The organism is Geodermatophilus sabuli (assembly GCF_010686765.1).
GTDB lineage: Bacteria > Actinomycetota > Actinomycetes > Mycobacteriales > Geodermatophilaceae > Geodermatophilus > Geodermatophilus sabuli_A.
Genome location: NZ_JAAGWF010000010.1, coordinates 170,206 through 284,663 on the forward strand (window position 1 = coordinate 170,206; position 114,458 = coordinate 284,663).

At 74.1% G+C, this 114,458-nt stretch carries 106 protein-coding genes, 5 tRNA genes and 1 pseudogene (2 of these 112 only partly in view); 29 read left to right on the plus strand and 83 right to left on the minus strand.

Translation table 11 applies throughout. The features are described 5' to 3' along the window. From GCU56_RS11275 to GCU56_RS11295, 5 genes and pseudogenes are all read right to left on the minus strand, one after another. A pseudogene (locus tag GCU56_RS11275) lies at window positions 1-168 on the minus strand (ABC transporter ATP-binding protein); its annotated part reaches 504 nt to the left of the window's first position; the annotation flags it as partial. A 19-nt stretch (window positions 169-187) separates the two neighbouring features. After that, complete coding sequence (locus GCU56_RS11280) at window positions 188-976, minus strand: ATP-binding cassette domain-containing protein (protein ID WP_163481823.1); 789 nt, start codon at window positions 974-976, stop codon at window positions 188-190. After that, window positions 969-2,039 (minus strand): branched-chain amino acid ABC transporter permease, encoded by a 1,071-nt coding sequence (locus tag GCU56_RS11285; RefSeq protein ID WP_163481824.1) that lies wholly within the window; start codon window positions 2,037-2,039, stop codon window positions 969-971. The genes GCU56_RS11280 and GCU56_RS11285 overlap by 8 nt, the downstream gene beginning before the upstream one ends. Beyond that, window positions 2,032-2,892, minus strand: coding sequence for a branched-chain amino acid ABC transporter permease (locus GCU56_RS11290; RefSeq protein ID WP_163481825.1), 861 nt, complete (start codon window positions 2,890-2,892; stop codon window positions 2,032-2,034). The genes GCU56_RS11285 and GCU56_RS11290 overlap by 8 nt, the downstream gene beginning before the upstream one ends. Before the next feature lie 292 nt (window positions 2,893-3,184). Then, on the minus strand, window positions 3,185-4,402 hold the full coding sequence (locus GCU56_RS11295) for an ABC transporter substrate-binding protein (RefSeq protein WP_163481826.1): 1,218 nt from the start codon (window positions 4,400-4,402) through the stop codon (window positions 3,185-3,187). A gap of 328 nt (window positions 4,403-4,730) precedes the next feature. On the opposite strand from GCU56_RS11295, the gene GCU56_RS11300 reads away from it, so the two are divergent. Beyond that, window positions 4,731-5,987 carry an amidohydrolase family protein gene (locus tag GCU56_RS11300; RefSeq protein ID WP_163481827.1) on the plus strand — a complete coding sequence of 419 codons (1,257 nt, stop codon included), beginning with the start codon at window positions 4,731-4,733 and terminating at the stop codon, window positions 5,985-5,987. A gap of 48 nt (window positions 5,988-6,035) precedes the next feature. Here the strand turns inward: GCU56_RS11300 and GCU56_RS11305 are convergent, their stop codons facing one another. After that, the gene (locus tag GCU56_RS11305) at window positions 6,036-7,220 is read right to left on the minus strand and encodes an alpha-hydroxy-acid oxidizing protein (protein WP_204331885.1); all 1,185 of its coding nucleotides are present in this window, start codon (window positions 7,218-7,220) and stop codon (window positions 6,036-6,038) included. Between the two features lie 35 nt (window positions 7,221-7,255). Beyond that, window positions 7,256-8,011: a class II aldolase/adducin family protein gene (locus tag GCU56_RS11310; RefSeq protein ID WP_163481828.1), complete on the minus strand. Its 756-nt coding sequence runs from the start codon at window positions 8,009-8,011 to the stop codon at window positions 7,256-7,258. 119 nt (window positions 8,012-8,130) lie between these two features. Between GCU56_RS11310 and GCU56_RS11315 the strand changes: the two genes are divergently transcribed. The 3 genes from GCU56_RS11315 to GCU56_RS11325 are packed head-to-tail and all read left to right on the plus strand — an operon-like array spanning window position 8,131 to window position 10,896. Beyond that, window positions 8,131-9,069, plus strand: coding sequence for a 2-dehydropantoate 2-reductase (locus tag GCU56_RS11315; protein WP_163481829.1), 939 nt, complete (start codon window positions 8,131-8,133; stop codon window positions 9,067-9,069). Window positions 9,070-9,092: 23 nt separating this feature from the next. Beyond that, entirely contained in the window at window positions 9,093-9,695 is a 603-nt protein-coding gene (locus GCU56_RS11320) for a carboxymuconolactone decarboxylase family protein (protein ID WP_163481830.1), read from the plus strand. 7 nt (window positions 9,696-9,702) lie between these two features. Then, window positions 9,703-10,896 carry an FAD-dependent oxidoreductase gene (locus GCU56_RS11325; protein ID WP_163481831.1) on the plus strand — a complete coding sequence of 398 codons (1,194 nt, stop codon included), beginning with the start codon at window positions 9,703-9,705 and terminating at the stop codon, window positions 10,894-10,896. 48 nt (window positions 10,897-10,944) lie between these two features. Here the strand turns inward: GCU56_RS11325 and GCU56_RS11330 are convergent, their stop codons facing one another. From GCU56_RS11330 to GCU56_RS11345, 4 genes are all read right to left on the minus strand, one after another. Next, window positions 10,945-11,991 (minus strand): LLM class flavin-dependent oxidoreductase, encoded by a 1,047-nt coding sequence (locus GCU56_RS11330; RefSeq protein ID WP_163481832.1) that lies wholly within the window; start codon window positions 11,989-11,991, stop codon window positions 10,945-10,947. Further along, on the minus strand, window positions 11,988-13,538 hold the full coding sequence (locus tag GCU56_RS11335) for an amino acid permease (protein WP_204331886.1): 1,551 nt from the start codon (window positions 13,536-13,538) through the stop codon (window positions 11,988-11,990). Before GCU56_RS11335 ends, GCU56_RS11330 begins: the two co-directional genes overlap by 4 nt. Window positions 13,539-13,679: 141 nt before the next feature. Next, window positions 13,680-14,387 (minus strand): cache domain-containing protein, encoded by a 708-nt coding sequence (locus GCU56_RS11340; RefSeq protein WP_163481834.1) that lies wholly within the window; start codon window positions 14,385-14,387, stop codon window positions 13,680-13,682. Next, window positions 14,384-15,166 (minus strand): FCD domain-containing protein, encoded by a 783-nt coding sequence (locus tag GCU56_RS11345; protein ID WP_163481835.1) that lies wholly within the window; start codon window positions 15,164-15,166, stop codon window positions 14,384-14,386. The genes GCU56_RS11340 and GCU56_RS11345 overlap by 4 nt, the downstream gene beginning before the upstream one ends. A gap of 129 nt (window positions 15,167-15,295) precedes the next feature. Between GCU56_RS11345 and GCU56_RS11350 the strand changes: the two genes are divergently transcribed. The 4 genes from GCU56_RS11350 to GCU56_RS11365 all read left to right on the plus strand — a co-directional run bounded on the left by GCU56_RS11350 (window position 15,296) and on the right by GCU56_RS11365 (window position 20,210). Beyond that, complete coding sequence (locus tag GCU56_RS11350; protein WP_204331887.1) at window positions 15,296-16,771, plus strand: heterodisulfide reductase-related iron-sulfur binding cluster; 1,476 nt, start codon at window positions 15,296-15,298, stop codon at window positions 16,769-16,771. A 2-nt stretch (window positions 16,772-16,773) separates the two neighbouring features. Continuing rightward, a complete protein-coding gene (locus tag GCU56_RS11355) occupies window positions 16,774-18,327 on the plus strand; it encodes an FAD-binding oxidoreductase (protein ID WP_204331888.1) in 1,554 nt (517 codons plus the stop codon). Further along, complete coding sequence (locus GCU56_RS11360; RefSeq protein ID WP_163481836.1) at window positions 18,314-18,643, plus strand: hypothetical protein; 330 nt, start codon at window positions 18,314-18,316, stop codon at window positions 18,641-18,643. The genes GCU56_RS11355 and GCU56_RS11360 overlap by 14 nt, the downstream gene beginning before the upstream one ends. A gap of 121 nt (window positions 18,644-18,764) precedes the next feature. Next, on the plus strand, window positions 18,765-20,210 hold the full coding sequence (locus GCU56_RS11365; protein WP_163481837.1) for a gamma-aminobutyraldehyde dehydrogenase: 1,446 nt from the start codon (window positions 18,765-18,767) through the stop codon (window positions 20,208-20,210). A gap of 32 nt (window positions 20,211-20,242) precedes the next feature. On the opposite strand, the gene GCU56_RS11370 is transcribed toward GCU56_RS11365, so the two are convergent. Further along, a complete protein-coding gene (locus GCU56_RS11370) occupies window positions 20,243-21,130 on the minus strand; it encodes a hypothetical protein (protein ID WP_163481838.1) in 888 nt (295 codons plus the stop codon). Window positions 21,131-21,140: 10 nt separating this feature from the next. Further along, window positions 21,141-22,232, minus strand: a complete 1,092-nt coding sequence (locus tag GCU56_RS11375) for a pyridoxal-phosphate-dependent aminotransferase family protein (protein ID WP_163481839.1) — start codon at window positions 22,230-22,232, stop codon at window positions 21,141-21,143. A 113-nt stretch (window positions 22,233-22,345) separates the two neighbouring features. On the opposite strand from GCU56_RS11375, the gene GCU56_RS11380 reads away from it, so the two are divergent. Then, window positions 22,346-22,828 carry a hypothetical protein gene (locus tag GCU56_RS11380; RefSeq protein WP_163481840.1) on the plus strand — a complete coding sequence of 161 codons (483 nt, stop codon included), beginning with the start codon at window positions 22,346-22,348 and terminating at the stop codon, window positions 22,826-22,828. Between the two features lie 3 nt (window positions 22,829-22,831). On the opposite strand, the gene aspS is transcribed toward GCU56_RS11380, so the two are convergent. Genes aspS through GCU56_RS11400 form a run of 4 tightly spaced genes read right to left on the minus strand, consistent with a single transcriptional unit; the run spans window position 22,832 to window position 27,608 of the window. Further along, entirely contained in the window at window positions 22,832-24,613 is a 1,782-nt protein-coding gene (aspS, locus tag GCU56_RS11385; RefSeq protein WP_163481841.1) for an aspartate--tRNA ligase, read from the minus strand. Window positions 24,614-24,655: 42 nt separating this feature from the next. Then, the gene (locus GCU56_RS11390; RefSeq protein ID WP_163481842.1) at window positions 24,656-25,657 is read right to left on the minus strand and encodes an aldo/keto reductase; all 1,002 of its coding nucleotides are present in this window, start codon (window positions 25,655-25,657) and stop codon (window positions 24,656-24,658) included. Next, window positions 25,654-26,916 (minus strand): histidine--tRNA ligase, encoded by a 1,263-nt coding sequence (gene hisS / locus GCU56_RS11395; RefSeq protein ID WP_163481843.1) that lies wholly within the window; start codon window positions 26,914-26,916, stop codon window positions 25,654-25,656. The genes GCU56_RS11390 and hisS overlap by 4 nt, the downstream gene beginning before the upstream one ends. Next, on the minus strand, window positions 26,913-27,608 hold the full coding sequence (locus tag GCU56_RS11400) for an MBL fold metallo-hydrolase (protein WP_163481844.1): 696 nt from the start codon (window positions 27,606-27,608) through the stop codon (window positions 26,913-26,915). The genes hisS and GCU56_RS11400 overlap by 4 nt, the downstream gene beginning before the upstream one ends. Before the next feature lie 168 nt (window positions 27,609-27,776). On the opposite strand from GCU56_RS11400, the gene GCU56_RS23450 reads away from it, so the two are divergent. Both GCU56_RS23450 and GCU56_RS11415 read left to right on the plus strand, forming a co-directional pair. Continuing rightward, window positions 27,777-28,610 (plus strand): peptidylprolyl isomerase, encoded by an 834-nt coding sequence (locus tag GCU56_RS23450; protein ID WP_345771782.1) that lies wholly within the window; start codon window positions 27,777-27,779, stop codon window positions 28,608-28,610. After that, window positions 28,607-29,326 (plus strand): peptidylprolyl isomerase, encoded by a 720-nt coding sequence (locus tag GCU56_RS11415; protein WP_163481845.1) that lies wholly within the window; start codon window positions 28,607-28,609, stop codon window positions 29,324-29,326. The genes GCU56_RS23450 and GCU56_RS11415 overlap by 4 nt, the downstream gene beginning before the upstream one ends. Before the next feature lie 96 nt (window positions 29,327-29,422). Here GCU56_RS11415 and GCU56_RS11420 read toward each other — a convergent pair whose 3' ends face one another. From GCU56_RS11420 to GCU56_RS11535, 24 genes are all read right to left on the minus strand, one after another. After that, entirely contained in the window at window positions 29,423-31,879 is a 2,457-nt protein-coding gene (locus GCU56_RS11420; protein ID WP_163481846.1) for a RelA/SpoT family protein, read from the minus strand. 89 nt (window positions 31,880-31,968) lie between these two features. Beyond that, entirely contained in the window at window positions 31,969-32,571 is a 603-nt protein-coding gene (locus tag GCU56_RS11425; RefSeq protein WP_163481847.1) for an adenine phosphoribosyltransferase, read from the minus strand. After that, window positions 32,568-33,986, minus strand: a complete 1,419-nt coding sequence (gene secF, locus GCU56_RS11430; protein ID WP_163481848.1) for a protein translocase subunit SecF — start codon at window positions 33,984-33,986, stop codon at window positions 32,568-32,570. The genes GCU56_RS11425 and secF overlap by 4 nt, the downstream gene beginning before the upstream one ends. After that, complete coding sequence (secD, locus tag GCU56_RS11435; protein WP_163481849.1) at window positions 33,983-35,650, minus strand: protein translocase subunit SecD; 1,668 nt, start codon at window positions 35,648-35,650, stop codon at window positions 33,983-33,985. Before secD ends, secF begins: the two co-directional genes overlap by 4 nt. A 14-nt stretch (window positions 35,651-35,664) precedes the next feature. After that, on the minus strand, window positions 35,665-36,012 hold the full coding sequence (yajC, locus tag GCU56_RS11440) for a preprotein translocase subunit YajC (protein ID WP_163481850.1): 348 nt from the start codon (window positions 36,010-36,012) through the stop codon (window positions 35,665-35,667). 163 nt (window positions 36,013-36,175) lie between these two features. Further along, a complete protein-coding gene (gene ruvB, locus GCU56_RS11445; RefSeq protein ID WP_440588741.1) occupies window positions 36,176-37,303 on the minus strand; it encodes a Holliday junction branch migration DNA helicase RuvB in 1,128 nt (375 codons plus the stop codon). A gap of 10 nt (window positions 37,304-37,313) precedes the next feature. Continuing rightward, window positions 37,314-37,952 carry a Holliday junction branch migration protein RuvA gene (gene ruvA / locus GCU56_RS11450; protein ID WP_163481851.1) on the minus strand — a complete coding sequence of 213 codons (639 nt, stop codon included), beginning with the start codon at window positions 37,950-37,952 and terminating at the stop codon, window positions 37,314-37,316. Then, on the minus strand, window positions 37,949-38,554 hold the full coding sequence (ruvC, locus tag GCU56_RS11455; protein ID WP_345771783.1) for a crossover junction endodeoxyribonuclease RuvC: 606 nt from the start codon (window positions 38,552-38,554) through the stop codon (window positions 37,949-37,951). The genes ruvA and ruvC overlap by 4 nt, the downstream gene beginning before the upstream one ends. A 195-nt stretch (window positions 38,555-38,749) precedes the next feature. Next, complete coding sequence (locus GCU56_RS11460; RefSeq protein WP_163481852.1) at window positions 38,750-39,502, minus strand: YebC/PmpR family DNA-binding transcriptional regulator; 753 nt, start codon at window positions 39,500-39,502, stop codon at window positions 38,750-38,752. After that, window positions 39,499-40,161: a pyridoxal 5'-phosphate synthase glutaminase subunit PdxT gene (gene pdxT / locus GCU56_RS11465; protein WP_163481853.1), complete on the minus strand. Its 663-nt coding sequence runs from the start codon at window positions 40,159-40,161 to the stop codon at window positions 39,499-39,501. The genes GCU56_RS11460 and pdxT overlap by 4 nt, the downstream gene beginning before the upstream one ends. An 11-nt stretch (window positions 40,162-40,172) precedes the next feature. Next, window positions 40,173-41,324, minus strand: coding sequence for a heparan-alpha-glucosaminide N-acetyltransferase domain-containing protein (locus GCU56_RS11470; RefSeq protein ID WP_204331889.1), 1,152 nt, complete (start codon window positions 41,322-41,324; stop codon window positions 40,173-40,175). Further along, complete coding sequence (pdxS, locus tag GCU56_RS11475) at window positions 41,321-42,235, minus strand: pyridoxal 5'-phosphate synthase lyase subunit PdxS (RefSeq protein ID WP_163481854.1); 915 nt, start codon at window positions 42,233-42,235, stop codon at window positions 41,321-41,323. The genes GCU56_RS11470 and pdxS overlap by 4 nt, the downstream gene beginning before the upstream one ends. Before the next feature lie 53 nt (window positions 42,236-42,288). Further along, window positions 42,289-42,837, minus strand: a complete 549-nt coding sequence (locus tag GCU56_RS11480) for a LemA family protein (RefSeq protein WP_163481855.1) — start codon at window positions 42,835-42,837, stop codon at window positions 42,289-42,291. 11 nt (window positions 42,838-42,848) lie between these two features. Continuing rightward, window positions 42,849-44,078, minus strand: coding sequence for a glycosyltransferase family 4 protein (locus tag GCU56_RS11485; protein WP_163481856.1), 1,230 nt, complete (start codon window positions 44,076-44,078; stop codon window positions 42,849-42,851). Continuing rightward, on the minus strand, window positions 44,078-45,097 hold the full coding sequence (locus tag GCU56_RS11490) for a phosphatidylinositol mannoside acyltransferase (protein ID WP_163481857.1): 1,020 nt from the start codon (window positions 45,095-45,097) through the stop codon (window positions 44,078-44,080). Before GCU56_RS11490 ends, GCU56_RS11485 begins: the two co-directional genes overlap by 1 nt. Continuing rightward, complete coding sequence (gene pgsA / locus GCU56_RS11495; RefSeq protein ID WP_163481858.1) at window positions 45,094-45,738, minus strand: phosphatidylinositol phosphate synthase; 645 nt, start codon at window positions 45,736-45,738, stop codon at window positions 45,094-45,096. The genes GCU56_RS11490 and pgsA overlap by 4 nt, the downstream gene beginning before the upstream one ends. Window position 45,739: 1 nt before the next feature. Beyond that, window positions 45,740-46,327 (minus strand): HIT family protein, encoded by a 588-nt coding sequence (locus tag GCU56_RS11500; RefSeq protein ID WP_163481859.1) that lies wholly within the window; start codon window positions 46,325-46,327, stop codon window positions 45,740-45,742. Further along, window positions 46,324-48,351 (minus strand): threonine--tRNA ligase, encoded by a 2,028-nt coding sequence (thrS, locus tag GCU56_RS11505; protein ID WP_163481860.1) that lies wholly within the window; start codon window positions 48,349-48,351, stop codon window positions 46,324-46,326. Before thrS ends, GCU56_RS11500 begins: the two co-directional genes overlap by 4 nt. A 101-nt stretch (window positions 48,352-48,452) precedes the next feature. Then, window positions 48,453-49,010, minus strand: a complete 558-nt coding sequence (locus tag GCU56_RS11510; protein ID WP_345771784.1) for an MOSC N-terminal beta barrel domain-containing protein — start codon at window positions 49,008-49,010, stop codon at window positions 48,453-48,455. Further along, on the minus strand, window positions 49,007-49,456 hold the full coding sequence (locus GCU56_RS11515) for an HNH endonuclease (protein WP_163481861.1): 450 nt from the start codon (window positions 49,454-49,456) through the stop codon (window positions 49,007-49,009). Before GCU56_RS11515 ends, GCU56_RS11510 begins: the two co-directional genes overlap by 4 nt. Before the next feature lie 86 nt (window positions 49,457-49,542). Further along, a tRNA-Val gene (locus tag GCU56_RS11520) sits at window positions 49,543-49,614 on the minus strand. Window positions 49,615-49,640: 26 nt separating this feature from the next. After that, window positions 49,641-50,105, minus strand: coding sequence for a TIGR02611 family protein (locus GCU56_RS11525; RefSeq protein WP_345771785.1), 465 nt, complete (start codon window positions 50,103-50,105; stop codon window positions 49,641-49,643). Window positions 50,106-50,119: 14 nt separating this feature from the next. Beyond that, window positions 50,120-51,001 (minus strand): anti-sigma factor domain-containing protein, encoded by an 882-nt coding sequence (locus GCU56_RS11530; RefSeq protein ID WP_163481862.1) that lies wholly within the window; start codon window positions 50,999-51,001, stop codon window positions 50,120-50,122. After that, the gene (locus tag GCU56_RS11535; RefSeq protein ID WP_163481863.1) at window positions 50,998-51,636 is read right to left on the minus strand and encodes a sigma-70 family RNA polymerase sigma factor; all 639 of its coding nucleotides are present in this window, start codon (window positions 51,634-51,636) and stop codon (window positions 50,998-51,000) included. Before GCU56_RS11535 ends, GCU56_RS11530 begins: the two co-directional genes overlap by 4 nt. A gap of 138 nt (window positions 51,637-51,774) precedes the next feature. Between GCU56_RS11535 and GCU56_RS11540 the strand changes: the two genes are divergently transcribed. The 4 genes from GCU56_RS11540 to GCU56_RS11555 all read left to right on the plus strand — a co-directional run bounded on the left by GCU56_RS11540 (window position 51,775) and on the right by GCU56_RS11555 (window position 52,600). Next, on the plus strand, window positions 51,775-52,224 hold the full coding sequence (locus tag GCU56_RS11540; protein ID WP_163481864.1) for an SsgA family sporulation/cell division regulator: 450 nt from the start codon (window positions 51,775-51,777) through the stop codon (window positions 52,222-52,224). A gap of 68 nt (window positions 52,225-52,292) precedes the next feature. Further along, window positions 52,293-52,365: transfer RNA gene (locus GCU56_RS11545), tRNA-Gly, on the plus strand. Window positions 52,366-52,406: 41 nt separating this feature from the next. Beyond that, window positions 52,407-52,477, plus strand: a tRNA-Cys gene (locus GCU56_RS11550). 48 nt (window positions 52,478-52,525) lie between these two features. Next, window positions 52,526-52,600 (plus strand) — tRNA-Val (locus GCU56_RS11555). 59 nt (window positions 52,601-52,659) lie between these two features. Here GCU56_RS11555 and coaE read toward each other — a convergent pair. After that, window positions 52,660-53,256: a dephospho-CoA kinase gene (gene coaE, locus GCU56_RS11560; protein ID WP_163481865.1), complete on the minus strand. Its 597-nt coding sequence runs from the start codon at window positions 53,254-53,256 to the stop codon at window positions 52,660-52,662. A 258-nt stretch (window positions 53,257-53,514) separates the two neighbouring features. Between coaE and GCU56_RS23940 the strand changes: the two genes are divergently transcribed. Continuing rightward, the gene (locus GCU56_RS23940) at window positions 53,515-53,676 is read left to right on the plus strand and encodes a hypothetical protein (RefSeq protein WP_239522094.1); all 162 of its coding nucleotides are present in this window, start codon (window positions 53,515-53,517) and stop codon (window positions 53,674-53,676) included. A gap of 167 nt (window positions 53,677-53,843) precedes the next feature. On the opposite strand, the gene rpsA is transcribed toward GCU56_RS23940, so the two are convergent. Next, window positions 53,844-55,310 (minus strand): 30S ribosomal protein S1, encoded by a 1,467-nt coding sequence (gene rpsA / locus GCU56_RS11570; RefSeq protein ID WP_163481867.1) that lies wholly within the window; start codon window positions 55,308-55,310, stop codon window positions 53,844-53,846. A 212-nt stretch (window positions 55,311-55,522) separates the two neighbouring features. On the opposite strand from rpsA, the gene GCU56_RS11575 reads away from it, so the two are divergent. Continuing rightward, the gene (locus GCU56_RS11575) at window positions 55,523-56,362 is read left to right on the plus strand and encodes a class I SAM-dependent methyltransferase (protein WP_163481868.1); all 840 of its coding nucleotides are present in this window, start codon (window positions 55,523-55,525) and stop codon (window positions 56,360-56,362) included. A gap of 12 nt (window positions 56,363-56,374) precedes the next feature. Here the strand turns inward: GCU56_RS11575 and GCU56_RS11580 are convergent, their stop codons facing one another. The 3 genes from GCU56_RS11580 to polA all read right to left on the minus strand — a co-directional run bounded on the left by GCU56_RS11580 (window position 56,375) and on the right by polA (window position 61,429). Continuing rightward, window positions 56,375-57,379 carry an alpha/beta fold hydrolase gene (locus GCU56_RS11580; protein ID WP_163481869.1) on the minus strand — a complete coding sequence of 335 codons (1,005 nt, stop codon included), beginning with the start codon at window positions 57,377-57,379 and terminating at the stop codon, window positions 56,375-56,377. Further along, entirely contained in the window at window positions 57,376-58,575 is a 1,200-nt protein-coding gene (locus tag GCU56_RS11585) for an FAD-dependent oxidoreductase (RefSeq protein ID WP_163481870.1), read from the minus strand. Before GCU56_RS11585 ends, GCU56_RS11580 begins: the two co-directional genes overlap by 4 nt. A gap of 115 nt (window positions 58,576-58,690) precedes the next feature. After that, the gene (gene polA / locus GCU56_RS11590) at window positions 58,691-61,429 is read right to left on the minus strand and encodes a DNA polymerase I (RefSeq protein ID WP_163481871.1); all 2,739 of its coding nucleotides are present in this window, start codon (window positions 61,427-61,429) and stop codon (window positions 58,691-58,693) included. Between the two features lie 80 nt (window positions 61,430-61,509). On the opposite strand from polA, the gene GCU56_RS11595 reads away from it, so the two are divergent. From GCU56_RS11595 to GCU56_RS11615, 5 genes are all read left to right on the plus strand, one after another. Then, window positions 61,510-61,914 carry a hotdog fold thioesterase gene (locus GCU56_RS11595; protein ID WP_163481872.1) on the plus strand — a complete coding sequence of 135 codons (405 nt, stop codon included), beginning with the start codon at window positions 61,510-61,512 and terminating at the stop codon, window positions 61,912-61,914. A gap of 258 nt (window positions 61,915-62,172) precedes the next feature. Next, window positions 62,173-63,444, plus strand: a complete 1,272-nt coding sequence (locus tag GCU56_RS11600; RefSeq protein WP_345771786.1) for a branched-chain amino acid ABC transporter permease — start codon at window positions 62,173-62,175, stop codon at window positions 63,442-63,444. A gap of 4 nt (window positions 63,445-63,448) precedes the next feature. Then, window positions 63,449-64,447, plus strand: a complete 999-nt coding sequence (locus tag GCU56_RS11605; protein WP_163481873.1) for a branched-chain amino acid ABC transporter permease — start codon at window positions 63,449-63,451, stop codon at window positions 64,445-64,447. Further along, window positions 64,437-65,483 (plus strand): ABC transporter ATP-binding protein, encoded by a 1,047-nt coding sequence (locus GCU56_RS11610; protein WP_163481874.1) that lies wholly within the window; start codon window positions 64,437-64,439, stop codon window positions 65,481-65,483. Before GCU56_RS11605 ends, GCU56_RS11610 begins: the two co-directional genes overlap by 11 nt. Further along, complete coding sequence (locus tag GCU56_RS11615; protein ID WP_204331891.1) at window positions 65,476-66,327, plus strand: ABC transporter ATP-binding protein; 852 nt, start codon at window positions 65,476-65,478, stop codon at window positions 66,325-66,327. The genes GCU56_RS11610 and GCU56_RS11615 overlap by 8 nt, the downstream gene beginning before the upstream one ends. A gap of 280 nt (window positions 66,328-66,607) precedes the next feature. Here the strand turns inward: GCU56_RS11615 and GCU56_RS11620 are convergent, their stop codons facing one another. Both GCU56_RS11620 and GCU56_RS25175 read right to left on the minus strand, forming a co-directional pair. Next, on the minus strand, window positions 66,608-67,942 hold the full coding sequence (locus GCU56_RS11620) for an ABC transporter substrate-binding protein (protein WP_163481875.1): 1,335 nt from the start codon (window positions 67,940-67,942) through the stop codon (window positions 66,608-66,610). A 186-nt stretch (window positions 67,943-68,128) separates the two neighbouring features. Beyond that, the gene (locus GCU56_RS25175; RefSeq protein ID WP_163481876.1) at window positions 68,129-68,734 is read right to left on the minus strand and encodes a response regulator; all 606 of its coding nucleotides are present in this window, start codon (window positions 68,732-68,734) and stop codon (window positions 68,129-68,131) included. Between the two features lie 60 nt (window positions 68,735-68,794). On the opposite strand from GCU56_RS25175, the gene GCU56_RS11630 reads away from it, so the two are divergent. Continuing rightward, window positions 68,795-68,868 (plus strand) — tRNA-Leu (locus GCU56_RS11630). Window positions 68,869-68,979: 111 nt separating this feature from the next. Beyond that, window positions 68,980-70,641, plus strand: a complete 1,662-nt coding sequence (locus GCU56_RS11635) for a pyridoxal-dependent decarboxylase (RefSeq protein WP_345771787.1) — start codon at window positions 68,980-68,982, stop codon at window positions 70,639-70,641. 46 nt (window positions 70,642-70,687) lie between these two features. Here GCU56_RS11635 and GCU56_RS11640 read toward each other — a convergent pair whose 3' ends face one another. The 17 genes from GCU56_RS11640 to GCU56_RS11720 all read right to left on the minus strand — a co-directional run bounded on the left by GCU56_RS11640 (window position 70,688) and on the right by GCU56_RS11720 (window position 93,353). Then, complete coding sequence (locus GCU56_RS11640) at window positions 70,688-71,599, minus strand: acyl-CoA thioesterase (RefSeq protein ID WP_163481877.1); 912 nt, start codon at window positions 71,597-71,599, stop codon at window positions 70,688-70,690. Continuing rightward, window positions 71,596-73,011, minus strand: coding sequence for a pyruvate kinase (gene pyk / locus GCU56_RS11645; protein ID WP_163481878.1), 1,416 nt, complete (start codon window positions 73,009-73,011; stop codon window positions 71,596-71,598). Before pyk ends, GCU56_RS11640 begins: the two co-directional genes overlap by 4 nt. A gap of 131 nt (window positions 73,012-73,142) precedes the next feature. Continuing rightward, window positions 73,143-74,633: a glutamate synthase small subunit gene (locus tag GCU56_RS11650; RefSeq protein ID WP_163481879.1), complete on the minus strand. Its 1,491-nt coding sequence runs from the start codon at window positions 74,631-74,633 to the stop codon at window positions 73,143-73,145. Further along, complete coding sequence (gene gltB / locus GCU56_RS11655; protein WP_204331892.1) at window positions 74,626-79,317, minus strand: glutamate synthase large subunit; 4,692 nt, start codon at window positions 79,315-79,317, stop codon at window positions 74,626-74,628. The genes GCU56_RS11650 and gltB overlap by 8 nt, the downstream gene beginning before the upstream one ends. Before the next feature lie 319 nt (window positions 79,318-79,636). Further along, window positions 79,637-80,605, minus strand: a complete 969-nt coding sequence (gene lgt / locus GCU56_RS11660) for a prolipoprotein diacylglyceryl transferase (RefSeq protein WP_163481880.1) — start codon at window positions 80,603-80,605, stop codon at window positions 79,637-79,639. After that, window positions 80,602-81,399, minus strand: a complete 798-nt coding sequence (trpA, locus tag GCU56_RS11665) for a tryptophan synthase subunit alpha (protein ID WP_163481881.1) — start codon at window positions 81,397-81,399, stop codon at window positions 80,602-80,604. The genes lgt and trpA overlap by 4 nt, the downstream gene beginning before the upstream one ends. Beyond that, window positions 81,396-82,745, minus strand: coding sequence for a tryptophan synthase subunit beta (trpB, locus tag GCU56_RS11670; RefSeq protein WP_163481882.1), 1,350 nt, complete (start codon window positions 82,743-82,745; stop codon window positions 81,396-81,398). The genes trpA and trpB overlap by 4 nt, the downstream gene beginning before the upstream one ends. 127 nt (window positions 82,746-82,872) lie before the next feature. Next, window positions 82,873-83,682: an indole-3-glycerol phosphate synthase TrpC gene (gene trpC, locus GCU56_RS11675; protein WP_163481883.1), complete on the minus strand. Its 810-nt coding sequence runs from the start codon at window positions 83,680-83,682 to the stop codon at window positions 82,873-82,875. A gap of 145 nt (window positions 83,683-83,827) precedes the next feature. Further along, on the minus strand, window positions 83,828-84,436 hold the full coding sequence (locus GCU56_RS11680) for a Trp biosynthesis-associated membrane protein (RefSeq protein WP_345771788.1): 609 nt from the start codon (window positions 84,434-84,436) through the stop codon (window positions 83,828-83,830). Continuing rightward, on the minus strand, window positions 84,433-85,956 hold the full coding sequence (locus GCU56_RS11685) for an anthranilate synthase component I (protein ID WP_163481884.1): 1,524 nt from the start codon (window positions 85,954-85,956) through the stop codon (window positions 84,433-84,435). Before GCU56_RS11685 ends, GCU56_RS11680 begins: the two co-directional genes overlap by 4 nt. After that, complete coding sequence (gene hisI / locus GCU56_RS11690; RefSeq protein ID WP_163481885.1) at window positions 85,943-86,317, minus strand: phosphoribosyl-AMP cyclohydrolase; 375 nt, start codon at window positions 86,315-86,317, stop codon at window positions 85,943-85,945. Before hisI ends, GCU56_RS11685 begins: the two co-directional genes overlap by 14 nt. Before the next feature lie 44 nt (window positions 86,318-86,361). Then, window positions 86,362-87,018, minus strand: coding sequence for a hypothetical protein (locus GCU56_RS11695; protein ID WP_163481886.1), 657 nt, complete (start codon window positions 87,016-87,018; stop codon window positions 86,362-86,364). Between the two features lie 28 nt (window positions 87,019-87,046). Then, window positions 87,047-88,699 (minus strand): FAD-binding dehydrogenase, encoded by a 1,653-nt coding sequence (locus tag GCU56_RS11700; protein ID WP_163481887.1) that lies wholly within the window; start codon window positions 88,697-88,699, stop codon window positions 87,047-87,049. A 10-nt stretch (window positions 88,700-88,709) separates the two neighbouring features. Further along, window positions 88,710-89,240 (minus strand): hypothetical protein, encoded by a 531-nt coding sequence (locus GCU56_RS23945; protein WP_163481888.1) that lies wholly within the window; start codon window positions 89,238-89,240, stop codon window positions 88,710-88,712. 18 nt (window positions 89,241-89,258) lie between these two features. After that, window positions 89,259-89,717, minus strand: a complete 459-nt coding sequence (locus GCU56_RS11710) for a hypothetical protein (protein ID WP_163481889.1) — start codon at window positions 89,715-89,717, stop codon at window positions 89,259-89,261. Between the two features lie 10 nt (window positions 89,718-89,727). Then, the gene (locus GCU56_RS11715) at window positions 89,728-91,617 is read right to left on the minus strand and encodes an ABC transporter ATP-binding protein (protein WP_345771789.1); all 1,890 of its coding nucleotides are present in this window, start codon (window positions 91,615-91,617) and stop codon (window positions 89,728-89,730) included. Further along, entirely contained in the window at window positions 91,614-93,353 is a 1,740-nt protein-coding gene (locus tag GCU56_RS11720) for an ABC transporter ATP-binding protein (RefSeq protein ID WP_163481890.1), read from the minus strand. Before GCU56_RS11720 ends, GCU56_RS11715 begins: the two co-directional genes overlap by 4 nt. 148 nt (window positions 93,354-93,501) lie before the next feature. Here GCU56_RS11720 and GCU56_RS11725 point away from each other — a divergent pair, with 148 nt between their 5' ends. Continuing rightward, window positions 93,502-94,107, plus strand: a complete 606-nt coding sequence (locus GCU56_RS11725) for a TIGR03085 family metal-binding protein (protein WP_163481891.1) — start codon at window positions 93,502-93,504, stop codon at window positions 94,105-94,107. 9 nt (window positions 94,108-94,116) lie between these two features. On the opposite strand, the gene hisF is transcribed toward GCU56_RS11725, so the two are convergent. From hisF to GCU56_RS11765, 8 genes are all read right to left on the minus strand, one after another. Continuing rightward, window positions 94,117-94,911 (minus strand): imidazole glycerol phosphate synthase subunit HisF, encoded by a 795-nt coding sequence (gene hisF, locus GCU56_RS11730; RefSeq protein WP_163481892.1) that lies wholly within the window; start codon window positions 94,909-94,911, stop codon window positions 94,117-94,119. A 79-nt stretch (window positions 94,912-94,990) separates the two neighbouring features. After that, the gene (locus GCU56_RS11735; RefSeq protein ID WP_163481893.1) at window positions 94,991-95,383 is read right to left on the minus strand and encodes a Rid family hydrolase; all 393 of its coding nucleotides are present in this window, start codon (window positions 95,381-95,383) and stop codon (window positions 94,991-94,993) included. Continuing rightward, window positions 95,380-96,111, minus strand: coding sequence for a bifunctional 1-(5-phosphoribosyl)-5-((5-phosphoribosylamino)methylideneamino)imidazole-4-carboxamide isomerase/phosphoribosylanthranilate isomerase PriA (gene priA / locus GCU56_RS11740; protein ID WP_163481894.1), 732 nt, complete (start codon window positions 96,109-96,111; stop codon window positions 95,380-95,382). Before priA ends, GCU56_RS11735 begins: the two co-directional genes overlap by 4 nt. 20 nt (window positions 96,112-96,131) lie before the next feature. After that, the gene (locus tag GCU56_RS11745; protein ID WP_163481895.1) at window positions 96,132-97,055 is read right to left on the minus strand and encodes an SDR family oxidoreductase; all 924 of its coding nucleotides are present in this window, start codon (window positions 97,053-97,055) and stop codon (window positions 96,132-96,134) included. 60 nt (window positions 97,056-97,115) lie between these two features. Then, window positions 97,116-97,982 carry a glucose 1-dehydrogenase gene (locus GCU56_RS11750; RefSeq protein ID WP_163481896.1) on the minus strand — a complete coding sequence of 289 codons (867 nt, stop codon included), beginning with the start codon at window positions 97,980-97,982 and terminating at the stop codon, window positions 97,116-97,118. Then, entirely contained in the window at window positions 97,979-98,866 is an 888-nt protein-coding gene (locus tag GCU56_RS11755; RefSeq protein ID WP_345771790.1) for an SDR family NAD(P)-dependent oxidoreductase, read from the minus strand. The genes GCU56_RS11750 and GCU56_RS11755 overlap by 4 nt, the downstream gene beginning before the upstream one ends. Next, window positions 98,863-99,960 (minus strand): hypothetical protein, encoded by a 1,098-nt coding sequence (locus GCU56_RS11760; protein ID WP_163481897.1) that lies wholly within the window; start codon window positions 99,958-99,960, stop codon window positions 98,863-98,865. The genes GCU56_RS11755 and GCU56_RS11760 overlap by 4 nt, the downstream gene beginning before the upstream one ends. A 2-nt stretch (window positions 99,961-99,962) precedes the next feature. Continuing rightward, complete coding sequence (locus GCU56_RS11765) at window positions 99,963-100,589, minus strand: UGSC family (seleno)protein (RefSeq protein WP_345771791.1); 627 nt, start codon at window positions 100,587-100,589, stop codon at window positions 99,963-99,965. Window positions 100,590-100,833: 244 nt separating this feature from the next. Here GCU56_RS11765 and GCU56_RS11770 point away from each other — a divergent pair, with 244 nt between their 5' ends. Further along, window positions 100,834-101,688: an IclR family transcriptional regulator gene (locus GCU56_RS11770; RefSeq protein ID WP_163481898.1), complete on the plus strand. Its 855-nt coding sequence runs from the start codon at window positions 100,834-100,836 to the stop codon at window positions 101,686-101,688. Between the two features lie 149 nt (window positions 101,689-101,837). Here the strand turns inward: GCU56_RS11770 and GCU56_RS11775 are convergent, their stop codons facing one another. From GCU56_RS11775 to GCU56_RS11785, 3 genes are read right to left on the minus strand one after another with little or no spacing between them, the layout of a single operon-like run. Beyond that, window positions 101,838-102,956: an NDMA-dependent alcohol dehydrogenase gene (locus GCU56_RS11775; protein WP_163481899.1), complete on the minus strand. Its 1,119-nt coding sequence runs from the start codon at window positions 102,954-102,956 to the stop codon at window positions 101,838-101,840. Between the two features lie 10 nt (window positions 102,957-102,966). After that, window positions 102,967-104,445 (minus strand): aldehyde dehydrogenase family protein, encoded by a 1,479-nt coding sequence (locus tag GCU56_RS11780; RefSeq protein ID WP_163481900.1) that lies wholly within the window; start codon window positions 104,443-104,445, stop codon window positions 102,967-102,969. Window positions 104,446-104,457: 12 nt separating this feature from the next. Further along, on the minus strand, window positions 104,458-105,561 hold the full coding sequence (locus GCU56_RS11785; protein WP_345771792.1) for an NDMA-dependent alcohol dehydrogenase: 1,104 nt from the start codon (window positions 105,559-105,561) through the stop codon (window positions 104,458-104,460). Window positions 105,562-105,970: 409 nt separating this feature from the next. Here GCU56_RS11785 and GCU56_RS25180 point away from each other — a divergent pair, with 409 nt between their 5' ends. The 3 genes from GCU56_RS25180 (at window position 105,971) to GCU56_RS11800 (ending at window position 108,395) form a co-directional block, all read left to right on the plus strand. After that, window positions 105,971-106,732, plus strand: coding sequence for a 3-oxoacid CoA-transferase subunit A (locus tag GCU56_RS25180; RefSeq protein WP_163481902.1), 762 nt, complete (start codon window positions 105,971-105,973; stop codon window positions 106,730-106,732). Further along, window positions 106,732-107,403 carry a 3-oxoacid CoA-transferase subunit B gene (locus GCU56_RS11795; protein ID WP_163481903.1) on the plus strand — a complete coding sequence of 224 codons (672 nt, stop codon included), beginning with the start codon at window positions 106,732-106,734 and terminating at the stop codon, window positions 107,401-107,403. Before GCU56_RS25180 ends, GCU56_RS11795 begins: the two co-directional genes overlap by 1 nt. A gap of 83 nt (window positions 107,404-107,486) precedes the next feature. Then, complete coding sequence (locus tag GCU56_RS11800; protein WP_163481904.1) at window positions 107,487-108,395, plus strand: SDR family NAD(P)-dependent oxidoreductase; 909 nt, start codon at window positions 107,487-107,489, stop codon at window positions 108,393-108,395. Window positions 108,396-108,493: 98 nt separating this feature from the next. On the opposite strand, the gene GCU56_RS11805 is transcribed toward GCU56_RS11800, so the two are convergent. The 7 genes from GCU56_RS11805 to GCU56_RS11835 form a co-directional block, all read right to left on the minus strand. Beyond that, window positions 108,494-109,426: an SDR family oxidoreductase gene (locus tag GCU56_RS11805; protein ID WP_163481905.1), complete on the minus strand. Its 933-nt coding sequence runs from the start codon at window positions 109,424-109,426 to the stop codon at window positions 108,494-108,496. Between the two features lie 155 nt (window positions 109,427-109,581). Then, window positions 109,582-109,812, minus strand: coding sequence for a hypothetical protein (locus GCU56_RS11810; RefSeq protein WP_163481906.1), 231 nt, complete (start codon window positions 109,810-109,812; stop codon window positions 109,582-109,584). Further along, a complete protein-coding gene (locus tag GCU56_RS11815) occupies window positions 109,809-110,894 on the minus strand; it encodes a hypothetical protein (protein WP_204331893.1) in 1,086 nt (361 codons plus the stop codon). Before GCU56_RS11815 ends, GCU56_RS11810 begins: the two co-directional genes overlap by 4 nt. After that, on the minus strand, window positions 110,891-111,448 hold the full coding sequence (locus GCU56_RS11820) for a UGSC family (seleno)protein (protein WP_163481907.1): 558 nt from the start codon (window positions 111,446-111,448) through the stop codon (window positions 110,891-110,893). The genes GCU56_RS11815 and GCU56_RS11820 overlap by 4 nt, the downstream gene beginning before the upstream one ends. A 144-nt stretch (window positions 111,449-111,592) precedes the next feature. Continuing rightward, complete coding sequence (locus GCU56_RS11825) at window positions 111,593-112,690, minus strand: ABC transporter ATP-binding protein (RefSeq protein ID WP_163481908.1); 1,098 nt, start codon at window positions 112,688-112,690, stop codon at window positions 111,593-111,595. Further along, the gene (locus tag GCU56_RS11830) at window positions 112,687-113,901 is read right to left on the minus strand and encodes an ABC transporter ATP-binding protein (RefSeq protein ID WP_204331894.1); all 1,215 of its coding nucleotides are present in this window, start codon (window positions 113,899-113,901) and stop codon (window positions 112,687-112,689) included. The genes GCU56_RS11825 and GCU56_RS11830 overlap by 4 nt, the downstream gene beginning before the upstream one ends. Continuing rightward, on the minus strand, window positions 113,898-114,458 hold the 3' portion of the coding sequence (locus GCU56_RS11835; protein WP_163481909.1) for an ABC transporter permease. The gene runs 336 nt beyond the window's last position; only the last 561 of its 897 coding nucleotides appear in the window; the start codon falls outside the window, past its right edge; the stop codon is at window positions 113,898-113,900. Before GCU56_RS11835 ends, GCU56_RS11830 begins: the two co-directional genes overlap by 4 nt.

The window sequence follows — 114,458 nt, forward strand, 5'->3', positions numbered from 1 at the left end:
GCGGCCCAGGGTCGTGCCGTCGAAGGTCACCGACCCCGACCAGGGGTGCAGCGCCCCGGACAGCAGCCGCAGGAGGGTGGTCTTCCCGGTGCCGTTCGGGCCCAGGACGGTCACGATCTCCCCCTCGGCCACCTGCAGCGAGATGTCGTGCAGGACCTCGAGGCGGCCGTAGCCGGCCGTGACCCCGTCAACCGTCAACAGCAAAGTCCGCTCCCAGGTAGGCCTCGACGACCACGGGGTCGTGCAGGACGTCGTCCGGACGGCCGAACTGGATGATCCGGCCGAAGTGCAGCACGGCCACCTGCGGGCACAGCCGCGAGATCAGCCCCAGGTCGTGCTCGATGATCAGGACGGCGCTGTCGGAGGCCGTCACCCACGCGGTCAGCCCGGCGACCAGGCGCTCGACGTCCTCCGCCCCGAGCCCGGCCGCCGGCTCGTCGAGCAGGGCCACCGCGGGGTCGTTGAGCAGCGCCCGCGCCACCTCGATGATCTTCTGGGTGCCGATCGGGAAGGAGCCGGCGTCCCGCTCGACGACGTCGCCGAGGCCGAAGGTGGTCAGCAGCTCGCGGGCGCGCTCCTCCTGCCGGCGCTCCTCGCGCCGGGCCGAGGGCAGGCCGAACAGCTCGGCGAGGTGGCCGTGGCGGAAGTGCCGGTGCGCCCCGACCATGACGTTCGACAGCGCGGAGAGGTTGGGCACCAGCCGCGGCGACTGGAAGGTGCGGGACACCCCGAGGGCGGCGATCCGGTGCGGCGGCCGCCCGGTGACCTCCTCCCCGGTCACCCGCACCGTGCCACCGTCGGGGCGCAGGTAGCCCGAGATCACGTTGAGACACGTCGTCTTCCCGGCGCCGTTGGGCCCGATCAGCCCGGTGAAGCCCCGCCCGACGGCGAGGTCGACGCCGTCCAGGACGACGTTGCCGCCGAAGGCGACGCGGATGCCGGCCAGGTCGACGGAGGCGACGGCGGGGTCAGGCACGGCGCACCGCTCCCTTCCGGGCGGCCGAGCGGCCGGTGAGTCTGCCCACCAGGCGGGAGTCGCGGACCTCACGGCCCAGCGACACCAGCCCGCCGCGCAGGACGGTGATCGCGAGCATGAGCGCCAGCCCGTAGGCGATCGCCTGGAAGTCGCCGAGGTCCTGGAAGAGCTCGACCAGCACCACCGCGAAGGCGGCACCGACGATCGGCCCGTAGAGGGACCCGGCACCCCCGACGAAGACCATCACGAGGAACGGGACCAGCAGGTTGAAGTCGAACATCGCCGGGAAGATGAACGTCTGCAGCTGGGCGTAGAGGGCGCCGGCCACCGCGGCGATGCCCCCGGAGATGCCGAAGGCCACGAGCCGGTAGCGCAGCGTCGAGACGCCGAGCGAGCCGGTCAGCGAGCCCAGGTGGCGCACCGTCTGCAGCGTCCGGCCGAACCGTCCGTACAGCGCCCGCCGGGCGAGGAGGAACGCGACCAGGGCGATGGTCGCGGTCAGGAAGTACGTCGACGCGCTGCCCGTGATGCCGGGGATCGTCCAGACGTCGACGGCCTTGCCGGCACCGCCGCCGGTGAGGCCGTCGGCGGCGGTGAGCGCCTCGATGATGACGAACCCGAAGGCCAGCGTGGCGATGGCGAGGAAGAAGCCGGTGAGCCGGATGGCCGGGAAGCCGATGACCACGGCCATGAGCGCCGCCAGCACCGCGACCAGCGGCAGGGTGACCAGGAAGGGCATCCCGCGTTCGACCGCGATCGTGCTGCCGAAGGCGCCGACGGCGAACAGCGCGGCGTGCGCCAGCCCGATCTGCCCCGACCAGCCGATGAGGATGTCGAAGCCGAGCGTGGCGATCGCGTAGACCAGCGTCAGGTTGGCCACGAACAGCACGTAGCTGTTGACGACGAACGGCAGCGCGTAGAGCGCGACCACCACGACGGCGAGGACGGCGGGGGTGAGCAGCGGGCGCCGCCGGCGGGGCGCCTCGACGGGGGTGGCGACGGTCGCCTCGATGCCCGCCTCGTCGGCCAGCTCGGCCTCGAGGCGGGTGGACAGCTCAGACATCGCGCAACCTCAATCCCGCGGTGAAACCGGACGGACGGGCCAGCAGCACGAGGACGACGGCCAGCAGGGCGACCGCGAACTCGATGCTGGTCGAGATGTAGAGGCCGGCCAGCGACTGGATGAGGCCCAGGGCGAGTCCGCCGAAGAAGGTCCCGATGAGCGAGACGAAGCCGCCCATCGTGGCGGCCACGAACCCGTACACGATCAGCGAGGACGCCGAGTGCGTGGAGACCAGCGTGGACTGCGCCTGCAGCATCACCGCCAGCGTCGCGATGGCGCCGCCGAGCGCCCAGGCCATGGCCGACACCCGGCCCACCCGGACGCCGATCAGCCGCGCCGTCGCGCGGTTCTCCGCGACCGCCCGCATCTGCGCCCCCAGCGAGGTGCGGAAGAAGGACGTGATCGCGATCGCCCCCGCGGCGCCGAGGACGATCGTCACGATCTGCGCGACGCTCACCTCGACCCCGCCGATGCTCACGAACGACCCCGACCACGGGGCGTCGAAGCGGCGCGCCTCCTGCCCCCAGATCCGGCCGATCAGCGCGTTGAGCGCCAGCGACAGCCCGATGGTCATGAGCAGCAGCGGGAAGTGCCCGTGCCCGGCGAGGCGGCGCATCAGCCCGACGTCGATGAGCACCGCCACCACGACCCCGGCCAGCAGGGTGACGACGACGGCCACCCAGAAGTTCGCGCCGGCCGCCGCGAGCGAGGTCCCGACGTAGGTCGCGACGAGCCCGATCTCGGCCATCGCGAAGTTCGGCACGTCCGCCGCCTTCATGACGACGACGATGGCCAGCCCCAGCAGGCTGAACCAGCTGCCCGCCTCGAGGCCGCTCAGTATCGACTGGAGCATGGGCCCTTCCTGTCTCGGTGTCCGGGCGACCTCGGGGCGCGACCGGCGGGGACGACCCGGCTCCCCGGGAGGACCGGTGCGCCCGGCGGGCGCCGGGTGGGAGGAGGGCGGCGGTACCGGCCGCGAGACGGGCCGGCACCCCGGGTCCTGCGCTCCCCGGCCATGGCGGCCTCCGTGATCCACGTCACGTCTGTCGTCGCATGGTAGGGAGGCGGCGCAGGCGTCGTCAATGAGCTAGCGACGAGCCGGCCGGTGCGTGCGGCGAGGCGGGCACCGGCCGGCTCGTGCGCCGTCACTCGGGGGCCTGGAAGTCCTGCAGCAGCTGCCACGCGCCGTTGGTGTAGACGGCGAGGCCGGCGGACTGGACGCAGGTGTGGCCCTCGGGGAGCGGCCCGCACTCGATGTCGGGCACGGTGCCCAGCACGACCGGGTCGTCGGTGAGCGCCTCGGCCGTGGCGTGGAAGTTCTCGTAGGAGAGGTCGTCGCCCATCCGGTCCACCAGCTCGGCGAACGCGAGCAGGTAGCTGTAGGTCTGCAGCGAGAACCCGCTGGTGCCCTGCTCGCCGTCGTACTGCTCGGCCAGCTCCCGCCACTCGGTGACCTCGGGGGCGTCGGCCGTCGTCAGGTTCACCTGGAGGCCGCCGATGAAGCCCTCGGCCGCCGCACCCGCGGGGCCCACGGCGCTCGGGCCGCCGGTGCCCGCACCGCCCTGGTCGGCGAAGACCGGCACGTTCACGCCGCGGCTGCGCAGCTGCTGGAGGACCAGGGCGACCTGCGTGTTGTCGGTCGCGAGCAGGACGGCGTCCGGGTTGGCCGCGACGACGTTGTTGACCGCCGACGAGACGTCCGTGCCGCCGGTCTGGGTGACCTCCTGCGCGACGAGCTCCATCTCCGGGTGCTTGGGGATCTGCTGTTCCAGCGCCTCCTCGGCCGACAGGCCCAGGTCGTTGTCCTGCTGGATGACCGCCAGCCGGGTCGCCCCCTGCGCGGCGAAGTAGTCGATCGCCACCTGGTCCTGCGTCGTCCGGGTCGGGCCGAGGAGGTAGACCTCCTCCTGCTGCGGGTCCGACGGCGAGACCGGGCCCCACACCGGCGTCCCGTTCTCGGCGATGAACGGCCAGGCGCCGGGCAGGCCCTGCGAGCCGGCCGGCGCGACGAGTGCGTAGACGTTGTCCTGCGAGACGAGGCGGCGGACGTTCGTCACCACCCGGTCGGGGGTGAAGCCGTCGTCGAGCAGGACGAGCTCCACCTGCCGCCCGCCGATGCCGCCGTCGGCGTTGATCTTGTCCGCGGCGATCCGCAGCCCGGCCTCCAGGCCCTGGCCGGCGACCGCCGCCGTCCCCGTCAGGGGCAGGGTCGCGCCGAGGGTGATCGTGTCGTCGCTGATGCCCGGTGGCGTCTCGCCACCGCCGCCGCCGCCTCCCCCGTCGTCGCTGGCGACGTTGCCGCACGCCGTCGCGGTGAGCAGGGCCAGCGCCGCCGCGCTGAGGAGTCGGGTCCGACGGGACATTGCTGGCCTCCAGGGGACTGGTGCGGTGATCGCCGTCACAGCTCGAGGCAGGATAGGAGCGCGCCGATTCCGTGGTCAATGAACTAGCGACGCTTCGGCGGATAACGATCCGGCGTCGGGGCCGCCGGCGTCTCCGGACGGGCGCGCGGGGACCGTTGCGCACGTCAACGGCGCGGTGCGGCGGTCTCCCACGGCCAGTCGATCATCCGTCGTCAGCCCCCTGACGACGGGTGCTTGACCGGGTATCCACCTCCTCCTACGGTCGGGTGACCGGGGTCACACGGTCCCGGCACTCCCATCCCGGTCCGCACTGGAACTCGGAGGAGCCATGACCACACTCGAAGGCCTGTCCATCGGGGCGTCCCGGAGTTCGACGGTCACCTTCCTGCCCGAACCCGACCCCCGGCCCCGCCGCTACACCATCGTCTCGGTCGACGACCACCTCGTGGAACCGCCGGACACCTTCGAGGGGCGGCTGCCGCAGCGCTTCGTCGAGCAGGGCCCGCGGGTCGTCGAGCAGGACGACGGAGGCCAGGTCTGGGTCATGGAGGACCGGGTCATCCCGAACGCCGGCACCAACGCCGTCGCCGGGCGCCCGCCGTCGGAGTACTCGATGGAGCCGACGCGGTTCGAGCACATGCGCCGCGGCTCCTGGGACCCGCACGCGCGGCTGGCCGACATGGACGTCGCCGGGGTGTGGGCCTCGCTGTGCTTCCCCTCGATGGTCGCCGGGTTCGCCGGGGCCCGGTTCGCCGAGACCAAGGACCCCGAGCTCGGGCTGGCCGCGATGCGCGCCTGGAACGACTGGCACCTGGAGTCCTGGTGCGGCGCCGACCCCGAGCGGTTCATCCCCCAGCAGATCACCTGGCTGCGCGATCCCGAGGTCGCCGCTGCGGAGGTCCGCCGCAACGCCGAGCGCGGGTTCCGGTCGCTGTCGTTCCCGGAGATCCCCGAGCGGCTCCGGCTGCCCAGCATCCACACCGGCTACTGGGACCCGGTGCTGCGCGCCTGCGAGGAGACCGACACGACGCTGTCGCTGCACGTGGGTTCCGCGTCCGCGCTGGTCGGCGGTTCCTCGGACGCGCCGCCCGAGGTGACCACGTCCCTGTTCTTCGTCGGCTCGATCATCACGACGGCCGACTGGCTGTTCTCCAAGGCGGCCCTGCGCTTCCCCGGGCTGCGGATCGCCATCTCCGAGGGCGGCATCGGCTGGGTGCCCTCGCTGCTCGACCGGGTGGAGCACTGCTTCCGCTACCGCGACTTCACCGGGGGGTGGACCGACGAGGAGATGCACCCCAACGACGTGCTGCGGCGCAACTTCTGGTTCTGCGCCCTCGACGACGCGGCGGGCTTCGAGATGCTCGAGCGCATCGGTGAGGACCGCGTCACCGTGGAGTGCGACTTCCCGCACGCCGACTCCACCTGGCCCGACACCCAGGAGTACATGCACCGGCAGCTGGGCTTCCTGCCCGAGCCGGTCATCGAGAAGCTCACCTGGCGCAACGCCTGCGAGCTCTACCGGTTCGACCTGGCCGAGCGGGCCGCCTCGCGCGCCTGGCACCGGGAGGTCGCGGCACCGCAGTGAGCCGCCGGTGGGGGCGGGGCGGCGGACCGGCCGCCCCGCCGCCCGCGGCTAACCCGGCTTCCCCGCCGGCACCCAGCCGCGGCCGGGACGGACGCAGACCGCAGACGGGTCGAGGGTGTCCACCCCCGGCCGGCCGATCAGCGCCAGCGTGCGGTCCACCTCGTCGCGCAGCACCTCGAGGAGGCGCTCGACCCCCCGCGGTCCCCCGGCCGCCAGCGCGTAGAGCCACGGCCGCCCGACCAGGCAGGCCCGGGCACCGAGGGCCAGCGCCTTGACCACGTCGGTGCCCCGGCGCACACCCCCGTCGAGGAGGACGTCGACCTGCTCGCCGACCGCTGCCACGACCTCGCCGAGCGCGTCGAGGGCCCCCGGCAGCGAGTCGGCCTGCCGGCCGCCGTGGTTGGACACCGCCACCCCGGCGCAGCCGACGTCGACCGCCCGCCGCGCGTCCTCGGCGGTCATGAGGCCCTTGAGCAGCACCGGCCCGTCCCACTGCGCGACCATCCACGCCAGGTCGTCCCACGTGTGGCCGGGGTTGAGCAGCCCCTGCGTGGCCGCGGCCAGCCCGCTGGTCCCCCGGGCGTCGGGCAGGAGCCCGGCGAAGTTCGCGAAGGTGACCTTGGGCGAGCGCACCAGCCCGGCCAGCCACCGCGGGTGGCTGAGCACGTCCCACGCGGTGCGCGGGTCCACCCGCGGGGGGACGGTGAGCCCGTTCCGCAGGTCCTTCTCGCGGGCGCCCACCACCGGGACGTCGACCGTCACCACCATCGTCCGGTACCGGCAGGCACGGGCACGGTCGATGAGGGCCTCGATCGTGGCCCGGTCGCCCCACGGGTACAGCTGGAACCACTGCGGCACCCGCACGGCGGCGGCGACGTCCTCGAACGACACGCTGGAGCCCGAGCTCACCACCGACACGGTGCCGAACAGCTCGGCGGCGACGGCGGCCGCGGCCTCGCCCGCGGGGTGGACCATGCGGGCCAGCCCGGTGGGCCCGAGGACCACCGGCAGCGCCAGGTCCTGCCCCATCACGCGGACCCCCTGGGGCCGCGCGCTGACGTCGACCAGCACCCGGGGCCGCAGGGCGACGTCGGCGAAGGCCCGACGGTTCTCGCGCACCGTCGCCTCGTCCTCGGCGCCGCCGTCGACGAAGTCGAACACCATCCGTGGCAGCCGCCGTCGCGCCTGCTCGCGGAGGTCGGCGACCGTGACCCCCCTCGTCCTGCCGCGCACGTGCCCGCGTGCCGCCGGGTCCGGGTGGAGCCGGGTCAGTCGCGGGCCAGCGCCGCGAACAGATCAGGGTCGCTGCGCAGCAGTCGCCGGTAGTTGGCCAGCCACATCTGCTCGCGGAAGCCGTACTTCAGGTAGGCGTTGCGGTAGCTGCGCGCGGTGTGGTCGTCCAGGGGCTTGCCGCCGACGGCCATCGCCGCCAGCTGGTAGCCGGCGCACAGTTCCATGAGCAGGGCCTCGATGGTCGTGTGCTCGAGGGTGTCGCCGACGTGCAGGGAACCGTGGTGCCCCATGAGCAGGGCGCGGCGCCCACCGAGGGCGCGCGCCATCATCTCGCCCTCCTCGCTGGGCACGAGGTCGGGGTCGTCCTTCCAGGCCACGACCTCGTCGAGGAACAGCGCCGCGTAGTCGTAGTAGACGCCGAAGGGCACGTCGGTCGTCGACAGCACCGCCATGTTCCTCGCGTGGGTGTGGATCACGCAGTTGACGTCCGGGCGGGCCTGGTAGATCGACGCGTGGAAGGTGATCCCGACCGACGCCGGCAGCGTGCCCGCCTCGCGGACCTGCATGTCGAAGCCGACCTTGCTGACGTGCTCGGGCAGCGTCTCGTCGAAGTACTGGAAGGGCGTCACGAGGAACGCGTCCTCCCCCGGCACCCGCAGGCTCACGTGGCCGCCGACCTGGCTGTCGAGACCCTCGCGGTGCAGGATCCGGCGCGCCGCGGCGATCTGGAAGCGCGGGTCGCTCTCCGAGACCACGCGGCGGGTGGCGGCGACGTCCTCGACCAGGCTCATCAGGGCTCCTCCGCGGCTGCCGATCGGTCGCCGGCACGACCACTGCCCGGAGTGTAGAAGGTCACAGTTTTCGTCGCTAGTGTCTTCACTACGAACGTCCGCGACGGCGGGGAGGCCACGTGGTGGGGCGCATCGCCGTCCTCGGTGCCGGGGGCATGGGGTCGGCCTTCGCGGCCTTCCTCGCGCGGGCCGGTGCCGACGTCGTCCTCGTCGGGCGCGGCGGGGCGCACGTCCGCGCCGTGGCCGAGCGGGGCCTGCTGGTGGCGCCGCCCGGGGAGGACGCCTGGCGGGTCGACGTCCCGGTGGCGGTCACCGCGGCCGACCTGCCGCACGGCTCGGTCGACGTGCTGGTGGTCCTCACCAAGACCTACGATTCCGCCGCGGCCGTCGCCGGCGCCGCGCCCGCGCTGTCCCCTGCGGGCGTGGCGGTGAGCCTGCAGAACGGCCTGGGCAACGACGCCGTGCTCGCCGGTGCGGTGGGCGGCCGCCGCGCGCTCGTCGGCGTCACGACGGTGGGCGCCACCGTGCAGTCCCCCGGCGCGATCAGCATCACCGGGTCGACCGCAGCCCGGCGGTCCCTCACCCACGTCGGCGCCACGGGGCAGGCACGGGCCGAGGACCGGGCTGACGACGTCGTCGCCGCGCTGGAGGCGGCTGGCCTGCCGGCGCTGCACGCGCGCCCGGTCGACGTCGCCGTCTGGGAGAAGCTCGCCCTGGCGGTCATGAGCCCGGTGAGCTCCGTGCTGCGGGCGACGGTGGCGACCGTCTGGCGGCATCCGGAGGGCCGGGCGCTGGTGGAGCGGATGTTCGACGAGGTGGTCGCCGTCGGGCGGGCCCAGGGCGTCGACCTCGACCGCGACGCGGCGTGGGCCCACGCCGCCCGGGTGTTCGACGGCACCGGCGAGCACCACACGTCGATGTGCAGCGACGTCATGGCCGGGCGCCGCACCGAGTTGTCCGCCATGGCCGGCGCCGTGGCCGGGCTCGCGGTCCGCGACGGGGTGCCGGTGCCGGTGCACACCACGGTGCTGGCGATGCTGCACGTCATGGGCGCCTGAACCCACGATCCCGGGAGGTCGGCATGGCACGGTTGCGCGCGGTGGAGCCGCAGGACTTCACCCCCTCGGTACAGGCCGGGCTCGGGCCCGGCGCGCTCGAGGACCCGCAGGGCCTCGGCCTGCTCCGCGTCCTGGCCCAGCGGCCGGACCTCACCACCGCGTTCCTGGCGTTCCGCCGGGAGCTGACCGCGGCGTCGTGCCTGCCGCCCCGCCTCGTCGAGCTGGTCCGGCTGCGGGTGGCCTTCCACAACCAGTGCCGCAGCTGCATGGCGCTGCGGCAGGCCAGCGGCGTGGCCGACGGCGTCACGGAGGCGCTGGTCTGCTCCCTCGAACGTCCCGAGGAGGCATCCGACCTGACCGCGGCGGAGAAGGCCGCGCTGCACTACGCCGACCTGGTCGCCACCGACCACCTCGCGGTGGACGACGCGGAGTTCGACCGGCTGCGAGCACACTTCTCCGAGCCGGAGGTCGTCGAACTCGGCGTGCACCTCGCGGTGTTCGTCGGCTTCGGGCGGCTGTCGGCGACGTGGGACCTCGTCGACGACCTCCCCGAGCGGTACGCCGACCGCGCCGGCCCGGTGACCCCGTGGGGGGCCGCCGACGCCGTCGTCGCGACGGAGCGCTGAGGCCGCGGTGCGGATCGTCGTCGTGGGGGCGTCGCTGGCCGGCGTCCGCACGGTGCAGGGCCTGCGGCGCCGGGGCAGCGACGCCGAGGTGGTCCTCGTCGGGGACGAGCCCGGGACCCGCGACGGCGTGGCCGCCGACCGCCCGCCGCTGTCGAAGGAGGTGCTCGCCGACCCGTCCACGGCGCCCACCCCACTGGCCGGGCCCGGGGCGCTCGCGGACCTGGACGTGCGGCTGGTGACCGCGCGGGCCACCGACCTCGACCTGGGACGCCGGGCCGTGGTGCTGCACGGCGGCGAGGAGCTGCCCTACGACGCGCTGGTCCTCGCCACGGGCTCGGCGCCGCGGGCCCTGCCCGGCCTGGGACCCCGCCCCGGCGTCCACCTGCTCCGGACCGCCGCGGACGCCCTCGCCGTCCGCGCCGCCGCCCTCCCCGGTCGGCGCGTGGTGGTCGTGGGCGGTGGGTTCATCGGCACCGAGGTCGCCTGGACCCTGCACGCCGCCGGCTGCCCGGTCACGCTCGTCGAGCCGCTGCCGGCACTGCTGCTCCGGGGCCTGGGACCCCAGCTGGGTGCCGCCCTGACCCGACGGCACGTCGCCGCCGGGGTCGACGTCCGGCTGGGGGTGTCGGTCGCCTCGGTCGAGGGCGGCGACGACCGCGTCACCGGCGTCACGCTCACCGACGGCTCCCTCCTGCCGGCCGACGTCGTCGTGCTCGGCCTCGGCACCGTGCCGGCGACCGACTGGCTGGCCGGCTCGGGGCTCGACCTGCGCGACGGCGTCGTCTGCGACGAGCGGCTCGCCGCCCGCGGCGCGCGGGACGTCTTCGCCGTGGGCGACCTCGCCCGCTGGCACCACCCGCGCTACGGGGAGGACGTGCGCGTGGAGCACTGGACCAACGCCGTGGAGACCGCCGGCGTGGTGGCGGCCGGCCTGACCGGGACGCCGACCGTGCACGACGCCGTCCCGTACGTGTGGAGCGACCAGCTCGGCACCCGGGTGCAGGTGGTCGGGCGGGTGCGGCCCAGCGACGAGGTCCGGGTCGTGCACGGCGACCTCGCCGGCCCCTTCGTCGCGCTCACCGGCGGGGACGGCCGGCTGTCCGCCGCGGTGGGCGTCGGCGCGGCGCGTGCGCTGCTGCCCTACCGGAAGCTGCTCGCCCGGGGCGCGGCCTGGGACGAGGCGGTCGGCGCCGGCGCCTGACCCCGCGCGCCGCCGCCCGTCCCGCTCCTCCCCCGCCGGCCCGTGCGGTCAGTCGAAGGCGGGCATCACCTCGTCGTGGATGAGCTGCAACTGCTCCTCGACGGTGGCCACGCCGGGCAGCTCCCGGCCGGTGAACGTCTTGACGATCGAGGCGTCGGTGATCGCGGCGATCAGGTGGTTCACGCCGGTCGGCTCGATCTCCTTGATCTTGGCGGTCACCTCCTCCGGCGTCCCGGCGAAGGACAGCTTCTCGGCGATCTCCGGGGTGGTCAGCTCGATGCCCTTGGCGAGGTCCCCACCGCCGATGGCGGCGATGATCGGCGTGAGGCTGTCCGGGTCGACGCCGTTGCGTTCCAGCTGCTCGGCGGGCATGGACGAGGCGTAGATGCCCACCATGCTGCGCGCGGCGTCCTTGGCCGCCGCGGAGTCCCGGCCCACCGCGACGACGACCCAGGCGCCGAAGTCGAGGGTCGTCCAGTCCTTGCCGGCCCGCTCGGCGCCGATCCGCAGGTGCTGGGCGGCGTACTCGTAGGCCTCTCGGCTGTAGCTGAGCGCGTGGTGGCAGCCGTCGGAGTGCTCCGCGGCGGCCTCGAACGACTTCGGCCCGCGCATGGCGCCCATCTTCACCGGGAGCCGCTGCTGCACCGGGCGGGCGAAGGTGAACAACCCGTCGTAGGAGAAGAACTCGCCGTCGTAGGTGATCGCACCGTCGTCGAGGAGGGTGCGGACGACGTGCACGGCCTCGATCACCCGCGACAGCGGCTTGGTCTTCGTCCAGTCCGTCTTGTACTGGGCGAGCAGGCCGAAGTTGCCGCTGGAGAGGACGACCTCCGCGCGGCCCCCGGTCAGCTCGTCGAGGGTGGCGGCCGCCTGGGCGATGAGGGTGGGCTCGCGCAGGGTCACCGGCGAGACGCTCGGGCCCATCCGCACCCGCGAGGTCTGGGCGGCCGCGGCGGCGAACAGCAGCCACAGGTCCTTGTGCCAGGTCTCGTCGGCGGAGTAGACGGCGTGGAAGCCGAGCTCGTCGGCGAGCTTGATCGCCCGCAACGACTCCTCGAGGGAGTAGTCGGGCAGCATCGCGTAGCTGAACTTCATCGGATCTCCTCACTCGGGGCGGTGGACGACGGTGCGCCGACGGCGCCGCGCCGGATCTGCTGCAGGTGGGCCGCCACCTCGATCGCGTCGCCCTCGGGGACGCCGTCGGAGTGCCGGTCGGGCCGGGCGATGGACAGGTAGAGCAGGCCGGACACCGCGACGATGGCCACGCCGATGGCGACGATCCACCGGTCGAGGAAGGCACCGGTGTCCCCGGGCCGGATGAGCAGGTAGATCGCGATCAGGCCGTAGGCCAGCGCCACGACGTTGACCACCAGGCCCCAGCTGCCGAGGTTCCACAGCCCCGCCGGCCGCCAGCCCCGGAGCCGCTGGCGCAGCGCCGCCAGCACCACGGCCTGGAAGGAGATGTAGATGCCGCAGACGGCGAAGGCCGTCACCCGGGCCAGGGTGTCCGGCCGCCAGTAGACGAACAGGCAGATCAGCATGGGCACGACGGTCACGACGACCAGCGCGTTGATCGGGACCGCGTGCCGGGGCGGGAGGTGCGCCAGCCAGCGGCTGCCGGGGAGCATCCGGTCGCGGCCGAAGGAGTAGAGCAGCCGGCTGCCGGCCGCCTGCAGGGACAGGACGCAGGAGACGAACGCCGTGACGGTGATGACGAGGAAGACCTTGGACCCGACCGACCCGAGCGTGCTCTCGAGGATCCCGGGGATCGGGTCGGTGTCCTCCCCGGCGACGATCGCCTCGAGGTCGGGGGCGGCCAGCACGTACCCCGCGTAGGACAGCAGCCCGGAGACGCCGCCGACGAGGATCGTCAGGATCATCGCCCTGGGGATCCGCCGGGTCGGGTCGGCGACCTCCTCCGCGACGTCGCCGCACGCCTCGAACCCGTAGAACAGGAACAGGCCGGAGAGGGCGGCGGCGAGGAACGTCAGGGAGTACGCCTGGTCCCCGCCGGCGCCCATGGTGTCGAAGAAGACCGAGAAGGGCTGCTCCCGCTGGAAGAGCAGCAGGTAGAGGCCGAGGACGATGACGCCGATCAGCTCCGCGGCCAGGCCGATCTTGGCGACGCGGGCGAGCGTCCGGGTGCCGCTGACGTTGGCGACCAGCGCGAGGGCGAGCAGGCCGACGGCCGTGAGCAGGACGACGCCGGGCGTGGCCTCGATCCCAAAGAGGGCCGCCACGAAGCCACCGCCGAACTCCGCGACGGCGGTGATCGTGACGATCACCGCCCAGATGTAGATCCAGGACACCGTCCAGGCGTACCGCCGGTTCCACAGCCGGCGGGTCCACGGGTAGATGCCGCCGGCCAGCGGGTACTGGGAGACGACCTCGCCGAAGACGAGCGCGACCAAGAGCTGGCCGAGGCCCACGATGACGATCCACCAGATGGCCGGCGGTCCGCCGATGGACAGGCTGAACGCGAACAGCGAGTACACGCCCACCAGCGGCGAGAGGTAGGTGAAGCCGAGCGCCATGTTGGACCAGAGGCCCATGCTGCGCTCGAACTCCCCGGTGTAGCCGAGGGCGGCGAGCTGTTCCTCGTCGGCCGACGAGGCCCCGGGATGCTGCGCGGAAGTGGTCACCGACATCTCCTGATCGGCGGGCTCCGGGTCCCCGTCGGGGGCCGGGGCTGTGCTCCAGCTCACATGACGCGGCGAAACCTATAGAGCCATAGGTCTACCGGGCAAGGGGCCACCGAGCGGGTTCTCGCACCGGCCCGGCGGTCAGCCGGGGAGGAGGTCGCCCCCGTCGTCCACGGCGTGCAGCCGCCACGGCACCCCGGCCACCGGCACACCGGGTCCGGGGAGGTCTCCCCCGTGCTGCACGAGGGCGCCGACCAGCCGCACGGGCGACGTGGAGAGCACCACCCGCCCCTCCTCGTCGACGAGCACGAACGGCGGCGCGGTGGGCCCGAGCCGGCGCAGCAGGTGTCCCTCGAACCGGCCGACCGGGACGTCGGCGCCCACGACGCCGAGGAACTGCCCGCCGGCGAGCACGGGCTCGGTGAGCGTGAGCAGGTACCGGCCGGTGCCGTGGACGTCGACGTAGGGGCCCACCACGTGCCGTCGTCCGGTGCGCCGCGGGACGTCGAACCACTCGGTCGACGGGTAGTCGTAGAACCCGAGACTCGAGGGGCGCAGGTCGGGGGCCAGCGCCCCCAGCCGCCCGGTCACCGGGTCCACCTGCCACCACAGCAGCCGCAGCCGGAACCCGTCCTCGGCCCGCGGCGCGACGATCAGGCCGAGGCCGACGGCCAGCTGGCCCGGGCTCAGCAGGGCCTGCGCCGCCTCCTCCAGGCGGGCGGCCGCCGCACCCGAGGGGTCGTGCAGCACCGGCACCGCGGCCGCCTGCAGCCGGTCCACCTCCGCGAACACCGCCTCGACCACCGCGGCGACGTCAGCGGCCAGGGCCGCCGCTGCCGACGCGGTCACCCGGCCGGCTCCCGCGCGCCGGCGTCCGGCCGCGCCCCCCGCAGCCGGCGCAGGTGCAGGGCCACCGACCAGGCGGTGCGGGTGTCGACGTGCCCGGCGGCGAGCTCGCGGGCCCGGACGGCGTCCCGCGCCTCGACGGCGTCGACGACGGCGCGGTGGCTGGCGACCACCACCTCGAGCAGCCGCGGCTCGGCAGCCGGCGGCCAGGGCAGCTGCCCGAGTTCCAGGTGCAGGTCCATCTCCTGCATGGTCAGCCGCACCGACTGGGCACAGGCGGCCAGCTCGACGTAGAAGCGGCCGTCGGCCCGACGCTGCCCGGGAGAGGTCGCCTCCTTGGCCAGCCGGTCGACCACGTCGCGCAGGCGCGCCACCTCGCGGACCGACGCCCGGGAGGCCGCCAGGCCGGCGGCCGCGGCGACGACCGCGCCGTGCACGTCGCCGAGCTCGCGCAGGTCGGCGGTCCCGAGCTCGGCGAGCCGGGCGTCGGCGAGCCCGGCCAGCGCGGCGTCCCGCAGGCGGACGAAGCTCCCGCCACCCCGGCCGCGCCGGGTCTCGACCAGGCCCAGGGCGCGCAGCTCGGCCAGGGCGTCGCGCAGGGTCACCGTCGAGACGTTGAGCATGGTGGCCAGGTCGTTCTCCGACGGCAGCTGCTCGCCGTCGCCGAGCAGGCCCAGGGCGATGGCGCTGCCCACCCGGCGGACGACCGCCTCGCTGCGCAGGGCACCGTCGTGCAGCGGTGCGAACACCGCCCGACGGGCGTCCCCGCTGAGCACCTGCACCCGTTCCGCCTCCCGCGCCGTGGGCCGCCAGTCTGCCCCTCGTACCCCCGGTCCATGACCATTGATCCCATAGGTTTGCGCCGTTAGCGTGGCCGCACCCTGCCTCGAACAGTGACGAGGAGCACATCCGTGACCCAGGTGCAGCCCGACCGGGTGGACGGCACGGACCCGCTGTCGGTCCCGTTCACGCCCGGCGTCCCGTCCAACCCGCCGGAGCTGGCGGACTACCCCGAGACCCTCGCCGGGCCCCTGCCCCCGCCACGCACCGACCCGAAGACCGCCGCGTTCGTCGAGCAGTGGCGCAACGCCTCGTACAACTGCTTCTCCTCGGGCCACAAGTTCTGCCGGGAGGTCTGCCCGGTCACCCAGGTCGAGCGGAACGAGTCGTGGACGCCGACCGCCTTCCACGCCAACGTCGTCGCGATGGAGCGGGGCGAGCTCGACATCGCCGACGTCGCCGCCGACTACGTCAACTGCACCCAGTGCGGTGCCTGCGAGCTCCGCTGCCCCAACACGCTGTTCACCGGCGACTTCTACCGGTTCCGCACCCGGACGGTCGACGTCGTCAAGGCGGTGCGGTCCCTCGCCGTCGAGAGCGGGGTGCACCAGCCGAACTGGCAGATCTGGAACGAGCGCACCGACCTCCACACCCACGAGCCGGTCCGGGGCGACGCGCCGGTCGGCCAGGAGGAGGTGCGGGACTGGGCCCAGGGCCTCGACATCCCGATCGGCGGCGAGACGGTCCTGTTCGTCGACTGCGAGGCGGCGTTCTACCGGACGTCGGTGCCGCGTGCGGTGGCCCAGATGCTGCAGCTGGCCGGCTACGAGTTCGGCCTGATGGGCGAGCAGTGGTGCTGCGGCGGCCCAGCCGCCGAGATGGGCTACGCCGAGCAGGCCCAGCGCTTCGCCCGCCACAACCTGGACGACTGGCGGAAGACCGGCACCAAGCGACTGCTGGTGCTCGACCCGCACGACTACATCAGCTTCACCGAGGACTACCCGAAGTACTTCGGCGAGGAGTTCGACATCGAGGTCGTGCTGGTCATCGAGGTGCTGGCCCAGCTGCTCCGGGAGGGCCGGTTGACCCCGTCGGTGGGAGTGGACCGCGCGATCACCTACCACGACCCGTGCCGGCTGAACAAGCGCAAGGGCATCTGGGCGGAGCCACGCGAGCTGCTCCGGGCCATCCCCGGCCTGCGGTTCGAGGACGTCGACCGGGTCACCCAGTGGTCCTACTGCTCCGGCGGTGGCGGCGGGCTGCCGGTCGAGAAGCCGGAGCTCACCGCCAAGATCAGCGCCCTGCGACTGGAGCGGGCCGCGGAACTCGACGTCGACACGCTGGTCAGCGCCTGCCCGTGGTCGGAGCGCCCGCTGTCGGAGGCCGGCGACGCGGAGGACATCGACGTCGTCGACCTGCACGAACTGTTCGCGCAGTCGCTGGGGATCACCGTGGGCGGGTCCCGCGGCGACGTCGGCGACCGCCGGCTGGCGCAGGAGCGGACCGGCGTCCCCGGCCGCGCCCGGCGGACCCGCGGCGGTGGCGGTGGCTGCGGGGGCGGCGGCTGCGGCAACGGCTCCGGTGGCTGCGGGTGCGGAGGCCACTGACCATGACGATGACCGAACCGGCGCCCTTCACCCGGGAGCCGCTGGACGACGCCGCCCTCACCACGCTGGTGACGGCGCTGCGGCCGGTGCTGGCCGACGACCAGATCCTGCTGGGCAAGGCCGACCGCTACAACCGGGCCCGGGTGCCGGCGCCCTTCCCCGTGCACCGGTGGTCGGAGCGGGTGCCCGACGTGGTGGTCATGCCCACCTCCACCGAGCAGGTGGCCGCGGTCGTGCGGATCGCCAACGACCTGCGGATCCCCGTCGTCCCCCGCGACGGCGGCACCGGGCTCACCGACGGTGCGGTCCCCCACCGCCGCGGCATCGTCGTCGACGTCAAGAAGATGAACCAGGTCCACGAGCTGGACCTGGTCAACCGCACCGTCACGGTCGGCACCGGCATCAACATGCTCAAGCTCAACGAGCGGCTGGCGCAGCACGGGCTGTTCTACCCGGACGACCCGGCGTCCTACCCGTGCTCGCTGGTCGGCGGGCGGATCGGGACCAGCGGCTGGTCCCTCATCGGCTCCCGGTACGGGCACACCCGCGACCTGGTGCTGAGCTTCGACCACGTGCTGCCCACCGGCGACGTCCTGCACGTCGGCGACGGCATCGGCCACAAGATCAGCAAGTCCTCCAGCGGCTACCAGCTCAAGCACCTGTTCATGGGTCACCAGGGCACGCTGGGCATCGCGACCAGGGCGACGCTCAAGCTGTTCCCCAAGCCGGAGGCCGAGCTCTCCCCGTTCTGGGCGTTCGACTCCTACGACGCGGCGCACGCCTGCACCGGCGCGCTGGCGCGGGCGGGGGTGGCCACGTTCGCCGGCGCGGTCCTGTTCGACGAGCACAAGGTCGCCTACCTGCGCCGGGACGACGAGGCCTACATCCCGCAGCCGGCCGACGTCCGCGCGCTGGTCTGCGCGGTCATGTACGGCTACGAGGACGAGGTGCGGGCCGGCGGCAAGCGGCTCTTCCGGATCGCCAAGGAGCACGGCGCCCGCTACCTCGGCGACGAGATCTCCGAGGGCGACTGGGCGGCCCGGCACGACCGGTACGCCACCCCCCTGCACGGGCGCACCAAGGAGGGCCAGGTCATCCCGATGTCCTGGCACTGCGAGGACGCCGCGGTCAACTTCTCCGCCGTCCCCGCCGTCAGCCGGGCCTGGCACGAGATCCTGGCCGACCTCCGCCGCAGGACCGACGTCTTCGACGACTGGGGCATGTTCGCCTACACCTCGGCCGCCACCGGCGTCGACTACCTGACCGAGATCGACGTCGGCATCTGGGAGCAGCGGCTCGACGACGCCGCCTGGGACGCCTGGGTGCAGGCCAAGCGGGACATCGCCGCGGTGGCGCTGGCGCACGGCGGCTCGATGAGCGCCTGCCACGGCTCCTGCCGCGAGGGCGAGGTCGACCTCGTGCCCCAGGAGCTGGGCCGTGGCTTCGACGTGATGCTCGACGTCAAGCGGGCCCTGGACCCGAACAACGTCATGAACCCGGGCAAGTACCTGCTCGACCGCGCCTACGGGAGGGACACGACCGATGAGGGACGTTGACGACGGTCCTGACGGCGACCCGGGGCCGGCCGCGACGGCGCCGTACCGCTTCGCCGAGCAGCACACCCCGCCGCCGGCGGTCCGGGTGAGCGAGGTGGCGCAGACCACCTTCGAGCACGTCTACGAGGTCGACCCGCGGCTCATGGAGGAGCACGTCCTCCAGCAGGTGTTCCCCAACTGGGACACGCTGCGGATCATGCGCAGCCGGCACGACCACCTGTCCTGGATGCACCAGCACTTCGCCGAGAAGGTGGTCACCGGCTCGGAGATCCTGGCCGAGGTGGAGCGGGAGGCCTCGACCCCGCCGCCCCCGTGAGACCGCCCCGCAGGACCGACCGACCGCCCGGCCGGGAGCCGCCTCAGGCGCTCCCGGCCGGGGCACGTCCCCGACCAGACCCCCGTGCGGAGCGCACGGACCCCGGACGAGAGGGATCTCCATGAGCGAGGAGCTCGAGTTGCGCAACGTGGTCGGCGGCGAGCACGTCGACACCGCCGACGGCCACCGCACGGACCTGGTCGACCCCAGCACCGGCGAGGTGTTCGCCTCCGCACCCGTCTCCGGGGCCGAGGACGTCGACCGGGCCTACCGCGCGGCCGCCACCGCGTTCGAGGGCTGGCGGGACACCACGCCGTCCGAGCGGCAGCGGGCGCTGCTGCGGCTGGCCGACCTGGTCGAGGAGCACGCCGAGGAGCTCGTCGCCCTGGAGAGCCGCAACACCGGCAAGCCGATCGGGCTGACCGCCAGCGAGGAGATCCCGCCGATGGTCGACCAGATCCGCTTCTTCGCCGGGGCCGCCCGCACCCTCGAGGGCAAGGCCGCCGCGGAGTACATGGCCGGGCACACCTCGTTCGTCCGGCGGGAGCCGATCGGGGTGGTCGGCCAGGTCACGCCGTGGAACTACCCGATGATGATGGCGGTCTGGAAGATCGCGCCGGCCATCGCGGCGGGCAACACCGTCGTCCTCAAGCCGAGCGACACCACGCCGGTGACCACGCTGCGGCTGGCCGAGCTGGCCGCCGAGGTCATGCCGCCCGGCGTCCTCAACGTCGTCTGCGGCGACCGCGACACCGGCCGGGCCCTGGTGGAGCACCGCACCCCGCAGCTCGTGGCCATCACCGGGTCGGTCCGGGCCGGCATGGAGGTCGCCGGCGCCGCGGCGCGCGACGTCAAGCGGGTGCACCTCGAGCTGGGCGGCAAGGCGCCGGTCGTCGTCTTCGACGACGCCGACCTCGAGGCCGCCGCCGAGGCGATCGCCGTCGCCGGGTACTTCAACGCCGGGCAGGACTGCACCGCCGCCTCCCGCGTACTGGCCGCCCCTGGCATCCACGACGACTTCGTCGCCGCCCTCACCGAGCAGGCCCGCAGCACCGCGACCACCTACGCCAAGGGCGCCGAGGACGAGGACGCCCTGGTGCCGCCGGTGAACAACGCCGACCAGCTGGCCCACGTCACCGGCTTCCTCGACCGCGCCCCCGCGCACGCCGAGGTGACCACGGGTGGCCACCGCCAGGGGGACCGCGGGTTCTTCGTCGAGCCGACCGTCGTGGCCGGCCTCCGGCAGGACGACGAGATGGTGCAGCGGGAGATCTTCGGCCCGGTCATCACCGTGCAGCGGTTCAGCGACGAGGACGAGGCGGTGCGCTGGGCCAACGGCGTCGAGCTGGGCCTGGCCTCCAGCGTCTGGACGAAGGACTTCGGCCGGGCGATGCGGATGAGCAAGCGGCTGGACTTCGGGTGCGTGTGGATCAACACGCACATCCCGCTGGTCGCCGAGATGCCGCACGGGGGCTTCAAGCACTCCGGCTACGGCAAGGACCTCTCCCTCTACGGCCTGGAGGACTACACCCGCATCAAGCACGTGATGGCCAACATCGAGTCCTGAGCCCCCGGTCCGGCTTCGATGGCCGGCCGCTCTCAGCCGGTGGCGTCGGCCGGCTGGGAGCGTCGGCCGGCCAGGAGCACGGACACGAAGGCGGCGACCACCACCGCCGCCACCCACGGCGCCAGGTGCCGGACCAGCGGCGAGGCGGACAGCCAGAGCACCTGCCAGGCGCCGGACAGCGCGTCGCCGAGGCCCCGGGGCAGCCCCGCCCCGGGTCGCAGCGACGGCTCGAGGTAGCCGACCGCCGTCAGCACCGGCCCGACGGACCAGGCGACCAGCACGACCAGCGGCCACCACCCCAGCCGGGCAGCCGGCCGCACGCCGACGGCCACCAGCGCACCGGCCAGCGCGGCCGCCTGCACCCACGCCAGCGCCGTCCCGCCGAACCCCCCGGACAGCAGGGCCGAGGGCAGGAGGGAGGACAGCCAGCCGGGCAGGACGCCGGCGAGCAGGCCGAGCGCGACCCCGGCGCCGGGACGCCCGGCCAGCGCCAGCGAGCCGGCCGCCCAGGCCAGCGCGGTCGTCGCGACGGCCACCGCGCACAACCCGACGAGCACGCGGCTGTCGGCGTCGAACCCCGAGCCGCGGCCCGCCGCCGCCACTGACTGGCCCAGGGTGGCCAGCAGCGCCAGGCCCGTCCCGGCCCCGGTGGCGAGCAGCGCCCGCGCGCGCCGGCCGGACCGGCCGAGCAGTCCCGTCAGCCCGCCGAGGACGCCGCCGACCGCGGCGCCCAGCACCAGCAGGGTCAGGGACCCGGCCCGCAGGGGCAGCGCCAGAGGCGCAGCCCGGCCGGCGCCCTCCAGCAGCCACGGCAGGAAGCCGCACACCCAGAAGACCAGCGCCGAGACCGGCACCAGTGCCCACGACGGCAGCCGGGGAACGGTCCGGGGTGGTGCGGTCGCCGCGGTCGAGTCGAGCACGGCGACAGTCCTACCGCCCCAGCACCTCACGGAGGGCGGCGAGGACCAGCGCCACCGTGTCCGGTCGCGCGTTGTGCCCCATCAGCCCGATCCGCCACACGCTCGCCGCGTAGGACCCGGCGCCCGCCCCGATCTCCAGGTCGTAGCGCTCGAGCAGCTCCTTGCGGACCGCCGCGGAGTCCACGCCGTCGGGCACCCGCACCGTGGTGAGCTCGGGCAGGCGGTGACCCTCCGCGGCGAACAGCTCGAGCCCGAGCTCGGCCAGTCCGGCGTGCAGCAGCCGGCCGGCCTCGGCGTGCCGGGCGTGCACCGCGTCCAGGCCCTCCTCCAGGATCCGGCCGAGCCCCGCGTGCAGGGAGACGACCATCCCGGTCGGCGCGGTGTGGTGGTACGTCCGCCCGCCGGAGCCGGCGGCCTCCCCCGCGTACCCACCGAGCATGCCGAGGTCGAGGTACCAGCTCTGCGGCTTCTCGATCCGCCGCTCCCACGCCCGCTCGTTGATCGTGAAGGGGGCCAGCCCCGGGGCGACCCCGAGGCACTTCTGCGACCCGGAGTAGGCGAGGTCCACGCCCCACTCGTCCAGCCGGACGGGGATGCCGCCCAGCGACGTCACGCAGTCGGCCAGCAGCAGCGCGTCGCCCTTGCCGGCGGCCAGCGGTGCGAGGTCGGAGAGGACCCCGGTCGAGGTCTCGGCGTGCACCGCGGCGATCAGCTTGGGGGCGGGATGCGCGGCCAGCACCCGCTCCGCGTCGACCGGCTGCCCCCACTCGTGCTCGACGGCGACCACCTCGGCGCCGCAGCGGGAGGCGACGTCGACCATGCGCTGCCCGAACAGGCCGTTGACCGCGACGACGACCGCGTCGCCCGGGCCGACGGTGTTGACGAAGGCCGCCTCCATGCCCGCCGAGCCGGTGGCCGACAGCGGCAGGGTGCGCCGGTTCGCCGTCCCGAAGACCTGGCGCAGCCGGTCGGACGTCTCGTCGAGGATGCCCAGGAACACCGGGTCGAGGTGGCCCAGCAGCGGCTGGACGAGGGCGACCGTCGCCTCGGGATAAGGGTTGGAGGGGCCGGGTCCGAGCAGGGTGCGGGCGCGCAGCGGCATGTCCAGCAAACTACCGGCGTGACCCCCGACCAGCCGGGCGACCTCGACCGCGCGGCGACGGAGGCGATGTGCCGGCAGGGTTCTCGTCGGAGGCACCTGCCAGCCTGCGCGGCATGAGGACTCCAGGCGCCGACGGGTTCGACCTCGTCTTCGGCCGGTGGCAGGTGCACGACCGCCAGCTGCGCGACGACACCGACCCCGTCTGCGAGGAGTGGGTCGAGTTCGACGCCACCAGCGAGGCGTTCCCGGTGCTGCACGGCCTGGGCCACGTCGACCGGATCACCGTGCCGGACCCGCCGGAGGGGCCGGCCTTCGAGGGCATGACCCTGCGGCCGTTCGACCCGTCGACCAGCACCTGGAGCATCCACTGGAGTTCCACCCGCACGCCCGGCCGGCTCGACCCACCGGTGGTGGGCCGGTTCACCGACCGGCTCGGCGTCTTCGAGGGCGAGGACGTGCTGGCCGGCCGGCCGGTGCGGCTGCGCTTCGAGTGGCGCGTCGACGCCGACCGGCCCAGCTGGCACCAGTCCTTCTCCTGGGACGGCGGCGGGACCTGGAGGGAGAACTGGACGATGACCCTCAGCCGTGCCGGGTGAGCCTCAGCGCGTCGGGTCGGTCGGCCCCGGGGCGCCGGGCTCCCCGGGCAGGGCCGGCTCCTCGGGCTTCGCGTCGATGCCGGCTTCCTTCCGCTGCGCCTCGGTGATCGGCGTCGGCGCGCCGGTCAGCGGGTCGAACCCGGCGCCGGTCTTGGGGAAGGCGATGACCTCGCGGATGGAGTCGACGCCCGAGAGCAGCGCGGACAGGCGGTCCCAGCCGAGCGCGGCGCCGGCGTGCGGCGGCGGCCCGTAGGCGAAGGCCTCGAGGAAGAAGCCGAACCGCTCGCGGGCCTCCTCACGGGACATCCCGAGGGTCTCGAACACCCGCTCCTGCAGCTCGGCGTCGTGGATGCGCACCGAGCCGCTCATCACCTCGTTGCCGTTGACCACCATGTCGTAGGCGTCCGACAGCGCGGCGCCCTTGTCCTCGGCGAACCGGTCGCGCCACTCCGGGGTGGGCGAGGTGAACGGGTGGTGCATGAAGGTCCAGTCGCCGGTCTCGGTCTCGGTCTCCTCGAACATCGGGAAGTCGACGACGAAGAGGAACGACCAGGAGCCGGGCTCGATCAGCTCCAGCCGCCTGGCGATCTCGTTGCGCGCGGCCCCCAGCAGTTCCTGCGAGGTGCGCCGGGCGCCGGCGGCGAAGAAGACGCAGTCCCCCGGCTGGGCGCCGACGGCAGCCACCAGGCCGGCGCGCTCGGCGTCGGAGATGTTCTTGGCGACCGGCCCACCGAGGGTGCCGTCCTCGGCGATGGTCACGTAGGCCAGCCCGCGGGCGCCCCGCGACTTCGCCCAGTCCTGCCACGCGTCGAACGCCCGCCGCGGCTGGGAGCCGCCGCCGGGCATGACCACGGCGCCGACGTAGGGCGCCTGGAAGACGCGGAACGGCGTGTCCGCGAAGTAGGAGGTGAGCTCGGTCAGCTCGACGCCGAAGCGGAGGTCGGGCTTGTCGGAGCCGAACCGGTCCATCGCCTCCCGGTAGGTCATCCGCGGGATCTCCGGGACGTCGTAGGACGCCAGCTCCCGCCACAGCGCCCGGACGACGTCCTCGGCGATGGCGAGCACGTCGTCCCGGTCGACGAAGCTCATCTCGAAGTCCAGCTGGGTGAACTCCGGCTGCCGGTCGGCGCGGAAGTCCTCGTCCCGGAAGCAGCGGGCGATCTGGTAGTAGCGCTCCAGCCCGCCGATCATGAGCAGCTGCTTGAACAGCTGCGGCGACTGCGGCAGCGCGTACCACCGGCCCGGCTGCAGCCGGACGGGGACGACGAAGTCGCGCGCCCCCTCGGGGGTCGACCGGGTCAGCGACGGGGTCTCGACCTCGACGAAGCCGTGGCCGGCCATGACGCCGCGGGCGATCCGGTTGACCTCCGAGCGCAGCCGGATGGCCCGGGCGGGGCCCTGCCGGCGCAGGTCGAGGTAGCGGAACCGGTAGCGGACGTCGTCCCCGGCAGCGGCGTCGGTCTCGATCGGGAACGGCAGCGGGGCGGCCGAGGAGAGCACCCGCAGCTCGGCGGCGGCCACCTCGACGTCGCCGGTGGGCAGCTCCGGGTTCTCGTTGCCCTCGGGCCGGCGGCGCACCTCGCCGGTCACCAGCACGCAGAACTCGTTGCGGAGGGCGTGCGCCTCCTCCTCGCGGACGACGACCTGGACGTAGCCCGAGGCGTCGCGCAGGTCGACGAAGACGACTCCGCCGTGGTCGCGGCGGCGGGCGACCCAGCCGGCGAGGGTGACCGTGGAGCCGGCGTCCGAGGCGCGCAGCGTCCCGGCGTCGTGGGTGCGGAGCACGTCAGTGCCTTTCGGTGGGGTGGGTGGCGGGCCGGACGACGCTCACCAGCGGTCGTGCACGAAGGCGCGGATGCGCTCGTCGTACAGCCGCTCCAGGTCGGCCAGCTGGGTGTCGGTCAGGGGCGGGAGGGAGGCCGCGGCGACGTTGTCCAGCGCCTGGCGGACGTTGCGGGCGCCCGGGATGACGGCGGTGACGCCGGGCTGGTCGATGACCCAGCGCAGGGCGAACGCGGCGGTGGACACGTCGGGCCCGGCGATCTCGGCCACCTCGCGGGCCGCGGCGACGCCGGCCTCGAACGGCACGCCGGCGAAGGTCTCCCCGACGTCGAAGGCCTCGCCGTTGCGGTTGAACGTCCGGTGGTCGTCCGCGGCGAACGTCGTCGACTCGTCGTACTTCCCGGTGAGCAGGCCGCTGGCCAGCGGCACGCGGGCGAGGATGCCCACGCCGGCCTGCCGGGCGGCGGGCAGCAGCTCCTCGAGCGGCTTGCGCCGGAAGGCGTTGACGATGACCTGGATCGTCGCGACACCGGGGTGCTGCAGCGCCGTCAGCCCCTCGGCGACGGTCTCCACCGAGACGCCGTACGCGGCGATCGCGCCGTCCGCCACGAACGAGTCGAGCGCGTCGTAGACCCGCTGGTCGTCGTAGACCGCCGGCGGCGGGCAGTGCAGCTGCACCAGGTCGAGCGTCTGGACGCCCAGGTTGCGGCGGGACCTGTCGATCCAGGCCCGCAGGTTCTCCGGCGTGTACTGCGCGGCCTCGAACGGATCGGCCCGGCGGCCGGCCTTGGTGGCCACGAAGGGACGCTCGCCGCGGGCGGCCAGCGCGCGGCGGATCCGCTCCTCCGACCGCCCGTCGCCGTAGACGTCGGCGGTGTCGAGCAGCGTGACCCCGGCGTCCAGCGCCGCGTCGAGCACCGAGCCGGCGTCCTCCTCCGACACGTCGCCCCAGTCCCCACCGAGCTGCCACGTGCCCAGGCCGACGACGGAGACGTCGGCGCCGGTGCGGCCCAGGGGCCGGGTCTCGAGCGGGGTCGACGCGGTCATGAGCCCACCGTCGCACGCACGCGGTCGAACAGCTCACCCAGGGGGACGGCGGACTGCTCGCCGGTGCGGAGGTCCTTGAGCTGGCCGACGCCGGCGGCGAGGTCCCGCTCCCCGACCACCACCGCGTGCGAGGCGCCGGACCGGTCGGCGGCCTTCATGGCGCCCTTGAGCCCGCGGTCGCCGTAGACGGTGTCGGCGGCGATCCCGGCCGCCCGCAGCTGCCCCACCAGGCGGACGGCCACCCGCTTCGCCTCGGCGCCGAGGGGGACGACGAACGCCTGCACCCCGGCGCTCGCACCGACGTCCAGCCCCTCCGCCGCGACGGCGAGCAGCGTCCGGTCCACCCCGACGGCGTAGCCGATCCCCGACACGTCCGGGCCGCCCAGGGCAGCCGACAGCCCGTCGTAGCGGCCCCCGCCGCCGATCGCCGACTGCGCACCCAGGCCGCGGTGGACGAACTCGAACGTGGTCTTCGTGTAGTAGTCCAGCCCGCGGACCAGCCGGGGCGCCTCGGTCCAGTGCACCCCGAGGTCGGTCAGGTGCTGGCGGACGGCGTCGTAGTGCGCCCGGGTGGAGTCCGACAGGTGGTCGACCATCAGCGGCGCGTCGTCCAGCTGCGCCTGCACCTCCGGGCGCTTGTCGTCCAGCACCCGCAGCGGGTTGATCTCCGCCCGGCGCCGGGTGTCCTCGTCGAGGTCGAGCTTCTCGAGGAACGCCACCAGCAGCTCGCGGTACTGCGGCCGGCAGGTCGCGTCGCCCAGGGAGGTGAGCAGCAGCTCGAAGTCGGTCAGCCCCAGGTCGCGGAACCCCTGCACGCCCAGCGCGACCACCTCGGCGTCCAGCGCCGGGTCGTCGGCGCCGAGCGCCTCCATGTCGACCTGGGTGAAGTGCCGGTACCGGCCGGCCTGCGGGCGCTCGTACCGGAACGCCGACCCGACCGTCCACAGCTTCACCGGCAGCGCGGCGTCGTAGAGCCGGTGCTCGATGAACGCGCGCATCAGGCCGGCGGTGAGCTCCGGGCGCAGGGTGAGCGACCGGCCGCCGCGATCGTCGAAGGTGTACATCTCCTTGGTGACGACGTCGGTGGACTCCCCCACACCGCGCGAGAAGACGGCGGTCTCCTCGAACACCGGGGTCTCGACGTAGCCGTAGCCCGCCCGCCGCAGCGGCGCGGTCAGGGTGTCCCGGACGGCGAGGAAGCGCGCGGAGTCCGGGGGCAGCGTGTCGAAGGTCCCCTTGGGCGCGGTCAGCCCGCTCACAGCCCGCGGCCTCTCGGAGCCGGACCCGCACCGGCGGCCGCCTCGGCCAGGTAGGGGTTGGTCGCCCGCTCCCGGCCGATCGTCGTCGCCGGGCCGTGGCCGGGCAGCACCACCGTCTCGTCGTCCAGCGGCAGGACGACGTCGCGCAGCGAGGTGAGCATCGCCTCCCAGGACCCGCCGGGCAGGTCGACCCGGCCCACGGAGCCCGCGAACAGCACGTCCCCGGCCAGCAGGCCCGGGGCCTCCCCCAGGTCCACGGAGAACACCACCGAGCCCTGGGTGTGACCGGGCGCGTGCCGGACGGTCAGCTGCACGCCGGCCAGCGACAGCACCGCGCCGTCGTCGAGGGCGCGCACCTCCGACGGGTCGGGCAGCCGGACGCCGGCGATCAACGGGGCCAGCTGCGGACCGTGCCAGCGGGCAGGGTCGGACAGCATGCCCGAGTCGGCCGGGTGCAGGTAGGCGGGGATGTCGTACCCGTCGCAGACCGGCAGCACGGAGAACGTGTGGTCGAGGTGGCCGTGGGTGAGCACGACGGCCACCGGCTTGAGCCCGTCCTCGGCCAGCATCGCGGCCAGCGGCTCGACGGCGTCCATGCCGGGGTCGACCACCACGCACTCCTGGCCCCTCCCGGGGGCCACGGCGTAGCAGTTGGTGCCGAACGCGCCGGCGGGGAACGAGCGGATGAGCACCCGTGCAGGCTACGCGGGGCCTCCCCGGCGCTCCGGGGCTTCCCGTCAACAGGGGACGGCCAGGTTCGCCACCTAGACTCGCGCACCGACCCGCGGTGCGGAGGCGCGGCCGCGGAGCAGTCCGGCCGTGCCCCGCCGCAGCAGCCGTTCCCACGAGGAGTTCCACCCGTGCCGACCAACAAGCAGCGGCGGCAGGCCGCCCAGCGGCGCCTCCAGCGTCAACTCGAGCGACGTGCCGAGCTGAACCGCAGGCGCCGCCGCAACGTGCTGACCGTGGTCACCGCGGTCGCCGTGCTGCTCGTCCTGGGCGCGGTGTGGCTGGTCACCCAGGGCGGGGACGACGACCCCACCGCCGCGGCCGACCCCTCCGCCGCCCCCAGCAGCAGCGCGGCCGCCACGACCAACGCCGACGGCACCGTCACCTGCAGCTACACGCCCGACCCGTCGGGCAACCCGAACCTCGTCGACGCCGGCACCCCGCCCTCCCCCGAGGCGACGCCCACCGAGGGCACGGTCAGCCTGCTGATGAGCACCAGCCAGGGCGACGTCCCGCTCACCCTCGACCGCGCGACCGCCCCGTGCGCCGCGGCCAGCTTCACCTACCTGGCCCAGCAGGCCTTCTTCGACGGCAGCCCCTGCCACCGCATGGTGAACGGCGACGCGTTCGGCGTCCTGCAGTGCGGCGACCCCTCCGGCACCGGGCAGGGCGGGCCCACCTACAAGTTCGCCGAGGAGGTCACCCCGGAGACGACCTACCCGCGCGGCGCCATCGCCATGGCCAACAGCGGCAGCCCCGGGTCGACCGGGAGCCAGTTCTTCCTCGTCTTCACCGACTCGCAGCTCTCGCCGGACTACACCGTCGTCGGCACGGTGGACGAGGCCGGGCTGGCGGTGCTCGACCAGATCGCGGCGGCCGGCAACGACGGCTCGTTCGAGCCCAGCCCCGGCGGCGGCGCACCCAACACCCCGGTCACCATCGAGTCGATGACCGTCGTCTCGTGACCTCGTGGCTCCGGGCCGCCGGGCTGGGCGGGCTCCTGCTCGCGCTGACCGCCTGCGCGGGCGGCGGGGACGACGCCGGCCCGGAGGCGGGCCCGGGCACCGGCTCCGGCGGCGGCGCCGCGGCGGTCTCCGGCACCGGCGCCAGCTGCGAGTGGTCGACCGCGCCGTCGGCCAACCCCTACCTCATCGAGGTGGACCCGCCGGCCGCGGAGGTCCCCGCCGAGGGCACCACGGACCTGCTGATGACGACCAACCTCGGTGACCTGCAGCTCACCGTCGACCACGAGCGCACGCCGTGCGCCGCGGCCAGCCTGGTGCACCTGGCCGAGGTCGGCTTCTTCGACGACTCCCCGTGCCACCGGCAGACCGACAGCGCCGGGCTGCAGGTCCTGCAGTGCGGCGACCCGACCGGCACCGGGGCGGGGGGCCCGACCTACACCTCCCCCACCGAGGTGACCGGCGAGGAGACCTATCCCCGCGGCACCGTCGCCATGGCCAACAGCGGCCAGGGGGTCGACGGCAGCCAGTTCTTCCTCGTGTGGGGCGACAGCCGGCTGCCGCCGGACTACACCGTGGTCGGCACGGTGGACGACGCAGGGCTGGCGGTGCTCGACGCGGTCGCCGCCAACGGCAACGACGGGTCGCTGGACCCCAGCCCGGGCGGCGGCGCCCCGACCGTCCCGGTCACCGTGGAGTCGGTCACCGTCGCCGGCTGAGGCCACGGCGACGGCCGCCACCGACGTCGCCCGAAGGTCGCCCCGTCCCGGGTCCCGCCCTGAGCCTGCGAAGGGTGGGGAGGACGGGGTCCTCTCTCACGCGGTGACGCGCTCCACGTCGAAGACGCCGTCGACGTTGCGGACGGTCTGCAGCACGGCGCCCAGGTGCGCGGGGTCGGCCAGCTCGAAGGTGAACCGGCTGACCGCCACCCGGTCCCGGGTGGTCTGCACCGAGGCCGAGAGGATGTTGACCCGTTCGTCGGCCAGCGCCTTGGTGACGTCGGAGAGCAGCCGGTGCCGGTCCAGCGCCTCCACCTGGATGGCCACGAGGAACACCGAGCCCGGGGCGCTGGCCCACTCGACCTCGACCAGCCGCTCGGGCTTGCGCTCGAGGTCCTCGGCGTTCGTGCAGTCGGTGCGGTGCACGCTGACGCCGCCGCCCCGGGTGACGAAGCCCAGGACGTCGTCGCCGGGCACGGGGGTGCAGCACTTGGCGAGCTTGGCCCAGACGTCGCTCATGCCGTGCACGACGATGCCCGGGTCGCCGCCGGCCGCGCGGCGGTGCACCGGCCGCCGGGTCGGGATGGCCGTCTCGGCGATGTCCTCGGCCGCGCCCTCCGTGCCGCCCAGGGCAGTCATCAGCTTCTCGACGACCGACGCCGCCGAGATCTGGCTCTCCCCCACCGCCGCGAACAGCGCGGTGACGTCGACGTAGCGGAGGTCCTTGGCGAGGGTGGACAGCGCCTCGCCGCCGAGCAGCCGCTGCAGGGGCAGACCCGCCTTGCGCATGGCGCGGGTGATCGCGTCCTTGCCGGCCTCGACCGCGTCCTCGCGGCGCTCCTTGGTGAACCACTGCCGGATCTTGGTGCGCGCCCGCGAGGACCCGACGAAGGACAGCCAGTCCTTGGACGGGGCGGCCGTCGGGGACTTGGACGTGAAGATCTCCACGACGTCGCCGTTGGACAGCTTGCTGTCCAGGGAGACCAGCGTGCCGTTCACCCGGGCGCCGATGCAGCGGTGCCCGACCTCGGTGTGCACCGCGTAGGCGAAGTCGACCGGGGTGGACTCGCCGGGCAGGCTGACCACGTCGCCCTTGGGCGTGAAGACGAAGACCTCCTGCGGACCGAGGTCGTAGCGCAGGGTCTCCAGGAACTCGCCGGGCTCCTGCGCCTCGCGCTGCCAGTCCAGCAGCTGGCGCAGCCAGAGCATGTCGTCGGGCGAGCCCGCCTTGGGCGCACCGCCGAACTCACCCGCCGCGGGCCGGCCGCCGGCCCGCGCCTTCTCCTTGTACTTCCAGTGCGCGGCGATGCCGTACTCGGCGGTCCGGTGCATGTCGTGGGTGCGGATCTGCAGCTCGACCGGCTTGCCCTGCGGGCCGATCACCGTCGTGTGCAGCGACTGGTACATGTTGAACTTCGGCATCGCGACGAAGTCCTTGAACCGCCCCGGTACCGGCTGCCAGTGCGCGTGCATGATGCCCAGCGCGGCGTAGCAGTCGCGGACCGAGTCGACCAGGATCCGGATGCCGACGAGGTCCCAGATGTCGGTGAAGTCGCGGCCGCGGACGATCATCTTCTGGTAGATCGAGTAGTAGTGCTTGGGCCGGCCGGTGACGACCGCCTCGATCTTGGCCGCCTTGAGCTGGTCGGTGACCGCGGTGGTCACCTCGGCGAGGTAGGTGTCCCGCGACGGCGCGCGCTCGGCCACCAGCCGGACGATCTCGTCGTAGCGCTTCGGGTAGAGCGTGGCGAACGCGAGGTCCTCGAGCTCCCACTTGATGGTGTTCATCCCCAGCCGGTGGGCCAGCGGGGCGAGGATCTCCAGCGTCTCGCGCGCCTTCTTCTCCTGCTTCTCCGGCGGGAGGAAGCGCAGCGTGCGCATGTTGTGCAGCCGGTCGGCCAGCTTGATGACCAGCACGCGGGGGTCGCGGGCCATCGCGACGATCATCTTGCGGATGGTCTCGGCCTGGGCGGCGTCCCCCAGCTTGACGCGGTCGATCTTGGTGACGCCGTCCACCAGGTGGGCGACCTCCGGGCCGAACGCCTCGGTGATCGACTCCAGCGTCTGCCCGGTGTCCTCCACGGTGTCGTGCAGGAGGGCCGCGACCAGCGTGGTGGTGTCCATGCCCAGCCCGGCCAGGACCGTGGCGACGGCGAGCGGGTGGGTGATGTAGGGGTCACCGCTCTTGCGCTTCTGGCTGGCGTGCGCGCTCTCGGCGACGTCGTAGGCGCGCTGCAGCAGCACCAGGTCGGCCTTGGGGTGGCTCTGGCGGTGCAGCGCGGCCAGGGGCTCGAGGACCGGGCGGACGACGGGCGTGCGGGGACTGGCGACGATCCGCCGGGCCAGCCGGTCGCGGACCCGCCGCTTGGGCGCGCCGGCCGGGTCGTCCGTGCCCGGCGGCTCGGACCCCACGTCGTCGGGACGGCGGACCGCCGGCCGGCTGGGCAGCGGCGAGCGCTCGATGGACACCGGAGTGGGGGCGGTCCCCCCGGCCGGCAGTGCCGGCGCGTCGGGCCGCGGAGCAGCCACGTTCGTGGCGGCGTCGGGACCCATGGCAACTCCTGCAGGCCGGCGGAGCAGGGACCCTCTCATGTTAGTCGGGCGGGGGTCGCCGCGGCCCGGCCGGGACGGTCATGTCCCTCTCAGGTGCTCCAGAGGGAGTGCACGGTGTGGGGGGCGATCCGCTGCCGTCCGCCCAGGGCGGCGAGCTCGACGACCACCGACACCGCCGTCACGATGCCGCCCAGGCCCTCGACGAGGGTGATCGCGGCGGCCAGCGTGCCGCCGGTGGCGAGCACGTCGTCGACGACCAGGACCCGCTGACCGGGCCTGATCGAGTCGGTGTGCACCTCGAGCGTCGCGGTGCCGTACTCGAGGCTGTAGTCGGCCGAGAGCCGCTCGCGCGGCAGCTTGCCGGCCTTGCGGACCGGCACCACGCCGAGACCGGTGTCCAGCGCCACCGCGGCGGCGAGCAGGAAGCCGCGGGCCTCGACGCCGACGACAAGGTCGTAGCCGGGGCCCGCGCCACCGGCGGCCAGGGCCGCGGCGCGCGGGTCGACCAGCGACGGCGCGGCCAGGCCCTCGACCACCCGGCGGAACGCCGGACCGTCGGCGAACACCGGGGTCAGGTCACGGAAGACCACGCCCGGACTCGGGAAGTCGGGCACGTCGACGGCGAGGTCGGCGATGAGCGCGTCGAGGGACGGGTCACCGGCGCCGGCCGGCACGGCCGCGCCGCCGCTCACCGGCGCTTCGTGCTGCTGGCGCTGCTGCCGCCGGGACGGCGGCCACCGGGTCGCTGCGGACGGGCTCCCGGCCGCGGCGCCGACGTGCCGCCGCGGGGCCGGGCCGGTGCCTCCGCCGTGTCCGGACGCACCGAGTCCGGCGACTCGACCACGACGTCGGCCTGGGCCGGCCCGAGGTCGTCCTCGCGCTCGGCCACGGCCACACCGCCCGTGCGCCGGGCGGTGCCGGCAGCCCGCCGGGCGCTGGCCACCGGCCCCGCCGGACGGGCGCCGCCCTGACGTGCCTGCGACGAACGGCGGGCGAGGACGCGCCTGCGCAGCGCCGCGACCTCCGGCTCGCGCTCCTTGAGGTCGGCCACGATGGGGGTGGCCAGGAAGATCGACGAGTAGGTGCCGGCCGCCAGGCCGACGAACAGCACCAGCGCCAGGTCCTTGAGCGTGCCGACGCCGAGCAGCCCGGCGCCGACGAACAGCAGCCCGGCGACCGGCAGCAGCGCGATCACGGACGTGTTGATCGACCGCATGAGCGTCTGGTTGACGGCCAGGTTGGCCGCCTCGCCCCAGGTCATGCGGGCGCTCTTGTCGATGTCACGGGTGTTCTCGTCGACCTTGTCGAAGACGACGACGGTGTCGTAGAGCGAGAAGCCGAGGATGGTGAGGAAGCCGATGACCGTCGAGGGCGTCACCTCGAAGCCGATGAGCGCGTAGATCCCCGCGGTCAGCACGATGTCGTGCGCCAGGGCGGCCATCGCGCCGACGGCCATCTTCGGTTGGAAGCGGACGGCGAGGAACAGGACCACCGCGACGAGGAAGACGACGAGGGCCACCAGTGCCTGGTCGGTGATGTCCCGGCCCCACTCGGCGCTGACCGACTCGGGGCTCACCTGGCCGGCGTCGATGCCCGCGGCGCCGGCCACCGCCTCGACGACCGCGCGCTCCTGCTCGTTGTCCAGCTGGCCGGTGCGCAGCAGGATCGTGTTGCCGCCGACGATCTGCGCGCTGGCGACCTCGGCTCCGGTGTCCTCGGCCGCCTCCTGCACGGCGGTGAGCTGCTCGCTGGTGCCCGGCATCCGGAAGCTGTTGCCCCCGGCGAAGTCGATGCCGAAGTTGAACCCCCGGAACACCATCGCGGCCAGGCAGAGCAGCACGATGACGGCGGTGACCTTGTAGATCAGCCGGCTGCGGCCGACGACGTCGAGCCCGGCCTCGCCGTTGTAGAGCCGGTGGGCCAGCGAGGCGCGCCGCGCCGGGGTGGGAGCCGCTGCCGCACCGCCCTCCGCCGGGAGCCCGGCGTCGGCGAGCGCCGCGTCGTCCGCGGCCGCGGCGGCGTCGATGGCGGCGTGCCCGGGGCCGCGCGCCTCGTCGGCGTCGGTGCCCAGCGGCAGGTCGTCGTCCCGCGTGTCGCGGCCGGTCATGAGGTGCTCCTGTCCTGGGCGCTGGTCCCGCTGCCGGCGCCGACGAGCTCGCGCTCGCCGGCCGTCCGGCGGGGGCCGGAGGCCGCCCCGGGACGGTCCAGGCTGCGGCCCAGACCGGAGAAGCGGCTGGTGCCGAAGGCCTTGAACCGGGCCAGCACCGCCATGAGCGGGTGGGTGAAGAGGAAGACGACGACCAGGTCGAGGACCGTGGACATGCCCAGCGTGAAGGCGAAGCCCTTCACGTCGCCGATCGCCAGGAAGTACAGGATCGCCGCGGCCAGGAAGCTCACCGCGTCGGCGGAGAGGATCGTCCGCCGCGCGCGGACCCACGCCCGCGGCACCGCCGAGCGCAGGGTCCGGCCCTCGCGGATCTCGTCCTTGAGTCGTTCGAAGTAGACGACGAAGGAGTCCGCGGTGATGCCGATCGACACGATGAACCCGGCGATGCCGGCCAGGCTGAGGGTGAAGCCGATCTGCCGGCCCAGCAGCACCAGGCAGGCGTAGACGACCACCGCGGAGAGGATCAGGCTGGCGATCATCACCAGCCCGAGCAGCCGGTAGTAGAGCAGCGCGTAGACGAAGACCAGCGCGATGCCGATGGCGCCGGCGATCAGCCCGGCTTCGAGCTGCTCGGCACCGAGCTCGGTGGAGATCGACTGCGCGGTGGCCTGGGTGAAGGTCAGCGGCAGCGCGCCGTAGCGGAGCTGGTTGGCCAGCTGCTCGGCGCTCTCCTGGTCGAACTGACCGGTGATGGTGGTCTGGCCGTTGATCGCCCCCTGGATGGTCGGCGCGGAGACGACCTTGCCGTCGAGGGTGAAGGCGACGTTCTTGCCGACGTTGGCCGCGGTGTAGGCGGCCCAGGTGGCCCGGCCCTCGGAGTTGAAGTCGAGCAGCACGACCCACTCACCGGTGGCCTGCTGCGTGCCGGCGCTGGCGTCCACGATGTCGGTGCCCTCGAGGATCGCCGGGCCCAGCACGTACTTGAACTCACCGTCGTCGGAGCAGACGGCGACGTGGTCCTCGGACCGGTCGACCGCGCCCTCGGTGTTCCCGGTGTCACAGGTGAGGGTCAGGAGCGCGGCCTGCGCCTCCTCCAGGGTCACCGGCGGCGCGTCGGGGTCGGGCAGCGAGGGGTCGGGGACGGCGCCGTCCCCCTCGGCCGCGTCCGTCGGGGTGGCGCCGTCGGTCGGGGCGGCGCCCTCGGCCGCTGCCGCCCCGTCGGCCGGGGCCGCCTCGTCGGGGGCGGCGCCGTCGGTGGGAGCGGCCGGGTCCTCCGGGGCGGCGGTGGCCGGCTGGGGACCGGCCAGGACCGGCCGGAAGCGCAGCTGCGCGGTCTGACCCAGCTCGCGGGCCTGCTCGCCGTCGTCGCCGGGGACGGAGATGACGATGTTCGAGTCGCCCTCGGTGACCACCTCGGCCTCGGCGACGCCGAGGCCGTTGACCCGCTGCTCGATGATCTGGCGGGCCAGCTCGAGGTCCTCGGGGTCGGGTGCCTGACCGTCGGGGGTGCGGGCGGCCAGCGTCACCGTCGTCCCGCCGCGCAGGTCCAGACCCAGCTGCGGCGTGCGGGTGTCACCGGTGAGGAAGATCAGGCCGTACAGGAGGGCCATCAGCAGGACGAAGGCGCCGAAGTAGCGACGCGCGGGCAGCTGGCGTTGGGCCACGGGATCGCTCCGGCTCAGAGGGTGCGGTCGGTCGGGCCGCCGTCGGACGGGCCGGTGGCGTCGTCCCCCGGGACGGCGGGGCCGGAGCCCACGGCCGGACCGGCGGGCTTGCGCACCTCGAGGATGGCCTGCCGGGCGAACGTGACCACGACACCGGGGGCGATCTCCAGGTCCACCGTGCCCTCACCCAGGCCGGCGACCGTGCCGTGCAGGCCCGCGGTGGTCATGACCGGCGTGCCCGGGGTCAGCGACTCCTGCATCGCCTGCGCCTGGGCCTGCACCCGCTTGCGCTGCCGGGCCGGCAGCACGATGAGCAGGACGAAGGCCAGGGCCAGGAGGACGAGCGGGAAGTACTGCTCCACGACTGATGAGCCTCTCTACCGCGCGGTCGTGCCGCGGTGGGTGCGGTCCGGGACGGGACCGCTCGGGTACGGCGACTGTGGCACGCGGCGACATCCGGGCAGGACGCCCGGGCGGGACACGCGCGACCGCAGCCGGACGGGTTGCGCGCCAGCGTTTCGCAGTCTAAGCGTCGAACAACGTCTCTGACGACGACCCCGGGGCGGATGGGTCTGCTGTGACCCGCCCGAGAGGAACCCCACCCCGCGGGACCGCCAGTCCCAGGTGCCGCCACGCGGCCTCGGTCGCCACCCGGCCGCGCGGGGTGCGGGCGAGCAGGCCGGCGCGCACCAGGAACGGCTCGCAGACCTCCTCGACGGTGTGCGGCTCCTCCCCCACGGCGACGGCCAGCGTCGCCACCCCGACCGGTCCGCCACCGAAGCGGCTGACCAGCGCGTCGAGCACCGAGCGGTCCAACCGGTCCAGCCCGAGGTCGTCGACGTCGTAGAGCGCCAGCGCGGCGCGGGCGACCTCCAGGGTGACGCGCCCGTCGGCGCGTACCTCGGCGTAGTCGCGGACCCGGCGCAGCAGCCGGTTGGCGATCCGGGGCGTGCCGCGCGACCGGCCGGCGATCTCGGCGGAGCCCTCCGCGGTCAGCTCGACGCCCAGCAGGTCGGCGCTGCGGGCCAGCACCCGCTCCAGGTCGGCGGTCTCGTAGAACTCCATCTGGCCGACGAAGCCGAACCGGTCGCGCAGCGGACCGGTGAGCAGGCCGGCCCGGGTGGTGGCGCCGACCAGGGTGAACGGGTTGATCTCCAGCGGGATGGCGGTGGCCCCGGGGCCCTTGCCGACGACGACGTCGACCCGGAAGTCCTCCATCGCCATGTAGAGCAGTTCCTCGGCGGGGCGGGCGATCCGGTGGATCTCGTCGATGAACAGCACGTCACCGTGTCCGAGGTTGGACAGCATGGCGGCGAGGTCGCCGGAGCGCTCGATCGCCGGGCCACTGGTGATCTTCACCGAGGTGCCCAGCTCGGACCCGATGATCAGCGCCAGGCTGGTCTTCCCGAGCCCGGGCGGGCCGGACAGCAGCACGTGGTCCGGCGGCCGGCCCCGGCGCTTGGCCCCCTCGAGGACGAGGTCCAGCTGGCGGGCGACCTTCGGCTGGCCGATGAAGTCGGCCAGCGAGTGCGGCCGCAGCGCCGACTCGACGACCCGTTCCTCGTCCCCGGCGCGCGGGTCGACGGCGTCGTCGGGCAGCCGCCCGGGCCCGGCGTCGGCGGCCGGCAGCCCGCGGTCGAAGGGCGAGCTCACGGGGCCTCCTTCACGGCCGGCCCAGCAGGCGCAGTGCCTGCCGCAGCAGGACGGCGACCTCGACCGAGCCGGTGGCGACGACCTGCTCGTCGGCGATCGGGGCGAGCTGGGCGACCGCGCTCTCGGCCTCCTTGCCGGTCCAGCCGAGGCTGACCAGCGCGGCGGTCAGCTGGTCGCGCCACGGTGCCACGGGGGTGACCGAGCCCAGACCCGCGGGTGCGGGTCCGTCGAGCGAGGTGTCGGAGGTGGTGCTGCCCAGCCGGTCGCGCAGCTCCAGCACCAGCCGCTCGGCGCCCTTCTTGCCGATCCCCGGCACCTGCATGAGCGCCTTGAGGTCGCCCATGGACACCGCACGGCGCACCTCGCGCGGCGGGTGGATGGCGAGCACCGCCTGCGCCAGCCGCGGCCCCACGCCGTTGGCGGTCTGCAACAGCTCGAACAGCTGCCGCTCGTCGTCGTCGGCGAAGCCGTAGAGGGTGAGGGAGTCCTCGCGGACGACGAGGCTGGTGGCCAGCCGGGCCTGCTCCCCCACCGCGAGCCGGGCGATCGTGCCGGGGGTGCACTGCACCGACAGCCCGATCCCGCCGACCTCCACCACGGCGCCCTCCGGGGACACCGCAGCCACCCGGCCGTCCACGCTGGCGATCACCGGGACACCCCCGTCCAGCGCGGCAGGGTGGTGGACCGGACCGGCGCGCCGATGCCGCCGGCCAGCGCGGCCACCCGCAGCCGCTGCTGGGCCGGACCGCGCCAGACGTGGCAGACGGCGAGCGCCAGCGCGTCGGCGGCATCGGCCGGCTTCGGCGGCGTCGCCAGCCCCAGCACGCGGGTGACCATGAGGGTGACCTGCTCCTTGTCCGCGCGCCCGCTCCCGGAGATGGCGGCCTTGACCTCGCTGGGCGTGTACCAGGCGACCGGCCGGTCGGCCTGGGCCGCGGCCAGCGCGGCGACGCCGGCGGCCTGGGCGGTGCCGGTGGCGGTGCCCTTGTTGTTCTGGGTGAACACCCGCTCGATCGCCACCACGTCGGGACGGTGCTCGCGCAGCAGGGCGGTGACGGACGTGTGCAGCTCCAGCAGCCGCAGCTCCAGGTCGAGCTCGGCCGACGTCCGGACGACGCCGACGCCCACCGCGGCCGGCCGTGCGCCCGGCCGACCGTCGACCACGCCCCATCCGCACCGGGTCAGGCCCGGGTCGATGCCGAGCACCCGCATGAAGAGCCCCTCCGCCAGCCGAACGCTTGTTCGACCCACGCTAACCGGCAGAGCCGACACGATCGCGCCGACACGCCACCAGCGGACCCGGCCCCGTCCCGAGGCCCGCGCCGGGCGTGCGAGGGGTGAGTGAGGACGACGGGGTCCTCTCTCAGCCGACCTCGTCCACGGGTCGGCGTCCGCCACCGGTCCGCTCCTCGCTCGCCGGCGCTCGCTGCGATGCTCCCGGCGGCGTCAGCCGACCTTCTCCAGCACCTCGTCCGACACGTCGTAGTTCGCGTAGACGTTCTGCACGTCGTCGAGGTCCTCGAGCGCGTCGATGAGCCGGAAGACCTTGCCCGCGCCGTCCTCGTCGAGCTCGACGGTCACGCTCGGCACGAAGCCGATGTCGGCCGAGTCGTAGTCGATGCCGGCGTCCTGCAGGGCGGTGCGGACGGCGACGAGGTCGCCGGGCTCGCTGACCACCTCGAAGGTGTCACCGAGGTCGCGGACCTCCTCGGCGCCGGCGTCGAGCACCGCCATGAGGACGGTGTCCTCGTCGGCGGCGTCGGTCCTGGGCACCACGACGACGCCCTTGCGGGAGAACAGGTAGGAGACCGAGCCGGGATCGGCCATCGAGCCGCCGTTGCGGGTCATGGCGGTGCGGACCTCCATGGCCGAGCGGTTCTTGTTGTCGGTCAGGCACTCGACGAGGACGGCGACGCCCCCGGCGGCGTAGCCCTCGTACGTGATGCCCTGGTAGTCGACGCCGCCGGCCTCGGCGCCCGAGCCGCGCTTGACCGCGCGGTCGATGTTGTCGTTGGGCACCGAGCTCTTCTTCGCCTTCTGGACGGCGTCGTAGAGCGTCGGGTTGCCGGAGAGGTCACCGCCGCCGGTTCGGGCGGCCACCTCGATGTTCTTGATCAGCTTGGCGAAGAGCTTGCCGCGCTTGGCGTCGATCCCGGCCTTCTTGTGCTTCGTCGTCGCCCACTTGGAATGGCCACTCACGACTTACCCCTCTCGTTCCCGGCGACTGCGCCGGCCTGCTGGGCCAGGTGCTCGCGGACGATGTCGACGAACAGCGCGTGCACCCGGCGGTCCCCGGTCAGCTCGGGGTGGAAGCTGGTGGCCACCAGGTGCCCCTGGCGGACGGCGACGATCTTACCGTCGGCCGGCCCACCGACGACGCGGCCGAGGACCCGTACCTCGGGGCCGGCCTCCTCGACCCACGGGGCCCGGATGAAGACCGCGTGCAGAGGACCGCCGGCGATCCCGTCCAGGGCCACCTCCGACTCGAAGGAGTCCACCTGCCGGCCGAAGGCGTTGCGCCGCACCGTCACGTCCAGCCCACCGACGGTGACCTGGTCGGCGGGCGCGTCGAGCAGCCGGTCGGCGAGCATGATCATCCCGGCGCAGGAGCCGTACGCGGGCAGTCCGCCGGCGATCGCCGCGCGCAGCGGCTCGAGCAGCTCGAAGCGGGCGGCCAGCTTGGCCATCGTGGTCGACTCCCCGCCGGGCACGACCAGGCCGTCGATCCGGGCGAGCTCCGCGGGCCGCCGCACGGTCACCGCCTCCGCGCCCTGGGCCCGCAGCGCGGCCAGGTGCTCCCGGACGTCGCCCTGCAGGGCCAGCACGCCGATCACGGGGACGGCGGGGTTCTCGCGCACGGCGGACCAGGCTACGGCGCTGACGGCTCCGGCCCGGCGGCCCGGTGGGAGCTCCAGGTCAGCAGCCGCTCCAGGGGTCCGCGGCCCATGCGCAGCCGCCAGGCCGTCGCCACGACGAGGGCGGTGACGGTGAACCGGGCCCAGACGTCCCACCCCGGGGCGAAGGGCAGGTCCAGCAGCCAGATCGCGACGATCTGGGCGGTGTAGACCGACAGCGCCAGCGCGCCCACCGCCGCCACCGGGTAGGTGACCCGCGGCAGCCGGTCGGCCAGGACGAGGCACACGCCGATCACCGCCACGGCGACGCCGCAGGAACCGATCAGCTCGAACGGCGTCCCGCTGTGCGGTTGGGCACCGGCGAACCAGGCGGGGTCCCAGGCGTCCTCCCGGCGGAAACCGATCCGCAGGCCCTCCAGTCGCCGTCCCCGCCCGGCCAGCCCGGCGGTCACCCAGCCACCGAGGTAGCCGAGGACGGCGGCCGCCGTCCCGCCGGCGACCAGAGCCAGCCGCACCCGGGCCGCGCCCAGGTCCAGCCGGCCGACGGCCAGTCCGACGAGGACGAAGGCCCACCAGACCAGCGCCGGGTAGGAGCCGGTGGTGGAGAGCAGGACGAACGGCGAGGACGCCTCGTCCCGCGCGGTCGCGTACTGCCCCACCTCGACGACGGCGAACGGGCCGGCCACGGCGATGCCGGCCGCCAGCAGCAGGAGCCGCCCCGGCGGCCACCGGAGGAAGGGGAGGGCGAGGACGAAGAGCACGGCGTAGACGCCGAGGATGATCGCGACGAACGTGCTGAGCACCTCGAGCACGCCGCCGATCGCGAACACCCAGGCCGCGCGCACCAGGACGCGGGTGCGGGCCCGGCCCAGGGCGGCTCCCTCGACGGGTCGCGCTCCGCCGGACAGGAGCGCGATGGACACCCCGGCGAGGGTGGCGAACAGGATCGACGACCGGCCCTCGACGACCGCGCCCCAGGTCGAGGGATCCCCGCCCAGGTCGGCGGTGGGACCGAGGTGGGCACCGAACATGCCCAGCACGGCGAGCCCGCGCGCGACGTCGAGCCCGGCGATGCGCGGCCTCTCCCCGGCGCGCAGGGTCCCGGCTCCGGCGTCCTCCGCCGGTCGGGCGGTCACCGCCGGGGGGCGGCCGGGCAGCGGGCTCACCAGCCGCGGGTCGCGTACCGCTCGCTGTCGGGCAGCGTGGCCACGTTGATGCCCACCATCGCCTCGCCGAGCCCGCGGGAGACCTTGGCGACCACGTCGGGGTCGTCGTGGAACGTGGTCGCCTGGACGATGGCGGCGGCCCGCTGGGCCGGGTCGCCGGACTTGAAGATCCCGGAGCCGACGAAGACGCCCTGGGCGCCCAGCTGCATCATCATCGCGGCGTCGGCCGGCGTGGCGATGCCACCGGCGGTGAAGAGCACGACCGGCAGCTCGCCCCGCCGCGCCACCTCGACCACGAGGTCGTGGGGGGCGCGCAGCTCCTTCGCGGCGACGAACAGCTCGGTCTCGTCGAGGGTGCCCAGGTGCCGGATGCCGGCCCGGATGGCGCGCATGTGCCGGACCGCCTCGACGACGTTGCCCGTGCCCGCCTCACCCTTGGAGCGGATCATGGCCGCGCCCTCGGAGATCCGGCGGAGTGCCTCACCCAGGTCGGTGGCCCCGCACACGAACGGCACGGTGAACGCGCTCTTGGCGATGTGGTGCGCCTCGTCGGCGGGGGTGAGCACCTCGGACTCGTCGATGTAGTCCACGCCGAGGCTCTGCAGCACCTGCGCCTCGACGAAGTGCCCGATCCGCGCCTTGGCCATGACCGGGATGGAGACCGCGCCGATGATGCCCTCGACCATGTCGGGGTCGCTCATGCGCGCGATCCCGCCCTGGGCGCGGATGTCGGCGGGCACCCGCTCGAGCGCCATGACCGCGACCGCCCCGGCGTCCTCGGCGATCTTCGCCTGTTCCGGGGTGACGACGTCCATGATCACCCCGCCCTTGAGCTGCTCGGCCATGCCGCGCTTGACGCCCTCGGTGCCGGTGGAGACGGGGGTGCTGTGCTGTGCGTCGTGCGCTGCCACGGGAGACTGCCTCGGGATCGACGGGAAGGGCGGGCGGCCCATCCTACGGCCGATCAGGACCGTGGCCGGCCCGCACCGACGCTGCCGGTGAGCTCGTGCAGCCCGTCCTCGATGTCGAAGAACCGGGGCATCGGGTGCGAGGCGTGCAGGCGCAGCAGGCTGGGCAGACGTCGGGTGCGCAGCGCGTGGGTGTCCCGGACGGCGTCGTTGTAGAAGCGCCGGGCCAGCCCGATCCGCGTCCACGTGCCCTCCAGGTCCGCCCGCAGCGCGGCCGGCACCCCGGGCAGCTCGTCGGGCAGCTCGCGCAGCTCGCGGCCCAGCGCGTTCTCGGCCAGCTCCCGGTCGCGGGTCCAGGGGGCGCGGGCCTCCCGGGCCACCGCCGCCAGACGCCGGGCCCGCTCCTCCCCCATGGCGGCGGCGTGGTCGCGGGCGAGCTCGGCGGCCAGCCCGGCCCTGCGCCGCAGCTGGGTCTCCAGCGCCGTCCAGGCCCGGTCGACGCGGGACTCGAGCCGGCCCAGCCGGGTCACCGTCCACAGCGACCACGCGGCCAGGACCAGGGCGACGGCGGCGAGCGCGAGCAGCAGCCAGACGTCGGGGGTCACGGCGGGTCAGGCTAGCGCTGCACCCACCGCCGCAGGGCCGACCGGAGCGGGGCGTCCCCGGTTTCGCCGTCCGGGACCGGGCGCAGCTCGGCCGGCCCGTCGTACTCGGCGGCCGTGACGGCGCCGCTGCCCGGCGGGACGACGGTCTCGTACACGGCGAGGATGCGGCGGGCGATCTGCGACCAGTCGTAGCCGGCGGCCACCTGGGCGCCGCGGGTCGACAGGTGCGCCCGCCGTTCCGGATCGGAAAGCAGGTCGACGAGGGCACGGGCCAGCTCCCGGGGGTCCCCGCGACGGACCAGCACGCCGGCCGCGCCGTCCTCGAGCACCGAGGCGAACGCGTCGAGGTCGCTGGCCACGATCGGGGCGCCGGCCGCCAGGGCCTCGATGAGGATGATCCCGAAGGACTCCCCCAGCAGGTTGGGCGCGCAGTAGACGTCGACCGACCGGAGGAAGGCCGCCTTGTCCTCCTCCGACAGCGTGCCGAGGAGCGTGACGTGCGCCCGCAGGTCGTCGCCGAGCAGCTCGTGCACCGCGTCGGGGTCACCCCGGCCGGCGATGAGCAGCTGCGCGCCCGGATGGTGCCGGACCACGGTCCGCATCGCCTCGAGCAGCACGGGCAGGCCCTTGCGCGGCTCGTCGTAGCGCCCCAGGAAGCCGATCGTCGGGCCGTCGACACCGCGGGCCCGGCCGGGCAGCGCCGGCCCGTGCGCGAAGGCGTCGACGTGCACGCCGTTGGGGATGATCACCGCGTCGCCCCCGAGGTGCTCGACCTGCACCCGCCGGGCGAAGTCGCTGACGGCGATGCGGCCGCTGATCCGCTCCAGCCAGGGGCGGACCACCGGCCCCCAGGCCGCCAGCCACTTGGACCGGATGGTCGCGGCGTGGAACGTGGCGACGATCGGGCCGGTGGCGATCATGCAGACCAGCAGGCCGATCGAGGGCGGCGCCGGGTCGTGCACGTGGACGACGTCGAAGGCGCCCTCGCGCAGCCACCGGCGCACCCGCGCGGCCGAGACCGGCCCGAACTGCACGCTGGCCATCGACCCGTTGTAGGGGATCGGCACGGTCCGCCCGGCCCACGTGACGTGCCGGGCCGGCAGTGACTCCTCGTGCTCGGCCGGGGTGAGCACCTCGACGTGGTGCCCCATCCCCCGGAGCGTGTCGGCGAGGTCGCGCACGTGGTACTGGACGCCGCCGGGGACGTCCCACTGGTAGGGGCAGACCAGGCCGATCCGCATCAGCCCGGCTCCGGCCCGGTCCGGCTCGGCGAGCTCGCCGGAGCGGCCCCGGGGTCGGGCGGCACGTCGGCCCAGATCCGGCCCAGCACGTGCCAGTCCTCCGGTCGCCGCGCGATGCCGTCGGCGAACGCGTCGGCGACCCCCTGCATCGCGGCACCGACCCGGTCGCGCAGCCGGCCGGAGCCGCCGACGGGCACCTCCGGGGAGAAGGTCAGCCGCCAGCCGCGGTCGGTGAACTGGCACACGGTCGGGATCAGGGCGGCGCCGGTCTGCGCCGCCAGCAGCGCCGCGCCGCCGGGCATGGTCGCGGTCCGGCCGAAGAAGGAGACCGGCACCCCGCCCGTGCCGAGGTTCCGGTCGACGAGCAGGCACGTCACGCCGCCGTCGGCCAGCCACTCGCGGAGCACCTCCGTGCTCGGCCGCGGCCCGCCGGTCAGCGGCACGACCCGCATGCCGAGCGACTCCCGGTAGGCGAGGAACCGGCGGTAGAGGGACTCCGGGCGCAGCCGCTCGGCGACGGTCAGGAACGGGCCGCCGAGGAAGTCGACGAACCAGACGCCGGCGGCGTCCCAGTTCCCGCTGTGCGGCAGGACCATCACCAGCCCCCGGCCCTCGTCGCGCGCCCGCCGGACGTGGTCGGCGCCGACGACCTCGGTGCCGGCCACGATCCGGTCGCTGCGCAGGCGCGGAAGCCGGAACGCCTCCTGCCAGTAGCGGGCGTAGGAGCGGACGGCCCGCCGGGTGAGCGCGTCCAGTTCGCCCTCGGTCAGCCGGCCGCCGGTGACCACCCGCAGGTTGGCCCGCAGCTGGCGGACACCGCGCCCGTCCCGGCCGGCGGCCCACCGGCCGGCGGCGTCGAACCCGCCGCGGGCGACCGGCTCGGGCAGGAGCTTGACCGCGCCCCAGCCGGCGGCGAAGCCGAGGTCGGTGGCCCACGCCGCCGTCCGCGCCCGCAGGCCCGGTCCCGGCGGGACGGCGGTCGACCCCGCGTCCGCCGGAGCGACCGGCTCGGCGCTCACGGCGCGTCGCCCGCCGGTGGCACCGACGACGGCAGGGCGCGGCCCCGGGACTGGCGGTGCACCTCGGCGAACCGCTGCCCGACGGTGACCGCGCTGCCCACGAGCAGCACCCACAGGCAGACGTGCAGCGCGTACGGGATGCCGAGCCCGGTGAAGCCGGTGCCGACCAGCACCAGGATCAGCCGCTCGGTGCGCTCGACGACCCCGACGTCGCAGCGCAGCCCCATGCCCTCCGCCCGCGCCTTGACGTAGGAGGTGAGCACGCCCAGGACCAGGCAGACCAGGGCGAGGAACACGATCAGCCGGTTGTCCCCGCCGTCGGAGAACCACCACGCCAGCGCGCCGAAGACCGCCGCGTCGGCCGCCCGGTCCCCGGTGGAGTCCAGGACGGCGCCGAACACCGTGCCACCGCCGCGGGCCCGGGCCAGGGCGCCGTCGAGCATGTCCAGCAGCACGAACGCGGTGACGGTGACGGCCCCCCACCACAGGTGACCGGTGCCGATCAGGGCCGCCGCGCCGGCGACCGCGCCGAGGGTGCCGGTGACCGTCACCATGTCGGCCGTCACCCCGGCCCGGACCAGCCGGCCGACCACGGGCGCCCAGAACCGACCCACGGCGGCGCGGGCGTTGACGCCGAGCACGTCAGTCCTCCCGCGCGGCGCCGGCGGCGACCGGCCACTGCCCGGCCAGCAGCGCCCGGGTCTCCCGCAGCACCTCGGGCAGCACCCGGGTCAGCCCGATGACCGGCATGAAGTTGGTGTCCCCGCCCCACCGCGGCACCGCGTGCTGGTGCAGGTGGTCGGCGATCCCGGCCCCGGCCACCGACCCCTGGTTCATGCCGATGTTGAACCCGTGCGCGCCGCTGACCGCCCGCACGGTCCGCATCGCCGCCTGGGTGAACGACCCGAGCTCGGCCACCTCGGCGACGGTGAGGTCGGTGTAGTCGGGCACGTGCCGGTAGGGCACGAGCATCAGGTGGCCGGCGTTGTACGGGTAGAGGTTCAGGACGGCGTAGACGCGCTCCCCCCGGGCGACGACCAGCCCCTCCTCGTCGTCCATCTGCGGGATCAGGCAGAACGGGCAGTCGTGCTCGCCGGTGGGCTTGCCCTCCCCGCGGATGTAGGCCATCCGGTAGGGCGTCCACAGGTGCTCGAAGACCGTCGTCGGCCCGCCGTCGTCGCTGGAGACGGCGACCCGGACGTCCGGCTCGTCGGTGGTCCCGGCACTCATCCGGCCACCAGCGCGTCGGCGGTGGGGTCGACGTTGGCGCGGCTGCCGACCCACTGCGCGATCGCGGTGACCGCCTGGTCGACCGGGACGCCGTTGTGCTGGCTGCCGTCGCGGAAGCGGAAGGACACCGCCCCGGCCTCGGCGTCGGTGGCGCCGGCGATGAGGACGAAGGGCACCTTCTGCTTGCTGGCGGTGCGGATCTTCTTCTGCATGCGGTCGTCGGAGTCGTCGATCTCGACCCGGATGCCCCGGGCGCGCAGCTGCAGCGCCACGTCGGCCAGGTACGGCACCTGCTCGTCGGTGATCGGGATCCCGACCACCTGCACCGGCGCCAGCCAGGCCGGGAACGCGCCCGCGTAGTGCTCGGTGAGGACGCCGAAGAACCGCTCGATCGACCCGAACTTCGCCGAGTGGATCATCACCGGCTGCTGGCGGGTGCCGTCGGCGGCGCTGTACTCCAGACCGAAGCGGGCCGGCTGGTTGAAGTCGTACTGGATGGTCGACATCTGCCAGGTGCGCCCGATCGCGTCGCGGGCCTGCACGGAGATCTTCGGCCCGTAGTAGGCCGCCCCACCCGGGTCGGGCACGAGCTCCAGGCCGGTCTCCCGGGCCGCCTCCTCGAGCACCCGGGTGGCGACCGCCCACTCCTCGTCCGACCCGATGAACTTGGGACTCTCGTCGCGGGTGGAGAGCTCCAGGTGGTAGTCGTCGAGGCCGAAGTCGCGCAGCAGGCCGAGCACGAAGGCCAACAGGTGCCGGATCTCGCCGGGTGCCTGCTCCGGGGTGACGTAGCTGTGCGAGTCGTCCTGGGTGAGCCCACGCACGCGGGTCAGGCCGTGGACGACGCCGGACTTCTCGTACCGGTACACCGAGCCGAACTCGAAGAAGCGCAGCGGCAGCTCGCGGTAGGACCGCCCGCGCGACCGGAAGATCAGGTTGTGCATGGGGCAGTTCATGGCCTTGAGGAAGTACTCGCTGTTCTCCAGCTCCATGGCCGGGAACATCGTGTCCTCGTAGTAGGGCAGGTGCCCGGAGGTCTCGAACAGGCCGCGCTTGCTGATGTGCGGCGTCCCGACGTAGTCGAAGCCCTCCTCGAGGTGCCGCGCGCGGACGTAGTCCTCCATCTCGCGCTTGACGACGCCGCCCTTGGGGTGGAACACGGCCAGCCCGGAGCCGATCTCGTCCGGGAAGCTGAACAGGTCCAGCTCCACCCCGAGCCGGCGGTGGTCGCGGCGCTCGGCCTCGGCCAGCTGCTCCAGGTGGGCCTTGTGCGCCTCCTTGCTCTCCCAGGCCGTGCCGTAGACGCGCTGCAGCTGCGGGTTCTTCTCACTGCCCCGCCAGTACGCGGCGGCCGACCGGGTGAGGCTGAACGCGGGGATGGCGTTGGTGCGCGGCAGGTGCGGGCCCCGGCACAGGTCGGTCCAGACCCGCTCGCCGGTGCGCGGGTCGAGGTTGTCGTACATGGTCAGCTGCGCGCCGCCCACCTCGACGGAGGCCCCGTCGTCCTCGGACGGGGCCTCGCCCCCCTTCAGGCCGATCAGCTCGAGCTTGTAGGGCTCGGCGGCGAGCTCGGCCCGCGCGTCGGCGTCGCTGACCTCCCGCCGGGCGAAGTGCTGCCCCGCGCGGACGATCTCGGTCATCTTCTTCTCGAGGGCGGTGAGGTCCTCGGGGGTGAAGGGCCGCTCGGGGTCGAAGTCGTAGTAGAAGCCGTTCTCCACCGGCGGCCCGATGCCCAGCCGGGTGCCCGGGAACAGTGCCTGCACCGCCTGGGCCAGCACGTGCGCGGTGGAGTGCCGGATCACCGCCCGGCCCTCGGGGCTGGCGGCGGGCACCGGTTCGACCTCGACGTCGGTCTCCGGGGTCCACGCGAGGTCCCTCAGCTCACCGGTGGCGGGATCGCGGACGACGACCGCGCCGTCGGCGCCCTTGAGCGGGACCCCGGCGTCCTTGAGCGCCTGCTGCGCCGTCGTCCCGGCCGGCACCCGGACCGGACCGTCGGCGGTGGGCGAGGGCGGGGTCGACACGGAGGCGCTCCAGGGTGGTGAGGGACGGACCCCCCGAGCCTAGTGCGACCCGGCGCTGCCCCCGGGAGGACGGCCGGACCGGCGGCCGTCCTCCGGCGAGGTCAGGGACCGACCAGCTCGACGGGGTCTCCCGTCCGCACCGTGCCGGCGGAGCGGACCTCGGCGTAGACGCCGAGGCAGTGCTTCGGCGTCCGGGTGACGTGCACCTCGACCTCCCCCAGGCGCAGCGTGCGGCCGACCCAACTGCGTTCGTCCGCCCCGTCGGGCAGGTCGAGGACGACGTTGGCGCGGGGGTCGTCGGCCGAGCACCCCTCGGGCACCTCCCCCGCGGCGGCCCGGTCGACGGCCGCCCGGCTGACCAGGTGCACCGCGGCGGCGCCGGGCTGCGGAGCCCCCGCGCGCGCCAGCCGCACCGGACGGCCGAGCACCGCGGCGAGGGTCGCCGCGTCGGCCTCGCCGTCCCCCGTGGCGACCACCTCCGCCATCGCCGGCGAGGCCTTGACCGTCACCCGCTCGCCGGTGGCCGGGTCGACCACGATCCAGGCCCGATCCCCCGCCAGACCCGCGGGCCCGACCTCGGCCGCGCCCACGGTGCGGCCGGCGAGGCTCTTCACCGGGTAGACGCTCAGCTGCGCCACGGAACCCACGACGTCGGTCACGAGGCGACGCTACGACGGGGCGGGGTGGCGACGCCCGGGGCCCGGCGCCGCAGCCGGCGCAGCTGGGCGTCGAGGTAGGGGCGGGCGCGCCGCTGCCCGCCCTCCCGGGCGATCGCCGCCTCCAGGGCGCCCAGCGCCCGCAGCAGCCGGCCCGGGTCCGGCGCCCAGCCCCGCCGTTCGCACTCCTCCAGCCAGTCCACCGGTGTGCGGTGCCCCCGCTCGGAGTTGCACCGGCGGCAGGCGGCCAGCTCGTTCTCCGGCCAGGAGGGCCCGCCCTTCACCCGGGGGACGACGTGCTCGGTGGTGGGCGGCACGAGGCGGTCGAAGGCGCGGCCGCACCAGGTGCAGGTGCCGCCGTCCCGCTCCAGCACCTGGGCCAGCCGCTCGGCGCGGCCGGGGCGCCGCACGGCGGCGGGCGGGTCGACCGGGGCGGGGCGGCGGGACATCCCCGTCATCGTCCCCCTCGCCGGCGGGCGGCGCCCGGAACACCGGAGGCCCGGCCCGCGTGAGCGGACCGGGCCTCGGCAGGGGGTGGGCGATACTGGGTTCGAACCAGTGACCTCTTCGGTGTGAACGAAGCGCTCTACCACTGAGCCAATCGCCCGCGCGTCTCCACATCCTGCCAGACGCTCACCGCCAGAGCGGCACCCACCCCGGCATCCAGTCGGGCACGCCCATGAGGTGCAGGGTGACCACGAGGACGCCGTAGACGAACGCGGCCGTGACGGCCGCCACCGCCAGGCGCACCCAGATCGGCTGCCGGCCGAGCCAGTCGGTCCAGGCCGTGACGTGCTTCTTCGTGAACTCCAGCAGCCGCTCGGCCCAGAAGAACTCGGTGGCCAGCACGAACAGGCCGGCGATGACGGTGAGCCAGCCCGGGCCGGGCAGGGGGATGGTCGCCAGGCCGACGGCCACGATGAGGCCACCGACGATGCCGACGCCGATCCGGTAGGCGGAGTCCAGCGACCGGCGGGCGGCCAGCCGCTGCCGCCAGTGGGTCTCGGCGATCCGCTCGCGCAGGCTGTGGTGACCGTCCTCGGCGAAGTGCTCGCGCCGCTGGTCGCGGGTCGGGCGACGTCCGCCGGGCGGCGCCACGGTCTCCTGATCGGTCAGCTGGTCACCTCCCCGCTCGCGACGACGTCCGTCGGTGTCGACGGAGCCTGGCGGCCGGGCTCGAGGCTGATGGCGTAGCCGGTGTAGTCGTCGAGCCCGGACGACGCGGAGCTTACGGTCCGGAGGCCCATCTGGGGGGAGATCACGTCGAAGGTGCCCAACGGCACCGGGGCGTCCGCGGTGGTGCCCCAGACCACGTAGGTCTGGTCGTCCACGCTGTTGGCCGACAGCCCGTGGTTCACCACCTGCACCTCGCCGTCGCGCGCGACGACGGTGGCCAGCGGTGCGCCGTCGTCCCCGGACAGCGGGGCGACGGTGGCCCGGCCCGGCGTGAGCAGCCCGTTGACGATCTCGGCCTGCTGCGCGGCGACCGCCTGCGCCCGGTCCCGCGCCGAGCTGAGGACGACGTTCCAGGTGCCGAGGGCGAGGATCGCCGCGACCCCCGCGGCGACGAGTGCGTTGGGCAGCACGCGGCGCCACGGGGTCGGCGGCGGCACGGCGACGACCGGCGCCGGCGGCCGGTGCTCCGGGGCCGGGGGGAGGTCGGTGCGGCGCCGGCCGCCCGGCGCCGCCAGCTCCGCTGCCGGGCGGACCGGCTCCTCCTGCGCGGCCGGTACCTGCCCGGTCTCCTGCACCGCCGCCCGCAGTCGCTCCCGCAGGCGGTCGGGCGGTGCGGCGACCGGCGGGTCGCTCGCCAGCGCGCCCATGACCTCGGTCGTCTCCGCGACGGTGCGACGGCACCGGGGACATCCGGGCAGGTGGGCGGCGAAGAGGGTCTCGTCCTCGGGCTCGAGCGCGGCCAGCGCCCACCCCACGGCCAGCTCGTCGTAGGTCTCGTGCTCGTCCCGCCGCGGCGCGGCGCCCCGGGGGCCGCTCACCGGCCCGTCCCGTCGACCGGTGCCACGTCGTCGAGTGCGCTGCCCGGTGCGGCCGCGGGGCCGCCGAGCTCCTCGCGCAGCCGGCGCATGCCGGCCAGCATCCGCGTCTTGACCGTGCCCAGCGGAGCGCTGGTCAGGGCGGCCACCTCCCGCTGGGTGTACCCGCCGTAGTAGGCGAGGGTCAGCGCCTCGCGCTGGACGTCGGGCAGCGCGCCCAGCGCGCTGCGCACGCTGGCGGAGACGACGCCCCGCCACGCCTCCTCCTCGACGTCCCGGGTGGACGTCGGGAGGTCCAGGGCGAGCTCGTCCTGCGCCCGCCCCTGCCGGCGCCGGTGCGACTCCTCCCGGCGGACCGCGTCCACGGCCTTGTGGTGGACCATCGCCAGCAGCCACGAGCCGACGCTGCCGCGGCTGCGGTCGTAGGCGCCGGGATCGCGCCACACGGCGAGGAAGACGTCCTGCAGCACGTCCTCGGCGAGGGTGTCGTCGGCCAGGATGCGCCGGGCCAGCGTGAAGGCGGGCCGGCTGAAGCGGTCGTAGAGGTCGTCGACGGCACCCCGGTCCCCCGCATGCATGCGCAGCAGGATGTCGGCGTCCGCGGAGTCGTCCGCGACCCGCCGTGCCGGACGGCTCACGGCTCCCATCGTCACACGCGGTCTTCGCTGCCGGGAGCAGAAGCGGTTCAGGACGCTCCCGAAGGGGCACACAAGGGGACGACACGCCCGGGGACGGCCCCGGCGTGACCTCGCTCCAGGAAGGTCGTTGTCCGGAACATGATCAGCCGCTCCGCGCCCGGGTACTCCTGCCCCACGACCCTCCACCTCGTCGGACCGCAGTCCTGGACCGAAGTCCCCGCGTTGCTCCGTTACGACGTCAGCGACCCGTTCGCGGTGCGGATCACGTTCGGTGAGACCGCCGCCGACGAGGAGGACGGCATCTCCTGGCTGCTCGGCCGGGAACTGCTCGCGGCCGGCCTCGACCGGCCCGCCGGCGACGGGGACGTGCGGCTGTGGCCGTCGCGCACCTCCGGCGACGTCCTCTACCTCCACCTCCGCGCCCCCTCCGGCGAGGCACTGTTCGAGGTGTCCCGGGGCACGGTGGCCGGGTTCCTGCAGATGACCGAGAACCTCGTCCCGGTCGGCGACGAGTCCTCGATGCTGGCCGTGGACAGCGAGCTGGCGGCCCTCCTGTCCAACGGTGGCGCCGATCCGACCGGCCGCTGACCCGCGCAGGGGACCCCCCTCCTCGACCCCGTCGAGGCGTCGGTTAGAGTTCTCCCCGTAACACCAACGCGGACGTGGCTCAGCTGGTAGAGCATCACCTTGCCAAGGTGAGGGTCGCGGGTTCGAATCCCGTCGTCCGCTCGGGACCTCGAGTGCTGGTCGCCAGACCAGCGCCGGTGTGCGGTGGAGTGGCCGAGAGGCGAGGCAACGGCCTGCAAAGCCGTCTACACGGGTTCAAATCCCGTCTCCACCTCGGCTCTCGCCGACTGCGGTGGGAGCGGGCCGGCCGGCAGGCCGGATCGGGCGATTGGCTCAGTGGTAGAGCGCTACCTTGACACGGTAGAGGTCACTGGTTCGAACCCAGTATCGCCCACCAGACAGCAGAGCCCCGGGCCGCGGCCCGGGGCTCTGCTGCGTCGCGGGGGCGGGCCGCGGTCAGCGCAGGGCCGGCGCCACGCGCTCGGTCCAGAAGCGGTCCACCTGCGTCTCGAGGCCGGTGAGCGGGCCGCTGTTGTCGAGGACGACGTCGGCGACCGCGCGGCGCTGCTCATCGGTGGCCTGGGCCGCGATGCGGGCACGGGCGTCGTCCTCGGCGACCCCCCGCTGGGCGAGCCGCGCCAGCCGGGTGTCCAGGTCGGCCTCGACCACGAGCACGAGGTCGTAGCGGGCCGACTGACCGGTCTCCACGAGCAGCGGCACGTCCTGGACGACGACGGCGTCCTGCGGCGCCTCGGCGACGAGCTCGGCGGCGCGGGCGCGGACGAGCGGGTGCACGATCCCGTCCAGCCGTGCGCGGGCAGCGGGATCGGCGAAGACGATCGCGGCCAGCGCCGGCCGGTCCAGCGTCCCCTCGGGGGTCAGCACGCCTGCGCCGAAGGCCTCGACGACCGCGGCCAGCCCGGGCGTGCCCGGCTCGAGGACCTCCCGCGCGATCCGGTCGGCGTCGACGACGTGCGCCCCCCGCGCGGCCAGCAGGCCGGCCACCGTGCTCTTGCCCGATCCGATCCCGCCGGTCAGCCCGATCCGCAGCATGCGCGGAGGGTAGTCAGCGCGCGCCCGTGATCACGGACCGGTAACACCCGTCCACCCTGCCCGGCGCGTCGCTCCAGTCACACCAGCCCCGTGGATAACGTCCGCCTCGGCGATCTCCCCCCGCCGAGAGAGGCAGAACCCACCATGTCCCGTCCCGCCCACGCCGCCCCCGCGTCCTCCCCCGCAGCAGCCCGACGCGGGCCCGGCCGGCACCGGTCCGGCCGTCCCGCCGGTGTGCGGTGCAGCGACCTGCCGGCCGTGCGCGCGCGGCTGGAGCGCGCCGAGACGCAGGCGCGTCCGCGCAACGCGTTCATGCGCTGGCTGTCGGCCACCGCACCCGCAGGCCGGCACACCTGGCAGTTCCTCGCCACCTCCGGCGGCCGGCCGCGCACCGCGTTCGCCATCATCCTCAGCCTCTGAGGAAGAACCCCGTCCCACCCGGACGGGGCCGCGGCAGAGGCGGCCGAGAGGCCCGTGGACGTCGTCCGCGGGCCTCTCCTCGTGCCCGGAGGACCACCCGGGGACAGGCCAGAGGCCCAGGACCGGGACGGTCCTGGGCCTCCGACGTCGAGCCGTCTAGCGGGAGGTCACTCCCCGCCGGCCAGCTTGGCCCGCAGGGCGGCGAGCGCCTCGTCGCTGGCGAGGGTGCCGCCGGAGGTGGTCTCCGGACCGGCCTCCACGTCACCGCTGGAGTAGCTGCCGCCGGCAGCCGCCTCGGCGTCCGCTGCGCGGGCGTCGGCGATCTGCTTGCGGTGCGCCTCGAAGCGGGCCTGGGCCTCGGCGTACTGCCGCTCCCAGGTCTCGCGGGCCTCGTCGAAGCCCTCGCGCCACTCCCCGGTCTCCGGGTCGAAGCCCTCGGGGTAGATGTAGTTGCCCTCGGCGTCGTAGGACGCGGCCATGCCGTAGGCGGCCGGGTCGAACTGGTCCTCGTCGCCGACGACACCCTCGTTGGCCTGCTTGAGCGAGAGCGAGATCCGGCGGCGGTCCAGGTCGATGTCGATGACCTTGACCAGGATCTCGTCGCCGACCTGCACGACCTGCTCGGGGATCTCGACGTGCCGCTCGGCCAGCTCGGAGATGTGCACCAGGCCCTCGATGCCCTCGTCGACGCGCACGAACGCACCGAAGGGGACGAGCTTGGTGACCTTGCCGGGGACGACCTGCCCGATCTGGTGCGTGCGGGCGAACTGACGCCACGGGTCCTCCTGCGTCGCCTTCAGCGACAGGGAGACCCGCTCGCGGTCCAGGTCGACGTCGAGAACCTCGACGGTGACCTCCTGGCCCACCTCGACGACCTCGGACGGGTGGTCGATGTGCTTCCACGACAGCTCGGAGACGTGCACCAGGCCGTCGACGCCGCCCAGGTCCACGAACGCACCGAAGTTGACGATCGAGGAGACGACGCCCGTGCGGACCTGGCCCTTGGCGAGCTTGTTGAGGAACTCGCTGCGGACCTCGGACTGGGTCTGCTCCAGCCACTGGCGGCGGGAGAGGACGACGTTGTTGCGGTTCTTGTCGAGCTCGATGATCTTCGCCTCGAGCTCGCGGCCGACGTAGGGCTGCAGGTCGCGGACGCGGCGCATCTCGACCAGCGAGGCGGGGAGGAACCCGCGCAGGCCGATGTCGAGGATGAGGCCACCCTTGACGACCTCGATGACGGTGCCGGTGACGACCTCGTCGGCTTCCTTCTTGGCCTCGATCGTGCCCCAGGCGCGCTCGTACTGGGCGCGCTTCTTGGAGAGGATCAGCCGCCCTTCCTTGTCCTCCTTCTGGAGGACCAGGGCTTCCACCTCGTCGCCGACCTTGACGACCTCGTTGGGGTCGACGTCGTGCTTGATGGAGAGTTCACGCGAGGGGATGACGCCCTCGGTCTTGTAGCCGATGTCCAGCAGCACCTCGTCCCGGTCGACCTTGACGATGACGCCCTCGACGATGTCGCCATCGTTGAAGTACTTGATCGTCTGGTCGATCGCCGCGAGGAAGTCCTCGGCGGAGCCGATGTCGTTGATGGCGACCTGGGGAGTGCTGGAAGGACGGACCTGGGTGGAGGTCATGTGGTCGAGTGCTCCGGACGGGGGGTGCGTAGGGACAGGGAGCCCCGCGGCCGGGTGACCGCAGGGAGCGGGGAGAGCCGGCGCGCGCCGAACCCGATGGGACCAGCACAGACAGACCTCTGGCGCATTCCCATGGTACGTAGCCTGCGGCAATCGGGTCCACCTGGGTCTGCCGCCGTCCCGAGGGTGCGGCGTGTCACGATCGGCGTGTCATGAGCGGCCCGAGAAACCTCCCCCTCGGCAGTGACGGCTACCCGGCTCCCAGCGGGGTGTCCCGCCGGCCGGCGGGCGCGGCGGAGTCCGCCCGCGCCAACCGTCGCTGGTGGGACGCCGCGGCCCCCGCCTACCTGGCCGAGCACGGCCGCGACCTGGGGGACGTCGACTTCCTGTGGTGCCCGGAGGGTCTCCGGGAGGGCGACGCGCACCTGCTGGGCGACGTCGCCGGGCGGCGGGTGCTCGAGGTGGGCTGCGGATCGGCGCCGTGCGCGCGGTGGCTGCGCCGCGCGGGGGCCGACGTCGTCGCGCTGGACCTGTCCGGCGGGATGCTGGCCCGGGCCGCCCAGCTCAACCGCGCCACCGGCATCGACGTCCCGCTGGTCCAGGCCGACGCCGGCGCGCTGCCGCTGGCCTCCGCGAGCGTGGACCTGGCCTGCTCGGCCTACGGCGGGCTGCCCTTCGTCTCCGACGTCGGGACGGCGCTCGCCGAGATCGCCCGCGTGCTGCGTCCGGGGGGCCGCTTCGTGGCGTCGGTCAACCACCCGATGCGCTGGCCCTTCCCCGACTCCCCCGACCCCGAGGACCTGCGGATCGTCTCCTCGTACTTCGACCGGCGGCCCTACGTGGAGACCGACGACGACGGCCGGGCGGTGTACGTCGAGCACCACCGCACCGTCGGCGACTGGGTCCGGGCCGTCGTCGGCGCCGGCCTCGTGCTCGAGGACCTGGTCGAGCCCGAGTGGGCACCGGGCCGCACCCAGGAGTGGGGGCAGTGGTCCCCGGCCCGCGGCGCGCTGGTGCCGGGGACGCTCGTCCTGGTCACCCGCCGCGCCTGAGGAGCATCGACCTCAGGTCGAGGGTGAGCCCGCTGTGGCCGTACCGATCCACTCGGCGACCAGGGCCCACGACTCGGCGTTGTTCGCCTCGGCCGCCAACCCGTGCCCGTTGCCGCGCACCCCGTGCGCGGCGAGCTCCAGGTGGTCGACGCGCGCGCCGCCGTCACGCAGGTGGGCCACCGTGGCCCGGTCGGCAGCCAGCCGGCCGGAGGCCTCGCCGGTGACCACGCACACCGGGAGGCCGGCCAGCCGGGTCGGTCCTCCGGCGGCGGACCGGGCGAGGGGAACCGCGGTCAGCCCGTCGGACAGCCGGCCCAGCGGACCCAGCTCCAGGTAGGGCGGACCCAGCGGCTCCAGGGCCACCACCGCCGTCACCAGGCCGGGGGCGCGGTCGGCGGCCAGCCAGGCGGCCGGCGCACCGGCGGACGCCGCGACGACGACGGCCGGTCCGGTGCGGAGCAGCAGGTCGACGAGCCGGCGGGCGTCGAGGTCCTGCCCCAGTGCCATGTCCAGCAGCAGCCCCGAGGACGAGGCCACCTGCGCGTCGGCGTGCGGTGTGCCCGCCGTCCGCGCCCAGGGCCAGGCGGTGTGCGCGGCCGCGCGCTCGCCGTCACGGGGCACCAGGAAGTCCAGCCCCGCGTGGTCGGGGAACGGGGTCCGCAGCCCGAGGCGCGCCGGGTCCCAGGGCGAGCGACCGTGCCCCGGCCGGTCGAGCAGGTAGACCGGGTGGCCGTCCCGGACGGCCAGCTCGGCCCATCCCGCGTCGGCGCCGGTCGTCCCCAGCCAGTCGGTGGACTGGCTGCCCCCGCCGTGCACCAGCACCAGCGTCGGCCGGCCGGCCGGCTCGGCCGGCGCCTCCCACTGCACCCACGCCGGGCCGAGCTGCCAGGGACCGCGCTCGTCCTCCCGCAGGTCGCCGGGCAGCCAGAAGGCACCGCGCCGCCGGTGCGCGGGGACGGCGTCCTCGTGCGGCGCCCGGGCACCGGCGGCCCGCTCCACGCCGTCGGCCGCGGTCACCGGGCGCCGATCAGCGACGGCGTCTCCATCGCCTTGGTCGCCATGAGCCGCGCGATCAGCGCCTCGCGGTCGGAGGCCAGCCGGCGCAGCCCGGCCAGCTGTCGCTCCAGCTCGTCCGGGTCCCCCGTGTGGAAGATCATCTTCTTGATCGCGGTGGCCACCGGGTCCACCATCTCGACGAAGACCCGGCGCCGCTCGCGGGCGTAGGCGTCCAGCACCGAGTCGTCGGCCGCGCCGTGGACGACGGCGGCCAGTGCCTCGGTGAGGACGAAGGTGTCGAACAGGCCGCCGGTCAGGCCCAGCCCACCGGAGGGGTTCGTGACGTGGGCGGCATCGCCGGCCAGCAGCACCCTGCCCTCGCGGAAGCGGGGCACGACCCGCTGGTGCATGCGGTAGGGAGCCCACTCCACGACCTCGACGTCGTCCGGCGTGGGCAGGACCGCCCGGTGGAACGCCGGCATCCGCGCGAGGACGCCGTCCTCGGGCTGGTCCACGGACTCGCAGTAGGTGTAGCGCCACAGCCCCGGCCCGCCGCTGTCGTCGAGCTTGGCGACGACCGCCCCGTAGACGTCGTCGACGATGAAGGTGTTCTGCGCGAAGCCGTGCTCGCCGAACGGGTAGCGGATGTTCGTGGCCACGAAGCGCTCGGGCCAGGTGAACCCCTCGAACGGCAGCCCGAGCGCGGCGCGGACGGCACTGGAGGCCCCGTCGGCGCCGATCACCCACGCGGCGCGGAAGGTCTCGGCGCCGGACGGGGTGTCGACCGTGAGCGTGACGCCCGCGTCGTCCTGCATCACGGCGCGGACGGCGTGCTGCCACAGCACCCGCACGGACGGGTGGGCGGCCAGCTCGTCGAGGGCGAGCTGGACGAGGGCTCCCTGACCCAGGTGCAGGTTGTAGGGGCGGGCGACCAGCCCCTCGAGGGAGTCGAGGCCGAAGCGCACCCGCTCGCCGGTGCGGTGGGCCCGGTACTCGTAGTCCTGCTTGAGGAGACCGCGGGCCGCGGCCTGCTCGTAGATGCCGAGCCGGTCGAGGCCCTCCAGGACCGCCCAGTGGTAGATCGCCGCCCGTGGCGACCAGGACACCCCGGGAGCGCGGTCGAGCACGGTCACCGGGACGCCGGCCCGCGCCAGCCCGAGGGCGTTGAGGATCCCCACCGGCCCGGCGCCCACCACCAGCACTGCGTCGTCGCTCATGGCCTGGACGCTGCCCCTCCCACCCACGGCGATCAACCGCGCGTCCGCCTGGCGGCAGAGAGGACCCCTTCCTCCCCACCACTGGCACGCTCGCGGCGGGCCCTGGAGGGGCCGCTCAGTGGGCGGCGGCGTCCCAGCTGGCCCCGAAGCCCACGGAGACCTCCAGCGGGACCGAGAGCTGGGCGGCGCCGGCCATCTCCCGGCGGACCAGCGCCTCCAGGGTCTCCCGCTCGCCCGGGGCGACCTCGAGCACCAGTTCGTCGTGGACCTGCAGCACCATCCGCGACCGCAGGCCCTCGGTCGCGATCGCCTTCTCCACGCCCAGCATCGCGACCTTGATGACGTCGGCCGCGGAGCCCTGGATGGGGGCGTTGAGCGCCATCCGCTCGGCCATCTCGCGGCGCTGCCGGTTGTCGCTGGTCAGGTCGGGCAGGTAGCGGCGGCGGCCGAGCGTCGTCTCGGTGTACCCGGTCTGCCGGGCGTCGTCGACCACGCCGTCGAGGTAGTCGCGGATGCCCCCGAAGCGCTCGAAGTAGGCGTGCATCTGGCCGCGCGCCTCCTCGGGGGTGATCCGCAGCTGCTGCGCCAGGCCGTAGGCCGACAGCCCGTAGGCCAGGCCGTAGCTCATCGCCTTGATCCGGCGGCGCATCTCGGGGTCGACGTCCTCGATCGGGATGTCGAAGGCCTTGGACGCGACGAAGGAGTGCAGGTCCTCCCCGGACATGAAGGCCTCGATCAGGCCCTCGTCGCTGGAGAGGTGGGCCATGATCCGCATCTCGATCTGGCTGTAGTCGGCCGTCATCAGCGACTCGTAGCCGGCCCCCACGACGAACGCCTGGCGGATGCGGCGGCCCTCGGCCGTGCGGATCGGGATGTTCTGCAGGTTCGGGTCGGTCGAGGACAACCGGCCGGTGGCGGCGATCGTCTGCTGGAACGTGGTGTGGATCCGCCCGGCGTCGTCGACCATCGGGATCAGGCCGTCGATGACCGTGCGCAGCCGGGTGACGTCCCGGTGGCGCAGCAGGTGCTCGAGGAACGGGTGGCCGGTGGCGGCCAGCAGCGAGGTCAGCGCCTCGGCGTCGGTCGTGTACCCGGACTTGATCTTCTTCGTCTTGGGCAGGCCCAGCTCGTCGAACAGCACCGCCTGCAGCTGTTTGGGCGACCCGAGGTTCACCTCGCGGCCGATCACCGCGTAGCACTCGGCCGCGGCGTCGGCGACGCCCTCGGCGAACTCCTGCTGCAGCTGCAGCAGGAAGTCCAGGTCCGCGGCGATGCCCCGGTACTCCATGGCGGCCAGCACCCGCGTCAGCGGCAGCTCGATCCCGCCCAGGAGGGCGTCGCCGCCGCGTTGGCCGAGCACGCTCTCCAGCGCATCGGAGAGGTCGTTGACCGCGACGGCCTTGAGGACGTCGGCGTGCGCGGCCTCGCGGGCGACGTCCTCCTCCGAGGGGCCCATCCCGTCGAGGGTGAGCTGGGCGTCGGGAGCGGCGTCGTCCTTGAGCTCGCGGCGCAGGTAGCGGACGGCGAGGTCGCCGAGGTCGAACGAGCGCTGGCCGGGCAGGGCCAGGTAGGCGGCGAGCGCGGTGTCGCTCACCATGCCCTCGAGCTCCCAGCCGCGGGCCCACACGGCCAGCAGCGGCCCCTTCACCTCGTGCACGACCTTGGGGGTGGACGGGTCAGCCAGCCAGGCCGCCAGCGCCTGCTCGTCGGCGACGTCCAGCCCGGGGCCGAGGTCGACGAACGTGGTGTGGTCGTCGGCCGCGGCCAGCGCCAGGCCGGTCAGCTCACCGGTCCCCCGCCCCCAGGTGCCGCGGAAGACGACGCCGGTGCGCCCCGTCCGGGCGTGCGCACCCAGCCAGTCGGCCAGCCCGCCCGCGGGCAGCTCGTCGACGGTGACGTCGAAGCCCCCCTCGACCTCCGGCTCGGCGCTGGTGAGGGTGGCGAACAGCCGGTCGCGCAGGACGCGGAACTGCAGGTTGTCGAAGAGGGTGTGCACCTCGTTGCGGTCCCACGCGCGGACGGCGAGGTCGGCCGGGCCCAGCTCCAGCGGCACGGCGCGGTCCAGCTCGGTCAGCAGGCGGTTCTGGAGCACCGAGGACAGGTGCTCGCGCAGCTTGTCGCCGACCTTGCCCTTGACGGTGTCGACCTGGTCGACCAGCGCGTCCAGGGAGCCGTACTCGCGGACCCACTTGGCCGCCGTCTTCTCCCCCACGCTCGGGATGCTGGGCAGGTTGTCGCTGGGGTCGCCGCGCAGGGCGGCGAAGTCCGGGTACTGCGCCGGGGACAGCCCGTACTTGGTCTCGACCTCCTCCGGCGTGAACCGGGTGAGGTCGGAGACGCCCTTGCGGGGGTACAGCACGGTGACGTGCTCGTTGACCAACTGGAGCGCGTCGCGGTCGCCGGTGCCGATCAGCACGTCCATGCCCTGCTCGACGGCCTGCACCGTGAGGGTGGCGATGACGTCGTCGGCCTCGTAGCCCTCGGCGGTGATGACCGGCACCCGCAGTGCGCCGAGCACCTCCTGGATGAGGCTGACCTGGCCGCGGAAGTCCGTCGGGCTCTCGGTGCGGTTGGCCTTGTACTCGGCGTAGATCTCGCTCCGGAACGTCTTGCGGCCGACGTCGAAGGCGACGGCGAGGTGCGAGGGCTGCTCGTCGCGCAGGATGTTGATGAGCATCGACGTGAAGCCGTAGACCGCGTTGGTCGGCTGCCCGGTGGTCGTGGAGAAGTTCTCCACGGGCAGCGCGAAGAACGCGCGGTAGGCCAGCGAGTGGCCATCGAGGAGGAGCAGCCGGGGGCGGACTCCCGGCGTGGCGGGGGCGGCGTCGACGGCGCTGGGCGCGGGAGCGGACATCGGGGCCCAGCTTAGGGGCGCCCACCGACACCCCAGCAGGGCGCGACGGGCGGGCCCAGGCCGCTGGTTACCGTGCCGGGGTGACCCTCGCCCGACCCGACTGGCTCCCCGCCGGCCACTCCAGCCCCCTCGACGACAAACTGGGCATCGAGATCACCGACTACGACCCCGACCACCTCGTCGCCCGGATGCCCGTGGACGGCAACCAGCAGCCGATGGGGCTGCTGCACGGCGGGGCGACGTGCGCGCTCGTGGAGACGGTCGGCTCGTGGGCCGCCGCGCTGGGCGCCGGTCCCGGCCGCCGCTGCGTCGGGGTGGAGCTCAACGTCAGCTACCTGCGCGCGGCGACCTCCGGCGTCGTCACCGCGGTCGCCACGCCGGTCCGGCGGGGACGCACGCTGGCCACCTTCCGGGTGGAGGTCAGCGACGAGCGGGGACGGCCGACGGCGACCGCGCGACTGACCTGCATGCTGTCCTCCACCTGAGCCGCAGCGGCCCTCGACGGCACCCGGCGGCGCACCACCCGATGGGATGACGAGGCGCCACGGCGTGTCGCGGAAAGGTCACAGCTCACCGCTCGGCGATCGGCTGGCAACAGAGGCGGGTTAGGGTCCTGCCCACTCAGACGCCAGGGAGGTCGAGTGACGCACGCTCCAGACCGGGTTCGACGCCGCGGTCGACGGTCCGGTCCGGGGGACCCCCGTACCGGCCCACCGGCCACCGGCTCCGGCCGTTCCCGCCCGGTGCTGCTCCTGCGACTGTTCCTCGTCGCCCTCTTCACGGCGGGCATCGCCGCGCTGGGCGCCGGCACCGCGTCGGCCCAGCCCGAGGAGACCGGTCCCACGGAGCAGGTGCTCGGGACCCTGCAGACCAGCCGCAGCGGCCCCATCGAGGGCGTGCAGGTCACGGTCACGACGGCGGACGGCGACGAGGTCGACGAGGTCGAGACCGACGAGGAGGGCCGCTGGGCGGTCGAGGTCCCGGGTCCCGGCCAGTACGTCGTCACGATCGACGCCGACGACCTGCCCGACACCGTCGAGCTGGCGGGCGAGGACAACCGCACCGTCACCGTCGACGAGGGCCGCCGCCAGGCGGTCATCATCGGTCTCGAGGACGGCAGCCGCGGCTCCGGCGGCGGCACGGTCCGGGCCGTCCAGCTGCTGGTCGACGGCATCCGCTTCGGCCTGCTGATCGCGATGGCCGCCGTCGGCCTCTCCCTGATCTTCGGGACGACGGGGCTGACCAACTTCGCGCACGGCGAGCTGGTCACCATCGGCGCCATCGCCGCCTGGTACGTCAACGTGCAGGGCGGGGTGTCGCTGATCCCGGCGACCATCATCGCGATGGTGGTCGGTGCCGCGGTGGGCGCGATCAGCGAGCTGGGGCTCTGGCGGCCGCTGCGCCGCCGGGGCACCGGCCTGGTCGCGGCCCTGGTCATCTCGATCGGCCTGTCGCTGCTGCTGCGCTACCTGATCCAGATCGTCTACGGCGGGCGGTCCAGCCCCTACGACTTCCCGACCGGGCGGGCGGTGGACTACGGCCTGTTCACGCTGACCAACCGGTCGCTGGCCTCGATCATCATCTCGATCGTCGTCCTGGTCCTGGTCGCGGTCATGCTGCAGCGCACCAAGATCGGCAAGGCCATGCGTGCGGTCTCCGACAACCGCGACCTCGCCGCCTCGTCCGGCATCGACGTCAACCGGGTCATCCTGGTCGTGTGGATGATGGGCGGCGCCCTGGCCGCGCTCGGCGGCGTCCTCCTGGGCCTGTCGGACCAGGTGCAGTGGGACATGGGCTTCCGCCTGCTGCTGCTGATGTTCGCCGGCGTCACCCTCGGCGGCCTCGGGACCGCCTACGGCGCCCTGGTGGGCAGCCTCATCGTCGGCGTGTTCGTGCAGATGTCGACCCTCGTCATCCCGAATGACGTGAAGTACGTCGGAGGGCTCCTGCTCTTGATCGTCATCCTCGTCATCCGGCCCCAGGGCATCCTGGGCAGCCGCGCACGGATCGGCTGACCCCATGGGAGACCTCCTCAACGCACTGGCCGTCGCCGGCAAGTCGGCGCTGGGCTTCCAGGCGATCTTCTTCGCGCTGCTGGCCGTCGGCATCAACGTGCAGTTCGGCTACGCCGGGCTGCTCAACTTCGGCCAGATCGCCTTCGCGCTCCTCGGCGGGTTCGGCATCGCCATCTCGGTCAGCCAGTGGGGCCTGCCCTTCTGGGTCGGCGTGCTGGTCGGGCTGCTGGCCGCCGTCGTCCTCGCCCTGCTGCTCGGCCTGCCGACGCTGCGCCTGCGTGCGGACTACCTGGCCATCGCGACCATCGCCACGGCGGAGGGCCTACGGCTGCTGTTCCGGTCGGTGTCGGCCACGCCGGTCACCAACGGCACCCGCGGCCTGTCGGCCTTCAACGGCGACTTCATCGGGCTCGCGCCCTGGGCCACGAACGAGCGGTACCGGATCCTCGGCACCACCTGGTCCGGCGGCGAGCTGTGGGTCGCGCTGGTCGGCTGGGTGATCGTGGTGCTCTCCGGGCTGCTGATCTGGGCGCTGATGCGCAGCCCGTGGGGCCGGGTCCTGAAGTCGATCCGCGAGGACGAGGACGCCGTCCGCTCACTGGGCAAGAACGTCTACGTCTACAAGATGCAGGCCCTGGTGCTCGGCGGGATCCTCGGTGCCCTGGGCGGCATGGTGTACGCCGTCGGCACCGGGTCGGCGGTCCCCGACCAGTACCAGAACGCCAACACGTTCCTGGCCTACGCGGCCCTGATCCTCGGCGGTGCCGCGCGGGTGCTCGGCCCGGTCGTGGGCGCCATGATCCTGCTGTTCATCCTGCAGTTCGCCGACACCGGCCTCCGGCTGCTCATCGACAACGGCATCATCCCCGAGGGGCTGCTGTCCTCCACGGACGTCGCGCAGATCCGCTTCGTGCTCGTCGGCGTGGGTCTCATGCTGTTGTTGATCTTCCGGCCGCAGGGCATCTTCGGTGACCGACGAGAGGTGATGCTCGATGCCCGCTGACCCGACTCCGCACGGGGCCACCGCCTCCGGTGCGGGCACGCCGCCCGAGCAGCCCCCGGCCCAGGCGTGGCAGAGCGGGGACGCCCCGCAGCGGCGGGCCCAGGCGGCACTGCGCGACCTGCCCTGGGAGGTGGGCGTCGCCAAGCCCGACGCCGCCGTCGTCGTCGACGGGGTCACCCGCACCTTCGGTGGGCTCACGGCCGTCTCGGTCGACCACCTGGAGATCCAGCGCGGCGGGATCACCGGCCTGATCGGTCCCAACGGTGCCGGCAAGACGACGCTGTTCAACCTGCTCACCGGGTTCGACCAGCCCAACACCGGCACCTGGTCGTTCAACGGCCGACCGCTCGGCAAGCTCGCCCCGCACCAGGTGGCCCGGCTCGGCGTCGTGCGCACCTTCCAGCTCACCAAGGCGCTCTCCCGGCTCACCGTGCTGCAGAACATGCTGCTCGGGGCCCAGGGGCAGCGTGGCGAGAGCTTCCTGCGCGCGCTGGTGCCCGGCACCTGGCGCACGCAGGAGAAGGAGAACACCGAGAAGGCGATGGACCTGCTCCGGCGGTTCAAGCTGGACACCAAGAAGGACGACTTCGCCGGCACCCTCTCCGGCGGTCAGCGCAAGCTGCTCGAGATGGCGCGGGCGCTCATGAGCGACCCGCAGGTGGTCATGCTCGACGAGCCGATGGCCGGGGTGAACCCGGCGCTGACGCAGAGCCTGCTCGGGCACGTCAAGGACCTCCGCGAGCAGGGCATGACGGTGATCTTCGTCGAGCACGACATGGACGTCGTCCGCGACATCAGCGACTGGGTCGTCGTCATGGCCGCCGGCAAGATCATCGCCGAGGGTCCCCCGGAGTCGATCAGCCAGAACCAGGCCGTGGTCGACGCCTACCTCGGCGCCCACCACGACGCCCCGCTGACCGTCGAGGAGGAGGACCGCGTCCTCGCCCAGGCCGAGCAGGCGATCGCGCGCGAGGAGAACGCCGACGGCGACGTCCTCGACTCCACGCCCCACCGGAAGGGACCGACCGATGAGTGACCCGCTGTTCGAGGTCGACGAGTCGGGCGAGGACCTGACCCGCGCCGACACGGCCGTCGCCGCGCAACTCTCCCCCGCCGAGAAGGCCGCCACCCGCGAGGAGCACGTCCGGCTCGCCGAGGGTGCCCTCGTTCGGGGCGACGACCTCGTCGCCGGCTACGTGCCCGGGGTCAACATCCTCCGCGGCTGCGACTTCTACCTGCAGGACGGCGAGCTCGTCGGGATCATCGGGCCGAACGGGGCGGGCAAGTCCACCCTGCTCAAGACGCTGTTCGGGCTGATCCCCGTGCGGTCGGGCTCGGTGACCCTGCGCGGGGAGGACATCACCTCCGCCCCCGCCCACCGGCTGGTGTCCCTGGGCGTCGGCTACGTCCCCCAGAACAACAACGTGTTCCCCTCGCTCACCATCGAGGAGAACATGCAGATGGGCGTCTACCTGCGGCCGAAGACGTTCAAGGAGCGCTTCGACTACGTCATCGACCTCTTCCCGCTGCTCGGCGAGCGGCGCAAGGGGAAGGCCGGCGCCCTGTCCGGTGGCGAGCGGCAGATGGTCGCGATGGGCCGGGCACTGATGATGGACCCGTCGGTACTCCTGCTCGACGAGCCCTCGGCCGGCCTCTCCCCCGCCTACCAGGACGAGGTGTTCATCCGCTGCCGGCGGATCAACGCCACCGGCGTCTCGATCATCATGGTCGAGCAGAACGCCCGCCGCTGCCTGCAGATCTGCGACCGCGGCTACGTGCTCGACCAGGGCCGCAACGCCTACACCGACACCGGTGAGTCGCTCATGCACGACCCCAAGGTCATCGAGCTCTACCTCGGGACGCTCGCCAAGACGACCTGAGCCCCTCGGGACGCCGCGACGGCGCCGCCACCCTCCCGTGGGTGGCGGCGCCGTCGTCGTTGCCGGAGGGAGTCGCTCACACCCCCCGGTCGCCCGCCCCGGAGCACCCCTCGTCCGCGGGGGCCCGCCGACCGGCCGCCCCCGACCGCACCGGCAGGGCCGGCCTGCCCGGGACGCGACAGTGGCCCGGCACCGTCGCCGGTGCCGGGCCACTGCCCTGCCAACTCAGTGCTGTGGGTCCACAGCCTCTCGGCGCTGCAGCATCACAGCGCCTCGTACCTCAGCGCTGCGGGCCGATGCCCTGGTCGTTGAGGCCCTGCAGGATCCGAGAGGACTCCTCGAACCCGATGACGACGATCGCGTCGGGGTTGAACTCCACCATCTGCTGGACCTCGGCGTCGAAGTTCGCCGCCTGCGGGTCGTAGGTGATGCTCACGATGTCGTCCTCGGAGAGGCCGGCGTCGACGAGGTTGTTCAGGGTGTTCTCCGCGAGGCCCGTGCCGTACGGGTCGTTCAGGGCCAGGATCCCCACGGTGTTGTTGCCGTCGGCGATGATCAGGTCGGCCAGCGCGCGGGCCTGCAGCGTGTCCGGGGGCGCGGTGCGGAAGTACAGCCCGTTGTCGTTGTAGGCGGTGAACTGGTCCGACGTGTTCGCCGGCGAGAACTGCATGACACCGGCGCCGGTGATGGCGTCGATGACCGTGAGGCTCACGCCGGAGGACGCCGCGCCGATGATCGCGTTGACGCCCGACTGCAGCAGGCGGTCCACGGTCTGGGTGGCGGTGTCGGTCGAGGCGTCACCGGAGTCACCCTCGACCAGCTGGACCGGGGCGCCCAGCACGCCGCCCGCGGCGTTGATGTCGTTGACGGCCAGCTTCGCGCCGGCCACCTCGGGCGGGCCGAGGAAGGCCAGGTTGCCGGTCAGCGGCAGCAGCGTGCCGATCACCAGCGGGCCGCCGGTCGCGCCGGGCGGCGCGTACGCCGGGCCCTCGTCGGACGTGGCGCCCGACTCGTCGCCGGCCAGGACGTACTCGGTGGCGTCGTTGTCGAGGGCGTTGTCGTCGCCGAACTGCAGGAGACCGAAGCTCGCCTGGGCCGGCTCACCGGCATCGGCGAAGCTCAGCGGACCGGAGATGCCGTCGTAGTCGACGTTCCCGCCGCTGTTGATGAGCTCCAGGCAGGCGGCGAAGTCGGTGCAGGTGTCTCCGCCGGTGGTGATGCCGTTGACGTACGCCTTGAAGACGTTGGCGTCGTTGGTCCCGGCCGCCTGCGCCGCGAGCGCGGTGATGATGATCGCGTCGTAGGTCTCACCGGCGTAGTTGTAGTCCTGCAGCGCCGGGTCGATCTCCAGGAGGCGGTCGGTGAAGTCCGACCCGAGCTCGGTGAGGGGCGTGGTGCCCTTCATCCCGGCCAGGGCGCCGTTCTCGGTGAAGTCCTCACCGAGGGCGTTGCCCATGTTGCCGTCGGTGCCGTAGATGTTGACCTGCTTCTCGCCACCGCCACCGCCGTCGCCCTCGGCGGCGGCCCCTTCGTCGTCGCCACCGCCGCATGCGGTGAGGACGAGCAGGGCCGCGGCCGACACGGCGGCGCTCCGCGCGAGGATGCCAGTGCGCATCAAGCAACTCCCACTGTTTCGGTCGTGCACGCGGTCAACCCAGGCGGGCTGACCCGATCAGTGGGGGGAAGGTAACCGCTGGGATCGGGCCCCGAAGAGGGGTCGACCGGACCGTGATGGGGTTGTGACCTCCAACGACGGACTTCAGCACAACGGGCGACAGAACTGACTCCGGCGGGAGTGGCCTCACCCTCGGTCCGGAGGCACCTCCGCCGCGGCCTCCGGCTGGAGGATCCGCTGCGCCAGCGCCTTCATCGACGTCCGCTCGTTCATCGCCGACCGCTGGATCCAGCGGAACGCCTCGGCCTCGGTCATGCCCTGGTCGGCCATGAGCCGGCCCTTCGCCTGCTCGACGACCTTGCGGGTCTCCAGCCGCTCCTCGAGGGTGCGGACCTCGCCGTCCAGAGCGGTCATCTCGGCGAACCGCGCTCGGGCCACCTCGATGGCCGGCACCAGATCGTTCTTGGAGAAGGGCTTCACGAGGTAGGCCATGGCGCCCGCGTCCCGTGCCCGCTCGACCAGCTCGCGCTGGCTGAAGGCGGTCAGGACGATCACCGGGGCGATCCGGGAGCCGGCGATCTGCTCGGCGGCCGACAGCCCGTCGAGGACCGGCATCTGGATGTCCAGCACCACCAGGTCCGGCCGTAGCTCCGTCGCCCGGTCCACGGCCTGCTGCCCGTCGCCGACCTCGGCCACGACGGTGTACCCCTCCTCCTCCAGCATCTCCTTGAGGTCGAGGCGGATCAGCGCCTCGTCCTCGGCGATGAGGACCCGGATCGTCTCGGTGCTCACGCGCGGAGCCTAGCGATGCCGGAGCCGGGGGGACGCCCACGTAGGCTGCTCGGGCAGCCGGCCCCCGTACCCCAATCGGCAGAGGGAGCGGATTCAAAACCCGCGCAGTGTGCGTTCGAGTCGCACCGGGGGCACGCAGTCCGGTGCGGCGTGACGGCACGACACGCGGACACCACCTCGGTGCCGCCTCCCCGGGCCGGAGACCGGTCGGACCCGGCCCGGCGGCCCGCCATACGGTGGGCACCGTGAGCGAGCCGAGCACCCCGCACATGACCCCCGAGCAGTTCCGCCGGCACGGCCACGAGGTGGTCGACTGGATCGCCGACTACTGGACCCGCATCGGCTCCTTCCCCGTCCGCTCCCCCGTCGCCCCGGGTGACGTCCGGGAGGCCCTGCCCGCGTCGGCCCCGGAGCAGGGCGAGCCGATCTCCGCCGTGCTCGCCGACCTCGACCGGGTCGTCCTCCCCGGGGTCACGCACTGGCAGCACCCCGGGTTCTTCGGGTACTTCCCGGCCAACACCTCGGGCCCGTCGGTGCTCGGCGACCTGGTGTCGGCCGGCCTCGGCGTGCAGGGCATGTCCTGGGTGACCAGCCCCGCCGCCACCGAACTCGAGCAGCACGTCCTCGACTGGTTCGCCGAGCTGCTGGGGCTGCCGGAGTCCTTCCGCTCCACGGGCACCGGCGGTGGCGTCGTCCAGGACTCCAGCTCCGGCGCCAACCTGGTCGCCCTGCTCGCCGCACTGCACCGGGCCAGCGGCGGCGCGACCGTCCGCGACGGCGTGCGCCCCGAGGAGTACACCGTCTACGTCTCCGCCGAGACGCACTCCTCCATGGAGAAGGCGGTCCGCATCGCCGGCCTGGGCACCGACGCCGTCCGCATCGTCGAGGTGGACGGCGACCTGGCCATGCGGCCGGCGGCGCTCGAGGCGCGGCTGGTGCGCGACACCGCGCGTGGCCTGAAGCCGGTGCTGGTCTGCGCGACGGTCGGGACGACGTCGACCACCGCGATCGACCCGCTCGCCGCGCTGGGTCCGATCTGCCAGAGGCACGGCGTCTGGCTGCACGTGGACGCCGCCTACGCGGGGGTGAGCGCGGTGGCGCCCGAGCTGCGCGAGCTGCAGGCCGGCGTCGAGTGGGCCGACAGCTACACCACCGACGCGCACAAGTGGCTGCTCACCGGCTTCGACGCCACCCTCTTCTGGGTCGCCGACCGGGCCGCGCTCACCGGGGCGCTGGCGATCCTGCCCGAGTACCTCCGCAACTCCGCCACCGACGCCGGCGCCGTCGTCGACTACCGCGACTGGCAGATCGAGCTCGGCCGCCGGTTCCGCGCCCTCAAGCTGTGGTTCGTGCTGCGCTGGTACGGCGCCGAGGGGCTGCGGGCGCACGTGCGCTCCGGCGTCGCGCTGGCCCAGGAGCTCGCCGCCTGGGCCGGGGCCGACGACCGCTTCGAGGTCGCCACCCCGCATCCGCTGTCCCTGGTCTGCCTGCGCCCCCGCTGGCCCGCCGACGTGGACGCCGACGTGGCCACGATGACCCTGCTGGAGCGGCTCAACGACGGCGGCGAGGTGTTCCTGACCCACACGACCGTCCGCGGCCAGGTGGTGCTGCGGGTGGCCATCGGCGCCCCGACCACGACGCGGCCGCACGTGCAGCGGGCGTGGGCACTGCTGTGCGACGGCCACGACTGGCTGGCCGCCGACTTCGCCGAGTCCGCCGCCGAGCGCGCGCGGCAGGCCGCCGCGCTGCGGGCCGCCGGCGCCGCGCCCGCTCCGGTGGCGGTGCCCGAGCCGCCCCCGCACGAGACGCCGCTCCCGGAGGTCCCGGCGGCCCAGGACGAGACCGCCACCCAGGTGGACGCGCAGGAGGAGCTGGCGGCCGGCGAGGGCACCGCGGCCTCCCGGTAGGGCCCGGCGGGAGCCGACGCGCCACGGAGGGCAGCAGGCTGCTCCCTCAGCCCTCCGCGGCCCGCAGCAGACCCTCCTGGGCGACCGTGGCCACGTGCGTCCCGTCGGCCGACCAGATCCGCCCGAAGCACAGCGCCAGGCCCCCGGAGGCCGCCGGGCTGTCGGTCTCGTAGAGGAACCACTCGTCGGCCCGGACCGGAGCGTGGAACCACACCGCGTGGTCGAGGCTCGCGCCGGAGTACCGGTCACCCCAGCCGCCGACCCGCGCCAGCCCGGCGCCGAGCAGGGTCAGGTCACTGACGAAGGTCAGCGCGGCCGCGTGGACGGCCGGGGCGTCGGGCAGCCGACCGGCCACCCGCATCCAGACCCGGGTGGCGGTGTCCGGCGGCTGCTTGCTCCGGCCCTCGAACGGGTCCTCGAGCAGTCGCTGCTCGACCGCCCGGCCGATCTCCAGAGCCCCCGAGGCACGCTCCCCGTGGCGGACGGCGACGTCGGCGAGCGAGGGCAGCTCGTCCGGGCCCGGCACCTCCGGCATCGGCAGTGCGTGCTGCACCACGGCCGGCTGCCCGGCGTGGAAGTCGGCCGTCAGCGCGAAGATGGCGACGTCCTCGCCCTTGCGGTGCTGCCAGGCCAGCACCCGGCGGGTGGTGAACGACCGGCCGTCCCGGATCCGGTCGACGGCGTAGCGGATCTCCTCCTGCGGGTCGCCGGGGCGCAGGAAGTAGGCGTGCATCGAGTGCACGCCCCGCTCGGGCGGCACGGTCCGCCCGGCGGCCATCAGCGCCTGGCCGGCGACCTGGCCGCCGAAGATGCGCTGCATCCGCGTGGCGGGCGTCTGCCCGACGAAGACGTCGGGCTCCCGCTCGTCGAGGTCGAGCACGACCATCAGCGCCGCCGCCTGGCTGTCGCCGTCCCCCGGGGTCGGGGCCCGGCCCGCCGGCTCGCTCATGACGCTCATGAGTCGGTGCCCACCTCGTGCACGCGGATGAGGTTGGTGGACCCGACGGTGTTGGGCGGGCTGCCGGCGACGACGACGACCCGGTCGCCCTCGCGGAGCCGGCCGATCGAGAGCAGCGAGAAGTCCACCTGCCGCACCATGTCGTCGGTGTGCTGCACCGAGGGCACGAGGAAGGTCTCCACGCCCCACGACAGCGCCAGCTGGCTGCGGACCCGCGCGTCGACGGTGAAGGCCAGCAGCGGCTGCCGCGGGTGCAGCGCGGCGAGCCGGCGGGCGGTGTCCCCCGTCTGGGTGAACGTCGCGAGCGCCTTGACGTCCATGAGCTCGCCGACGTCCCTGGCGGCGCGCACGATCGCCCCGGACCGCGACCGCGAGACCCGGACCAGGTCGGGGACGCCGACGTGGGCGCTCTCGACCGCGTCGATGATCCGCTCCATCGTGCGCACCGCGGCGATGGGGTACCGGCCCACCGACGTCTCGCCCGACAGCATGACCGCGTCGGTCCCGTCCAGGACGGCGTTGGCGACGTCGGAGGCCTCGGCGCGCGTGGGCCGCGAGGCGCTGATCATCGACTCGAGCATCTGGGTGGCGACGATGACCGGCTTGTTGCGCTCGCGGGCCGCCTGCACCGCCCGCTTCTGCACCAGCGGCACCTGCTCCAGCGGCAGCTCCACGCCGAGGTCGCCGCGGGCCACCATGATCCCGTCGAAGGCCTCCACGATCGCCTCGAGGTTCTCCACCGCCTCCGGCTTCTCCAGCTTGGCGATGACCGGGACGGAGACGTCCTCCTGCCGCATGATGTCGCGCACCAGCTCGACGTCCCGGGGGGAGCGGACGAAGGACAGCGCGATGAAGTCCACCGAGAGGTGCAGGGCGAAGCGGAGGTCCTCCTCGTCCTTCTCGGACAGGGCGGGCACGCTCACGGCGACGCCCGGCAGCGACAGGCCCTTGTTGTTCGACACCTCGCCGCCCTCGATGACCAGGCACCAGACGTCCGGGCCGTCGACGCCGACCACCGAGAGCGCCAGCTTGCCGTCGTCGACCAGCAGCCGGTCACCGACGCGGACGTCGGCGGCCAGGCCCTTGTAGGTGGTGGAGACCCGCTCGGCGGTGCCCGTCACGTCGTCGACGGTGATGCAGACGCGGCTGCCGGTCTCCCACGTGACCGGGCCGTCGGCGAAGGTGCCCAGCCGGATCTTGGGCCCCTGGAGGTCGGCCAGGATGGCCACCGCGTGGCCGGTGCGGTCCGATGCCTCACGCACCAGCTGGTAGGCCCGTTCGTGGTCGGCGTGGGAGCCGTGGCTGAAGTTCAGCCGGGCGACGTCCATCCCGGACTCGACGAGGGCGGTGACCTGCTCGAGGGAGCCGGTCGCCGGTCCCAGCGTGCAGACGATCTTGGCGCGGCGCGACATGTCCTGAACGCTAGTGGTTGAGAGACCTCGTCCTGCTCACCCCCTCGCAGGCCCGGCGGCGAGCCCCCGGACGGGGGCGCACGGACCGAACTGGGAGCCGGACCCGCGGACGGGTCCGGCTCCCGGCCCCGTCAGCGGAGCGCGACCGCGGTGGGGGTCACCGGCCGGGGCAGCAGCGAGGCCCCCGTCAGCCAGGTGTCGACGGCGCCGGCGGCGGCCCGGCCCTCGGCGATCGCCCACACGATGAGCGACTGGCCACGGCCCATGTCGCCGGCGACGAAGACCCCGGGGACGGTCGACATGAACTCCCCGTCCCGGGCGACGTTGCCGCGCCCGTCGATCTCCACACCCAGGCCCTCGAGCAGGCCCTCGCGCTGCGCGCCGGTGAAGCCCATGGCGAGGAAGACCAGGTCGGCCGGGAGCTCGCGCTCGCTGCCCTCGATCTTCTGGAACCGGCCGTCGACCCGCTCGACCTCGTGCAGCAGCAGCGCCCGCACGGTGCCGTTCCCGTCATCGATGAACCGCTCGGTGTTGACCGAGTAGAGCCGCTCGCCGCCCTCCTCGTGCGCGCTGGAGACCCGCATGATCATCGGGTAGGTCGGCCACGGGTTGCTGAGCGGGTCCCGCTGGTCCGGCGGGGCCGGCATGATCTCCAGCTGGGTCACCGAGGCCGCGCCCTGGCGGTGGGCGGTGCCCAGGCAGTCGGCGCCGGTGTCACCGCCGCCGATGATCACGACGTGCTTGCCCCGGGCGTTGATCGGCGGGTCGTCGAGCTCGCCGAGGGCCTGCCGGTTGCCGAAGGGCAGGTACTCCATCGCCAGGTGGATGCCGGCGAGCTCCCGGCCCGGTGCCGGCAGGTCGCGGCCCACGGTGGCACCGCCGGAGAGGACGACGGCGTCGTTGTCGGCCCGCAGCTGCTCGACCGACAGATCGCCCTCGGCACCGCCACCGACCTCGACGCCGGTCACGAACCGCGTCCCCTCGGCCCGCATCTGGTCCAGCCGCCGGTCGAGGACGGCCTTCTCCATCTTGAACTCGGGGATGCCGTAGCGGAGCAGCCCGCCCACGCGGTCGGCCCGCTCGTACACGGTCACGTCGTGCCCGGCGCGGGTCAGCTGCTGGGCGGCGGCCAGCCCGGCCGGGCCCGAGCCGACGACGGCGACCTTCTTGCCGGTGTGCTCCTGCGGCGGCACCGGGGTGACCAGGTCGCGCTGGAACGCCTGGTCGATGATCTCCCACTCGATCTGCTTGATGGTGACCGGTGACTCCTGCAGGTTGAGCACGCAGGAGCCCTCGCACGGCGCCGGGCACAGCTTCCCGGTGAACTCCGGGAAGTTGTTGGTCGCGTGCAGCCGCTCGACCGCCTCGGTCCAGTCGTCCCGGCGCGCGAGGTCGTTCCACTCCGGGATCAGGTTGCCCAGCGGGCAGCCGTGGTGGCAGAACGGGATGCCGCAGTCCATGCACCGGGCGGCCTGCTGGCGGATCGCGGTCACCGGGAAGACGGCGTCCTCACCGGTCTCGCGGGTGAGGTAGACGTCCTTCCAGTCCAGGAGCCGGATGTCGACCGGCCGGCGCGGCGGCAGGGCCCGGTCGTACTTGAGGAACCCGGTCGAGTCAGCCACGTGCGGCCTCCATCACTGCCCTGTCGACGTCCGTGCCGGCGGCCTCCGCGGCGCGCCGGGCCTCGATCGCGCGACGGTAGTCGCGCGGCATGATCACGCTGAACTGCTCGGCCCAGCGACCCCAGTCGGCCAGCAGCGCCGCGGCGACCGGTGACGCGGTGTCGGCGGCGTACCGGACCAGCACGTCGCGCAGCCACTGCGCCGACTCGCCGTCCAGCGGCTCGACGTCGACCATCTCGCTGTTGACCCGGTGGCGGGCCAGGTCGAGCACGTAGCCCACGCCCCCGGACATGCCGGCCGCGATGTTGCGGCCGGTCGCCCCGAGGATCACGGCGGAACCGCCGGTCATGTACTCCAGCGCGTGGTCGCCCACGCCCTCGACGACGGCCAGCGCACCGGAGTTGCGCACGCAGAACCGCTCACCGACCCGGCCGCGCAGGAAGATCTCCCCGGCGGTCGCGCCGTAGCCGATCACGTTGCCGGCGATGACGTTGTCCTCGGCGGCGAAGGTCGCCTCACGCGCCGGACGGACGACGATCCGCCCGCCGGACAGGCCCTTGCCGACGTAGTCGTTGGCGTCGCCGAACAGCCGCATGGTGATCCCGCGCGGCACGAACGCCCCGAACGACTGGCCGGCCGACCCGGTGAAGGTCAGGTCGATGGTGCCGTCGGGCAGCCCTTCCCCACCGAAGCGGCGGGTGACCATCGAGCCGAGCATCGTGCCGACGGTGCGGTTGACGTTGCGGACGGGGAGCTCCAGGCTCACCGGCCGCGCGTCGAGCAGCGCTCCCTCGCACAGCTGGATGAGGGTCTGGTCGAGGGCGACGTCCAGGCCGTGGTCCTGCTCGCGCACCCGGTGCCGGGGCGCCCCCTCGGGGAGCTCGGGGACGGCGAGCATCGGGCTGAGGTCCAGACCCGCGGCCTTCCAGTGGTCGACCGCCTTGCGGGTGTCCAGCAGCTCGGCGCGGCCCACCGCCTCGTCCAGCGAGCGGAAGCCCAGCTCGGCGAGGTAGCCGCGGACCTGCTCGGCGAGGAACTCGAAGAAGGTGACGACGAACTCCGGCCGCCCGGTGAACCGCTTGCGCAGCTCGGGGTTCTGCGTCGCGACGCCGACCGGGCAGGTGTCGAGGTGGCAGACCCGCATCATGATGCAGCCGGAGACGACCAGCGGAGCGGTGGCGAAGCCGTACTCCTCGGCGCCGAGCAGGGCGGCGATGACCACGTCGCGGCCGGTCTTCATCTGCCCGTCCGCCTGCACCACGATCCGGTCGCGCAGCCCGTTGGCCAGCAGCGTCTGCTGCGTCTCGGCCAGGCCGAGCTCCCACGGCGAGCCGGCGTGCTTGAGCGAGGTCAGCGGCGCCGCCCCCGTCCCGCCGTCGTGCCCCGAGATCAGGACGACGTCGGCGTGCGCCTTGCTCACACCCGCGGCGACCGTGCCGACCCCGACCTCGCTGACCAGCTTGACGTGGACCCGCGCCTCGTTGTTGGCGTTCTTCAGGTCGTGGATCAGCTGCTTGAGGTCCTCGATCGAGTAGATGTCGTGGTGCGGCGGCGGGCTGATCAGGCCGACCCCCGGGGTGGAGTGCCGGGTCCGGGCCACCCACGGGTACACCTTGGCGCCGGGCAGCTGACCACCCTCGCCGGGCTTGGCGCCCTGGGCCATCTTGATCTGGATGTCGTCGGCGTTGACCAGGTACTCGCTGGTGACGCCGAACCGGCCGCTGGCCACCTGCTTGACCGCGGAGCGGCGCAGGTCGCCGTCCGGGTCGGGCTGGAAGCGGCCGGGGTCCTCGCCGCCCTCACCGGTGTTGGACTTGCCGCCCAGCCGGTTCATGGCGATGGCGAGCGTCTCGTGCGCCTCCTGCGAGATGGAGCCGTAGCTCATCGCGCCGGTGGAGAACCGCTTGACGATCTCGCTGACCGGCTCGACCTCCTCGATGGGCACCGGCGGGCGCACCCCGGTCCGCAGCGTGAACAGCCCGCGGAGGGTGGCGGCGTCCTCGGAGAGCTGGTCGACGGCCTGCGTGTACTTCTCGAAGACCTCGTACTGCCGGGACCGGGTGGCGTGCTGCAGCAGGAACACCGTCTCGGGGTTGAACAGGTGCACCTCGCCCTCGCGGCGCCACTGGTAGTCCCCGCCGGTCTCCAGGCGACGGTGCGCCCGCTCGGCCGGGTTCTCCGGGTAGGCGCGGCGGTGGCGCATGGCCACCTCCTCGGCCAGCACGTCGATGCCGACGCCCCCGAGCGGACAGGAGGTGCCGGTGAAGTACTCGTCCACCAGGTCCTGGGAGAGCCCGACGGCCTCGAAGATCTGCGCCATCGTGTACGACCCGACGGTGCTGATGCCCATCTTGCTCATGACCTTGAGGACGCCCTTGCCCAGCGCCTTCACCACGTTGCGGACGGCCTGCGCCGGCTGCACACCGGTGAGCATCCCGTCCCGGATGAGGTCCTCGATGGACTCGAAGGCCAGGTAGGGGTTGACCGCGGCGGCGCCGTAGCCCAGCAGCAGCGCGACGTGGTGCACCTCGCGGCAGTCGCCGGACTCGACGACCAGCCCGACCTCCATGCGGGTCTTCTGCCGCACCAGGTGGTGGTGGACCGCGGCGGTCATCAGCAGCGACGGGATGGGGGCCCGGGCCTCGTCGCAGTCCCGGTCGGACAGCACGATGACCCGGGCGCCGGCGGCGATCGCCTTGCTCACCTTGGTGCGCAGCTGCTCGATCGCCTGCGCCAGCGCCGCCCCACCGCCGGTGACGTCGAAGTGGCCGGTGATCCGGACGGCGGCGTAGCCGGGCAGGTCCCCGTCGTCGTCGATGTGCAGGATCTTGGCCAGCTCGTCGTTGTCGATGACCGGGAAGGGCAGGAACACCTGCCGGCAGGACGCCGGGGTGGCCTGCAGCAGGTTCTGCTCGGGGCCGAAGGTGCGCCCGAGGCTGGTGACCAGCTCCTCGCGGATCGCGTCCAGCGGCGGGTTGGTCACCTGGGCGAACAGCTGCCCGAAGTAGTCGTAGAGCAGCCGCGAGCGGTCCGAGAGGGCGGCGACGGGGGTGTCGGTGCCCATCGAGCCGATCGGCTCGGCCGCGGTGGAGGCCATCGGGGTGAGCAGGACGCGCAGGTCCTCCTCGGTGTAGCCGAACATCAGCTGCCGGCGGACGACGGACTCGTGGCTGGGCCGGGCGCGGCGGCGCTCGGGCAGCGAGGGCAGGTGCACCAGGCCGGCGTGCAGCCAGTCCTCGTAGGGGTGCTCGGCGGCCAGCGCGCCCTTGACCGCCTCGTCCGAGACGATCTTCCCGGCGGCGGTGTCGACGAGGAACATCCGGCCAGGCTGCAGCCGGCCCTTGGCGACCACCTCGGCGTCGGGGATCTCCAGCACGCCGACCTCGCTGGCCAGCACCACCAGGTCGTCCCTGGTGTGCCACCAGCGGCCGGGGCGCAGCCCGTTGCGGTCCAGGACGGCGCCGATGAGGGTGCCGTCGGTGAAGGCCACCGCGGCGGGCCCGTCCCACGGCTCCATGATCGAGGCGTGGAACCGGTAGAAGGCCCGGCGGGCCGGGTCCATCTCGTCGTGGTTCTCCCACGCCTCCGGGATCATCATCAGCACCGCGTGCGGCAGGGACCGGCCGGACAGGTGCAGCAGCTCGAGCACCTCGTCGAAGGTGGCCGAGTCGCTGAAGTCGCTGGCCGTGACGGGGAAGATCCGGTCCAGGCCGAGCTCGGACGCCGGACCGGCGGGCCCGTCGAACAGCGTCGTCTCCAGCTTGGCCTCGCGGGCCCGCATCCGGTTCCGGTTGCCCTTGATGGTGTTGATCTCGCCGTTGTGCGCGATCAGCCGGAACGGGTGGGCCAGCGGCCAGCTCGGGAACGTGTTGGTCGAGAACCGGCTGTGCACCAGCGCGATCGCCGACTCGTAGCGCTCGTCGCGCAGGTCGGGGAAGAACGCCGGCAGCTGGTCGGTGGTCAGCATGCCCTTGTAGGTCACCGTGCGGGAGGACAGCGAGACGATGTAGAGCGAGCTGCCCGCCTCGGTCGCCGTCCGCTCGGCGCGCTTGCGCAGCACGAAGGCGCGCCGCTCCAGCCGGGTGACGCCGTTGACGGCCGCGTTGCCGCCGAAGGCGGCCGCGTCGGCGCGACCGCCCATCGTCTCGGCGACGAACAGCTGCGCGAAGTGCGGCATGACGGCGCGCGCGGTGGGGCCGACGTCGGCGCCGTCCGGGTCGACCGGCAGCTCGCGCCAGCCCAGGACGGTGAGGCCCTCCTCCGCGGCGAGACGGGCGACGTCCTCGACCCGCGCGGCCCGCTCGGCCTCGTCGACGGGCAGGAACGCGATCCCGACCGCGTACTCCCCCAGCGGCGGCAGGTCGAAGCCGACCTCGGCGCGCAGCAACGCGTCGGGCACCTGGGTGAGGATGCCCGCGCCGTCGCCGGAGTTGGGCTCGGACCCCGCGGCACCGCGGTGGTCGAGGTTGTGCAGGGCGGTCAGCCCGGCCGCGACGATCTTCCGGGACCGGCGACCCCGGACGTCGGCGACGAAGGCGACGCCGCAGGCGTCGGTGTCGTTGGCCGGGTCGTAGAGGCCGCTGGCCGGGGGCACCGCGGAGAAGGGGACGGCCGTTGCGCGCGCGGTGGTGCGGCGGCCGCCGGAGGCGGGGGCCGCAGCGGCGGGGGCGGTGGACTCGGACATGTCACTCCCGTCGTCGGCGCGCCGTCCGGCCGTCGTCGTCGACGGGGCGGGCGGGGGGCGTGGGCCCGGGCCGGTGGTCAGAGGCGGAGGGGGCGGCACTGCGGGAGAGCCATGAGCGGCGGTGGTCCGAGGATCACCGCTGCCGCTCGGGCTCGCGAGTCCAGGAGGGGTGGTGCCTCCTGGACTGTCGTCCGCGGGGCGGCACTGGCCCGGTTCCGACGCGTGGGACCCCGCCAGGATCACTGGGAGGTCTGGGGGGAAGGGTACACAGCCGTAACCGCGGGTTCATCCGGCTTCTGCGGCGCCTCCTCCTCCCCTGTCAGGGTCTCTCGCGCCGCCGGACGTCGCCGTCACCTGCGGATTCGTCGCGGACGTCGTCCCCGGTGGGGGTCGCGACCGGAGGTGCGGCCGCTGCCGTCGTCTCGTCGGCGCCGTCCCTGTCGCTCGCGTCACGTCCGCGGGTGATCACCTCGCGGGGGCGGCCGCGCTGCCAGACGAGGTAGGCCACCGCCAGGAGGCCGACGACGACCGAGGTGAACACGTTGAGCCGGATGCCGGAGAAGGTCTCCGCCGGGTCGGTGCGCAGCAGCTCGATCCACAGTCGCCCGGCGCAGTAGCTGGCCACGTAGAGGGCGAAGGCCCGGCCGTGACCGAGCCGGAACCGGCGATCGGCCCAGACCACGAGGGCCGCCGCCGCGAGGTTCCACAGCAGCTCGTAGAGGAAGGCCGGGTGGAAGGTGCCCAGGACGACCGGCTGGCCGTCGGTCCCGACGACCGCCCGGGTGCCGTCCCACTCGTAGATGCGCAGCGCCCACGGCAGGTCGGTCGGACCGCCGTAGAGCTCGTTGTTGAACCAGTTGCCGAGCCGGCCGATGGCCTGGGCGACCAGCAGCCCCGGGGCCAGCGCGTCGCCGAAGGCCGGCAGCGGGATCCCCCGGCGGCGGCAGGCGATCCAGGCGCCGACGGCCCCCAGGGCGATGGCTCCCCAGATGCCGAGCCCGCCCTCCCAGATGGCGAAGGCACGCAGCGGGTCGCCGTCCTCGCCGAAGTAGGCCCGCGGGCTGGAGAGCACGTGGTAGAGGCGGCCACCCACGATGCCGAAGGGCACCGCCCAGACGGCGATGTCCATGACGTCGCCGGGCGCGCCGCCGCGGGCCACCCAGCGCCGCTCGGTCAGCCAGATCGCGGCCAGGATCCCGGCGATGATGCACAGCGCGTAGGCGCGGATCGGCAACGGCCCGAGCTCCCACACCCCCTGCGTCGGGCTGGGGAGGACGGCGAGGTTCACGCGCCGGCCTGCCGGCGCACGCCCTCGGCCAGCTCACCGGAGAGGGCCCGGACGCCGTCGGCACCGCGCCCGTCGAGCATGGCGCGGACGTAGGCCGACCCGACGATCACGCCGTCGGCGAACCCGGCCACCTCGGCGGCCTGGTCGGCGTCGGAGACGCCCAGCCCCACGCAGACGGCGAGGTCGGGAGCGACCGCGCGGGTGCGGGCCACCAGCTTCTCGGCGGCGTCGCTGACCGTGCTCCGGGTCCCGGTCACGCCCATCGTCGAGGCGGCGTAGACGAAGCCGCGGCAGGCGGCCGTGGTGGAGGTCAGCCGGGCGTCGGTGGACGACGGCGCGACGAGGAAGACCCGGTCCAGGCCGAGCCGCTCGGTGGCGGCCAGCCAGGGACCGGCCTCGTCGGGGATGAGGTCCGGGGTGATCGCCCCCGCTCCCCCGGCGGCGGCCAGGTCGTCGGCGAACCGGTCGACGCCGTAGCGCTCGATGGGGTTCCAGTAGCTCATCACCACCGGCACCGCGCCGGCCGCGGCGACCGCCTCGACCGCGCGCAGCACGTCGCGCATGCCCACCCCGGCCCGGACGGCGACGTCCACCGCCTGCTGGATCACCGGCCCGTCCATGCCCGGATCGCTGTAGGGGACGCCGATCTCGACGACGTCCGCCCCACCCTCGACCGCGGCCACCATGGCGGCGATCGACGCGTCCACGTCCGGGTAACCCACGGGCAGGTAGGCGATCAGCGCCGACCGTCCCTCGGCCGTCGCCGCGCCGATCCGCGTGCCCAGGGCGCTCATGCCGTCTCCCCCGCGTCCTGCCCGGCGACCGCGTCGCCCTGGGTCACGGCCCCCTCGGTCGGCTGCTGGTCGGTGTCCAGGCCCGGGCCGGGGTCGACCTCCTCGCGGTCGCCGAGGCCGAACCAGCGCGAGGCGGTCTCGACGTCCTTGTCGCCGCGGCCGGACAGGTTGACCAGCAGCAGCGTGTCAGGTCCCAGTTCCTGGCCCAGCCTCATCGCCCCGGCCAGCGCGTGGGCGGACTCGATCGCCGGGATGATGCCCTCGGTCCGGCACAGCAGCGCGAAGGCCTCCATGGCCTCGGCGTCGGTGACCGCCCGGTACTCCGCGCGGCCGATGTCGTGCAGGTGGGAGTGCTCGGGCCCGACGCCGGGGTAGTCCAGGCCCGCGCTGATGGAGTGCGACTCGATGGTCTGGCCGTTGTCGTCCTGCAGCAGGTAGGAGCGGGCGCCGTGCAGCACGCCCGGCGAGCCGCCGGTGATGGTGGCCGCGTGCCGGCCGGTGTCCACGCCGTCGCCGCCGGCCTCCAGGCCGACCAGCCGCACGCCGTCGTCGGGGACGAACGCGGTGAAGACGCCGATCGCGTTCGAGCCGCCACCCACGCAGGCCAGGACGGCGTCGGGCAGCCGGCCCTCCCGCTCGAGCAGCTGCGCACGCGCCTCGTCGCCGATGACCCGCTGGAAGTCGCGCACCATCTCGGGGAACGGGTGCGGACCGGCGACCGTGCCGAAGACGTAGTTGGTCGTCTCGACGTTGGTCACCCAGTCACGGAACGCCTCGTTGATGGCGTCCTTGAGCGTGCGGGAGCCGGTCGTCACCGGGATGACCTCGGCGCCCAGCAACCGCATGCGGGCCACGTTGAGCGCCTGCCTGCGGGTGTCCTCCTCGCCCATGTACACGGTGCAGGACAGCCCCATGAGCGCGGCGGCCGTGGCGGTGGCGACCCCGTGCTGCCCGGCACCGGTCTCGGCGATGACCCGGCTCTTGCCGATCCGCTTGGTCAGCAGCGCCTGGCCCAGCACGTTGTTGATCTTGTGCGACCCGGTGTGGTTGAGGTCCTCGCGCTTGAGCAGCACCCGGGCGCCCCCGCAGTGCTCGGCGAACCGGGCCACCTCGGTGATCGGGCTCGGCCGGCCGGTGTAGTCGCGCTGCAGCCGGGCGAACTCCTCCTGGAAGGCGGGGTCGGCCCGCATCGCCCGGTAGGCCTCGGTCAGCTCGTCCAGCGCGGCGACGAGCGCCTCCGGGACGAAGCGGCCACCGAAGACCCCGAAGTGACCCGTCTCGTCGGGCCAGCTGGGGCGCGCCGGCTCGAGTCGCTGCTCGGGCGGGTGGACGGCGCTCGTCGTCATGCCCCCAGTGTGGCGCGCCGCCGCGCCGAGGTGGCGGAGGGGTGCCGCACCGGCCGGTCGGCCCTCCTGCAGCGGCCCGCCACCGACCGCGTCCCGAGCGTTCGCGGGATGCGGAGGACGGGTCCGCTCAGCGGGTCGTGCGGGGGGTGGCCGGGTGGGAGCCGGCCGTCACCAGGTCCGCGACGGCCTGACGGGCGTCGCCGGCGGTGACCAGGCCCTCGCCGACGAGCACCGCGTCGGCCCCGGCCGCGGCGTAGCTGATCAGGTCGTGCGGGCCGCGGACGCCGGACTCGGCGACCTTGACCACCTCCGACGGCAGCCCGGGCGCGATCCGCTCGAAGGTGGACCGGTCCACGGTCAGGGTGGTCAGGTCGCGGGCGTTGACGCCGATCACCGCGGCACCGGCGGCCAGTGCCCGGTCGGCCTCGGCCTCGGTGTGCACCTCCACCAGCGCGGTCATCCCGAGGGACTCCACCCGCTCGAGCAGGCCCAGCAGCGCGTTCTGCTCCAGGGCGGCCACGATCAGCAGCACCACGTCGGCGCCGTGGGCGCGGGCCTCGTGCACCTGGTAGCTGCTGACCACGAAGTCCTTGCACAGCACCGGGACGTCCACCGCCGCGCGCACGGCGGCCAGGTCGGCCTGGGACCCGCCGAACCGCCGCCGCTCGGTGAGCACGCTGATGACCCGGGCGCCGCCGTCGGCGTACTGGCGGGCGAGGACCGCGGGGTCGGGGATCGTGGCCAGCGCGCCCTTCGACGGGCTCTGCCGCTTCACCTCCGCGATGACCCCCACGCCGGGTGCGCGCAGGGCCGTGAGGGCGTCGAGGGCCGGCCGGGCGTCGCGCGCCGCCGCCTTCACGTCGGCCAGCGGCGTGCTCGCCTCGCGTGCGGCCAGGTCCTCGCGCACGCCGGCGACGATCTCGTCGAGGACGGTCACTGGGTCTCCCCGATCGTCGGTTCGGCCACCGCTGGTGGCTCCGGTCGGTACCGGGAGCCCACTGTAGAGGCGCTGTGGGCACGTTCCGACCGGGGGGCCGACCGCGGCACGGAGACCGGCGGTTGACCGGGTGCCGCCGGGGTAGTCAGCGCTGTTCCTCGCCCGCGGCGGCCGGCTCGGTGGGGTCCTCGCCGCGGTCCAGGGCGCGCCACGCGTCGACCGCCCGGTCCTCGTCGGTGCGGGCCCGGAGCGCCGGAGCGGGCCCGGCCGGGCGCTCGTGACGGCGGCCCATGCCGGGCCACCCGCGGCCGCGCAGCACGGTCAGCAGGCCGGTCGCCAGGGCGCCCGCCCCGGCGACCAGTGCCAGCACGGGCCCGGCGGGGTGCAGGTCGGTGCTCAGCGCCCCCCCGGCGTCCAGCGCGGCCGCCACGGCGGCGTCCAGGTCGCTGACGAGGGGGCGCAGGCCCGACCAGGCCAGGACGCCGCCCGCCGCGGCGACGAGCAGGCCGACCGCGACCCGTCCGGCGCCGCGGACGGCGAGCACGGCGACCGCCGCGGCGAGCAGCAGCAGGCCACCGGCGGGGACCAGCGGCGCCAGGGTGCTGCCGGCGAGCTCGGTGGTGGTCGGCGGCAGCGGCGGCGTGCGGGCCAGGGTCGCGGTCACCCAGCCCAGCCCGCCGGCCGACAGCGCCAGCCCGCCGGTGACCGCGGCGCCGCCCATCGCCGCGGTCAGCTCCCGGCGGGCACCGCTCACCGGACCTCCCGCATCCCCTCGGCGGTGGCGATCGCCGAGAGCACCGCCCGGGCCTTGTGCCGGGTCTCGGCCTCCTCGGTGGGGGCGTCGCTGTCGGCCACGATGCCGGCGCCGGCCTGCACGTAGGCCCGCCCCTGGTGCAGCACCGCCGTCCGGATGGCGATGGCCATGTCGAGGTCCCCGCTGGCGTCGACGTAGCCGACGGTGCCGGCGTAGAGCGCGCGGCGCGTCGGTTCCAGCGACTCGATGATCTCCATCGCGCGGGGCTTGGGGGCGCCGGAGACCGTGCCGGCGGGGAAGGTCGCGTCGAACACGTCGAGGGCGTCCCACTCGGGGGCGACCTCGCCGGCCACGGTCGACACCAGGTGCATGACGTGGCTGTAGTGCTCGATCCGCATGAAGTCGGGCACCTCGACGGTGCCGGGCCGGCACACCCGACCGAGGTCGTTGCGGGCGAGGTCGACCAGCATCACGTGCTCGGCCCGCTCCTTGGGGTCGGCCAGGAGGTCCTCGGCCAGCCGGACGTCCTCGTCCGGCGTCGCCCCGCGCGGGCGGGTGCCGGCCGGCGGGTGCACCACCGCCGAGCTGCCGGTCACGGTCACCAGGGCCTCCGGGGAGGAGCCGACGACGTCGAAGGGCGTCTCCTGGCCCGCGAAGCGCAGCAGGTACATGTACGGCGAGGGGTTGGTCGCCCGCAGCACCCGGTAGAGGTCGAGGGCGTCGACGTCGGTGGGCACCTCGAAGCGCTGGGAGAGCACCACCTGGAAGGCGTCGCCGGCCCGGATGTGCTCGCGGATCGTCTCGACCCCGTCAGCGAACACCCCGGGGGCCATGTTGCTCGTCGGCGACGGGGGCTCCGCGGTGGTGAAGACGGCGACGCCCGGCGGCACCGCCTTGGTGAGATCGGCGGCCATGGCGTCGAGCCGGGCGACCGCGTCGTCCCAGCCGGTGCCCGCCTCGCCCGACCCGCGCAGCGCGTTGGCGATGAGCAGCACGGTGCCGTCGGTGTGGTCGAGCACGGCGAGGTCGGTGACCAGCATCAGCGCCAGCTCGGGCATGCCGAGGTCGTCGACGCTGCGGTCGGGCAACCGCTCCAGCCGGCGGACGACGTCATAGCCCAGGTAGCCGACCAGGCCACCGGTCAGCCGGGGCAGGTCCGCGGTGCGCGGTGACCGCAGCCGCCGGGCCAGCGTGCGGACGGCGGCCAGCGGGTCGTCGGGGAGGTCGTCGGTCAGCCCGGGCAGCTCCGCGCCCAGCCACTGCGCGACGCCGTCCCGCTCGGTGAGGACCCCCGCGCTGCGCACCCCCACGAAGCTGTACCGGGACCACTGCTTGCCCTGCTCGGCGGACTCCAGCAGCACCGTGCCGGGCCGGTTGCCGGCCAGCTTGCGGTAGATGCCGACGGCGGTCTCCCCGTCGGCCAGCAGCCGCCGGGTGACCGGCACGACCGCCCGGCCGGGGCCCGCCCCGTCCAGCGCCGCGAACTCCTCCCGGGACGGCGAGGTCTCACCGAGCCGCACGGGACACCTCCAGGTCGCGGGAGAAGCACGAGCGCGCGCCGGTGTGGCAGGCCGGGCCCTCCTGGTCGACGAGGACGAGCAGCGCGTCGCCGTCGCAGTCCAGCCGGACGTCGCGGACCCACTGCCGGTGCCCGGAGGTCTCCCCCTTCACCCAGTACTCGCCGCGGCTGCGCGACCAGTAGGTGGCCCGGCCGGTGGTGAGGGTGCGGTGCAGCGCCTCGTCGTCCATCCAGGCGACCATGAGCACCTCTCCGGTGTCGTGCTGCTGGACGACGGCGGCGACGAGGCCGGCGGGGTCGCGGCGCAGCAGCGCGGAGACGGCGGGATCCAGGGCGGACTCGGCGGCGGGGACGGCGGACATGCCGCCGATCGTCCCACCCGGCCGCGTCCGGCAAGGCCACCGGATCAGCCGGTGGCCCGCTCCCCGGCGAACCACTCCCGCACGGGCCGGCTCACCAGCAGGCCGAGGGCCACGGCCGGGGCGACGGCGAAGCAGAAGACCCCGAACAGCAGGGCCGCCGACGGGTCCGGGCCGACGGCTCCCTCGAGCAGCGCGGACAGCCGCACCCCCCAGTACGCCGCCAGGGCCAGCTGCACCCCGAGCGCGCCGAGCAGCGTCCCCCGGGCGGCCCGGCTGCGGCGGTTGAGGACCATGATCCCGCCGACGACGAGGGCCACGACCGAGACCACCTGCACGGCCGCCAGCACGGTCGCCTCGGCCGCCAGCGACTGGCCGTCGCCGGGGAAGCCCTCCTGCCCGTCGGCGATGGTGAACAGCGAGGCGAGCAGGAAGACGTAGCCCGACGCGAGGGTCACCACCCCGGCCTGCACGAACGCCAGGACGGCCGACGCGATCAGCTGACCGGGCCGGCGCGGGCCGGTGGGCGGCACCGGCCACGGCGGCCCGTACCCGGCGTAGCCCGGCCACGAAGCGACCCCGGGCGGGCCGGGGAGCGGTGCGCCCCAGGCGGGCTGCGGCGCGGTCGCGGGCGGACCGGCGTAGGGAGCGCCCTGCTCGGTGGGGGTGGCCGGGTCCGACCACGGGTTGCGCGGCGCGCTCACGGCGTCCCCCAGCCCGTCTCCTGTCCGCTCACAGTGCCGCCGCCAGGGCGCGGCCGGCCACCCGGCCGGAGAACAGGCAGCCACCGAGGAAGGTGCCCTCCAGCGAGCGGTACCCGTGCATGCCTCCGCCACCGAAGCCCGACGCCTCGCCCGCGGCGTAGAGGCCGCCGAAGACCTCGCCGCCCGGTCGCAGCACCCGGCCGGACAGGTCGGTCTCCAGCCCCCCGAGGGTCTTGCGGGTCAGCAGGTTGAGGCGCACCGCGATCAGCGGACCGGCCGCCGGGTCGAGCAGCCGGTGCGGCGGCGCGACCCGGATGAGCTTGTCGCCGAGGTAGTTGCGGGCGCCGCGGATGGCGGTGATCTGGAGGTCCTTGCTGAAGGCGTGCCCCACCTCGCGGTCCCGGCAGACGATCTCCGCCTCGACGGTGGCGAGGTCGAGCTCCGGCGTCCCGCCGGTGACCCGGTTCATGCCGGCCACCAGCTGCGGCAGGGTGGCGGCGACGACGAAGTCCTCGCCACGGTCGAGGAACGCCTGCACCGGCCCGGCGACGCCGGCCTTGACCCGGTTGAGCAGCAGCCGGACGTCCTTGCCGGTGAGGTCGGGGTTCTGCTCGGAGCCGGAGAGGGCGAACTCCTTCTCGACGATCTTCTGTGTGGCGACGAACCAGGTGTGCTCGTGACCGGTCTGCCCGATGTGGGCCAGCGTGCCCAGGGTGTCGAAGCCGGGGAACAGCGGCACCGGCAGCCGCTTGCCGGTGGCGTCCAGCCACAGCGACGAGGGGCCGGGCAGGATCCGGATGCCGTGCCGCGCCCAGACCGGCGAGTGGTTGGCGACCCCCTCGGTGTAGTGCCACATCCGGTCCCGGTTGACGAGGTGCGCGCCGGCCGCCTCCGTGGCCTGCAGCATCCGCCCGTCGACGTGCGCCGGGACGCCGGACAGCAGGCGCTCGGGGGCCGGTCCGAGCCGGGCCGGCCAGTTCTGCCGGACCAGGTCGTGGTTGCCGCCGATGCCCCCGGAGGTGACGACCACGGCCGCGGCGGTGAGCTCGAAGTCGCCGGCCCGGTCCCGCGAGCTGGCCTCGCCGCGGGCGGCGTCGCTGTCCACCAGCACGGTGCCACGCACCCCGGTGACCGCGTTCCCGGTGACGACCAGCTCGTCCACCCGGTGACGGAACCGCAGCTCCACCAGGCCGCGCTCCACCGCGGCGCGGACGCGGCGGGCGAACGGGGCGACGATGGCCGGCCCGGTCCCCCAGACGATGTGGAACCGCGGCACCGAGTTGCCGTGCCCGGTGGCCGTGTAGCCGCCGCGCTCGGCCCAGCCGACGACGGGGAAGAAGCCGATGCCCTGCTCGCGCAGCCAGGCCCGCTTCTCCCCGGCGGCGAACTGCAGGTAGGCCTCGGCCCACTGACGGGGCCAGTGGTCCTCCGGGCGGTCGAAGCCCGCGGTGCCCAGCCAGTCCTGCCGGGCCAGCTCCAGGGAGTCGCGCACCCGGAGGCGGCGCTGCTCCGGGCTGTCGACGAGGAACAGCCCGCCGAAGGACCACCAGGCCTGGCCGCCGAACGACGCCTCCGGCTCCTGCTCGAGCAGCACGACCCGCTTCCCGGCGTCGGCCAGCTCGGCGGTGGCGACCAGTCCGGCCAGCCCCGCACCCACCACGACGACGTCAGTCTCGGTCACGTCGGGCACGCTAGCGGGCGCGGGTGCCGTCGCGGTCACGGCCGGCGGGCCGCGCCGCCCGGCCGGGCCGGGTCCACTCCCGGACGGGACGCCGGGTCGCGAGCACCAGGCAGCCCACCGGGCCGGCCAGGAGCAACGCCGCCCATCCGGCGGCCCGCCCGTCGCCGAGGGCAGCGAAGAGGAGCACCAACCCCGCCAGCGCCAGCAGCGGCGGGACGGCGGCAGCGGCCAGGACCGGCCAGGCCCGCCTCGCTCCCCGCTGCACCAGCACGGCCCCGGCCACCGCCCAGGCGGCCAGCAGCACCGGGATCCCGACGTACCAGTGCCAGCGGCGGTCGGGTTCCCAGAGCAGGTAGCCCAGGTAGAGGTCCTCCGCGGCGACGAGCAGACCGAACGCCGCCGCGAAGGGGACGAGCTCGGGACGCCCCTGCGGCGCCGGGAGCGGCCCCCGGCCGGCGGGCGGCCGCGCAGCCGGCCGCGGGGAACGCCGGGGCGCCGGCGGGCGCCGGGCGGGCGGCAGGCGACGGGATGACGGAGACATGGCCGGGCTGCGGGCCGGTCAGCCGGCCCGGCGGGTCCGCTGCGGCCGGCCGGCCACCCAGCGGCGGACGCGCGGCGTCTGGGCCAGGACGGCGGCGGCGATCGGGAGGACGAGCAGCAGCAGCGGCCAGCCCGAGCCCCCGACGTCCTCTGCCTGCGCCCCCGCCCAGATGACCGCGCCGGTGAGCACCGCCACCGGCAGCACGGCCAGGACGAGGAACAGCCAGCTGCGGCGGATCAGCAGCCACAGCGCCGCCCAGACCTGCAGGACCGGTGCCACGACGATCAGGTAGGTCCACGGGTCGGGACCGCTGTCCGCGCTCAGCCCGCCGAGGGCGACGGCGATGACGGCCAGGAAGGCCGGCGGCATGGCGCCGGCGATGCCCAGGACCGCCGCGGCGATGGCGGGCACGGGCATGCGGGGATCCGGCGGCGCGGTGTCGGACGGGCGCCCGGCGCGGCGGGTGGGAGGGGGCACGCTGCGCAGGCTAGGGCGCCGGGGCGGGCTCCGGGCGGTCGGCCGCGCCCGACCGGCCACCCGTCGGCACCTGATCGGTCGAGGACCGCCGCCAGGAGGCGTGCAGGCGCGCGTAGGGGCCGACGGCGTCCACCAGCTCCTCGTGCGTGCCCCGCTGGACCACCCGGCCGGCGTCGACGACCAGCACCTCGTCGGCCCGCTCGGCGCTGGACAACCGGTGCGCGATGGTCAGCGTGGTCCGCCCGTCGGTCAGGGTGTCCAGCGCGCGGGTCAGCCGCTGCTCGGTCGCCGGGTCGACGGCGCTGGTGGCCTCGTCGAGCACCAGCAGGTCGGGGTCGGCGACGTAGGCGCGGGCGACGGCGACCAGCTGCCGCTCCCCCGCCGACAGCGACTCCCCCCGCTGGCCGACCGCGGTGGCCACGCCGTCGGCCAGGCCCGCGATCCAGGCGGCGAGGCCCAGCTCGTCGAAGGCGGCGAGGACCTCGGCGTCGTCCATGCCGGGCCGGCCGTAGCGGACGTTGTCGGCCACGGTCGCGTCGAAGAGGAAGCCGTCCTGCGGCACCATCACCACCCGCTGCCGGAGCGAGGCGGAGGCGACCCGGTCCAGCGGCACCCACCCGGCGGTGTCGCTCCCGAGCAGCACGCGGCCGGCGGAGGGGTCCATCAGCCGGGTGACCAGCTTGGCGAACGTGGTCTTCCCCGAGCCCGTCTCGCCGACGATCGCCACCCGTCGCCGGGCCGCGATGTCGAGGTCGACGTCCGCCAACGCCGGCCGCGCCCCGGGGGCGTACCGGAAGGTGACGTGCTCGAAGCGCACCGCGAGCGGGCCCGGGGGCAGCACGCGCGCGGATGCCGGGTCGGTCACCGCCGGGTCCCGGACGTCGGGCTCGGTCTCCAGGACGTCGAGGACGCGGCGGAACCCGGCGACGGCGTTCTGCGCCTCGTTGAGCACCTCGCTGGCGGTCTGCACGGGCGCGACGAACAGCGTCACGAGGAACAGGAAGGCGATGAGGGTGCCGGCGGACAGGCCGCCGCCCACCCCGAGCAGCACCCCCACCACCACGACCGCGGCGTTGGCGAGGGCGGCGACGAACTCGCCGCTGACGAACACCGCCGCCGTGGTCTTCTGCGCGTCGACCTGGGCGCGGTAGTGCCGGGCGATGGCCCGGTCCAGCCGGGCCGCGGTCCGCTCCCGGATCCCGTAGGCGCGGACCGTGGGCGCCCCGACGACGGACTCGGACACCGCGGCCAGCACGTCGCCGACCCGCTCGCGGACGGTGCCGTAGGCCGTCGCCAGCCGGCGCGCGAAGAACCGCACCGCGAAGCCCAGCGGCACGAAGCAGGCCAGCACCAGCAGCGTCAGCTGCCAGGAGTAGACCGCCATGACGACGGTGGCGACGAGCAGCTGGCCCAGGCTGATCACACCGAGGACGCCGCCCCACTGCATGAAGGTGGAGAGCTGGTCGACGTCGCTGGTGACGCGGGAGACCAGCGACCCGCGGCGCTGCCCCTGCTGGTGCAGGACGGACAGGTCGTGCACGTGCCGGAAGGCCCGCGTGCGCAGCCCGGCCAGCGCCGTCTCGGTCGTCCGGAACAGCCGGACGTTCATCCGGTACACCGCGACGGCGGTCAGCACGACGACGAGCGCGCAGAGCAGGACGACGTTCCGGACGAGGTCGAGGTCCGGACCGCCGGGGGCGGCCAGGCCGCGGTCGACGACCTGCTGGACGGCGATCGGCACGACCACGCGGCCGGCGGTCGCGACGAGGGCGAGGGCGAAGGTGGCCGGCAGGCCGCGGCGGAACTCCGGCATCATCGCCAGACCCCGGCGCAGGGTGGCGAGAGCCCCCTCCTCGCGGTGCTCGGCGATGGGGCCCGCGGCGGCCACCTGGTCGCTCACGCCGCCACCTCCGTCTGCGCGTAGGCGCGCACCAGGGCGGCGTAACCGGGCACCTCGTCGAGCAACTGCTCGTGGGGGCCCCGCGCCAGGAGCCGGCCGTCCTCGAGCCAGACCACCTCGTCGGCCAGTGCGATGGTGGCCTGCCGGTAGGCGACGACGACCACGGTGGAGGGCCGGTCGGCGTCGCGGAGGGCGTCGAGGATGCGCGCCTCCACCGCCGGGTCGACCGCGCTCGTGGCGTCGTCGAGCACCAGCAGCCGGGGCCGGCGGACCACCGCGCGGGCCAGGGCCAGCCGCTGCCGCTGCCCGCCCGACAGGGAGGCGCCGCGCTCGCCGACCCGGGTGTCCAGGCCCTCGGGCAGCCGGGCGACGAACTCGTCGGCGGCGGCGGTCCGCAGAGCCGCCCAGACCTCCTCGTCGCCGAGGTCGGCGCCCAGGGTCACGTTGCCGCGCACGGTGTCGTCGAACAGGAACGTGCCCTGGGCGACGAAGGCCGCCTGCGTGCTGACCTCCCCCTCCCGGAGGGCGCGCAGGTCGACGCCGTCGAGGAGCACCCGCCCGCTGCCGGGGTCGACGAGGCGGACCAGCAGGCCGGCGAGGGTGGACTTGCCCGATCCGGTCGGCCCGACGACGGCGACCGTGCTGCCCGCTACGACGTCGAAGGTGACGTCGGACAGCGTCGGGCGGGCGGCGCCGGCGAAGGCGAACCCGACGTCGTGCAGCGCCAGGCCGGCACCGTCCGTGCCGCCGGCCGCGGTCCGGTCGCCGTGCGGCGTCTCGCCCGTGGCGTCGAGGACCGGGGTGACCCGGTCGAAGCCGGCCAGCGCACGCGGCAGGTCGGCCAGGACCCAGCCGATCGCGCGGATCGGCAGCGCCAGCAGGGTGAACAGGTAGGCGATGGACACCAGGTCACCGGCGTCGGCGGCCCCGTCGGCCACCCGCCCGGCCCCGATGAGCAGGACGGCGAGGGTGCCCAGGTTGGGCAGGGCCTCCATGAGCGGGTCGAACAGCCCCCGCACCCGGCCCACGGCGACCAGCCCGTCGCGCAGCTCGTCGGCGCGGGCGGCGAAGCGGGCGGTCTCGACGTCCTCCCGGCCGAGGGTCTTGACCACGAGCGCGGCGTCGAAGCTCTCGTGCGCGATCTCGCTGACCTCGGCCCGGAGCTGCTGGGCCCGCTGCATGCGCGGGCTCATCACCTGCGAGTAGACGGCGTTGACCACGAACACCAGCGGGAAGACGACCAGGCCCACCAGCGCCAGCCAGGGGTCGGTCGCCACCAGCGCGGCCACGGTGATGCCGATCATGACCACGGCGCCGCAGGCGAAGGGCAGCGGTGCCACGAAGAACCAGGCGGCCTCGACGTCGCTGTTGGCGTTGGACAGCAGCTGCCCGGTGGGGTGGCGCTGGTGCCAGGACAGGGGCAGCCGCAGGTACTGGCCGGTGACCCGGCGGCGGTAGTCGGCCTGCAGCCGGTACCCCATGATCCCGGCGAACAGCCGGCGGCCGAGGATGCCGAGGATCTTGAGGACGGCGACGGCCAGGATCGCCACGGTCGCCAGCGTGAGTGCCGCGGCGGTGGTCGCGCCGTCCTCGAACGCCGGCAGGACGACGCGGCTGGTGATCTCCCCGATGACGTAGGCGCTGGCCACCGTCATCCCGCCGTAGAGGCTGCTGGCCAGGAAGGCCAGGGTGAACATGCCGGGCTGCTCGGCGACGGCGCGGCCGATGTGGCGCATCCCTCGCCGGACCACGGCATCTCGGCGGCGGGGCACAGCTCTCCTCGGTCGTCGTCCGGGCGGTGTCGGCGACCGTACGTGGCGCGTCCGACGCTTCCTGCCCACCGGGCCGGTCGTGCCGGCCCCGCACCGTCGGTAACTTCGGGGGGTGACCGCCTCTTCCCGGCCCCTGGCCGCCCGCGAGCGGGCCGAGCTCGCCGACCTGCTGGAGCGGCTGGGCCCGGACGCGCCGACCTGCTGTGCCGGCTGGTCGACCGCCCACCTGGCCGCCCACCTGGTGGTCCGGGAGCGACGGCCCGACGCCCTGCCCGGGCTGGGCGTCGAGCAGCTCGGCGTGGCCCGGCCGCTGACCGCGTGGTCGCACCGGCTGGAGGACCGGCTACGGACGTCGACGCCCTTCCCCGAGGTCGTCGGCCGGCTGCGCGCGGGTCCCCCGGCCTGGTCCCCGATGGGCCTGCCGGGGCTGGCCGACGCGGTGAACACCGCCGAGTTCGTCATCCACCACGAGGACGTCCGCCGCGCGCAACCCGACTGGACCGCGCGCACGCTCGACCGGGCCGACCAGGACAGGCTGTGGGGCGCCGCCGTGCTGTTCGCCCGCCGGCAGCGCGGGGGCGCCGTGCTCCGCCGCACCGACGTGCCCGCCGACGCCAAGCGGATCGGCGGCGGCGGCACGGCCGTGGCCGGTGAACCCCTCGAGCTGCTGCTGTGGGCCGCAGGCCGGCGCGACGTCGCCCGCGTCACCGGCTCCTGAGCGCCGGACCTACCGGCTCGGGTGGTCGGCCTCGCGTCGCACCGGGACGCCGGCGGCGTCCAGGGCGGCCTTCACGTCGCCGATCCGCAGCTTGCCGAAGTGGAAGACGCTCGCGGCCAGGACCGCGTCGGCGCCGGCCGTCACCGCCGGCGGGAAGTGCTCCGGCTCGCCCGCTCCCCCGCTGGCGATCAGCGGCACCGTGACCTCCCGCCGCACCGCCTGGACCAGGTCCAGGTCGAACCCCGCCTGGGTGCCGTCGGCGTCCATCGAGTTGAGCAGCACCTCGCCGACGCCGAGCGCGGCGGCCTGGACCACCCACTCGACGGCGTCGCGGCCGGTGCCCCGGCGTCCGCCGTGGGTGGTGATCTCGAAGCCGGAGTCGGTGGCCGCGCCGTCCCGGCACCGTCGCGCGTCGAGGGACAGCACCAGCACCTGGTTGCCGAACCGGTCGGTGATCTCGCTGATCAGCTCGGGGCGGGCCACCGCCGCGGTGTTCACCGCGACCTTGTCCGCACCGGCCCGCAGCAACCGGTCGACGTCGGTGACGCTGCGGACGCCGCCGCCGACGGTGAGCGGGATGAACACGCTCTCCGCGGTCCGGCGGACGACGTCGTAGGTGGTCTCGCGGTCCCCGGAGCTGGCGGTGATGTCGAGGAAGGTGAGCTCGTCGGCGCCCTCGGCGTCGTAGACGCGAGCCATCTCCACCGGGTCGCCGGCATCGCGCAGGTCGACGAAGTTGACGCCCTTCACGACCCGGCCGGCGTCCACGTCCAGGCACGGGATCACCCGCACGGCCAGGCTCACGCCCTCTCCTCGCTGCCGCTCGTCGCGGTCGTTCGCCTCCAGCGGGCTCTGCTCGTGGACGAGCTCGCACGCTCGCTCGTCACGCGACCACCCCCCGCACCGCGTCGGCCTCCACCTCGACCAGCATCGCCGGGTCGATCAGCGCGGCGACCTGCACCATCGAGGTGGCCGGCCGGACGTCGCCGAACACCTCGCCGTGGGCGCGCCCGATCTCCTCCCAGCGGGAGATGTCGGTGACGAACATCCGCGTGCGGACGACGTCGGCGACGGTGAACCCGGCCCGTTCCAGGGCCTCGACGACGTTGGCCAGCGCCTGACGGGTCTGCGCGCCGGCGTTCCCGGGGTGGACCACCGCGCCGTCGACGGTGGCGGTGGTCCCGCTGACCCAGGCGAGGTCCCCGTGCACCACCACCCGGCTGTAGCCGACCACCGCCTCCCAGGGGCCCTCCGAGCCCAGCCGCACCACGTTCACGAGAGCTCCGTGGTGATCGCGAGCGCCTCCGGCAGGGTGAACGCGCCGGCGTAGAGCGCCTTGCCCACGATCGCGCCCTCCACCCCGACCGTGGTCAGCCCCGCCAGCGCGCGGATGTCCTCGAGGGAGCTGACCCCGCCCGACGCCACCACCGGACGCGGCGTCGCGGCGCAGACCTCCCGCAGCAGCTCGAGGTTCGGGCCGCGGAGCGTGCCGTCCTTGGTGATGTCGGTGACCACGTAGCGGGCGCAGCCCTCGGCGTCGAGCCGGGCGAGGGTCTCGTAGAGCTCGCCGCCCTCGCGGGTCCAGCCCCGGGCGGCCAGCCGGGTGCCGCGGACGTCGAGGCCGACGGCGATCCGGTCGCCGTGCTCGGCGATGGCCCGGGCGCACCACTCGGGGGACTCGAGCGCGGCGGTGCCCAGGTTGACCCGCCGGCAGCCGGTGGCCAGCGCCGCCGCCAGCGTCTCGTCGTCCCGGATGCCGCCCGACAGCTCGACGTCGACGTCGAGTTCCCCGACGACGCGGGCCAGCAGCTCCCGGTTGCTGCCGCGGCCGAAGGCCGCGTCCAGGTCGACCAGGTGCACCCACTCGGCGCCGTCCCGCTGCCAGTTCAGCGCGGCCTCCAGGGGATCGCCGTAGGCGGTCTCGCTGCCGGCCTCCCCCTGCACGAGACGGACGGCCTGTCCGTCGGCGACGTCGACGGCGGGGAGCAGTTGCAGCGTGGGCACCGGCACAGCGTATTGACCGGTCACCTGTAGCCCGCGTCACCGGCCGGGCGGCCGGCGTCCTGCACCTCGACGACGTAGCGCCAGGCGTCGGGCTGGGTGCCGTCGGTGTCGGGGAAGCCGTAGACCCGGGCGAGCTCGCCACTGGACGTGGAGCGCCCCGACCACCGCGCGCGGCCGGGGTCGGCCGCCAGCGCGGCCACCGCCCGGCCGACGAACAGCGGGCTCTCCGAGATGCAGAAGTGCGGTTCCACCGCGGTGCCCGCGCGCCAGTCCTCCTCGGTGACGCCGAACAGGTCGAGCATCATCTCCGAGCGCAGCCAGCCCGGGGTGAGCGCGACCGCGGTGCCGCCGACGGCGCGCAGCTCGTGCGCCTGGGAGAACGCCAGCCGGGTGACCGCCACCTTCGCGAGGTCGTAGAAGACCGAGAGCCGGTAGGTGCGGTCGTTGTAGGCCGCCGTCCCGTCGGTCATCTCGACGACGAGGCCCCCGGGCCGCCGGGTCAGCAACCGCAACGCGTGCGCGCTGGTGACCAGGTGGGTCTCGACCGCCAGCCGGAGCAGCCGCAGTCCGCGGTCGAGGTCGGACTCCCACAGCGGGACGCCGCCCTGGTACAGCAGCTCGCCGCCCCAGACGTCGTTGACCAGGACGTCGAGCCGCTGCGACTCCGCGTCGATGCGGGCCACGAGGGCGGCCACCTGCGCCGGGTCCAGGTGGTCGACGACGACCGCGATGCCGCGCCCGCCGGCCGCGGTGACCAGCTCGGCGGTCTGCTCGATCGTCTCGGGGCGGTGGTACTCCGAGGGTCGCCCGGCGGTGCTGCGGCCGGTGCACCAGACGGTGGTCCCGGCCGTCCCCAGCGCCACGGCGATCCCCCGGCCGGCGCCGCGGGTGGCCCCGGCCACGAGGGCGACGGTGCCCGACAGGTCCGGCGGCGTGTACTCCATGCCGGCACCCTGCACCGGACCACCGACGGAACGGGTGGTCCGGTGCCGGCTACCGGGCGGTCAGCGACCGGCGCCGTCGGACCCCACGGGGTCGGGCCGGCGCAACGGGAAGGGGCTCATCCCGCCGCCGTCGATCGGGATCGCCTGCGCGGTGACGTAGCCGGCCTCCTCGGAGGCGAGGAAGGCCACCGCGGCGGCGACGTCCTCGGGGAGCCCGACCCGGCCGACCGGGATGCTGCGGCCGCGCTGCTGCATGAGGGCGGCCTCGTCGACGTCGGGAGCGGCGGACAGGAACGCGCGGCTGGTGCCGACCAGCCCCGGGCACAGCGCGTTGACCGTGATCCCCCACGGGCCGAGGTCCATGGCCAGGGCGCGGGTGAGGCCGATGACACCGGCCTTGGACGCCGAGTACGGCCCGGAGAACGGCGCCGCGGTCAGCCCGGCCATCGAGGAGATGTTCACGATCCGGCCCGACCGCTGGGCGCGCATGACCGGTACGGCGGCCCGGCACATCAGCCAGGGGCCGCGCAGGTTGACCGCGACCACGCGGTCGAAGACCTCGACCGGGACGTCGGCCACGTCGGCACGGTCGGGACCCTGGGGCGCGGCGGCGTTGTTGACCAGGACGTCGAGCCGGCCGAACCGCTGCACCGCCTCGGCGACCATCCGGTCGGCGTCGGCCTCGACCGAGACGTCACCGAGGGCGGAGGCCGCCGTCCCGCCCGCGGCGGTGATGTCGGCGACCAGTGCGTCGACCCCGCCCCAGCCGGCCGAGCGGTCCTCCTGCTGCCGGTTGGGCACCCCGGCCGGCTGCAGGTCGGTGACGACGACGGCGGTGCCCTGCGACGCCAGCCTCCGGGCGATCGCCTGCCCCATCCCGTCGGGCTTGCCGCAGCCGGTGACCAGCGCGACCCGCTGCTGGGTCACGCGTGCACCGACGGGACGCCCTCGGGGGTGGTGACCTCGACGGTCTCGGCGACCGGCGGCGCCGCGAGCTTCGGCGGCTTGGGGCTGGTCGGACCGCCGTCCACGGACAGGATCTGACCGGACACCCAGCGGGCCCGGTCGCTGGACAGGAACAGCGTCGCCTGGGCGATGTCCCAGGGGCTGCCCTCGGTGCCCAGCCCCACCCAGCCCCGGCGGACCGCGCGCATCTCCTGGGACATGTTGGCCGCGGCGAAGGCGCCCCAGATCGCGCCGACCTGCACGCAGTTCACCCGGATGCCGCGCTCGCCCAGGGTGTTGGCGGCGCCGACGGTCATGTTCTCCAGCGCGGCCTTGGCCAGGTTGTAGACCATGCCGGGGCCGCGGGCGCGGACGCCGACGGAGCTGATGTTGACGATGGCGCTGCCGGTGGGCAGCACCTCGACCGCGTGCCGGGTCATCTGCCAGGCGGTCGTGAGGTTGAGGTCCATGAGCTGGTGGAACCGCTCGACGTCCACCTCGAAGATGCCCGCGCGGTCGCCGACGGCGACGTTGTTGACCAGCGTGTCGAACCCGCCGAACCGCTCGACGGTCTCCTCGACGGCCCGCTTGCAGGCGGCGTCGTCGAGCAGGTCGGCGACGACGGTGATCGCCGTCCCGCCGTCGGCCTCGATCGCGTCGACGGTCCGCTGGGCGGCGGCAGGGTCCCGGTCCAGCACGGCGACGCGGGCCCCGTGCGCGGCGAACACCCGGCTGATGGCGTAGCCGACGCCCGGCTCGTTGTCGCTCTGCTGGCCGCCACCGGTGACCAGGGCGGTCCGGCCCGCCATCCACGGACCGCCGGCGGCACCGAAGGGGTCGGTGAGGGACTCGCTGAACTCGGTCACTGCTGGGCTCCTGCCTGGGTCGTGGGGGTGGTCCGGCCGACGACCGGGACGGAGCTGGCCGACCACCCGGCGAAGACCCGCACGACCATCGAGATGCCGGCGTTGCGGGCCCCGGCGACGACGATGGGCAGCGCCTCCGGCCCGCCGGTGGCGAACAGCCGGTCGAACACCTCCGGGTCGGTGGTGCCGTCGGCGGAGCGGACGCCGTTGTCACCGACGCCGTCCTTGCCGACGCGGATCAGGTCGGCCTTCGACTTGCCGCAGCGCTCGACCAGCCAGGCACGGACGTCGGCCTTGCTCATCCCCGCCCCGGCCAGCATCTGCGCGTGCTCGGGGCAGAAGACCACCGCGGCCGGGTGGTGGCGGAAGATCGCGGCGCCGCTGCGGGAGATGGTGTCGGCGAAGTCGGCCAGCAGCTGCTCCGGGTCGGCGGTGTGCCGGTTGTCGACGTACTCGGCCGTGCGGGTGAGCATGCCGGAGACCGCGGAGGTGCCGGCGGGGACGCCGCCCTCGACCGACAGCGGCTCCCAGGGGCTCTCCTCCTCGTTCTCGGCGAGGCAGACCTGCCACCGGCCGGGCAGGCCCTGGGTGGCCTGCTCGAACCCGTGCGGGACGACGCCGAGGGCGTTGCGGACCATGAGGCCGATGGACCGGGCCACCGTCATGTTGGGCCGGAAGCCGGGGCCGAACACCCCACCGGCCGCGTTGAACCCGAGCTCCTCGCGGACCGGCCCGTTGACCACCAGGAGGGGCGAGGGTCCGCTGGTCGACTGCCAGCCGCCGCCCTTGGCGGAGCGGTCGCGCTGGACGGCCTCCCAGGCGGCGAGCACGACCGGGAAGTACTCCGGCCGGCAGCCGGCCATGGCCGCGTTGACCGCGGCGAGCTCCACGGTGACGGTGCGGTTGAGGTGCTCGAGCGCCCCGATCACCTCGTCGGGCTGCCGGTCCACGGTCGCCAGGAACCGGTCGACCAGCGAGCGGGTCGCCGGTACCAGCGGCAGGCCGTCGGACCAGCCCTGGGCGTAGCAGTGCTCGATGGCGGCCTGGGCGGCCTCCGGGTCGGCGTCGGGGACGACGGCAGGTGCCTCCGTCACGGTCACGAGGCCTGCTTCTGCACCGCGGAGGCGCCGGTCACCGTGGTGAGGACCTCCGGCAGCAGCTGCCGGGCCCGCTCGGCGACGGCCTCGGGGTCGAGGATCGCCACCGGGTGCGCGGTGGTCAGGTAGTGGTAGCCGGGTGCGCCCTGGACCTCGGCCATGCCGCTGGCGGTGGCGGTGAAGGCGTCGGAGCAGATGACGGCCGCGGGGACGCCGGCACGCTCGAGGGCGATGCCGTCGGCGACCGCCGACGCGCTGCACGACCCGCAGTCGCCCACCCCGACGAGGACGACGTCGCACTCGCGGACGAGCTCGGTGAGCTGCTCCTCCGGGAGCGGCAGCGCGAACGCGGTCTTGGTGCGGCGCAGCACGGTGGTCGACGCGCCGTGCTGCTCCTGCAGCAGGGTCGCCAGCTCCTCGAGGAGGAGGGCCGCGTTGTGCTTGGTGTTCTCCAGCAGCCCCAGGCGGACGCCGGTGAGGTCGGTCCGCCGCGGTGCGCTGGCCGCCCCGCCGATGCGGGTGGTGGTCTGGCCGGTCGGGTCGAGGATGTCGGCGAGCGTCGCCATCACGCGGTCACCTCCGGCGCGACGGGTGCCCGCCGCGCGGTCGTCGGGGAGTGGGGACACGGGGTCTGGCGTCCTCTCGGCGCTGCGGCCGATGGGTGGACCGGGGAGCCCGCCACCCGTGCAGGATGATGGTGTCGAGGGCCACCCGCGCGCAGCGACGCCACTTCCCCCCGGTGGAAGCCCGAGGTCACGGCGCCGCGCCTGGAGCGTGCTTGACACCGAGTGCCACAGCGCCGCAGAGTGACCCGGCCCACCACAACGGTGTACTTCCCAACCACCTGGGCGCGCCGAGGAGAGGACGTAGATGGGAGCGACGGAACCGTTGACCGCAGCCGCCACCGAGAGCCGGACGAGCAGGATCCCCACCGGCGGTGCGGCCACCGCGGCCGGCCGGGTGCTCGCCGTCCTCTCCGCCTTCGGGCCCGCGCACCCCTCGCTGACGCTCAGCGAGATCAGCCGCCGCTCGGGTCTGACCCTCACGACCACCCATCGTCTGGTGGGCGAGCTGCGGCAGTGGGGCGGCCTGGAGCGCGCCCCCGACGGCCGGTACGCGATCGGGCTGCGGCTGCTGGAGCTCGGCGCCCTCGCCCCGCACGGCCTGCAGCTGCGCGAGCTGGCGCTGCCCTACCTCGACGACCTCCACCAGGCCACCCGCGCGAACGTGCACCTCGCTGTGCGGGACGGCTCCGACGGCGTCTACGTCGAGGCGCTGCGCGCCCGGGGTGCGGTCCAGGTGCTCAGCCGGCTGGGCGGGCGCTGGCCGCTGCACGCCACGGGCACCGGTCAGGTGCTGCTGGCCTTCGCCGACCGTGACGTGCAGGACGAGCTGCTGTCGACCCCGCTCAAGCGGTTCACCGCCGACACGATCACCTCCATCGGCGAGCTGCGGCGGGTGCTGGCCGAGGTGCGGCGCACCGGGGTGGCCATCGCCGAGAACCAGCTGACGCCCGACGCGCTGGCCGTCGCCGTCCCGGTGCGGGGCCAGCGCGACGAGGTGGTCGCGGCCCTCGGCGTGACCGTGCAGCGCGGCGTGGTGCAGAGCCACGCGCTGGTGCCGGCGCTGGCCGCCACCGCGCGCGGCATCTCGCGGGCCCTGGGCGCGCCCTCGGCGAAGCCCGAGACCAGCAGCGCCCTCCGGAGTTCCTGCGCTCCCCGCTGAGCCCGCTCGCCCGGCGCGGACGACAGAGGCCGCCGGCCCCCTCGCGGGGAGCCGGCGGCCTCTGTTCCGGCCGGCCCCGTCCCGGGACGGGGCCGGCCCCCTTGCAGGGCCCCGCCGCGAGCCTGCGAGCGGCGGGGGCAGGGGTCCTCCTAGTCGTGGATGATCACGCCACGGATGTTCTTGCCGTCCGCGAGGTCCTTATAGGCCTCGTTGACCTGGTCGAGCGAGTACTTCCGGGTGACCAGCTCGTCGAGCTTGAGCTGGCCGGCCCGGTAGAGACCGAGCAGCCGGGGGACGTCGTAGAGCGGGTTGCAGTCGCCGAAGAGCGCGCCCCGCACCTGGCGCTGGTAGCCGATGAGCGCGCCGGCGTGGAAGTGCGCGGCCTTCTCGGTCAGCTTGCCGACGCCGGTGATGGTGACCTTGCCGCCCTTGCCGGTCATCTGGAGCGCCGAGTTGACCATCTCCTCGGTCACCACACCGGGCGTGAGGATGGCGTGGTCGGCCAGCTGGCCCCACGTCGTCTCGACGACGAACTCGTGCGCCTCCTTGGCCGTCGCGAAGGTGTGCGTCGCGCCGAACACGGTGGCCATCTCGCGCTTGAACTCGACCGGGTCGACGACGACGACGTTCTTCGCGCCGGCGTACTTGGCGCCCTGGACGGCGTTGCTGCCGACCCCACCGGACCCGAAGACCACCACGGTGTCACCGGCGCGGACGCCCGCGGCGTAGACCGCCGAACCCCAGCCGGTCGGGACGCCGCACCCGACGAGGCAGGCGACCTCCCACGGGATGTCGTCGGCCAGCGGGATGGCGGCCCACTCGGAGATCACCGCGTACTGCGAGAAGGAGCCCACGGTGCAGAAGCCGCCGAGGTCCTCGTCGCCGAGGTGGAACCGGAACGTGCCGTCGAGGAACATGCCGGTGCCGGCGTTGAGCCCCTTGACGCACATGTTCTGGTGCCCGGTCGAACACGGCCGGCAGGCTCCGCACGCGGGGATGTAGGAGCAGACGACCCGGTCACCGGGCTTGACCCGGGTGACGTTCGGGCCGACCGACTCGACGATCCCGGCGCCCTCGTGGCCGCCCACCACGGGCATGCGCACCGGCGCGTCGCCCTGGGTGATGTGGTCGTCGGAGTGGCACAGCCCGGATGCCGCGAACTTGACGCGGACCTCGTGCTCCTTGGGGTCGTCGAGCTGGAGGTCGACCATCTCCCAGCCCCGGTGCGCCGCACGGGCGATGGCCGCCCTCGTCGTGATGGTGCTCATGCGATCCCTCTCAGTTGCCGGTGCCACGGAGGGACACGGTCTTGACCTGCGTGTAGTCCAGGACGGCGTCCGCACCCATGGACCGGCCGAAGCCACTGCGCTTGTAGCCGCCGAAGGGGCCACCGATGACGCCGGCGCCGAGGGCCGCGTTGACCGCCACCTGGCCGGCCTGCAGCCCGCGGGCGAACTTCACGGCCTTGCCGACGTCGCGGGTCCAGACGGAGGCGACCAGGCCGTAGTCGGTGCCGTTGGCGACCTGGAGGGCCTGCTCGTCGTCGTCCACCGGGGTGACGCCGAGGACGGGGCCGAAGATCTCCTCCTGGTGGATCCGCATCGCCGGGTCGACGTTGTCGAACAGGGTGGGCTCGACGAAGAAGCCGCGCTCGAACTGGTCGCCGGCCGGGCGCCCGCCGCCGAGGACGAGGTCGGCGCCCTCCTCCTGGCCGAGCTGCATGTACTTGAGCACCCGCTCCTGCTGCTTGGCGTTGATCAGGGGGCCCATGTTGACCTGCTCGTGCCAGGGGCCGACCTTGACCTGCGACATGTGCTCGGCCAGCCGCTGCACGACCTCGGACTGGATCGAGCGGGCGACCACGACCCGCGAGCCGGCCGCGCAGATCTGGCCGGTGTTGAGCGTGATGCCGCGGGCGATCGCCGGGATCGCGGCGTCGAGGTCGGCGTCGGCCAGGATCACCTGCGGCGACTTGCCCCCGAGCTCCAGGTGGAGCGGGGTGAGGTTCTTGGCGCAGGCGGCCATGATCAGCTCGCCGGTCTGCGGGGAGCCGGTGAAGCTGATCCGGCGGATCCGCGGGTGCGCCGGGATCGCGGCGCCGGCCTCGTGCCCGTAGCCGGTCACGACGTTGACCACGCCCGGCGGGATGCCGGCCTCGAGCGCCAGCTTGGCCAGCGCCAGCCCGGTCAGCGGAGCGTCCTCGGCCGGCTTGATCACGATGGTGTTGCCGGCCGCGATCGCCGGGCCCACGTCGGTGACGAACATCGGGCCGGGTGCGTTCCAGGGGATGATCGCGCCGACGACGCCGTAGGGCTCGCGGAGGGTCAGCCCGAGGGCGTCCGGGGTGTAGGTCGGCAGGGAGAGGCCCTGGACCTTGTCCGCCTGCCCGGCCGTGAACCGGAGCTGCCCGGCCATCGGCGGCGGCCCCCAGTGCGGGCGGCCGACCTCGCGGGACTCCAGGGCGTCCAGCTCGGTGATGTTCTCCTCGATCAGCGCGGCCCAGCGGAACAGCAGCGCGGCGCGGGCGGTGGCGTTGGTGTCCCGCCAGGCCGGGAAGGCGGCCTCGGCGGCCCGGACGGCGGCCTCGACGTCGGCGGCGGTGCCGCGGGGCACCCGGGCGAGCAGCTCGCCGGTGGCCGGGTTGATGACCTCGAGGGTCTGGCCGGAGGCGGCGGGGACCCAGTCGCCGCCGATGAGCTGGGCGTTGTCGATGATCAGGGAGGTGCCGGCCTGCGGGCCGGGAGGGGCGATCGTCATGTCTGTCCGTCCTCAGTGCTCGTGGATGATCACGCCGCGGATGTTCTTGCCATCCAGCATGTCCTGGTAGCCCTGGTTGACCTCTTCGAGCTTGTACGTCCGGGTCACCAGCTCGTCGAGCTTGAGCTTCCCGGAGCGGTAGAGGCTCAGCAGGCGCGGGACGTCGTGCAGCGGGTTGCAGCCACCGAAGATGCCGCCCTGGATGCGGCGCTGGTAGCCGATGAACACGCCGGGGTGCTCGTCGACCCAGCCGTTGCCGACGGCGGTGACCGAGACCTGACCGGTCTTGCCCACGACCTGGAGGGCGTCGGCGATGACCTCGTCGTGGAGGATGCCGACGGTGATGATGGCGTGGTCGGCCAGCTCGCCCCACGTCGACTCGACGACGAAGTCGTGGGCCTCCTTGGCGGTGGCGAACGTGTGCGTCGCGCCGAAGACGGTGGCCATCTCCCGCTTGAACTCGACCGGGTCGACGACGACGACCCGCTCGGCACCGGCCAGGGCCGCGCCCTGGACGGCGTTGCTGCCGACGCCGCCGGCGCCGTAGACGACCACGGTGTCACCGGCCTTGACGCCGGCGAGGTGCACCGCGCTCCCCCAACCGGTGGGCACGCCGCACCCGACGAGGCAGGCGACCTCCCACGGGATGTCCTCGGGGATCTGGATGACCGAGTACTCGCTGACGACCGCGTACTGGGAGAAGGTGCCCAGCACGCAGAGGCCACCGAAGTCCTCGCCGTCCTGGTGGAAGCGGAAGGTGCCGTCGGGGAAGATCCCGGTCGAGGCGTTCTTGCCCTCGTCGCAGAGGTTCTGCCGGCCGGTGGAGCAGTAGCGGCACTTGCCGCAGGCGGGGATGAAGGAGCAGACGACGTGGTCGCCGACCTTCACCCGCGTGACGCCCTCGCCGACGGCGTCGACGATCCCGGCACCCTCGTGCCCGCCGACCACGGGCATCCGCATCATCGCGTCGCCCTTCTGGATGTGGTCGTCGGAGTGGCACATCCCGGCCGCCATGAACTTGATGCGGACCTCGTTGGCCTTCGGGTCGTCGAGCTCGAGCTCGGTGATCTCCCACGGCCGACCCGGCTCGCGGCAGACCGCGGCGCGCGTGGTCATGCTCATATGGGCTCCTTCCCAGTACTGGACGTCGGCCGCAGCGGGGTGCCCGGCAGGACGGTGGCGGCCTGGAACGCGGCCTCCGTGCGCTGCCCGGGCACGCTCCCGGCCGGGTCCCACCCTGCGCGGCGCGGGGTGGCGCGGACCACAGGTCTTCCCCATCACGGAAGACGACGCCACGGCGGGTCGGAGCGGGCCCGCTGTGCCGCCCGTCTCCTTTCCGGGACGTGGAAGGGGTGGTTCTGCCCCGGCGGCGCGGCTGCTGGACTCCTCCCGCTCGACCACCGCCGACCGCCGACGGTCGTGCCGGTCCCCTGGCGCTGCGCCGCCCGCACCCCCGCGGACGCCCCGCCGACCCGGCCCGCGAGCCAGCCCACCTGTGGAAGGACGTCCCCGTGGAGGACCGCCAGTGATCGACAAGTTCCGATCGGACGTCCTGTCCGTCGTCGACGCCGTGCCGTCGGGGGCGTCCATCGCCGTCGGTGGCTTCGGCAGCTCGGGCCGGCCCGACGCGCTGATCGACGCGCTGTGCGAGCTGGACCGTCGCGACCTGCACGTGTACGTCAACAACGTCGGGCACGACTTCACCGGCGTCGGCCGACTGCTGCACGAGGGGCGGCTGCGCCGGGTGACGGCGTCCTTCCCGATCCTGCAGGAGTTCTACGACGAGTACTTCGCCGGGAGGGTCGAGCTGGAGCTGATCCCGCAGGGCACCCTCGCCGAGCGGATGCGGGCCGGCGGCGCCGGCATCCCCGCCTTCTTCACCCCCTCCGGCGCCGGGACGATGCTCTCCGACGGTTCCTTCACGCTGCGCTACTCCCCCGAGGGCGGCGTCGCCGAGCACGTGCCGGCCAAGGAGACCCGGATGATCAACGGCCGGGAGTACGTGCTGGAGGAGGGCATCGTCGCCGACTTCGGCTTCGTGAAGGCGCACAAGGCCGACCGCAAGGGCAACCTGCGGTTCCGCCTCTCCGCGCGGAACTTCAACCCGATGGCCGGCATGTCCGGCCGCACCACCTTCGCCGAGATCGAGCAGCTGGTCGACGTCGACGAGCTGCACCCCGACGACGTCCACCTGCCCGGCGTCTTCGTGGACGACCTGGTGATGTCCACGGGCAAGGCGCCCGCGACCGACGAGCCCGCGGCCGCGGCCACGAGGAAGGCCTCCTGATGACCGACACCATCCCCGCGCCCGCGCCCGTCACCGGCCGGACCCGGGAGGGCATCGCCGAACGGCTCGCCCAGGACCTGCAGGACGGCTACGTCGTCAACCTCGGGGTCGGCATCCCGCTGCTGGTCCCCCGCTTCCTCCCGGCGGACAAGGAGGTCGTCCTGCACGCGGAGAACGGCGTCCTGGGCATCGGCGGCGACGCCGACCCGCACGAGGCGGACCCCGACCTCACCGACGCCGGCAAGCAGCCGATCACCCTGATCCCCGGCGCGGCGATCACCGACTCGGCGCTCTCCTTCGCGATCATCCGCGGCGGCCACCTCGACGCCACGATCCTCGGCGCGCTGCAGGTCTCGGCGTCGGGTGACCTGGCCAACTGGTACGTCCCCGGCAAGAACCCCGCCGTCGGCGGCGCCATGGACCTGGTCGCCGGCACCCCGCAGGTGTGGGTCGCCATGGAGCACGTGGACCGCAAGGGCCGGCCCAAGATCGTGGCCGAGTGCACGATGCCGCTGACCGGCAAGGGCGTGGTCACCCGCGTCTACACCGACCTGGCGGTCTTCCACGTCGTCGACGGCCAGCTGCGACTGGTCGAGTGCGCTCCCGGCGTCACCCCCGAGGACGTCCGCGCCCGCACCGGCGCGCCCTACACCGAGCACCTGGCCGGCTGACCCCGCCGGTCCCGCACCTCCCGGGCCCGTACCGCATCCCCGCGGTGCGGGCCCGGACCGTCGTCGACACGAGGAGAGCACACATGCAGGACGTCGAGGGCAAGGTCGCCTTCATCACCGGCGGGTCCAGCGGCATCGGCCGCGGCATCGGGCTGGCGTTCGCCCGCGCCGGCATGCAGGTCGTCATCAGCGGCCGCAAGCAGGAGCACATCGACGAGACCGAGGCCGAGTTCGCCGACGCCGGGCTGTCGGTCGACGCCGTGACGCTGGACGTCACCGACGCCGAGGCCGTCGAGCGGGCCGCCGAGGAGACGGTGCAGCGGTACGGGCGGGTCGACGTCCTGGTGAACAACGCCGGGATCGGGCTGACCGGGCCGGTCATGTCGGCCACCCCGGCGGACTGGGACTGGGTGATCGACGTCAACATCAAGGGCGTCGCGCACGGCATCCACGCCTTCGTGCCGCGCATCCAGGCGCACGGCCAGGGCGGGCACGTGGTCAACACCTCGTCGATGGCCGGCCTGCTGCCGATCGTGGCCGGGCTGTACTCGATGACCAAGGCCGCGGTCATCGCGCTGTCGGAGGCCCTGGCGATCGAGCTCGCGCCCGACGGCATCGGCGTCTCGGCGTACTGCCCCGGCCCGACGCACAGCAACATCGCCGGCGGCGTCGCCCGGCGCCCGGCCCAGTACGGGGAGAGCGGCTACAGCGCGCCGCCCGCGGAGTTCCTGGAGCGCGCCAAGGCGCAGCCGTACATGAGCTACGTCGAGGCCGGCGAGCGGGTGCTGAACGGCGTCCGCCGCAACGACCTGTTCATCCTCACCCACCCCGAGTTCCGGGACGGTGTGCGCGACCGGTTCGACACGACGCTGGCGGCCTTCCCCGACGAGCCGATCGACGAGGAGCGGGCCGCGGTGATCCCGTTCCTGACCGCGCACACGATCTACGCGCCGGAGAAGCGCCTCCCCTCCCCCCGCCTCGACCGCCCCTGACCCGCCCCGGCGGGGCAGGCCCCGCGACGGTGTGCGCGGAAGCGTGGTTCCAGGCTCGGAACTGCGCTTCCGCGCACACGGTCGGCGGCCCGGCGGGTTCAGGGGGCGGGGGTGTCGTCCAGGGGGATGAGCGGCACCGGGCCGGCGATGTCCTCGGGGGCGGCCGGGAAGTAGGCGAAGTTCTTCGCCCGCGCCCCGCCGTCGACGACCAGGTCGGTGCCGGTGATCAGTCGGGCGTAGTCCGAGCACAGCCAGGCGACCGCGTGACCGATGTCGGTCGGGGTCCCGGTCGAGCCCATCGGCACCAGCGGCGGGCGCTCACCCGACCAGCGGGACGGCCGGCGCCACTCCTCCTCGCCGGTGCCGCCGCCCAGGCCGCCGCCCTTGCGTCCGGCGTTGAGCATGTCGGCGGGCCGGCCCTGTGCGGCCAGCCGGGCCAGCAGCTCGGGGTTGTCGATGGTCGGCGCGGTCGGGGTGTAGCTGTTGACCCGGATGCCGTACGGCGCGAGGTCCATGGCCGCGGCACGGACGAAGTTGTTCACGCCGCCCTTGTTGAAGGCGTAGGCGATGACGCCGGCCGACCCGTTCCAGCCGTTGGACGACGAGATGCAGACGATCGAGCCGCGGATGCCCCGCTCGGCCATCGCCCGGCCGACGATCTTGGTGTTGAGGAAGTAGCCGAGGCCGGAGACCTTGATCGACCGCTCGAAGGTCTCGGCGGTCTCGTCGAGCACGCCCTTGCCACCCAGCATCGCGGCGTTGTTCACCAGGATGTCGATGCGGCCCCACTTCTCCAGGACGGCGTCGACGTAGCCCTGGACCGCGGCCTCGTCCGTCACGTCGCCGGGAGCGGCCATGGCCTCCCCGCCGTTGCGCTCGATGCGGGCCATCGCCTCCTTGATCACGTCGTCGCTGACGTCGTTGCAGGCGACCTTGGCGCCGTACTTCGACAGCGCCAAGGCGATGCCGCTGCCGATGTTGGGGCCGACGCCGGTGACCAGCGCGACCTTCCCCTCCAGCGAGATCTCCACTCGGTGCTCCGTTCCGTTCGGGCCGCAGCCGCGCTGCAGCGGGTCCTCGGGGGTGGTGCGGGCATGCCGAGGACCCGTGGGCGGGCGCGAGCGCACCCACGGGTCCTCCGGCGGGCGTCCGGACGGCGGGGTGTCCCCCGCACGTCCGGACGGGGTCAGGCCGGGTCGGTCGGGTAGACCAGCCGGATGCTCTCCGGCTGCACGCCGAGCACCGGGGCCAGCATCGACTGCATGAGCGGCTTGGGCACGAGGCACTCCTCGCACGCGTCGGGGCCGGCGACGATGGCCACGTCGGCCGAGTCGCCCTGCACGTCGACGTCGAGCCGGTAGTCGTCGGCCTGCAGCGTCTGCTTCAGCTGGTCCAGCTGTGCCTGGTCGATGCTCATGGGGTGACCTCCTGGACGGGGGACGGCCGGGATGCGGCCGCGTACTGGACGGGGACCGAGCGGCCGGACCAGGAGGCCCAGCCGAAGGGGCGGAAGACCATCGAGATGGCCGCGTTGGCGGCCCCCGCGACGATCACGGGGATCTCGGCGGCCGAGGGCATCATCGCGACCACGCCGTCGGTCACGGGGGCGCCGCCACCCTTGCCGGCTGCGGCCAACTCGGCCTCGGTGTGGGTGGCGTGCTCGAAGAGCCACTGCTGGACGTCGGCCCGGCTGTAGCCGGCGTCGGCGAGGGTCTTCGCGTGCTCGGGACCCAGCACCAGGCCACCGCTGGAGTGGCGGAAGCCGAGGTAGGCGCCGATCCGCGACAGCGAGTCGGCGAAGTCCTGCAACACGGCCTCGGCGCTCTCGGTGTGCCGGTTGTCGACGTACTCGCAGGCGCGGATCAGCGTCGCCGAGACCGCGTCGACGCCGCGCTCGAGGCCGCCCACGACGCTGAGCGGCTCCCACGGGGAGAGCTCCTCGTGCTCGCCGATCACCATCTGCCACCGCCCGGGGACGCCCTGGGTGGCCTGCTCCAGCTCCTGCGGCTTGATGCCGTAGCCGTTGCGGACCAGCAGCCCGATGGCCCGGCCGATGGTGGCGTTGGCGCGGAACCCGGGGCCGAACACGCCGCCGGCGTGGTTGATGCCCAGCCGCTGGCGCACCGGGCCGTTGACGACGAGCAGCGGCGCGGGGCCGCTGGTGGACTGCCAGGCGCCGCCGTTGGTCGACGGCTCGCCGTTGAGCGCGTCCCAGGCGGCCAGCACGACCGGGAAGTACTCCGGCTCGCACCCGGCCATGATGGCGTTCACCGCCGCCTGCCGGACGGTCACCCGCCGGTTGAGGTGCTCCTGGGCGCCGATGACCTCGTCGGGATCGCGATCGGTGGTGGCCAGGAAGGCCTCGAGGTCCTCCTGGGTGGCGGGGACGACGGGGAGGCCGTCGGTCCAGCCCTGCTCGTAGCAGTACCGGATCGCCTCCGCGGCCGTCCGCGCCGGGTCCTGCGCCGCCGTCCACGCCGGGTCCGCCACCGTCGTCACGAGGCCACCGCGACCGCGTGCCGGGTCAGCATCGAGACGATCTCCGGCAGGGCCTGCTCCGCGCGCTCGCGGACGCCGTCCCGGGAGAGGCTCGCCACCGGGTGCGCGGTGGTGACGTACTCGTAGCCCGGCGTCCCCTGCAGGCTGGCCATCGCGTCGGCGCTCACGCGGAAGGCGTCGCTGCAGATCACCGCGGCGGGGATGCCGGCGGCCTCGAGCTGCAGCCCGTCGGCGACCGCCGAGGCGCTGCAGGACCCGCAGTCCCCCACCCCGACCACCACGACGTCGCTCTCGCCGCGCAGCTCGTCGAGCATCTCCGGCGGGGCCGGGTGCACGATGCTGGGCTTGGTGCGGGTCAGCGTGGTGATGACGCCGTACCGGTCGGCGAGCAGCCCGGAGACCTCCTCGAGGAAGTCCGCCGCGTTCCGCTTGGTGTTGACCAGCAGCCCGAGCCGCAGGCCGGCCAGGTCGGCCGGCCGGGTGGCCAGCGCCGTGCGGCCGCGCTCGGCGTCGCCGGGTGCCCCGACGGTGGGATCGATGATGGTGTCGAACACGCCTTCTCCTCGATTCGGCCTGGGACGCCGCCGACGACGGCATCCACGCTGCTCACGACGGTAGGGCCGCCGGGACGGCCGGTTCCACGCTCCTCCCGCCGCATGGAACCGGCCGCGGCCCGATGTGATTCCCGTCGCGGCGGCTCAGGCCGCCGACTCCCCCGGGACCGCACCGGGGGCCAGCGTGGCGCCGCCGGTCATCTTCGGCACCTCGGGCATCGGCAGGTCGAGGGGGAAGTGGCAGGCCACCCGGTGGCCGGGCTGGTGCTCCACCAGCGCGGGAGCCTCCTCGGCGCACTTGATCTGCGCCCGGGGGCAGCGGGTGCGGAAGCGGCACCCGCTGGGCGGCTCGATCGGCGACGGCGGCTCGCCGGGCAGGGCCACCGGGCGGTGCGCCTTGCCGGTGAGCGGGTCCACCCGCGGGATGGAGTCCAGCAGGGCCGACGTGTACGGGTGCAGCGGCGACCGGTACATGGCCTCGGACGGGCCGATCTCGGCCAGCTGGCCGAGGTACATGACGGCCACCCGGTCGCTGACCTGCTTGACCATCGCCAGGTCGTGCGCGATGAACAGGTAGGACAGGTTCATCTCCCGGCGCAGCTTCTCGAACAGGTTGAGCACCTGCGCCTGGATCAGCACGTCCAGGGAGGACACCGCCTCGTCGGCGACGATGAGGGCCGGCTCCAGCGCGATCGCGCGGGCGATCGCCACCCGCTGGCACTGGCCACCGGAGAGCTCGAACGGCCGCCGCTTGGCGTACTGGGACGGGTCCAGACCGACGAGGTCCAGCAGCTCCTCGACCCGCCGCCGGCGGGAGGTGGTGGTACCCCACCCATGGCCGACCAGCGGCTCCTCGACGACCTCGGTCACCCGCCAGCGCGGGTTCAGCGAGCCGAAGGGGTCCTGGTAGACCATCTGCATCTGCCGACGGGACTCCTTGAGCTCGCGGCGGCCCAGCGTCATGAGGTCCTTGCCCTGGAACTCCACGACGCCGGACTTCGGCCGGGGCAGCTGGATCACCGACCGCGCCAGCGTCGACTTGCCCGACCCGGTCTCCCCCACCACGCCCAGCGTCTCCCCGGGGTAGATGTCGAAGGAGACGTCGGACACGGCGTGGACGACGCCGCCCTTGACGCCGCCGGCGGCACGGACGGGGAACTCCTGGACGAGGTTGCGGGCGCTCAGCAGCGGGGTGCGCGAGTCCGCGCGGTCACCCGCCGGACGTTCCTCGACCGCGGTCATCGCTGCTCTCCGTTCGGGGTGTGGTGGCGGCCGGGGCCGGCCGCCTCGTCCGGGCCGTCGGCCAGGCCGGGGTCGTCGGCCGCCACCGCCGGGTCGAGCGGGCCGGTGCCGGCCCGCGGGCCGGGGTCGTTGCCCAGACCGGAGCCGACGGGGTGCCAGCACGCCCACCAGTGCTCGGGCTCGTGCTCGGTCAGCGGCGGGTCGTCGAGGCACTTGTCGGTGGCGTTGGGACACCGCGGCCGGAAGGGACACCCCTTGGGAAGGGCCGACAGGTCCGGCGGCTGCCCCGGGGTGACCTCGAACAGCGAGTGCGGCTCCCGGTCGAGCGCGGGGATGGCACCCAGCAGGGCGTGGGTGTACGGCATCCGGACGTTGGCGAACAGCGTCCCGGTGGGGGCGTGCTCCACGGCCCGGCCGGCGTACATGACGACGACGTCCTGCGCGTAGCTGGCCGCCAGCCCCAGGTCGTGGCTGATCATGATGACCGCCATGCCCAGTCGCTGCTGCAGCTCGACCAGCAGCTCCATGATCTGGGCCTGGGTCGTGACGTCCAGCGCCGTCGTGGCCTCGTCGGCGATCAGCAGCCGCGGCTCGCCGGCGAGCGCGATGGCGATCATGACCCGCTGGCGCATGCCGCCCGACAGCTGGTGCGGGTACTCGTGGAAGCGGCGCTCGGCGGCGGGCAGCCGGACCAGCTTCAGCAGCTCGACCGCCCGGGCGTGCGCGCCCTTCTTGTCGAGGTCGCTGTGCAGCTTGACCGCCTCGGTGATCTGCGCACCGATCTTCATGGTCGGGTTGAGCGAGCGGGCCGGGTCCTGGAACACCATCGCGATGTCGCCACCGCGCAGGGCCCGCATGTCCCGCTCGGGCATCCCGATGAGCTCGCGGCCCTCGAAGCGCACCGAGCCGGTGATCTTCGCCGTCGGGGGCAGCAGGCCCATCAGCGCCCGGGAGCTCACGCTCTTGCCCGACCCGGACTCGCCGATGATCGCCATCATCGAGCCGGGGGTCAGCTCGTAGGAGAGCCCGTTGACCGCGTTGATCTTCCGGCCGCCGCGGGTGAACTGGACCCGGAGGTCCTCCACCACCAGCAGGGGCTCGCCGGGCTGCGCCGCGGAGGCCCGCGACGGCTTCCCGAGCGAGACCGGGTCGATCACGCCCTCGGACACCCCGCTGTCGCCGGAGGCATAGGTCGCCGTTCGCTTGCTCATCGACCACTCCAACGTGCACGCAGGTTCTCGCCCAGCAGGTTGAAGGCGAGGACGGTGACCAGCAGGGCCACGCTGGGCCAGACGACGAGCATCGGGGTCGCCGAGAGGCTCAGCTGGCCGGTGGCCACCATGTTGCCCCAGCTGGGGGCCGGGTCGGGGATGCCCAGGCCCAGGAAGCTGAGGGCGCCCTCGATGATGATCACGATGCCCATCCCCAGCATGCCGAAGGTGATCAGCTGCGGGGCGATGTTGGGCGCCAGGTGCTTGAACAGCATCCGGCGCGCCGTCGTCCCGGACAGCTGCGCGGCCGCCATGAACGGCATCTCCCGCAGGCGGAGCACCGCCGAGCGGGCGACCCGGGCGAAGGCCGGGATGCTGAAGAAGGCCAGCGCGAAGATCGTGTTCGTCATGCTCGGGCCGAGCGCCTGCGCCACCGCGAGGGTGAGCACCAGCGACGGGAAGGCGATCAGCACGTCGAGGAGCCGCATGATGATCGTGTCGGCGATCCCGCCGACGTAGCCCGACAGCGCACCCAGCGTGCCGCCGATCGCCAGGCC

Bases quoted from the DNA above. Each gene is read 5' to 3' on its own strand.
- GCU56_RS11795 (WP_163481903.1), top strand. From the start codon at position 106,732: ATGACCGACACCATCCCCGCGCCCGCGCCCGTCACCGGCCGGACCCGG.
- GCU56_RS11585 (WP_163481870.1), bottom strand. From the start codon at position 58,575: ATGAGCGACGACGCAGTGCTGGTGGTGGGCGCCGGGCCGGTGGGGATC.
- GCU56_RS11785 (WP_345771792.1), bottom strand. From the start codon at position 105,561: ATGACCACGCGCGCCGCGGTCTGCCGCGAGCCGGGTCGGCCGTGGGAG.
- coaE (WP_163481865.1), bottom strand. From the start codon at position 53,256: ATGCTGCGGATCGGGCTGACCGGCGGGATCGGATCGGGCAAGAGCACG.
- GCU56_RS11320 (WP_163481830.1), top strand. From the start codon at position 9,093: ATGGCACGGTTGCGCGCGGTGGAGCCGCAGGACTTCACCCCCTCGGTA.
- pyk (WP_163481878.1), bottom strand. From the start codon at position 73,011: ATGTCGCGCCGCGCCAAGATCGTCTGCACGCTGGGACCGGCGACCGGC.
- GCU56_RS11620 (WP_163481875.1), bottom strand. From the start codon at position 67,942: ATGCGCACTGGCATCCTCGCGCGGAGCGCCGCCGTGTCGGCCGCGGCC.
- GCU56_RS11830 (WP_204331894.1), bottom strand. From the start codon at position 113,901: ATGAGCAAGCGAACGGCGACCTATGCCTCCGGCGACAGCGGGGTGTCC.
- GCU56_RS11810 (WP_163481906.1), bottom strand. From the start codon at position 109,812: ATGAGCATCGACCAGGCACAGCTGGACCAGCTGAAGCAGACGCTGCAG.
- GCU56_RS11605 (WP_163481873.1), top strand. From the start codon at position 63,449: ATGGGAGACCTCCTCAACGCACTGGCCGTCGCCGGCAAGTCGGCGCTG.
- GCU56_RS11800 (WP_163481904.1), top strand. From the start codon at position 107,487: ATGCAGGACGTCGAGGGCAAGGTCGCCTTCATCACCGGCGGGTCCAGC.
- GCU56_RS11290 (WP_163481825.1), bottom strand. From the start codon at position 2,892: ATGCTCCAGTCGATACTGAGCGGCCTCGAGGCGGGCAGCTGGTTCAGC.
- GCU56_RS11575 (WP_163481868.1), top strand. From the start codon at position 55,523: ATGAGCGGCCCGAGAAACCTCCCCCTCGGCAGTGACGGCTACCCGGCT.
- GCU56_RS11770 (WP_163481898.1), top strand. From the start codon at position 100,834: ATGGGAGCGACGGAACCGTTGACCGCAGCCGCCACCGAGAGCCGGACG.
- GCU56_RS11615 (WP_204331891.1), top strand. From the start codon at position 65,476: ATGAGTGACCCGCTGTTCGAGGTCGACGAGTCGGGCGAGGACCTGACC.
- rpsA (WP_163481867.1), bottom strand. From the start codon at position 55,310: ATGACCTCCACCCAGGTCCGTCCTTCCAGCACTCCCCAGGTCGCCATC.
- GCU56_RS11310 (WP_163481828.1), bottom strand. From the start codon at position 8,011: ATGAGCCTGGTCGAGGACGTCGCCGCCACCCGCCGCGTGGTCTCGGAG.
- GCU56_RS11720 (WP_163481890.1), bottom strand. From the start codon at position 93,353: ATGCGCCACATCGGCCGCGCCGTCGCCGAGCAGCCCGGCATGTTCACC.
- GCU56_RS11540 (WP_163481864.1), top strand. From the start codon at position 51,775: ATGATCAGCCGCTCCGCGCCCGGGTACTCCTGCCCCACGACCCTCCAC.
- GCU56_RS23945 (WP_163481888.1), bottom strand. From the start codon at position 89,240: ATGTCTCCGTCATCCCGTCGCCTGCCGCCCGCCCGGCGCCCGCCGGCG.
- GCU56_RS11420 (WP_163481846.1), bottom strand. From the start codon at position 31,879: ATGGGTCCCGACGCCGCCACGAACGTGGCTGCTCCGCGGCCCGACGCG.
- GCU56_RS11375 (WP_163481839.1), bottom strand. From the start codon at position 22,232: ATGCCGCTGCGCGCCCGCACCCTGCTCGGACCCGGCCCCTCCAACCCT.
- GCU56_RS11515 (WP_163481861.1), bottom strand. From the start codon at position 49,456: ATGTCCCGCCGCCCCGCCCCGGTCGACCCGCCCGCCGCCGTGCGGCGC.
- GCU56_RS11330 (WP_163481832.1), bottom strand. From the start codon at position 11,991: ATGAAGTTCAGCTACGCGATGCTGCCCGACTACTCCCTCGAGGAGTCG.
- GCU56_RS11355 (WP_204331888.1), top strand. From the start codon at position 16,774: ATGACGATGACCGAACCGGCGCCCTTCACCCGGGAGCCGCTGGACGAC.
- GCU56_RS11285 (WP_163481824.1), bottom strand. From the start codon at position 2,039: ATGTCTGAGCTGTCCACCCGCCTCGAGGCCGAGCTGGCCGACGAGGCG.
- GCU56_RS11485 (WP_163481856.1), bottom strand. From the start codon at position 44,078: ATGCGGATCGGCCTGGTCTGCCCCTACCAGTGGGACGTCCCCGGCGGC.
- GCU56_RS11360 (WP_163481836.1), top strand. From the start codon at position 18,314: ATGAGGGACGTTGACGACGGTCCTGACGGCGACCCGGGGCCGGCCGCG.
- GCU56_RS11610 (WP_163481874.1), top strand. From the start codon at position 64,437: ATGCCCGCTGACCCGACTCCGCACGGGGCCACCGCCTCCGGTGCGGGC.
- trpB (WP_163481882.1), bottom strand. From the start codon at position 82,745: ATGACGACGAGCGCCGTCCACCCGCCCGAGCAGCGACTCGAGCCGGCG.
- GCU56_RS11780 (WP_163481900.1), bottom strand. From the start codon at position 104,445: ATGACGATCGCCCCTCCCGGCCCGCAGGCCGGCACCTCCCTGATCATC.
- secF (WP_163481848.1), bottom strand. From the start codon at position 33,986: ATGACCGGCCGCGACACGCGGGACGACGACCTGCCGCTGGGCACCGAC.
- GCU56_RS11825 (WP_163481908.1), bottom strand. From the start codon at position 112,690: ATGACCGCGGTCGAGGAACGTCCGGCGGGTGACCGCGCGGACTCGCGC.
- GCU56_RS11390 (WP_163481842.1), bottom strand. From the start codon at position 25,657: ATGACCGCGTCGACCCCGCTCGAGACCCGGCCCCTGGGCCGCACCGGC.
- GCU56_RS11295 (WP_163481826.1), bottom strand. From the start codon at position 4,402: ATGTCCCGTCGGACCCGACTCCTCAGCGCGGCGGCGCTGGCCCTGCTC.
- GCU56_RS11775 (WP_163481899.1), bottom strand. From the start codon at position 102,956: ATGAGCACCATCACGACGAGGGCGGCCATCGCCCGTGCGGCGCACCGG.
- hisI (WP_163481885.1), bottom strand. From the start codon at position 86,317: ATGTCCGCCGTCCCCGCCGCCGAGTCCGCCCTGGATCCCGCCGTCTCC.
- GCU56_RS11300 (WP_163481827.1), top strand. From the start codon at position 4,731: ATGACCACACTCGAAGGCCTGTCCATCGGGGCGTCCCGGAGTTCGACG.
- gltB (WP_204331892.1), bottom strand. From the start codon at position 79,317: ATGTCCGAGTCCACCGCCCCCGCCGCTGCGGCCCCCGCCTCCGGCGGC.
- GCU56_RS11640 (WP_163481877.1), bottom strand. From the start codon at position 71,599: ATGAGCGTCATGAGCGAGCCGGCGGGCCGGGCCCCGACCCCGGGGGAC.
- GCU56_RS11365 (WP_163481837.1), top strand. From the start codon at position 18,765: ATGAGCGAGGAGCTCGAGTTGCGCAACGTGGTCGGCGGCGAGCACGTC.
- GCU56_RS11380 (WP_163481840.1), top strand. From the start codon at position 22,346: ATGAGGACTCCAGGCGCCGACGGGTTCGACCTCGTCTTCGGCCGGTGG.
- GCU56_RS11745 (WP_163481895.1), bottom strand. From the start codon at position 97,055: ATGGAGTACACGCCGCCGGACCTGTCGGGCACCGTCGCCCTCGTGGCC.
- polA (WP_163481871.1), bottom strand. From the start codon at position 61,429: ATGTCCGCTCCCGCGCCCAGCGCCGTCGACGCCGCCCCCGCCACGCCG.
- trpA (WP_163481881.1), bottom strand. From the start codon at position 81,399: ATGAGCGCCCTGGGCACGCGGATCGGCGCGGCGACGGCCGAGGGACGG.
- GCU56_RS11500 (WP_163481859.1), bottom strand. From the start codon at position 46,327: ATGAGTGCCGGGACCACCGACGAGCCGGACGTCCGGGTCGCCGTCTCC.